At 55.8% G+C, this 115,343-nt stretch carries 74 protein-coding genes (2 of these 74 only partly in view); 36 read left to right on the top strand and 38 right to left on the bottom strand.

Annotation, left to right across the window (positions count from 1 at the left end; genetic code table 11):
* Together FYC48_RS17725 and FYC48_RS17720 are read right to left on the bottom strand one after the other, a co-directional pair.
* Positions 1-558 carry the 5' end (the start) of a secretin N-terminal domain-containing protein gene (locus tag FYC48_RS17725; protein WP_149498055.1) on the bottom strand. It extends 1,959 nt beyond the left edge of the window, so the window shows 558 of its 2,517 coding nt (coding positions 1-558); its start codon is at positions 556-558; the stop codon falls past the left edge of the window.
* Between the two features lie 403 nt (positions 559-961).
* Positions 962-1,798, bottom strand: a complete 837-nt coding sequence (locus tag FYC48_RS17720) for an SDR family NAD(P)-dependent oxidoreductase (RefSeq protein WP_160149597.1) — start codon at positions 1,796-1,798, stop codon at positions 962-964.
* A 633-nt stretch (positions 1,799-2,431) separates the two neighbouring features.
* Here FYC48_RS17720 and pyk point away from each other — a divergent pair.
* On the top strand, positions 2,432-3,862 hold the full coding sequence (gene pyk / locus FYC48_RS17715; RefSeq protein ID WP_235034308.1) for a pyruvate kinase: 1,431 nt from the start codon (positions 2,432-2,434) through the stop codon (positions 3,860-3,862).
* 125 nt (positions 3,863-3,987) lie between these two features.
* On the opposite strand, the gene FYC48_RS17710 is transcribed toward pyk, so the two are convergent.
* From FYC48_RS17710 to thpR, 8 genes are all read right to left on the bottom strand, one after another.
* Positions 3,988-4,821 (bottom strand): DUF1559 domain-containing protein, encoded by an 834-nt coding sequence (locus FYC48_RS17710; RefSeq protein ID WP_149498053.1) that lies wholly within the window; start codon positions 4,819-4,821, stop codon positions 3,988-3,990.
* Positions 4,811-5,242: a hypothetical protein gene (locus FYC48_RS17705; RefSeq protein ID WP_149498052.1), complete on the bottom strand. Its 432-nt coding sequence runs from the start codon at positions 5,240-5,242 to the stop codon at positions 4,811-4,813. The genes FYC48_RS17710 and FYC48_RS17705 overlap by 11 nt, the downstream gene beginning before the upstream one ends.
* Positions 5,239-5,898: a hypothetical protein gene (locus FYC48_RS17700; RefSeq protein ID WP_149498051.1), complete on the bottom strand. Its 660-nt coding sequence runs from the start codon at positions 5,896-5,898 to the stop codon at positions 5,239-5,241. The genes FYC48_RS17705 and FYC48_RS17700 overlap by 4 nt, the downstream gene beginning before the upstream one ends.
* Positions 5,895-6,425 carry a pilus assembly FimT family protein gene (locus FYC48_RS17695; protein ID WP_149498050.1) on the bottom strand — a complete coding sequence of 177 codons (531 nt, stop codon included), beginning with the start codon at positions 6,423-6,425 and terminating at the stop codon, positions 5,895-5,897. Before FYC48_RS17695 ends, FYC48_RS17700 begins: the two co-directional genes overlap by 4 nt.
* 1 nt (position 6,426) lies before the next feature.
* Complete coding sequence (locus FYC48_RS17690) at positions 6,427-7,488, bottom strand: type II secretion system F family protein (RefSeq protein ID WP_149498049.1); 1,062 nt, start codon at positions 7,486-7,488, stop codon at positions 6,427-6,429.
* Positions 7,485-8,540: a type II secretion system F family protein gene (locus FYC48_RS17685; RefSeq protein ID WP_149498048.1), complete on the bottom strand. Its 1,056-nt coding sequence runs from the start codon at positions 8,538-8,540 to the stop codon at positions 7,485-7,487. The genes FYC48_RS17690 and FYC48_RS17685 overlap by 4 nt, the downstream gene beginning before the upstream one ends.
* Positions 8,537-9,514, bottom strand: a complete 978-nt coding sequence (locus FYC48_RS17680; RefSeq protein WP_149498047.1) for a hypothetical protein — start codon at positions 9,512-9,514, stop codon at positions 8,537-8,539. The genes FYC48_RS17685 and FYC48_RS17680 overlap by 4 nt, the downstream gene beginning before the upstream one ends.
* 277 nt (positions 9,515-9,791) lie before the next feature.
* Complete coding sequence (gene thpR, locus FYC48_RS17675) at positions 9,792-10,379, bottom strand: RNA 2',3'-cyclic phosphodiesterase (protein WP_149498046.1); 588 nt, start codon at positions 10,377-10,379, stop codon at positions 9,792-9,794.
* A gap of 75 nt (positions 10,380-10,454) precedes the next feature.
* Here thpR and FYC48_RS17670 point away from each other — a divergent pair, with 75 nt between their 5' ends.
* The 4 genes from FYC48_RS17670 to FYC48_RS17655 all read left to right on the top strand — a co-directional run bounded on the left by FYC48_RS17670 (position 10,455) and on the right by FYC48_RS17655 (position 14,391).
* Positions 10,455-11,549: a YheT family hydrolase gene (locus FYC48_RS17670; RefSeq protein WP_149498045.1), complete on the top strand. Its 1,095-nt coding sequence runs from the start codon at positions 10,455-10,457 to the stop codon at positions 11,547-11,549.
* Positions 11,550-11,638: 89 nt separating this feature from the next.
* Positions 11,639-11,989 carry a hypothetical protein gene (locus FYC48_RS17665; protein WP_149498044.1) on the top strand — a complete coding sequence of 117 codons (351 nt, stop codon included), beginning with the start codon at positions 11,639-11,641 and terminating at the stop codon, positions 11,987-11,989.
* Between the two features lie 85 nt (positions 11,990-12,074).
* On the top strand, positions 12,075-13,250 hold the full coding sequence (locus FYC48_RS17660; RefSeq protein WP_149498043.1) for a hypothetical protein: 1,176 nt from the start codon (positions 12,075-12,077) through the stop codon (positions 13,248-13,250).
* A 46-nt stretch (positions 13,251-13,296) separates the two neighbouring features.
* Positions 13,297-14,391 (top strand): hypothetical protein, encoded by a 1,095-nt coding sequence (locus tag FYC48_RS17655; RefSeq protein WP_149498042.1) that lies wholly within the window; start codon positions 13,297-13,299, stop codon positions 14,389-14,391.
* Positions 14,392-15,161: 770 nt separating this feature from the next.
* Here FYC48_RS17655 and FYC48_RS17650 read toward each other — a convergent pair.
* Together FYC48_RS17650 and FYC48_RS17645 are read right to left on the bottom strand one after the other, a co-directional pair.
* A complete protein-coding gene (locus FYC48_RS17650) occupies positions 15,162-15,521 on the bottom strand; it encodes an oxidoreductase (RefSeq protein ID WP_149498041.1) in 360 nt (119 codons plus the stop codon).
* A gap of 278 nt (positions 15,522-15,799) precedes the next feature.
* Positions 15,800-16,822 (bottom strand): NHL repeat-containing protein, encoded by a 1,023-nt coding sequence (locus tag FYC48_RS17645; RefSeq protein ID WP_149498040.1) that lies wholly within the window; start codon positions 16,820-16,822, stop codon positions 15,800-15,802.
* Positions 16,823-17,647: 825 nt separating this feature from the next.
* Between FYC48_RS17645 and FYC48_RS17640 the strand changes: the two genes are divergently transcribed.
* Positions 17,648-18,664 (top strand): DUF1559 family PulG-like putative transporter, encoded by a 1,017-nt coding sequence (locus FYC48_RS17640; protein WP_149498039.1) that lies wholly within the window; start codon positions 17,648-17,650, stop codon positions 18,662-18,664.
* 231 nt (positions 18,665-18,895) lie between these two features.
* Here the strand turns inward: FYC48_RS17640 and FYC48_RS17635 are convergent, their stop codons facing one another.
* The 4 genes from FYC48_RS17635 to FYC48_RS17620 are packed head-to-tail and all read right to left on the bottom strand — an operon-like array spanning position 18,896 to position 25,036.
* A complete protein-coding gene (locus tag FYC48_RS17635) occupies positions 18,896-21,382 on the bottom strand; it encodes a suppressor of fused domain protein (RefSeq protein ID WP_160149596.1) in 2,487 nt (828 codons plus the stop codon).
* 39 nt (positions 21,383-21,421) lie between these two features.
* Positions 21,422-22,360, bottom strand: coding sequence for an ABC transporter ATP-binding protein (locus FYC48_RS17630; RefSeq protein WP_149498037.1), 939 nt, complete (start codon positions 22,358-22,360; stop codon positions 21,422-21,424).
* A 10-nt stretch (positions 22,361-22,370) separates the two neighbouring features.
* The gene (locus FYC48_RS17625) at positions 22,371-24,722 is read right to left on the bottom strand and encodes a hypothetical protein (RefSeq protein WP_149498036.1); all 2,352 of its coding nucleotides are present in this window, start codon (positions 24,720-24,722) and stop codon (positions 22,371-22,373) included.
* Positions 24,719-25,036, bottom strand: coding sequence for a MazG nucleotide pyrophosphohydrolase domain-containing protein (locus FYC48_RS17620; RefSeq protein ID WP_149498035.1), 318 nt, complete (start codon positions 25,034-25,036; stop codon positions 24,719-24,721). Before FYC48_RS17620 ends, FYC48_RS17625 begins: the two co-directional genes overlap by 4 nt.
* Before the next feature lie 380 nt (positions 25,037-25,416).
* Here FYC48_RS17620 and FYC48_RS17615 point away from each other — a divergent pair, with 380 nt between their 5' ends.
* Positions 25,417-26,634 (top strand): sulfotransferase family protein, encoded by a 1,218-nt coding sequence (locus FYC48_RS17615; RefSeq protein ID WP_235034307.1) that lies wholly within the window; start codon positions 25,417-25,419, stop codon positions 26,632-26,634.
* Between the two features lie 28 nt (positions 26,635-26,662).
* Here the strand turns inward: FYC48_RS17615 and FYC48_RS17610 are convergent, their stop codons facing one another.
* From FYC48_RS17610 to FYC48_RS17600, 3 genes are all read right to left on the bottom strand, one after another.
* Entirely contained in the window at positions 26,663-27,742 is a 1,080-nt protein-coding gene (locus tag FYC48_RS17610; RefSeq protein ID WP_149498033.1) for an Lcl C-terminal domain-containing protein, read from the bottom strand.
* 81 nt (positions 27,743-27,823) lie between these two features.
* Positions 27,824-28,156, bottom strand: a complete 333-nt coding sequence (locus FYC48_RS17605; RefSeq protein ID WP_149498032.1) for a four-helix bundle copper-binding protein — start codon at positions 28,154-28,156, stop codon at positions 27,824-27,826.
* Positions 28,157-28,323: 167 nt separating this feature from the next.
* Entirely contained in the window at positions 28,324-29,223 is a 900-nt protein-coding gene (locus FYC48_RS17600; protein ID WP_149498031.1) for a PP2C family protein-serine/threonine phosphatase, read from the bottom strand.
* Positions 29,224-29,632: 409 nt separating this feature from the next.
* Between FYC48_RS17600 and FYC48_RS17595 the strand changes: the two genes are divergently transcribed.
* Both FYC48_RS17595 and FYC48_RS17590 read left to right on the top strand, forming a co-directional pair.
* The gene (locus FYC48_RS17595) at positions 29,633-29,854 is read left to right on the top strand and encodes a hypervirulence associated TUDOR domain-containing protein (protein ID WP_149498030.1); all 222 of its coding nucleotides are present in this window, start codon (positions 29,633-29,635) and stop codon (positions 29,852-29,854) included.
* Positions 29,855-30,190: 336 nt separating this feature from the next.
* Positions 30,191-31,414 (top strand): 3-keto-disaccharide hydrolase, encoded by a 1,224-nt coding sequence (locus FYC48_RS17590; protein ID WP_160149595.1) that lies wholly within the window; start codon positions 30,191-30,193, stop codon positions 31,412-31,414.
* 172 nt (positions 31,415-31,586) lie between these two features.
* On the opposite strand, the gene ispH is transcribed toward FYC48_RS17590, so the two are convergent.
* Positions 31,587-32,540, bottom strand: coding sequence for a 4-hydroxy-3-methylbut-2-enyl diphosphate reductase (gene ispH, locus FYC48_RS17585; protein ID WP_149498028.1), 954 nt, complete (start codon positions 32,538-32,540; stop codon positions 31,587-31,589).
* 32 nt (positions 32,541-32,572) lie between these two features.
* On the opposite strand from ispH, the gene hpnC reads away from it, so the two are divergent.
* From hpnC to FYC48_RS17565, 4 genes are all read left to right on the top strand, one after another.
* Positions 32,573-33,622 carry a squalene synthase HpnC gene (gene hpnC, locus FYC48_RS17580; RefSeq protein ID WP_230627819.1) on the top strand — a complete coding sequence of 350 codons (1,050 nt, stop codon included), beginning with the start codon at positions 32,573-32,575 and terminating at the stop codon, positions 33,620-33,622.
* Positions 33,623-33,636: 14 nt separating this feature from the next.
* On the top strand, positions 33,637-34,617 hold the full coding sequence (locus tag FYC48_RS17575; RefSeq protein ID WP_149498027.1) for a phytoene/squalene synthase family protein: 981 nt from the start codon (positions 33,637-33,639) through the stop codon (positions 34,615-34,617).
* Positions 34,614-36,113: a hydroxysqualene dehydroxylase HpnE gene (hpnE, locus tag FYC48_RS17570; RefSeq protein ID WP_160149594.1), complete on the top strand. Its 1,500-nt coding sequence runs from the start codon at positions 34,614-34,616 to the stop codon at positions 36,111-36,113. The genes FYC48_RS17575 and hpnE overlap by 4 nt, the downstream gene beginning before the upstream one ends.
* Positions 36,114-36,301: 188 nt before the next feature.
* Positions 36,302-38,731, top strand: coding sequence for an FAD-dependent oxidoreductase (locus FYC48_RS17565; RefSeq protein ID WP_235034306.1), 2,430 nt, complete (start codon positions 36,302-36,304; stop codon positions 38,729-38,731).
* Positions 38,732-38,837: 106 nt separating this feature from the next.
* Here the strand turns inward: FYC48_RS17565 and FYC48_RS17560 are convergent, their stop codons facing one another.
* On the bottom strand, positions 38,838-39,398 hold the full coding sequence (locus FYC48_RS17560; RefSeq protein ID WP_149498025.1) for a peroxiredoxin: 561 nt from the start codon (positions 39,396-39,398) through the stop codon (positions 38,838-38,840).
* Between the two features lie 190 nt (positions 39,399-39,588).
* A complete protein-coding gene (locus FYC48_RS17555) occupies positions 39,589-40,605 on the bottom strand; it encodes a DUF3500 domain-containing protein (RefSeq protein ID WP_149498024.1) in 1,017 nt (338 codons plus the stop codon).
* Positions 40,606-40,694: 89 nt separating this feature from the next.
* Here FYC48_RS17555 and FYC48_RS17550 point away from each other — a divergent pair, with 89 nt between their 5' ends.
* The 18 genes from FYC48_RS17550 (at position 40,695) to FYC48_RS17465 (ending at position 64,996) form a co-directional block, all read left to right on the top strand.
* Entirely contained in the window at positions 40,695-42,251 is a 1,557-nt protein-coding gene (locus tag FYC48_RS17550) for a hypothetical protein (protein WP_235034305.1), read from the top strand.
* A 5-nt stretch (positions 42,252-42,256) separates the two neighbouring features.
* Entirely contained in the window at positions 42,257-45,307 is a 3,051-nt protein-coding gene (locus FYC48_RS17545; protein WP_235034304.1) for a PVC-type heme-binding CxxCH protein, read from the top strand.
* A gap of 222 nt (positions 45,308-45,529) precedes the next feature.
* Positions 45,530-46,504 carry a Gfo/Idh/MocA family protein gene (locus FYC48_RS17540; RefSeq protein WP_149498022.1) on the top strand — a complete coding sequence of 325 codons (975 nt, stop codon included), beginning with the start codon at positions 45,530-45,532 and terminating at the stop codon, positions 46,502-46,504.
* A gap of 400 nt (positions 46,505-46,904) precedes the next feature.
* Positions 46,905-48,041 (top strand): glycine cleavage system aminomethyltransferase GcvT, encoded by a 1,137-nt coding sequence (gene gcvT / locus FYC48_RS17535; protein ID WP_149498021.1) that lies wholly within the window; start codon positions 46,905-46,907, stop codon positions 48,039-48,041.
* 150 nt (positions 48,042-48,191) lie between these two features.
* The gene (gene gcvH / locus FYC48_RS17530) at positions 48,192-48,593 is read left to right on the top strand and encodes a glycine cleavage system protein GcvH (RefSeq protein ID WP_149498020.1); all 402 of its coding nucleotides are present in this window, start codon (positions 48,192-48,194) and stop codon (positions 48,591-48,593) included.
* 132 nt (positions 48,594-48,725) lie between these two features.
* Entirely contained in the window at positions 48,726-50,123 is a 1,398-nt protein-coding gene (gcvPA, locus tag FYC48_RS17525) for an aminomethyl-transferring glycine dehydrogenase subunit GcvPA (protein ID WP_149498019.1), read from the top strand.
* An 18-nt stretch (positions 50,124-50,141) separates the two neighbouring features.
* Positions 50,142-51,599: an aminomethyl-transferring glycine dehydrogenase subunit GcvPB gene (gene gcvPB, locus FYC48_RS17520; protein ID WP_149498018.1), complete on the top strand. Its 1,458-nt coding sequence runs from the start codon at positions 50,142-50,144 to the stop codon at positions 51,597-51,599.
* Positions 51,592-52,359, top strand: coding sequence for a lipoate--protein ligase family protein (locus FYC48_RS17515; RefSeq protein ID WP_149498017.1), 768 nt, complete (start codon positions 51,592-51,594; stop codon positions 52,357-52,359). Before gcvPB ends, FYC48_RS17515 begins: the two co-directional genes overlap by 8 nt.
* 355 nt (positions 52,360-52,714) lie before the next feature.
* Entirely contained in the window at positions 52,715-53,416 is a 702-nt protein-coding gene (locus tag FYC48_RS17510; protein ID WP_149498016.1) for an FHA domain-containing protein, read from the top strand.
* A 292-nt stretch (positions 53,417-53,708) separates the two neighbouring features.
* Positions 53,709-54,281, top strand: coding sequence for an RNA polymerase sigma factor (locus tag FYC48_RS17505; protein ID WP_149498015.1), 573 nt, complete (start codon positions 53,709-53,711; stop codon positions 54,279-54,281).
* A complete protein-coding gene (locus tag FYC48_RS17500) occupies positions 54,281-54,958 on the top strand; it encodes an anti-sigma factor family protein (protein WP_149498014.1) in 678 nt (225 codons plus the stop codon). The genes FYC48_RS17505 and FYC48_RS17500 overlap by 1 nt, the downstream gene beginning before the upstream one ends.
* Before the next feature lie 3 nt (positions 54,959-54,961).
* A complete protein-coding gene (locus tag FYC48_RS17495; RefSeq protein ID WP_235034303.1) occupies positions 54,962-57,355 on the top strand; it encodes an alpha/beta hydrolase in 2,394 nt (797 codons plus the stop codon).
* Positions 57,356-57,658: 303 nt separating this feature from the next.
* Entirely contained in the window at positions 57,659-58,480 is an 822-nt protein-coding gene (locus tag FYC48_RS17490; protein WP_149498013.1) for a hypothetical protein, read from the top strand.
* Positions 58,481-58,683: 203 nt separating this feature from the next.
* Positions 58,684-60,108 (top strand): magnesium chelatase, encoded by a 1,425-nt coding sequence (locus FYC48_RS17485; RefSeq protein WP_149498012.1) that lies wholly within the window; start codon positions 58,684-58,686, stop codon positions 60,106-60,108.
* 5 nt (positions 60,109-60,113) lie between these two features.
* Positions 60,114-61,814 (top strand): vWA domain-containing protein, encoded by a 1,701-nt coding sequence (locus FYC48_RS17480; RefSeq protein WP_149498011.1) that lies wholly within the window; start codon positions 60,114-60,116, stop codon positions 61,812-61,814.
* 275 nt (positions 61,815-62,089) lie between these two features.
* Positions 62,090-63,661 carry a hypothetical protein gene (locus FYC48_RS17475; RefSeq protein WP_149498010.1) on the top strand — a complete coding sequence of 524 codons (1,572 nt, stop codon included), beginning with the start codon at positions 62,090-62,092 and terminating at the stop codon, positions 63,659-63,661.
* Between the two features lie 322 nt (positions 63,662-63,983).
* On the top strand, positions 63,984-64,643 hold the full coding sequence (locus FYC48_RS17470) for an RNA polymerase sigma factor (RefSeq protein ID WP_149498009.1): 660 nt from the start codon (positions 63,984-63,986) through the stop codon (positions 64,641-64,643).
* Positions 64,643-64,996, top strand: coding sequence for a hypothetical protein (locus FYC48_RS17465; protein ID WP_149498008.1), 354 nt, complete (start codon positions 64,643-64,645; stop codon positions 64,994-64,996). The genes FYC48_RS17470 and FYC48_RS17465 overlap by 1 nt, the downstream gene beginning before the upstream one ends.
* Here FYC48_RS17465 and FYC48_RS17460 read toward each other — a convergent pair whose 3' ends face one another.
* The 5 genes from FYC48_RS17460 to FYC48_RS17435 all read right to left on the bottom strand — a co-directional run bounded on the left by FYC48_RS17460 (position 64,997) and on the right by FYC48_RS17435 (position 73,708).
* Positions 64,997-65,710 carry a hypothetical protein gene (locus tag FYC48_RS17460; RefSeq protein ID WP_149498007.1) on the bottom strand — a complete coding sequence of 238 codons (714 nt, stop codon included), beginning with the start codon at positions 65,708-65,710 and terminating at the stop codon, positions 64,997-64,999.
* Positions 65,711-65,796: 86 nt separating this feature from the next.
* Positions 65,797-68,892, bottom strand: coding sequence for a sulfatase-like hydrolase/transferase (locus FYC48_RS28170; protein ID WP_200836636.1), 3,096 nt, complete (start codon positions 68,890-68,892; stop codon positions 65,797-65,799).
* A gap of 108 nt (positions 68,893-69,000) precedes the next feature.
* Positions 69,001-71,016: a cytochrome c3 family protein gene (locus FYC48_RS17445; protein ID WP_160149593.1), complete on the bottom strand. Its 2,016-nt coding sequence runs from the start codon at positions 71,014-71,016 to the stop codon at positions 69,001-69,003.
* A 436-nt stretch (positions 71,017-71,452) separates the two neighbouring features.
* Positions 71,453-72,667: a division plane positioning ATPase MipZ gene (locus FYC48_RS17440; RefSeq protein WP_149498005.1), complete on the bottom strand. Its 1,215-nt coding sequence runs from the start codon at positions 72,665-72,667 to the stop codon at positions 71,453-71,455.
* 30 nt (positions 72,668-72,697) lie between these two features.
* Positions 72,698-73,708 carry a RodZ family helix-turn-helix domain-containing protein gene (locus tag FYC48_RS17435; protein WP_149498004.1) on the bottom strand — a complete coding sequence of 337 codons (1,011 nt, stop codon included), beginning with the start codon at positions 73,706-73,708 and terminating at the stop codon, positions 72,698-72,700.
* Positions 73,709-74,192: 484 nt separating this feature from the next.
* On the opposite strand from FYC48_RS17435, the gene metH reads away from it, so the two are divergent.
* Positions 74,193-77,900: a methionine synthase gene (gene metH / locus FYC48_RS17430; protein ID WP_149498003.1), complete on the top strand. Its 3,708-nt coding sequence runs from the start codon at positions 74,193-74,195 to the stop codon at positions 77,898-77,900.
* Between the two features lie 287 nt (positions 77,901-78,187).
* On the opposite strand, the gene FYC48_RS17425 is transcribed toward metH, so the two are convergent.
* The 7 genes from FYC48_RS17425 to FYC48_RS17395 all read right to left on the bottom strand — a co-directional run bounded on the left by FYC48_RS17425 (position 78,188) and on the right by FYC48_RS17395 (position 92,130).
* Positions 78,188-78,796 (bottom strand): PEP-CTERM sorting domain-containing protein, encoded by a 609-nt coding sequence (locus FYC48_RS17425; RefSeq protein WP_149498002.1) that lies wholly within the window; start codon positions 78,794-78,796, stop codon positions 78,188-78,190.
* A gap of 765 nt (positions 78,797-79,561) precedes the next feature.
* The gene (locus tag FYC48_RS17420; RefSeq protein ID WP_160149592.1) at positions 79,562-81,010 is read right to left on the bottom strand and encodes a UdgX family uracil-DNA binding protein; all 1,449 of its coding nucleotides are present in this window, start codon (positions 81,008-81,010) and stop codon (positions 79,562-79,564) included.
* Positions 81,011-81,020: 10 nt separating this feature from the next.
* Complete coding sequence (locus FYC48_RS17415; RefSeq protein ID WP_235034302.1) at positions 81,021-82,325, bottom strand: putative DNA modification/repair radical SAM protein; 1,305 nt, start codon at positions 82,323-82,325, stop codon at positions 81,021-81,023.
* A gap of 88 nt (positions 82,326-82,413) precedes the next feature.
* Positions 82,414-83,838, bottom strand: a complete 1,425-nt coding sequence (locus FYC48_RS17410) for a VWA domain-containing protein (RefSeq protein ID WP_160149591.1) — start codon at positions 83,836-83,838, stop codon at positions 82,414-82,416.
* 393 nt (positions 83,839-84,231) lie between these two features.
* Entirely contained in the window at positions 84,232-84,648 is a 417-nt protein-coding gene (locus FYC48_RS17405; protein ID WP_149497998.1) for a hypothetical protein, read from the bottom strand.
* 138 nt (positions 84,649-84,786) lie between these two features.
* Positions 84,787-89,097, bottom strand: coding sequence for a cadherin-like domain-containing protein (locus FYC48_RS17400; protein WP_149497997.1), 4,311 nt, complete (start codon positions 89,095-89,097; stop codon positions 84,787-84,789).
* Between the two features lie 720 nt (positions 89,098-89,817).
* On the bottom strand, positions 89,818-92,130 hold the full coding sequence (locus FYC48_RS17395; protein ID WP_160149590.1) for a dockerin type I domain-containing protein: 2,313 nt from the start codon (positions 92,128-92,130) through the stop codon (positions 89,818-89,820).
* Between the two features lie 74 nt (positions 92,131-92,204).
* Between FYC48_RS17395 and FYC48_RS27850 the strand changes: the two genes are divergently transcribed.
* Positions 92,205-92,498: a hypothetical protein gene (locus FYC48_RS27850; protein WP_160149589.1), complete on the top strand. Its 294-nt coding sequence runs from the start codon at positions 92,205-92,207 to the stop codon at positions 92,496-92,498.
* 94 nt (positions 92,499-92,592) lie between these two features.
* On the opposite strand, the gene FYC48_RS17390 is transcribed toward FYC48_RS27850, so the two are convergent.
* On the bottom strand, positions 92,593-108,354 hold the full coding sequence (locus tag FYC48_RS17390; protein WP_149497995.1) for a GEVED domain-containing protein: 15,762 nt from the start codon (positions 108,352-108,354) through the stop codon (positions 92,593-92,595).
* 470 nt (positions 108,355-108,824) lie between these two features.
* On the opposite strand from FYC48_RS17390, the gene FYC48_RS17385 reads away from it, so the two are divergent.
* Together FYC48_RS17385 and FYC48_RS17380 are read left to right on the top strand one after the other, a co-directional pair.
* Complete coding sequence (locus tag FYC48_RS17385) at positions 108,825-109,631, top strand: tetratricopeptide repeat protein (protein ID WP_200836635.1); 807 nt, start codon at positions 108,825-108,827, stop codon at positions 109,629-109,631.
* Positions 109,632-110,098: 467 nt separating this feature from the next.
* Positions 110,099-111,709, top strand: coding sequence for a glycine--tRNA ligase (locus FYC48_RS17380; protein WP_149497993.1), 1,611 nt, complete (start codon positions 110,099-110,101; stop codon positions 111,707-111,709).
* Between the two features lie 234 nt (positions 111,710-111,943).
* Here FYC48_RS17380 and FYC48_RS17375 read toward each other — a convergent pair whose 3' ends face one another.
* The 3 genes from FYC48_RS17375 to arsS all read right to left on the bottom strand — a co-directional run bounded on the left by FYC48_RS17375 (position 111,944) and on the right by arsS (position 114,732).
* The gene (locus tag FYC48_RS17375) at positions 111,944-112,312 is read right to left on the bottom strand and encodes a DUF2200 domain-containing protein (RefSeq protein ID WP_149497992.1); all 369 of its coding nucleotides are present in this window, start codon (positions 112,310-112,312) and stop codon (positions 111,944-111,946) included.
* Between the two features lie 157 nt (positions 112,313-112,469).
* The gene (locus FYC48_RS17370) at positions 112,470-113,639 is read right to left on the bottom strand and encodes a methyltransferase domain-containing protein (protein WP_149497991.1); all 1,170 of its coding nucleotides are present in this window, start codon (positions 113,637-113,639) and stop codon (positions 112,470-112,472) included.
* A 46-nt stretch (positions 113,640-113,685) separates the two neighbouring features.
* A complete protein-coding gene (gene arsS, locus FYC48_RS17365; RefSeq protein ID WP_149497990.1) occupies positions 113,686-114,732 on the bottom strand; it encodes an arsenosugar biosynthesis radical SAM (seleno)protein ArsS in 1,047 nt (348 codons plus the stop codon).
* 388 nt (positions 114,733-115,120) lie between these two features.
* Between arsS and FYC48_RS17360 the strand changes: the two genes are divergently transcribed.
* Positions 115,121-115,343: the 5' portion of a glycosyltransferase family 39 protein gene (locus tag FYC48_RS17360; protein ID WP_149497989.1), read on the top strand. It continues 1,256 nt past the right edge of the window; 223 of the gene's 1,479 nt are visible here — the first part of the coding sequence; its start codon is at positions 115,121-115,123; its stop codon lies off the right edge, out of view.

The raw sequence follows: 115,343 nt of genomic DNA, 5'->3' as shown, positions 1-115,343 counted from the left end.
TTGATTGGTCTTGCTGAACACAGAGGGCTGCATCATTAGCTTGATCGCCGATAATTCTTCGACGGCGTCTTCTGCGGCGAGTTCGCCGAGTGGAAACAAGCATTTGACGACGTCATGTTTGGGACGGGTCTTCAAATCATCGGGGCGTACCAATTCGGCGAGCGAGTCGAGTTGCTGAAGACTTCGCGGGTCGCTTAGGTTGATCACCGACAACAAATTCCCACTGCGGACGAGCGTATGGCCTTGGGGAAGCAAGAACAGGTTGATGCGGTCGATCGCATCTTGGTGACTAAACGGTTGTGGGTCAGTGTAGGTAAAGCTACCCGCGGGCACTGAATCGACGTGCAGCGCTAATCCCGCTTCTTCGGCAATCCACGTGATGACTTCACGCCATGCGACGCCGTTAAACGAGAAACGCACGATCGCTGGCCGGTCACCCGCCGGGACGGCGTCGGCGGCGGCACTTGTCTGGGCGCGGGCAGTTTGGATCGGCTGGACGCAGGCGGCGATCACTCCGATCACGACGACGAATGCGGTGTGGAGGCTGGTTCGTTGCATGGACTTGCGGAGGGAGTGGGAGCATCGATGACTCTGGCAAGTCACCAACTGAGGGCGAGGGATTGCCACCGGTTAACCGGCGGCGAGCAGTTTCGTTCACCCCGCTGCAACGAAGGTGTTATCGATCACGGATCGATCAAGCGAAACTGAACAATCGATTGGGGTAGGGTGGGGACGGCGACGACGGGCCGTAGGTGGGTACGCTGCAGTATAGTCGCTCAGCAAGAACGTGGCGAGCGAGATGCAAAGTTGAACCGCGATCCGTTTTCGACCGAGGCCAGATCACCGAATTCGATTGCTGGCATTGGAGCTATGGGCAAATGAGAATTGCGAAGGCACGCCAGAATTGCGCCCCGATGACGAAAAAATTCATCTGGGCGGGGCTGGATCTCAATAAAGCATTTCAGGACTTTTTTCCGCTTTTGGTGAACTTCAAAAGCAGCCAGTCGCCTAGGCGGGGGCTCGCGTTACCGACGGCAATCAAAATTCTCATGTACCTCGGCAGTACAAAATCGGGGACACGTTTGGTCGCGCAGCGAAATACGGCGTCGGCGACAAGCTGCGGATCGAGACCTTTGAAATTGGTGCCACCACCGGGAGCCGCAGCGGATTCCGGGAGTGCGCCGCCGGCGCGATCGGCGTAGCGGCTGCCCGCATCGTCTCTGCGAATCGGACCGGGACTGATCAAGCCAACATGGACGCCATGCTCGCGAAGTTCCAATCGCATTTGCTGGGTCAATCCGGTCAACGCATGCTTGGCGGCGTTGTAGCCACCGAGAAAACGGGCGCCGACTTTGCCAGCCAAAGATCCGATGTTAACCACACTGCCACCGGATTGGATCAGTAGTGGCATCATCGTTTGGGTACAGACCAGGGTGCCGATCACGTTGGTTTCCATCAGCTCACGGACTCGGTCAGGCTCCAGTTCCATTGTCAGCCCGCGGTCACTGGCACCGACGCAGTTGACCAGCACATCCAGCCGCCGCCAACGCTGTTCGATCTCGGTTCGCATGCGCGAACAGTCATCGCGGTCAGTGACATCGCCGACGCAGGGAAGCACTGAATCATCTGATGAAGCAATCGATTCACACGCCTGTTGAATCCGTTGAAGGTCGCGTCCGGCAATCGCAACATGAAAACCTCGCGCGGCAAAGGTCTGGGCAGTGACCAAGCCGAGTCCGGCCGACCCCCCGGTGATCAAGGCGACCGGTTTCGAAGAGGCGTCATGCGGTCGCGACATCAATGGTCCATTCCGGTGGAGGGCAGAGCAGGGCAGAGCAGAGCAGGGTAGAGCAGGGCAGGGGAGTTTACGTTGATCACGTCGCGTCAGACAGGTCGCATTAGGCAGACCGAAGACTGAGCAGAACAACGCTGGAACCGAATTTTGCGATCCGGGAAACGCGAAGCAGCAACTCGTGGAGATCATGCTGCAACAACGTCGACCACCATGACGGAAAGCGAGGATTGTAAAACGTTAACAAAGAAACTCAAAACGACCATACTGATTAAAACCTTGTTAAAACCGCTGAATGCCAACTGATGAGCCGAACGTCGGTCGCTTGGCTCGTCGTTCGGCTCGCTCGTCCTGTAATTAATCGGGAATGGGCCCGACGCGAGTACGTTCGGCTTGCGAAGGTCTGATTCGATGATAGAGGGTTCGCAATCATTGTTCTCGGGAAGTCTGTTCTCAGGAAGTCACTGTTCGTTCTCAGAAGGTTTGTTGGTGATAGGACATGAATTTGTGTGATCAAGTTCTCGTCGACGTCGATCTATCGCGATGAACGAGGCACCATCGGAAAGACGACGATTGCGAAAAGTCATTCTCGTTGTAAAACTTGCGGCGAAAACTTGTCTATTCGATCTGGAACTCTGAATGATGCCTCGGCCCGCAATCCACCAATCCTGTACGAAGATCGTCGCGACGGTCGGCCCCGCTTGCGACACGCCGGAGCAACTCGCAGAACTAATCAAGGCCGGCGTCGATGTCTTTCGGATCAACACGGCTCATGGAAAAATCGCCGATCATGAGAAAAAGCTCAAAGCGATTCGCGCTGCTTCGGAACAAGTCGGAAGTCCTGCCGGCGTGCTCTTGGACTTGGCCGGACCAAAGATTCGACTCGGAGAATTAAAGTCGGAACCCTTGCAGCTTGATATTGGTGCTGAGTTAACCTTTATCCGCGAAGGCGAACCGGCAAATGACTTTGAAGTCACGGCGACGTATCCCAAGTTGATCGACGAGTTGCAGCCGGGTAACACGGTAATGTTGGCCGATGGGATGGTCGCATTGGTGGTCGAGTCGGTCAGTACTGATCGGGCAACGTGCCGAGTGACGGCATCGGGGGAGGTCCGTAGTCGCCAGGGAATCAACTTGCCAGGTGTCAAGCTTTCGGTTTCATCGATGCAGCGGAATGACATCGCCAACGCGATGTGGGCTGCCGAAAACGGGATCGATTTCATCAGCTTGTCGTTCGTTCGAAGCGACGAAGATGTTTATTCGTTGAAGAATGTGTTGAAAGCTCATGATTGTGATGCGTTCGTGATCGCCAAAATCGAGAAACCTGAAGCACTCGAGCACTTGGAGGAAATCGTCGATGCGGCCGACGGAATCATGGTCGCTCGCGGTGACTTGGGGGTCGAAATCGATGTCGCAGAAACCCCGATGGCACAAAAGCGGATCATTCAAGTCTGCAAAGAAAAAGTTAAACCAGTCATCGTCGCGACGCAGATGCTTGAATCGATGCACCATAACTCAACGCCAACGCGGGCGGAGGCGAGCGACGTTGCCAATGCAATCTTAGATGGCGCCGACGCATGTATGCTCAGTGGTGAAACCGCCGTCGGTGATCACCCGATCAAGGCCGTCGAGGTGATGAGTCGCATTATGCGAGTTACCGAGCGAAATTTGGTTCATGAAATCAACCACTCCGTCAGTCACTGCGTTCACCCGATCACGACGGCGGTGACCAATGCGGCGATCAGTATCGCCGAAGCGATCGATGCGTCGATGATCATCATTGCGACGCGATCGGGTGGGACCGCATGGGTGAAAAGCAAATCGCGAAGCTCGATCCCAACGCTGGGGGTCAGTGACTGTCCGGCGACGCTACGACGCATCCAGTTGTTCTGGGGGATCCGCCCCGTTGGCATCGAAAAGATGGCCAGCCCCGCCGAAATCCGTGCCAAGATCAGTCAATGGGGTAAGGAAAACGGGCAGCTTAAAAAAGGTGACCGTATCGTCTTTGTGACCGGTAGCGGCGTCGTCGAAAAAGCTCACAACGCCGTTGTCGTCCACTCGGTTGAGTAATCACAACGGAGTCGATCGTTTCAACCGTGGCTAACGCCAATCGGCTTATCGTGAAACCACGACGAAACATCACGCCAACCGCGGTGTCATTCGTTTGCTGCGTTCGATCGTTTCACGCAGCAACATTACTCGTCCTCTTGCAACAACTCATGATCGGAACGGTGTCCCATCAGTTGGAAAATCTTTGGGTCAATGCGATTGGATAGAAAGACCACGGCCCCGTCGGCGAGTGCAAAATTGGCTCCGCCGGGATGATAGCTCTCGAATCCGCCGACTTCGTTGACCGATAGTTCTCGGTCAAGAAACGTTTGCATCCCAACGTCGGAAAATTGGTCGGTATTGCGTAATGTCGCTCGGGTGCCGCTGACCCATCCGAAGGCATCTTTGTCGCCAAGTGTTTCTCCGGCCATGATCGTACTGGTCGTTCCATCGGTGATCTCTGAAAACCGAGTCGAACTGTTCAAGTAAAACACGCCATGGTTGTCATCCGCGATCGGAGCCTCGATATCGTGATAGCATCCGGCGTACGTGCTCGTTGCGACTCGCGGCGAAAGATCTCTTCCGAAGACATGCGGATTGGAGGGACAGGTATAAGGTGGCACGTCATAGGATCGAACTTCGGCGTTGGCCGGGTCATAAACGCTTTTGTCAAAATCAAGCTTTTGGAAAGCAACCTGTTGCTCAATGTAAGGCAGGATGCGTGTCATCCAGCCGATGTGTTTGCCCCCGTTGATTTCGTTGCGGATCGGGCCATCATCGGTGACGCCATCAGGGAAATGGTCCATCGCAAATTCATAGTGATGAATCGACAAGGCGATTTGGGCGAGGTTGTTTGAGCAGGACATGCGTCGCGCCGCTTCACGTGCCGCTTGTACGGCGGGCAAGAGCAAGCCGATCAGGATACCGATGATCGCAATGACCACCAGCAACTCGACAAGAGTAAATGCTTTACGATTCATCTTCTAATCTCAGTTGAAATTGGTACGACTGTTGAGTTTGTTGAGGAAGACTTCCCAGGCGGGCTTGGACCGTGACCTCCAGTGATTCATCGACCTTGATCTCGGCGGTCGCGGCGATCGCTCGTCCCTGAAACATAAGTTCGGTTCGCCAGGTTTCCGTTTTGTATTGTTCATCCGCTCGGCGACGGGTGACCGCACGTAAGATGGCGGCGTCCAAGAATCGTTCGGTCTGTTCCATCTGGTGGCGAAGCTTGGTTTCTTGTCGAGATCGGTTTGCCGAATGCAACAGTGTCATGCAAAGCGAAACGACGATCGCCATGCAGGCCAACACACACAAAGTGATCGTTCCCGATCGACGTTTGTTGCGATGGGCTGCCGACCGTGGCGAATCTTGTCGCGCGTAATGGGGGCGGTGGATCATGATCCGATCTCCGCGCGTTGGTACCGAAGTCGCAGTCCGGTGATCGCTTGAATCGTTCGCCAGACCGGAGTTTCAATCCTAGTCGATGAATCCGTTCGGTCTTGTTGCCTGTCTGTACCATTTGTCGGGCTTGTCACACGCCCAGCAGTCGACGTTTGGACCGCGGCGACAGGGATCGACTCAGGGTGGGGCAGTCTTGTTTTTCGGTGCCCCAATGGCGTCGCGGTTGATAGCCGTAGGCGAAATTCACCGGTCGATTCGTCGTAAGTTAAATCGGGGTCACGCGGGACTCGCCATTCATAGTCGTTTCTTCTGGAGATCGTTCCGCTTTGCCATTGTTTCATCACGATGCGATTCGAATCGACGTCGTATGTGACTTTGTTGTCGTCGCCCAATTGCAACGTTACACGCGTTGACGAAGCATCGGTGTCAGGTACCAGTGTCACTTCACGTGCGAGATGGAGATGGCTTCGTAGTTCGGTCGAAAGCAAATAGCAGATCTGATCATCATGAGTCCGTTGCTGGCCGACTTTGGACCAGGAGAACGCCTGGCGAATCATCCCCGTCGAAAGCATCATCACGGTGCTGGATATTGAAAGCGAGAGTACGATTTCACGCAGGGTGAACCCAAGGCGATGAGGTCTTCTTGTGATCATGACGTAGCCTCCGATTCGGAGTTCAAATCGCCAGCAGGCGTGATTGCTTCGTTCGTTTCGTCCGTCGAAGTGTCTACCGCAGAGCGGTCGATCGCAGTCGCCTCGATCGCAGTCGCATTGATCCAGCCGATCAGTTGGATGGGGGGAGGATCGCCAGGGCGTTCCCAGTTGAACGCAAGTACCAAACGCTGTTCGCGGTTGCCTGAAACGAGGTCCGCCGAAAGCGTGCCGCCCGGGAACTGCGCTGCAATGGCATCATTGACGGCGAGTTGTTCGATGGCTTCGGATCGTTCGTCCGGAGGAAGGCTGATCAATCGGTCGAGTTGAATCGCAAGTTCGTCCGTTGCCAGTTGGTACCGCTGGGTGTCTTTCCATAATCGCATCGACCGCACGACCATTGGGGTGACAATGCCGATCATGACGACGGTCAAGCTGATCGAAACAACAACTTCCAACAAGGTAAAGCCGCGACGGTCTGAACCGCGGTGGCTTGATCGGTGTACTGGCAATCGGAGTGAAGTTCGCATCTTAGAGGCTGTGGATCAATTGGGTCAGCGTCTGGAAAATCGCAATCACGCACCACGCTATCGGAATCGCGACGATCAAAACCGGCAGGTACTGGGCGACACGGATCACGCGATCTCGTCGGAACCTTGTACGTGTTTCGAGTTGCGATGCGAGCTGAAGCAACGCCCATGATCGAATTTGATGGTCATCAATCCGAGCTAAGCTGAGGGCGTGGTCCGTTCCAATCATGCCGATGCCGGCGAGAGAATTGAAACACTCGGAATCGGAGTTTGAACGGCTACGAACCTCCAATAACTTTCGGCGAAGTGACCGATTGGGGTGGTGCAACGCCGCGGATGTGATCGTGTCGGCCAGCGGTAGGCCGTGCTCGGTGGGAAACGCAAAGAGTCGCAACAAACCGGCGCATTCTTGCTCACGCCGACCCGGCAACCATCGAAATGGGATTCGGTCCGCGAGATTGCGCCGAACGTCTTCGAACATTAGCGATAGCACCATCACCATGCTGATCGCGACAAAAACTGGCCATAGCCAACCAAGTTCTCGCGACGCTTGAACGAGCAGCAGCATCGCAGGTGGGAGTTCTAATGCAAACTCTTCAAAGATCTGAATGATGGTCGGCAGGATGAACAGGGTCAAAAAAGTGATCGTCAATAGCGAGATCAATAGCAACGCAATTGTGTAACCGATCGCCTGATTGATTCGCGACTGAGAACGGACCAGTCCGGAAGCATCGTCTTGTTCGAGAATAAATCGGACTACAGATTCATCGGAAGCGACTTCAGATCCGCAGCGAATCAAGAGCGAGTCGTTCTCACTCAAAACGCCTGGCGTATGGGTCAACGCCGCGCCGAGCGAGCTGTTCGCTTTTAACCAGACTGCCAAACGTTCCAATTTACGCCCATATCGATCGCGATATTCGGACGCTAAATTCAATGTCACCACCGAGGTCGGGATCGATCGACTCGACGCGACCAAGAGCAATCGCAGCAACGATCGACGCTTGCTCTCGGTCGGCGGCCCGATGATCCCGTCGGGAAGGAGTCGACGAATCGATCGCATCATGATGACAACACAGTGACGAGCGAGATCATTGGAAGGAACAACGCGAACACAACGAAGGCGACCATCATGGCGATGCCGATGAGTGTTAAAATACTGATCACGATCGATAGTAGGCTGGATTGGGAAACGGACAGTTCTTGATAGTTGTTGGACAAACTTCGTAAAAGCGTCGTGTCAGAAGTCGCAGTGTCGGTACCGGCTGCCATTCCGATCGCCAATTGAAAGTTGGCCGGTAAGCCACTCTTTGTTTGGTCTTGCCATCGATCTATGTTGCTTTCCATCGCATTGTTTCGAGATCGTTCGATGTGTTTGGCGGTATCGACCAATAAAGAAAACAAATGATGTTGTTGGGTGCATGCGCTAGCGATTCGCAGTGCCGTAGAAATTGGAATTCCTTCGTCGACTAGTTCGGCCAATTGGACCGCAAGTCGAGCGAGTTCACTACGGGCGAGTCCTTTGCCGCGATCGCCGAAACGGAACCAATTTCTGGCGAAGATGCCATGCGTGATCGCCATCGTGCTTAGCCAGCACAATGCGACGACAAGGACCACGAACAGCAGTGCGACGAGCGGGTGCGAGGTAACGATTGATGAAAATCCAAGCACGATTTTTGTGGGACTTGGAACTCGTAACTCGAATTCGCGAAACATCTCGTCGAACGGTGGCACGACGAAATAGCTGATCGCAATCGCGAGTAACATCGCCATCGTTGCCACCACGATCGGGTAGGCCAGCGTTTGCAGTCGCCGTCGATTCGCCGCCGACTGATAGGCCGATTGTTCTAAGATGATTGTCGTCGCGTCCGCCGATGCTCGATCGGATCGAAGCGTGAGTAGCCAAAACAAATCCGGAAACTGTGCGACCAATGTTTGTGGGCTAAAGTTTTCTTTGCCCATTCGGATCAATCGATTCAGGTGTCCGCGAACGGCTGGATCCGGGATTGCGTCGGCGACGGATTGCAGGTTTCGGTTCCAGTGTTGGTCGGATTGCCGGACGGTTTCGATCCGATCGTAGAGAACTTGCCGGTTGTCAGAATCCTTAATTGCACTCATCGCCCCGGCCTCCCTACTGAGACCCCGTTGCCGCCTGGCTGGAATGTCTCGATCGAGAATTCACTGACGGAATACAACGCATCAACCCACGGGAGAAACAACAGCAGCGAAAGCAAAACGACGATCGAACTCGCGATCATTAAACCGACCATCGCCGGAATACGCACCATGGTGAAATCACGTGTGTACTGGGCAAGGAATCCATACAGACGCGCGATCCGAATCAAACTGTCGCGTTTCGAAGTGATTGATTGTTCGTCATCGGCACGGATCACTTGCCGGATGATCGGATCGCAGTCTGACGGTGAGGTTAGTAGCTTCGTCGCCAAGTCTTCGGCGACACCCGAGTCAACGAGTGCGAGCACCCGCCGTGCGTTCGCTTGACGTTCCAGAAGGTGCCCATGCTGATGGGCACCGGGGATTCGCGTAGCGATCTTGGGTGCTAACTTGCGCCATCCTAGCCATGTGAGTAGTAAGGCGATCGGAAATGTGGTCACCCAGATCGGCATCGTTTGCGAAAGTACGATCAGAAGCGAAGTGACTGCCGACGGATCGGTTTGTTGTTGTAGATGCTGAGCGGCGATGGTCGGTGTGGTCACGACGCTGATGACGATCAGGGTGACAAAGGCCAAGACCAAGATGATCGCCGGTTCGACGGCGATCGTTCGCAGTGGCATCGTTGCCAACGCGGAAGACCGGGGGCGGATCGCCAGCGATTCTAGTACTGTGACCGGGCGTTCTGTCACGATCATTGCTTCGGCGACCGCTCGGAAATGGCTGGGAAGATCGAGTTGCTCAAGCAGAGACGCGGTCGTCATCTCGCGACCCGATAACCTCATTAGGCGATCGTTGATCGTTCGAAGTGACTCGATCGGATCGGCACCAAGCTGAAGATCAAGGTTGATACCCAACTTGAGCACCTCGATCGCATGGCGATTTAGCGCGATCAATCGGTCAGCCGGAAACTCGGGCATCGTCGTGGGAAGGGTGCTGGCGTGTGTGTGCTTCGGTACAGAAAAACGGAGTGATCAAGCAACCGATCGGCGTCCGCCCCGGTTATCAAAGCGAAAAGGTGGCTAACGCCATACGGCCAATTCTTGGACCGATCCGTGGAAAACACTCTCCGACAAAATCGCGCTCGTCGTCGTGGAGGTACAGCAGGTAGATGCGCTAAAGCTAGAGTTTTATTTACCGACCTTGAATTTTTCTCGGACACATTGACGCCACTGATCAGCATCTACGACGCCGTGCCTACGACTCGGCGTCTTCATTTAACTCGATCGTGTCCATGACTTGATAGGTCGGGCCTTGCTTGTCCAGAAAGCTGGCCATCAGGTTCAGTTCGTCGACCACCATATCGCCCAAGTGGGTGTCGCGAAATGATTCTGCCGCCTCGGTCAATTCGGCGCTGACGCGTCCGCCTTTGCTGCGAGCTCGGCCAAGTGTCAGGTGGGGGCGGTAGTCCCTCGGTTCAGGTTTGAAGCCCAGGTCCGCGAGTTCAAGTTCCATGTCGGCGACCATTTGGACCAAACGTCCACTGGGATCTTCGATACCGGCATAAAGAACGCGTGGTTTTTCCAGGTTGGGGAATCCGCCGGTGCCATGAAAATGCAATTCGAAAGGGGCGATTTGTTGCGTGACCCGCCGGATCGCGTTACAGACGTCGGGGATTTCTACGTTGTCGACTTCGCCAAGAAACTTCAGCGTTAAATGCAGATTGTCGATCGGGACCCACTTGATGCCACTATCGACGGGTTTCAAAGCTCGGATAATCTTTGACGCGGCAGACGTGATGCCGGGGGTGATGGGGATCGAAATGAAGCTTCGAATCGTTTGCATAATGAATCTTTTTGTTTTAGTAGACCGCTGTTTCAATCTCGCGGTGGTCAGTCTTCCAAGGGCGAAACGTATCCGATGATCTCTTTCACGCCGCCGCCGTTCCATCCGAGTCGTCTTTATCGAGGCGGAACGCTGCAAACGATCGCCTCGCTGCGGCGACCATCTGTTCAAGCACCTCAATCGATCAAGCACACCGTTGAGCTTCCCGATGGAGACTGCATTGTGTTGCATCAGTCGGGGCGTGACGATGGGAGGGCGCTACTGATCTTTCATGGATTAAGTGGTTGTCATCAGTCGCCCTACATGATCCGTCTGACGCGGCGGTTTCATCAAGCGGGCTGGACGGTGTATCGAGTTGACGGTCGTGGATGTGGCGCCGCTCGCGATTTGGCCCACGGAATCAGCCACGCAGGTCGTAGCGAAGATGTTCGTGCCGCCTTCGATTTTGTCGCCAGTCGCCAAAGTATCGCCGGGCGAAGTCTGACAGGTCAGGCGATGACGAATCAGAGTGCGTCGTGCCAGACGGTTGATCCTGCCGCACCGCAAATGGACGCCATCGCAGTTTCCTTGGGCGGAAACCAGATGCTGCGGATGCTCGGCCGAATCGGCAAAGGCCTCGACCCGACGCCGAATTGGATTGACCGCATCGGCCGGGTCGCGGCGGTTTGTCCGCCGATCGATTTGGCGCGTTGTTGTCAAAATATGCAGCGACGGTCGCGGCGTTTTTACAATCGCTACTTCATTCGGACGCTGCTAAAACGGTTGCCCGAGCGGGTTCGCAGTCGTAGCGAGTTTCAGCAAGCGATTCGAGTACGAATGCCCCGGACGCTCTACGAATTGGACGATCGATTGACCGCCCCGCTCAGCGGATTTGCCGGTGCGGACGACTATTACCGGCAGTGTGGCGCGGTCGGTGTGCTCGACGGTATTCGCTGGCCGACGTTGGTGCTGGCGGCGGCGGACGATCCGATTGTGCCGCACGAATGCTTCATCGCCGATCGCTTCTTCGGCTCGACGTGGCCAGAATCGGCTCGCCTGATCGTCACACCCACGGGGGGGCATGCGGGGTTCATCGATCGATCCGGCCGGTGTTGGATGGACGAATGCCTGTTCGACTGGATCGCCTCGCCGCAAGCGAGCAATTGTGAAATTGACTCACCGACTTTATGAATTCACTTTGAATCTTGAAGACGGATTGGTGTAAGCTGTTACTTGTACAGTGCTGGGGGCCGCGACTGAAATGATTTGAGGGCGGTGTGATGAGCGGTGAATATCATGGCTGGGATCAAGAAGACGATCACTGGCGTTTCGCGGATGTCATCGGTCGTCCGAAAAACGAGTTTGTGTTTGTGATCGAGGACTTTGGGGCCCAAACGACCGCCCGTCAGGCACTTTCGGCGATCATGTCGGCGATGGCACAGTTCCAAGAACGGGTGCAAGTCATCCAGACGGATTGTAATACTCGTTTAATCATGAAATTGCGCGAAGCATCATTGTTGCGAGTTGCCGAAATTACCGATGGCGAGACGAAGCAATGGGGGATCTTGGGGGCAACCGCCAAACCTCCGCCACCGAAGAAACGCTTCAAATGGAAATTTTGGGCGTCGTAGCTGACGACGGTGCAATCGGATGATCGTTGCTTCGCAGCGCACGTGACTGTTCCGTCGAAACCTTTGCGACCTCCGAGGCCAAACGGTGGCTGCCATTTCCAAACGATCCACTTGGCTGCTGCCGCTTTTCGGTGCGAGCGTGATCGCCGCACTCACGTTTGCGGCGACGGCTTGGGACGCCGCCCGCAATCGCGAACGAACCGATCAGGCAATCGGCCAGATCACAAAAGGCCAGATCACCCGCGAAGACCAAGCTCGCATCGACGAGTCGGCGCGTCGCTTGGCGCGGGCAAAGTTTTACGAGCAACAAGTCGAACCGCTGCTCGGAAACATCGGTCAGCAAAACCAAGCCGCCGCCCAGCGATGCCTCGATCGCATCAAGTCCGCCCTCGATGATTACCACCAAGGCGTCGACGGTTTTGTCAACGACATGACCAGCATCCGCACCCGGTTGGGCATCATCAAACGCATGCCCGCCGGCTGGTGGAAGAACGATGATCGTGTTCAAGCCTATGTGCAGGAGAAATTCCAGGAGCATTTGTTTTCTGCCGATCAGTTGATCGACGATGTCACGGATCCGTTGCTGCAGTTCCGCGCCGACATCGTCGCAAACCAGAATCAACTGCTGACCCAGGTCCAAGCTTCGCTCAGTACCGCCGACGTCCCCGAAACCCAATTCGAAATCGGTGACCAATTCTTCGATGACCTCTCCGGGCCGCTCAGTCAGTACGCTTCCAGCCAAGGCACGACCAGCGTCGAACTGATGATCGGGGCCTTTGTCGTCGGCGAAGTCGGCGCGTTCGCCGCCCAATCGGTGATGGCCGGGTTGTTGGCTCGCTTCGCACCTTCGATCGCGATCGGGTCGGCCGCCGGTGCCAGTGCAACCGTCGGGGCGACTGCGACCGGTGCCGGCGGCGGTTCGTTGGGCGGGCCGGTGGGAACGGCGGTCGGTTTCGGTGTCGGCTTGGCTGTCGGGTTGATCATCGATTGGTGGATGACCGATCAGTTTGAAGCCAAACTATCGAAGCAGATGCATGCTTACCTGAACGAACTAGAACACACGCTGATGATCGGAAACGTCTCGCCGGAGCTGCCGTCCATTCCCGGTGAAGCGACTCCTTCGGTTCGTATTGAAACGCAAGCGGACGGCCGACAAGGCTTGGTCAGCGTCTTGCCAAAAATCTGCGATCAATTGAACCTCGCGTATCGTGATCGATTCTTTGAAGCCATCGTTTTGACCAACCCAATCACAGAAGACTGATTCCATGTCGGATTCGCATTTCTTCAAGTTGTCATCATGCCGTTGCATGTCGCGCATCGCCGCGATCGCGCTTGCCTTCAGCACCCTGTCTATCAGTGGTATGTCCGCCGGCGTTACGTCCGTCGCACACGCGGCCACACTGCCGGCGATGCGGTTGCCCGTCTTGGTCACTGTTCCGGCAGCCGAAAGCATCGGGCTGCTCAGTGGCGCGGCGATCGCGAAAGCAGTCATTCGGTACTTCGGCAAAGAGGGGACGGAGGAAGCAACCGAGTTTTTGGCACGTAGCGGAGGTCGTGAGCTGGCCGAACGCGTCACGGCGACCGCCCTTCGCGAAGGCGGCGAGGAAACGACCGAGCAAGTCGCGCGGTTGGTTGCCAAGCATGGGCCTGATGCCTTGAAGGCACTCGACAACGCACCGCAGATTGGGCCGCTGATCTCGGCGCTCGATGAACTCCCCGAAGCCCAGGTCAAGGCCGCGTTGGCACGTTTGTCCGCCGGGGCGACCGGTCGAGAGTTGGCCGAGACGGTGATCAAGAGTGGCCCGCGAGCGCTGCGTAGCGAACTAAGGCACCCCGGTGTCGGTGGTCAGTTGACGCGATCACTCGGAGAAGACGGGACAAAGCTGGCCAGTAACTTGACGACCGATCAAGCGATCGCGGTGGCCCGGCATGCCGATGATTTGGCCGCCTTGCCCGCCGCCCAACGCCAAGGCGTGATGCGATTGCTGCACAACGACGCCGAGCGGATGGTTGCCTTCCTGGGGCGCTTCGCAGCGGCAAATCCCGGCAAGACACTGTTTACGGCCGCAACGACAACGATCGTGCTGGCCGAATCCGATCGCATTCTCGGCGGCGATGAAATCGTCTTTGATGCCGATGGGAATCCTGTCTTGATCAGCAAGAGTGGTTTGTTGGGACGGACGATGGAATCCGGTGGCAAGGCCTTGGGGCACGTCTCGGCGAACTTCATTCAGCCATTGTTTTATGCCGCGATCGCTTTCATCTTTTCCTTTGCCGCGCTCTTTCTATTCATCAAGTTGTACCACACGCATCAGCGTGAAAAACTGCTCACCTCGGGGGCATCGTTGTCTTCGTCAAGCGACGTCATCGAGGGAAAGAAAGCCGAACGGCAAGACAAGTGATGGTTCGGTCAGCTCGTTGTATGTGAGCACGTGGTGTGTTTGCTCGATATTAATTCGTGAGCCGACGGAGCTAGCGGCGGGCCTGTTCTCGTCTTGCGTTGCTTTAGGGTCAACCCATCAGCCGACGGGCGTTAGCCCCGGTTATTGCACCTTAAGGGTCAACCTATCAGCCGACGGGCGTTAGCCCCGGTTATTGCGCCTTAAGGGTCAACCTATCAGCCGACGGGCGTTAGCCCCGGTTATTGCACCGAAACCGTGGCTAACGCCATTCGGCTAATCTTTATTTCAAAGGTTGGCGAAGCACTGGTGGAGTCTTCTCGGCAGTGCCATTAGTAGTGGGCGAAGTTTCGTGGCGATCAAAGCAGAAGATCTTGCTCCACGTTTGATCATGGAACAATCGCCACCATATTAAAAAGCAGGTTTGCCGCAGAGAACGCAGAGATGGGGCCAAGGCAATCGCACGTTTAGATCTGATACCGCCTGTTCAAACGAAGCGACCTCGACCGTTATGAAGAAGACAGCCAAGCCAAAACGTAAGCCGTCTAGCAAATGTCGCTCGGCTCTCCGAGCCGACAGCGCATTCATCTAACGTTTACGGCTCGGAGATCCGAACGACATTAAAGCTCCAGCACGTCCTGCGAAATGCTCAGAAGCCCCACTCCGAATGGTGCCACACACGAATGGCACGGGATTAAGCGACAGGCACAGCACGTAGTGGGCTTAAGATTTTGATAGCGCAACCTGTGGTGAAAGCAAATGGATATGATTTCTTAAAACCCCCTTCCCCTTTCTGACTTGATGTGCCAAAGCTGTAAAAAGATCTTCCCGCCGTGTTTGTGAACGGTGTCGACGACCATCTTCCAACCTGCCTGCATCTCATCGGTATAGATACCGGGCGTTTCCGGCCACCCGATGCCCTGTTCAGAGATCGTCGTCGCTTCACTAATGATTAGCCCCGCAGACGAACGCTGCACGTAATACTCCGCCATCAGTTCGTTGGGAACGCGACTTACACCCGCCCGCGCCCGTGTGAGCGGTGCCATCGCGACACGGTTTTTCAACTCGAGCGACCCAATTTGCGTTGGGGAGAGCAGGTGTCGATCCGATGGTGTTTCGTGAATGGGGCTCATGAGGGTCTCGCTGGATTGATGTGGAGCCAAACGGCCGAGGGTGTTTGTGGACCGAGTGCCTACGAAGCGTAGAATGCCGTCTAGCGTCTGCGTCCATTGACGGCCCAACCTGTCGGCAGATAGATACCACGCCAAACGTCTGGGCTTACAGGCGGCTCAAAAAGTAGCCGTCCGGTGATAACCGCAGGCCGAATAGAAAGCTCACTTCGAATGACAAGTGAGCGAAGCCCAAGCGTGTTTGCCGGATTCTGTCGGCAATTGAAGTTGGCTTTAGGGCACTACCGACGCCGACGAAGCAAGACCGCCATCGACAGCCCCGCGCACAGCAACCCTGAACTGGGTTCCGGGATCGCCGTCACACCCACCCAGCTCACGAACAGGTTCCTGCTTCCGGCATTGCTGTCGGTGACCCGAAAGGACGTAAAAGAACCGAGCTGCTGATCGGTTAAAAAGACGCTGTCTTTGAGCTGACCGAAGGTAGCAGCGATTTCTCCCGTTTGATCGTTGATGTCGATGTCTCCGACATATCCACTGGTTTGCAACTGGATCGAATCGAGCATGGTTGATCCGTCACTTGAAAACCGAACCAACTCTCCCGAAGTGTTGCCGACAAAAATCGACCCGTCTGACGCAACATCGATCGAACGCCATTGATCAAATGAAATCGTGATCGAACGTAGGTAGTCACCACTTTCAGAATCGTAAACGTCGATCTGGTCCGAAACACGATTGTTGATCGTGTAGAGGTTCCCATGAACGTCCAAGTTAAGATCGTACGGGTTGTCAGTCGTTGGCGTTGCCGAATTCAGACGTTGAGCCGATCCGTTAAGCAAATTGAAACGAACAATGCCGCCTCCATTGGAGGCAGGCTGAGAATCGGTTGCGAACAGATAATTGTTGAACGCTTCCAGCCCACCGGTTGAAATAAATCCGTCAGTATCCCAGCCAGCAAATTCGATGGTTTCTTCCCAGCTGGCCGTTGGCGTCGCGGGGCTGATTCGCAGCAACTCCGATGGAGAATTATTGGAATTGTGAACGTAGACGGCTCCGTTCAAATACACCAAATCGCGTGCATGATCGGTGGAGCTTCCGGAAGCCGGGTCGGGCACCTCCTGAAACGTCTGAACGCGAGTTCCCGCGGTGGTGTACTCGGCGACATACGAGGGCGCCGTGTTTAGTCCGGTGAATTCGTTGATCGAAACGATCAGATTGCCGGTCGTCAGTTCGCCAGAAACGTCGTTGCTGATGCAAGAAAAGAGTAGGAAAAGTCCAACCAGCTTGGCCAATCCGCGTCGATGCATTCGTCCACCTCCATACAAAATCGGAACAGCCCGAATTGTAGTCACCGATCCCCTCAGTGTGAACAGAAACACCTTCACAACCACAGAATCTCTACCGAACCGCATCCAACTCCTGCATTGTCGACAAAGCGACAGTTGGACAACGATTGCGCCCAATCGCTAATGCCCTATTGCAGTACTCAGTTCAGCAAACAACTGCTCAGCTGAATGAGCTTTATCAACTGCAATATCGAAGCTATAGCCTTAGTCGATGATGCGCAAAGCAACGTGAAGCTCTTGCTTGAGGCGTCAGTTGTTTGAGCCATTGTGTTGCAGCACAAAGGGGTTCGGCACGAAATTTGTGATTCGCGATTGATCGGCCCGAGCTGCTCTGGTTGCTTAGCATTTCGAACGCTCTGTTTTCAATTGTTCGCCGTGACCATGGCCATTAGCGCCGCGTGAATACCGAAGCCACTTGAGCTTCGCTCGGCATGTTGTTCCCGGGAAAATGCCCGTTCCAACTTTCTAACATGGACCCAAAAGAGGCCTGACCCATTTTCTTCTTCGGAGGGTTTTTACGAGCCTTCCTCGTCTCGCGTTCTTGTGTTCTGGTTAATGTCTCTTTTTATCGTCGGCTTGGTCGTCGCATGCCTCTGGTTTGTCGGGTCTCGTCGCGGAAAACGATGGCGTGCTGCTCCACATTTGGTTGGAGTTACTTTGGCATTGTTCAGCTGCTCTGTTTCCACGCCCCGAGTATTCTCAGGCGAAGCAGCTATGAAAAGGCTTGTCGTCGTTAAATCTTGTGGCACCAGTCGGACCGTGGAGAGATTTTGGTGAGGGTGATTTATGCGTACTAAGCTCTCGAAAAGCCGGCAAGCAGCGGCTTTTACGGCAATCGAACTGATCGTTGCGCTTGCGATTCTAGCCATCGTTGTCTCTATTTCCCTGGTCGCAATCCAGTCGTCACGGGCGGCGAGCCGCGATGTGTCATGCAAGAATAATCTGCGGCAATTAGCTCTAGCTGTTCACCAATACGAGGAACAGTTCGGCAGTTTGCCCGCTTCTTACGGAGGCGTCGCCTCCACCTCGCCACGCTATAGCGGTAGAAGTGACGGGCCAATCCACGCATCGGGGATGTGGCGTATCCTTCCCTATCTCGGCTACGAACAACTCTCGCAATTGGTAAGATCGCTGAATGCACCGACCGGCTTTGTGTTGCAGGAAGGAGGGGCCAGGCGGCCCGATTCCACGGTCCTGCCTGTTTTGCACTGTAGCTCTGATTACGAGGAGGGGTTCGAAGGAACCAGCTATCGATTTTGCGCCGGTTCGACGCCATTCTCACAGGATCTTCCATCGCTCGGCCGTGACCTACAACCGAACGGTGCCTTTGGTTTCTTTGAGAGGTCGTTGTCCGCTGTCGAGGACGGGTTGTCCTACTCTGCGATGTTCTCCGAACGTCGGCTGGGGCATCAAGGAGCGTTTTTCGATGGTAAAGCCGATATCATTGGGCTGCCGCTCCACCCCACCCTTCCGTTGCAAGAACTGACTCACGAGATGTTTGGCGAACTGGCGGATCGCTTTGGAGAAACGGCCCCAGCGGAGTACTTTCCTATCAGCGGTTTGCGATGGCACTTCCCGGGAAAGTACTTTGTCTTATATGACCATGTCTTCGCGCCCGCGGAATCGGTCAGCGGAATGGTCAGCGGTTATAACACTCGATCCAGTGATGGAGCGATCGGAGCAGTTGGGGCGAGTTCTTATCACCGGGGGCATGCGAATTCCGCACGTTTGGACGGGTCGGTTGGGTCAACATCAAACGAGGTCGACATTCTCGTCTGGCGGGATTTTGGGAGCATTTACTAAACCAGATCGTCGTCTGCTTGGGGCGAGTTTGCGAACACTCGAAGATGGGATTAGCCGAATGCCGTTAGCCACGGTTCCTGTGCAATAACCTGGGCTAATGCCCGTCGGCTGATATCCGAAAATATTTAGTAATGCGACAGGCCGACTGCAGAGGTGCCGCCGGAAAGGTCTTTCTTGAATGCCGTGGATCTTGTAGCGAGCTGGCACCTCGACTTTGATTCGTTACGTAGCTTAACGGCGGAACCAGGCTTTGCGTTTGACGTAGCAGTCGCGCATGAGGTCGAAGTAGACCGTGTGATTGTTCTTCTCGAGTAACGACAAGAACTTGTGAATGCCGTTGGTCTCAATCAATTTTCGCTCTTGGTCGGTGATGGTCAGCAGCCAGAAAAGCTGAATCGAATTTCCGACATAGTCTTTTGCCGGGATGGGTTTGGAATCCGATTCGACCGTCGGTAACAAGTAAACCGCGTCCTGTTGTGGACTGCCCGACATCTCATCTTTGAGTTGGTTCAGGGTCGCCGTCGTGCCGATCGAGAGGCCTTGTTGACGCTGGTAGGGAGCTTTGGCAGCGGTTCGTAGGATCTTGAGGGCGGATTCATCGACGTGGGTCACGTAGAGCAACAGTTCGGCGCACACCGCACGCTGCCCGTTGGGCATCGCGATCGGATAGTCGCTCATGCCACTGGTGACCAGTGTTGTGTAGTCGCGCGAATCGTGGGGCCCGTGAATGGAGATATCAATCCGCATTGCCGCATCGCGATCTTCGTCGTAACGCAAGCACGGCCCAAATTTTGACTCATAGATCTGCTTGCGAAACTCAACCACCGATTCGTGCGAGTGTGTTTGCGCCGGACTCTTCGAATCTGGCGATTCGAAATCATCGGAATTGGAATCGGAGGATTCTTGCGGGGTTCCCGAGGTTGTGGAGCCTTCGCGAAAAATGTCCTCCCAGCTTTCCGCATGCAGCGTGCCCGTGGAAACTTCGTCTGAGTCCGGTTCGTGCTCGGTTTCCTGCGACGTCTCACGCCCGGACTGCATCGACTGAAGCGCTTCGGCGAGGGCCCGTCCGTCGTCCTGGCGACTGGAAGACGATGACGGAGGACTCGGTTCAAATTCCAAACGTTCTCGATCGAGATGCTCTGCCTCTGGGGGCAATGCCTCCTGATTACCTGCCTCTTGATTATCTGTGCTGAGGTGCCATGACGATGTCGCCGGCTTGGACGGAACAAACGGTTTCGCCGCAGTCGCGGTCCGCGGGGCGTTTCCGGAAGGCGAGGCGTTGCGGCTGGAGTGCTCCCGTTCAGCCTCGTCCGGTGCGGGTAGAACGGTCGGGGATGCCGGTTCTGGTGTCGCGGGGGCTTCGGGTGAAGCAGGCGTCTTTGCTTCCGCGGTGACCATTGCGTCTGTCGATGGCCGTGGCTGAACCGCGGAGGCGAGTGACGAACGATTGCCAGAAAGGTCACTACCGGGAACCTGTTCGGCGATCACGAGTTCGCGTTGCAGAAGTTCGTCTTCACGGCGAATCAATTCTGCTTCGCGTCGAGAAAGCGATTCCTGACGCGCGGCAAACTCGCCGAGAAGCTTCTTCTTTTCGGCCAGTAATTCATCGACAGAAATCGCGGCGGGGGCCGATTCGGGAGGCACCGTATCGGCTTCGTTGACCTTGTCTGCCTCGGCGGCGCTTGCAAAGGCTTCGGCTTGCTCTGCGAGTTCGTTTTTAAGCCGCTGCAATTCTTGCTTGGCCGATTCGAGCGTCGACGTTAACTCGGTGACTTGCTGGCGCGTCGCTTGTAGTTCGGTCTCGGTCGCTTGCGTTGCCTGTTGGGCCGACGCGATGTTTGCCGATTGTTCTTCGGCTTCGTCCTTGGCGGACTCCAGCGCCGTCGCCAGTTCAGCGAGTTGCTGCCGTAGCGATTGAATTTCCGATTCCAATTCGCTTTTTGTTTCGGAGGCTGACGCGGCGCTGGCGACTTGTTCGTCTAGCTCCTGTGCTTTGGCAGAGAGTTGACGTTGGAGTTCGCTCACCCGTTCGCCCAAGTCCCGTTTTTCGCTCTCGAGTTCGGTTTCAAGTTGCGAGAGTTGCGACTGAACTTCGCCGAGTTGTGACTGTTGTTCGGCGAGCTGGGCTTGTTGTTCGGCGAGTTGGGATTCCGCCTGTTCGGCACGCTCGATCGCCGCTTGTTCTTTTCCGGCAAGCTCGGATTGTTGAGATTCGAACTCCGCCCGCTCGATATCGAGTTTCTGTTCCCGTTCGGTCAGGTGTTTGGAGACCTGGTCGAGTTGTTCCTCACGCGATTCGATGACTTGCAGTCGATCGTCGAGTAACTTTTGCTGTTCTTGGATTTGGCGTTCGCGGGCGTCGAGCTCTGCTTGCCGTTTTTCGGCTTCAGGATTCGGCGCGTCTTGGCCGGACGACTCGGCAGAAGGCGTGGACGATTCCGTCGTCTCTGGATCGATGCCAGATTGGGGGCCCGATTTGGCAGCGCCGTCCTGGGCGGCATTGACTTTGGCGGCCAGATTGCTGGCCCGAATTTGTTGAACCGCTTCGTCGGGGAATTTCAGGCCCGGGATGGAGATGGCGGTGACCCATTCATGTTCGCCGTCGCCGATCCCGGCGTTCGGGCGAATCGCACCGGCGTCAACGTAGCGTTGTAGCTGTTCGATCGTGTATGGCCCGCGTTTTCCGCTTTTTGTTTTGATGAACCATTTTTCTGACATCATCCATCCGGCTTGATTGTGATTTCGTTCGCCGCATCCCTACATCCGGGTGCTGGTCCCTTTGGTGAGGGCCATGAAGGCGGATTCAAGGTCGAGTTCCTCTTCGGTGAAACCACGCAACGCAATCCCGTTTTCGATCAGCAGTTGGGGGAGGTCGCTGTAGTCATCGACGTCAGGCTTCAGGACAACGCGGACGCTTGCATCGCCAGGTTCGCAGTCCTGGACTTTGTGGTGCCCGATCAACTGATCAATGATACGTTGCATTTCGTCGGGGCGATTCGGTGTGACGACCAAAACCGTGTGTTCGCGAACCATACGGATCACTTCGGTGACTTCGGCGTTCTGTTTCAATTCGCCACGATCGATAATACCGACTTTGTTACAAACGTCCGCCAGTTCGGGGAGGATGTGACTACTGACAATGATCGTTTTTCCCATCTCGCCGAGTTTACGAAGCAGGTTGCGCATTTCGATCCGGGCCCGTGGATCGAGACCACTGAGCGGTTCATCAAGCAACAGGACTTGCGGATCATGAAGCAACGTGCGGGCGAGTCCCAAGCGTTGGGTTTGCCCTCGGGACAGCGTGTTGGCGAAGGCATCTCGTTTGAAATCCAAGTCAACGATTTCCAGCATCTCGTCGACGCGATTCTTGCGATCTTGGCCGTTGATCCGATACGCGGCGGCAAAGAATTCCAGGTATTCGACGACGGTCATGTCGTCATAGACGCCAAAAAAGTCGGGCATGTATCCGACCAAACGGCGGATTTCCTTGGGAGCGGTGTGGACCGAATGGTCGCACACGTAAGCCTCGCCATGGGTCGGTTCTAGTAGCGTTGCGATAATTCGCATCGTGGTCGTCTTCCCAGCACCGTTGGGGCCGATGAAGCCAAACAGGTCACCCGGTTGCAGATCCAAGTCGATGCTTTTGATGGCGAACGCATCGCCATATTTCTTTGTTAGGTCGACGGTCTTGATCACGATTTCAAACTCACGGGGTCAGCAATGTCGAGCGAACGGGCAATACGACACGTACCATGGATAACACTTTCTCGGTCTCGACCGATGCGATCGGGCGTGGTTCCTCTGTCGATCGGTCAACAAGGTTCATTTGGACAAGTGGCTGTTCGGTCTTGGCAACTAGAATGCAGCGGTTGTCCAGCAGCGTTTCGGAGAGATCTAAATCACCCAAAATGTCATGCCGCAAGCCGGTGTAAAGTTTTCCGCCGGCGGCTTGGTGAAACAGCAGCATATCGGCGACCCGCTCGATGTCACCAAAATCCGCGGGAGACCACGGTGTTGATTCGGTCGCGCTGTCTTCCAGCGAAACTTTGCGTGTCAGTCGCCAGCGAAAGTTCCGTTGACGAACATTTTCGATTGATTTGACGGGTTTGCCGGCGGGCACACGTGTCGGCAACAAATAGACGGTGTTGCGATAGATCAAGACGGCGTCGATCAAGTCCACCGTCAGCGGGTTAACGAAATCGCCACGCAGTAGATCGCTTCCTGGACGTCGAATGACCGGGGTCGCACCGGAGGTGTCCGCAGCAAAGTACTGCTTCGACGCGATCGACTTGCTACTTCGTGGCGCGATCGTCACCTGTTCGATCAGCGACTCGGCGCCATTGGTGTTGTTGTTTGCATCGTTCGGTTGACCGCCATTTGCCGGGATCACTTCGTAAGGCAGCAGGCTACCGTTTTCGCCGACCAATTGAATTCCGCCGAAAACCTTTCCGGGGTATCCAAACGGATAACTGATCGATTGAGTTCGATGATCCGAATCGGTCTGGATCATCTTCGTCAATTCGTCTGATGGTCGGATCGCCACATCGGCTTTGATCGGATGATGGGTGTAGATCGATGACCACAGAAACGATCGTCCCGCGCCGTCGACGAAATCCAGGTCGGTGATTTGGAACTGATTGGCCCGAACCAGCGAAGACGTTGGTGATTGGGGATCGTTCACATCGGCACGCGGGCTCGACTGCAGGATCAAGAAAACGCTTAGAGCAATCGCAAACACGGGAAACGTGACCCAACCCAACAGCGGTTTGCCGAGTACGCGATTGATCAAAAGATAATCGAGCGGCCCGATGGCGGCGATCAAGATCAGAACGATCAACGAGACGACTGAAAAATCGAATTGCCGTTTGACATCGAATTGGTCCAGCACGCCACGCATTTGGCCGGCTAAGTCATTAAAAGTCGTCGAATTATCGGCGGACGAATTGCGGTCGTTTTGTTCGGTGAATAAGTCGCCGATCGCTTGTGTGACCAAACTCATCCGTTCGGGCCATTCGGCAAACAGCGGCGATTCCAAGTCTGCGGTGATCGCGGTGATCTTGCCCAGCCCGATCGCGTATTCGGCGATCAAGACGGCCGACACCCGGCGGGTGGTTCGGCCGAGCAACAGCGGCTTTCCGTCGCGCCGTGGGAGTTTGATGCCGCGAAACACATCCAGGGGGGTTTGGCTGCTGGTGTAGGTTTCAAATGCCGCAGGATCGTAGCGATTCAATTCGACTTCATCGATCGGAAGCAAGCTTATTAACCAGGGGGCGGCGTCGAGCAACGCCTGACTTTGTTCGCCGAGCGACACGAAGCATCGTCCACCGCTGCGGATCCATCCGACAAACGCGTCGGACTGGCGATCGTTCATCTTGCCGACCACGTCGAGTCCTGCGGCGTTGATGATGACTAAGTCAACGCCGTCGTAGCCGAGTTGCTGATGGGGGAGGCTACCGGCGGAATCGATTGTCGTGACTGCGATTCGAGCCAGTTTGTCCGTCAAGACGTTAGACGTACCGAGCGTTTCAATGCCCAATGCGTCTCCGATCGATACGACCCAGGGCATCGACGGTGGGATCACCGAGGGGCCGCGAGCTGGGTTACCGGATTCGGGTAAACGAGCTTGCGCGACTGTGGTGAATTGACCATCGTCGAGCCGTCGTACAGCGACGGGTGCTGCTTCCGAACCAGCGTTGATCAGGCCCAACTCCTGCTTTCCATCGGCGATCGGGAGGACATCATCGTTATGGTACCGCACCCGAACGCCATCGCCGTCGAGAGTTTCGAGGACGATCGGTCCATCGATGGTATTCCGCGGACCGGCAAGCCGGACGGTTGTCATGTGTCCGAGCCGGTAATGTCCGTTGATGCCGAACGACAGGACGGGCTTGGATTCTGCGGGCGTTGACCCCGGATCGGCCACCGATGCTGTCTCGGACTTGGCGGCTGAAGACGAGGCTGAGGAGTCTGGATCCGACTGTCCGAAAGCGGCTGAGACGGAAGCGAATAGCAACACGAGGGTGAGGGCGGCCGCGCGGCCCAGCGAGTGATACGTCATGGTTTCTCCGAATCGGGGCACTCGCAAACCAGCTTGGAACAACCGGGGCACCCGCTGCCGTATTTCGCCGTTAACGCGGCGTTCAAATCGATGTCGGCGACGTTGGCGATGGTGGCCAGCCAAGCAATTACATCGGCGAATTCCTCGGCCAGATTCTCGCGGTCGTTTCCCCTCAAGGCGGACGACAATTCTCCGACTTCTTCCATCAGCCACATGAAGGTGCCTTCCACCCCACGCGCGACGTCTTTGTCGTAGTACATTTGGCGGATGTGACGCTGGAGGTCTGCGATCGAAAGCTCGTTTGGTTGATTCATGGTGACTTCGCAGGCGATTCGGTCCACGCGTTCGATCGCCGGAGTGTTCGGCAGAAACTCTTGGCAATCCTCTCGACAGAAAAGCTCGCCAGAAAGCTCGACAAGGGGTGGATGTTTGATTTCGGCCCGATTGTAGGGGGCAAACGAGGAATTCGCGATGGGCGACCACGGGGCATCTGCACGGGAATCGGCGGGAAACGCTTTCGCAAACCGCATCCCGCCTGTTAGATTGATCGTGCTCAGAATCGGTCAGGAAATTCGATTTAGGCATTCGTACAGCGCGCGGGGGCATTTAGTTCCCCGATCGACGTCGATTTGTTCAAGAAACCGAATTTTGGCCAGCGACTTTCTTCTTCTTTGTACCTATCTCACGTCAATCGTTGACAACCACAGAGCCCCCGCCCCAGTCGTCCCGCGACGCGTCCCGTCCCGCCGAATTTCATCGGTATCCGTTCTATGCGCCTCGGTTTTGGCATGGGATGCGACCGTTGACATGGTTGCGTTTGCTTCGCGAAGGCAGCTTCCAGGTTCATCCGAGTCGCTGGAGCCACCTGCTTGGCGTTTCGCTTGCCGTTCCCGCGAATACCGTTTTGTCTGGTATCCAAAAGCTGGTGTTTGGCCGCAGGCTCGCCGCCGCTGAACTTCACGGGCCGCCGGTCTTCATTATCGGCCATTGGCGCAGTGGCACGACGCTGCTGCACGAATTGATGGTGCTCGATGAACGCTATAGCAGCCCCTCGACGTTCCAATGTTTTGCGCCGCACCACTTCCTCGTAACCGAGTGGATCTTTCAAAAATTCTTCCGCTGGTTGTTACCGGGAAAGCGGCCGATGGACAACATGGCCACCGGTTGGGACCGCCCTCAGGAAGATGAGTTCGCACTCATGAATCTAGGGTTGCCGTCGCCCTATCGACATATCGCGTTTCCCAACCAGCCGCCGCGCTATTTGGAGTACCTCGATTTTGATGGCGTGCCTCGATCGGAACTAAATGTTTGGCTTGCCGGACTGAAGCGATTCTTGCTGGCTGTCAGCACGGTGACCGGGCGACCGCTGGTGATCAAGAGTCCGACGCATACAGGCAGGATTGCGGAACTCGCAAACGCATTTCCCGATGCCCGGTTCATTCACGTCACTCGCGATCCACGTTCGTTGTTTCCCTCGACATGCCGCCTCTGGCACAGTCTGGCCGACGTTCAAGGGTTGCAGGTGCCTCGGCCTTATCGAGCGATTGAGGAAAACGCACTCAAGGATGGAACCGACAATAAAACCGATCCACTAGCGCCGGAGAAGCAATACGTCGTCGACTGCTTCAAACGGATGTACGGCGCTTACCTTCGCGACCGAGACAAAATCGATCCCGGTCGCATTGTCGAGTTGCGGTATGAGGACCTAATCGCCGATCCGGTCGAATCATTGGGATCGATCTACCAGCGTTTGCGATTGAGCGAATTCGATTCGGTTCGGCCCACCATTGAAGCTTGGGCTAGCCGCGAGCACCGGTCCTACAAGGTTAATCGCCATCAGCTAAGCGAAGCAGACGAACGGCTGATCCGCGAACAGTGGGCTGATTACTTTGAAGCGTACGGCTACCAATAAGCACATCGTTGATCGCCGAGGCAACGATTCATTCGGCCGGTCTCAGCGGGTCATGAACACAGCGAATGAAAGCTCGGTTTCGATCGGCGAAACAATTGTTGATGCCTCCGTCATTTTGCCAGTCGCAGATTCCGGCATAGTTCTCGCCGTACAGATGCGATGACCAGTAACTTTGTCTTGTGACCCCATCTTCCGAATATCGTGAATTACGAAACGGAAGTTTGTCGGCGGGGAAGATAGTTCCTAGTTCATGGCCGGTTGGCAACCGCCAATCTGTAAGTCGTCCGGTCGTGAAGTTTTTTGCATAGTCCTGGCCCTCGTAATAGTTCAGCAAGCCTGATTGCGTGCCGTCGGCTTGCCAGAACAGACCCGTCTCGCGATCCTCGATCGAGCCGCCGCGATCGACGAATCGGACTCTCGCGATCAATCCAGCTTGTTGTTTCAGCTTAAAAGCAAGGACGGTCGCCCGGAACTGAATGGTGGGCTGTGAACTGGTCTTGCCTAACCGCAGAATTGCATCGATTGATTGTTCGTCCTGCGGTGCGATTTTGCCGAGCCAAACGATCAAACTGTATTGCTGATTCTCGGGGGCATGTTCAAGATCGGTCAGGTATTGCGGAAGTACTTCACGATCCTTCGGGGTGAGTTGCTCCTTTTCGGCAAACTCTCGAATTGCCAATAGATGTGAGGGCGTGTACGGCGAAGGCGGTCGATGAATGGGCATCGCCCGTGATGGGGAAGCTTCGACGGTCACCGCTCCGTTTGCTTTGTTGAAATCGTTTCGGATCTCAGGCGGAAGGTGCACAACCAACTTTGGTAGCACGCGCCGAAATTCGGGGTGATGCCGCCGACGAAGAAGCGTAGCAGCGTACCGCACGGCTTGTTGTGGGGATTCGACGAGCGAGTTTAGCCCCTCGCGTATATCGGCGATCTTTCGACTTTCAAGTTGTTCTCTTACGTCATTAGGTTCGTCCGATTGAGCTGACGCGATTGAGGTGATCGAACTGAGAAGGCAGCAACAAACGAGGGGAATTTGCTGCAGACGTAGCAGCCTACCGCTCAATTGCATGCGGAATGTGAACAATGAGGATGAATTCGATTCATTCATGATTGCAAAAAGAAAAAGGCTTGTGACCAGGGATCAGCCACAAGCCTCATTCGTGCACGAACAGCCGTGTCGGGCTGCAGATTAGCTTGCCATCGCCGAACAGGTCTCTTGGCATTGACGACAGCATTCTACACACTTTTCCATGCCGTCGATTTTTTCGCAATTGTCCGCGCAGGCCTTGCAGATTTCGGCACAGGCCCCGCAATAATGCGAATGGAATTCGCTATTGCGGCTCATGAATCCGATGCAGGCTTCACAGGCGGCGATACAGTCAAGCATCAGTTTGACGTGTTCCTGCTCAACGTGGTCACCGCCCTTGGAAAGGCACGTCGAGGTCAACATGTCGCTGACCGTTGTTACACAGGTTTGGCAATTTTCAATACAGTCTGACTTAAGATCGGTGGATGTTGCCATTGCTTGATCCTCTTTGGTACGTGTTAGTTGGTCGTGTCAACATAGCCACCACTCGTGCAGAGACTGTGCCAAAGCGAAGGAACATCAACTTGAATCGCGAGCAATGAAAAGCTGCGGTTGGTCCCGAATCGGGGGCTAACCAGTTCGCGAGGCAGGGATTGCGGACGTCAGCCTTGGATTGCTTTCGAACAGAGGCGAGCGGCGACGACGGTGATGTTGTCGGGACCACCTTTTTTGTTTGCCAGTTGTGTCAGTCGGTCAGCGGCGGCTTGGCAGTTTTTTGCGTCAGTCACCGTTTTCAGGATCGTTGGTTCTTCAACCACACCTGACAGCCCGTCACTACACAACACGATTTGATCGCCATGTTGCAAGTCCACACGAATCGCTTCCGGGCGAACTACTTTGTCACCCGCGCCGACACAATTCCAAAGGACATGACGCCACTGTTGCAGTGAAGGATCGTCTTGGTCGAACCCGCCGTCTTGAACCAGTTGTTGAGCGACGGTGTGATCCGTCGTCAACTGTTTGACCTCACCGTCGCGGATCAGGTAACAACGGCTGTCACCGGCGTGCACGACATACATCTTTGGCGGGATCACGTAGGCCATCGTTACGGTCGTGCCCATCGTTCGGCCCCCGTCACGGGGCTGTGACCATAGCTTCTGCTGGATAGAAACTAAACACTGTGACAGTTCATCAACAAAGTCGTCTTCGGCGGTCGAAGTCAACTTGAGGAACCATTGCATCATGTCGAGCACATACCGGGCGGACGACTCAATCGCGATCCGGCTCGCCGCTTCACCATTGGAATGACCACCCATGCCATCGGCAACGACAAGCAAATGTCCTTCTTGGCAACCGAAGAGCTCATTTCCACAGCCGTCGTGCGCCACGTTTGTGTCGCGGATCTTTAATTGTCGCCGCAGATCGGCGATCAAGAAATGATCTTGGTTTTCGGCACGTTTTTGTCCCACATCCGACCGCCCCGCAACTTCAAGTGTTTGATGAAGGGGAACTTCCAAGTCGAGCGTCGTATCAGCTTTTGGATCGGTATGGTGCTTGGTCATCGGTCAGGACTCCCACCGCCAATGGATTCCGAGACGGCGGTGATTACTTTTCTTTGCCTATTTGAAGCAAGCAGATCATCCTTCCGAAGCATGTTCGCAGGATTATCGGCCGCTGAAACGCCAACCGACCCTGCGATTCAACTCCTGTGCCAAAGCTCGCTTTCTTGGCGCGTTATCGGGATCGGCCCACCGTTTGCACGTTTCGATGCCTCAGTTGCGGGTCGGGGGAGTCAAGTCGGCGTCAGTCGGCGAAGAACGACGCCCTGGGAAGCATCCGCCGAATTCAGGTTTGGCTTCTCTTCGCCCCGAAGGCATTGAGCCAGTGCGTGATGACTCGTCGGATCGCCTCGGCGCAGCAAACGGGCACTCTTATGTCAAAACAATCAACTCGATAGATAGGAAGAACTTGATGGGTCAGAAATTTCAGGTCAAGCAACATGTTCAGTGGAAGCACGGCGCTAACGTCGCTGAAGGACAGATCACAGAGGCGTTTAAAGAAAAAGTGACTCGGACCATCAAGGGGAACGAGGTCACGCGAAACGCAACGGAAGACAATCCGGCCTATTTGATCGAGCAGGAAGACGGCGATCGAGTGCTGAAAAGCGAGTCAGAATTATCAAAGGCAAATTGATGATTCGCTGGCAGGTTGGATGATCTCCGCCCACATTGGAGCGTGGGCTTGCGGGGTGCCCCTGGCGCCGATGGCTCGATTAATGCCAACTTGCATTCCGATTTTCGAACTCGACCTGTCGGTCATGCGATCAATCACAGAGCCGGTGATTAATCCGGTAAAGTTCTACGCTACAATGCGCGATCTATTGTCATCCGCGAAAAGCGGCTGCCCGTCACCTCGATCGTCGCTCCGGCCAATATGTTTGTAGATCATCGACTCTGCTGTCTTGGATTGTTTGCCTTTGTGTCCATTTTTCCGGGGTGCGGACCCCGGAAAGCTGACGACGCGTCTGAAGTGACGAGTACGCAGGAGAACGAGGCTGTCGTCGAACCCGAAGCAGACGCTAGCAGCGACACTTCGAAGTCTGTTTCATCGCCCTCGCAACAATCTTATGAAGTGACCGAGGCGGAATTGCTCGACGCGCGGCTTCCGCGCGAAGAGGTTGCCGAAGGCTGGGTCAGGCTTTTCGACGGCCACACGTTCTTCGGTTGGCAGATCAGTGGCGAGGCAAATTTTCGGGTGCAAGATAACGCTGTCGTTGTCGATGATGGCGAGAAAGGACTGATCTGTACCTCGACGACTTGGGGTGATTTTGAATTGGTTCTTCAGTTCAATGCCGACGCCGACACGAACAGCGGTGTGTTCGTGCGTACTCCGCTAAGTCCGGAAAACCCGGCCGAGGACTGCTACGAGATCAATATCGCGCCCGACGATAACCCTTTCCCAACCGGCAGTATCGTTCAGCGTCAAAAGGTGGACGCCGAAGCGGCCGGGGAACAAAAGCCGGAACAGTGGCGTGAGATGAAAATCATTGCCGAAGGTCAGACGGTTACGGTCGAGCTTGATGGGAAGCTCGTTTGCCAATACGAAGATCCCGCCAAACTTCAAGCTCATCGCATCGGTCTGCAACACAACTCGGGCCGCGTTGCGTTCCGCGATATCAAGATTCGGCCGTTGGGTTTCAAGCCAATGATCGATGCGGAACTGACGCAGTGGAAACGCTATCCAGAAATGGAGGGAGAGTTCACGGTCAACGACGACGGCCAGCTTCATGTCGACGGAGGCAAAACACAATTGGAAACGCTGGAAACCTACGGCGATTTCTTCCTGCGAAGCGACTATAGGATTGATCAGCCCGACATGAACTCGGGGATCTTTTTTCGTTGTATTCCCGGCGATGAAATGATGGGTTACGAATGCCAGATTAACAACGACTTTAAAGATCAATCGCGGTTGTCACCGGTCGACTGTGGAACCGGGGGGATATTTCGCCGACAGGATGCCAGGGTGGTCGCCGGGGAAAACGGGACCTGGGCAACGGTTGTGTTGCAGGCTTATCAGAATCATATCGCCGCTTGGGTCAATGGTGTACAGGTCAGCGATTGGGAAGACACCCGCCCGCCAGACGAGAATCCACGTCGCGGTCGACGCGATCAGGCCGGCACAATCATCATTCAAGGTCATGACCCGACGACCGATGTGCTCTACCGAGACATGCAGATCTCGACAGTGAAATGATTCGCCTTTTCAAATGGGATTCAAGGATTAGCCGCATGGCGTTAGCGACGGTTTCGTTGCAGTAACCGGAGCTAAGGCCCGTCGGCTGATGAGCCGAACCCGTATTGTCAGATGGAACGAAGCGCTCGCTTCGGAGACAATCCGGACCGATGCATTGAACCCGATCAGATCGTCACTCGGCGACCTTCGCGGCTTCTTTGGCGATCGCGCGGAGCGGTTTGGGAAGTGGAAAATGCACCGACTCCTCGCGGACAGTGGCGAGTTCGACTGAGGCATCGAATTGAGCTTTTAGCCATTCAATTGTCTCTTGTACCACCGACTCGGGGGCGCTTGCTCCGGCAGTAATCAGTACGACGTCATTTGCCGAAAAATCGTCGATGCTTAAGTCTTGGGGCCCATCGATCAGGAAGGCGCGGCGTCCGCGTTCCTCGGCGAGTTCCTTTAGCCGCGCGCTGTTGCTGCTGTTTTGACTGCCCAGCACGACTACCACATCGGCATCATCGGAAAGGGTTTTGACGGCGTCCTGTCGGTTTTGCGTGGCGTAACAAATGTCGCCTTTCGGTGGGCTTTCGATACTCGGGAATCGGGCACGCAATTTCGTAATGATGCGGTTGGCATCGTCCACACTTAGCGTCGTTTGGGTCAGCAGCGCGAGTTTCGATTCATCGGTGACCGTCAGTTTGTCCACGTCGTCTTCGTCTTCGACCAGAATGATTGCGTCGGGGGCCTCGCCAAGCGTTCCGATCACTTCGTCATGGCCTTCGTGTCCGATCAGAAAGATGGTGTAGCCGCCTTTGGCGTATCTGATCGCTTCCAAGTGAACTTTGGTGACCAACGGACAGGTCGCATCGAGGGCGGTCAGATTTCTAGCTTTGGCTGCGCTGCGGATTTCCGGTGAGACGCCGTGAGCAGAAAACATGACGACGCTATCCCGAGGGACCTCGTCGATTGAATCGACAAAGACGGCGCCTTTAGACTTGAACATTTCGACGACATACTGGTTGTGAACGATCTCGTGGTACACGTAGACCGGTGCGCCAAAATGTTTCAAAGTCAATTCGAGCGAATCGACCGCCATGTTGACTCCGGCACAAAATCCACGTGGGGCCGCCAGTACGATTTTCATTGGTTCAAACCTGTTTCTCAAATCTTGTCCGAATGCACGCCGATCGCAAACTCGAATCCAAACAACCCGGACGGCAAGTCCAGGGGCTCGCGTTTTCTCCTCCCACGGTCGGCACCACGCCAATGAGTGAGCCAGTTGCGGGATCTGCGGGCGACACCGAAGGCGGGTGTCACACCAAAAACAGCAGTCACGGTACGGTTGATTCGGAGGTTTTGGTCGGGAGTTCTAGACTTATTCTGCGTCATAGCGAGCGGTACTGTCGACGTCTGGCACGAAGCCACTACGAAAACTTTCTCGTCGCATCAATTCTACTTCCTCGTCGCTTGCGCCAACCGTTCTACAATATTTATACGTTTTGCCGCACTGCCGATGACATCGCTGACGAATCGGGCGACCGCCGGTTGGCACGTGAAGGATTGGATCGAATTGCCGCGGATTTGGAAGACGTGTTCGCCGGGAAACCACGCACCGAGGGTATGTTTCCCGCACTGCACCATACCATCGCAACGTTCGCGATGGACCGAAAGCCGTTTTTTGACCTGCTTTCCGCGTTTCGGCAAGATCAGGAGGTGCTGGAGTACGAAACTCTCGACCAATTGCTCGATTATTGCTCCCGCTCGGCAAACCCGGTTGGCAGGCTTGTGTTAAAGTTGGCCGGCGTCACCGACGCCGAGCAGATTCGTTTGTCCGATCAGATTTGCACCGGATTGCAGCTCGCGAATTTTTGGCAGGATGTCGGTCGAGATTATGCGATCGGCCGGGTGTATCTACCCGACCAATGGCGGCAGCGATACGGAGTGACCCGCGACATGCTATCGGCCGGTGCGACTTCGGAGCCCGTTCGCCGCCTGCTTGCCGACCTCTGTAAGATGACCGATGGATATTTCCAACGCGGCATTGTGCTTGCCGAGAAAGTTCCCGATTGGTTGTCCGCCGACATCAAGCTGTTTGCACACGGCGGAATGGAAACGTTAGCCGCGATCCGCCGAGTCGATTTTGATGTGCTTCGGAAGCGTCCAAAAGTCAGCAAATTGACTCAGGGGAAATTGATTTTGGCGGCGTTGTTAGGAAGGCTTTCGTAAGTTTAATTGCACCGATGCAATCCACGCGACAGATCAATCGCAGCTATCAAGATGTTCGCCGCATCGCACGGCAGAGCGGGAGCAGTTTCTACCGCTCGTTTTGGTTGTTGCCCCGCAGGAAACGCAATGCGATGTGCGCGCTCTACGCGTTTGCCCGCGTGACCGATGACATCGGGGATTGCAACGAACCGGCGGCGCTTCGCACCCGATGGCTTGATTGGTGGCGACGGACGACGGCGCTTAATCTGATCACCGACCAGGCGAAAAAAGGCGTCTTGCTGGCCTCTGGTTTGCCGACCGACACGTCGGATTGGCCGATCGATCTGGTCACCAAAGCACAGCAAATTTTCCCGGCACTGCACGACACCGTCCATCAGTTTAAGATCCCTTCACGTTACTTGTTGGAGATCATCGACGGTGTACTCGCCGATCAGCAAAAGACACGTTTCGATACCTACGAGCAACTCGAGCACTACTGCTATTTAGTCGCGTCGGCAGTCGGGTTGGCTTGTTTACACATTTGGGAATTTGAGGAACCGCTACCATCACAAGCAGCGATCGATTGCGGCTTGGCATTCCAGCTCACCAACATCTTGCGCGATATCTCTGAGGACGCGAGACGCGGTCGTATTTATCTGCCGCGTCAGCACTTCGCCCAGCATGGACTCGGCGAAGATGACTTGCTGCACCCGCGTGCCGATGATCGTCTCGCCTGTCTGGTCGAAGACGAAATCCGACGAGCAAAGGTGCTCTATGCCAGTGGGTGGGGCGTCTGGGATTCTCTTGGCCCCGACGGGCGGCCGATGTTTTCGATGATGTGGCGGACTTACAGACGCTTGCTTGACCGAATCGCTCAAGATCCCCGCGCGGTCGTGACACGCCGGGTGCGATTGTCGACGAGAGAACGATGGGGGCTCGTCTCGCAGCATTTTATCCCGCCATTGTTTCGTCGATTGCCCTTGCCACCGCACGAAGTCGAAGAGGTTCGTTCGTGAGCGCCGACCCGATCGCGATCGTCGGAGGCGGTTTGGCGGGCATGGCTGCGGCGGAATGGATCACACGTCATTCGCCCGGAACTCCCGTGGTGATCTTCGAATCGAAACGCCGGCTCGGCGGACGGGCAGGCTCCTTTCGTGATGCGACAGGCGAGGTGGATTATTGTCAACACGTTGCGATGGGATGTTGCAGCAACTTTGTCGATTTGATGCGGCAGTGTTCGTTGCTATCGCATTTTCGTCGTCTGCAAGAGTTGACGTTTCTGCATCCCGATCATCCGCCCAGTCGGTTTGCCGCGAATCGGTGGTTGCCCGCACCGCTGCATTTGCTCTCGACCATCGACGGCTTGCGTTTTCTTTCTTCGTCGCAGCGATCGGAGGTCAAGCGTGGGCTGTTGGTTTTAATGAGGACACCGAGCGAGTCGTTGCAAAACACGGTCGCCGATCAATGGTTGCGGCAAATCGGACAATCAGATCGAACGATCGCTGAGTTTTGGGATGTGATCCTGGTAAGTGCCTTGGGCGAGCTTTCCAGTCGCGTTTCGATGGTGGCGGCGCGGAAGGTCCTGATCGATGGCTTTGCCGCGACACGTGGGGCGAGCGATGTATTGGTGCCAACGTTGCCGCTCGCTGATCTATTCGGGCGACGTTTGGCTGATCAGTTGCGGCGACGTGGAGTAACGATTCGGCAGGGTTGCAGGGTCCGTCATATCAATCCCGATCGATCGCTTTTGGTTCAAAGTAACGAGGATGATGAGCAACGGATTGAGCCATCAGCCGTCATCTGCGCTGTGCCTTGGTTTGGCCTGCGGCGATTGTTTCAGCACTGGGACGCGGCGGATCGAACACCTCTCCCTCATCTGGAGAGGATTGATTCGTTTCCAAGTTCACCGATCACGGGCGTGCATCTTTGGTTCGATCGCCCGATCACGACGATGGATCAAGCGGTGCTAGTGGGAACGGTTTCTCAGTGGATCTTTCGGAATCCCATTTCGATCGGCGAGGCAGCGGTAATCGGTGAAGCCGAGGGGGGCGGTCCATCGAGCGGGGGTGATCAAGTCGGGGACGGGCACGGGGCAGCGATTGAATCGGATTGCCAGCATTACTACCAAGTCATCGTGAGTGCTTCGGCGGGGGCATTGGTCGAGGGAAAGCAGTCGTTTTTACACACGGTGCTCGACGAACTGAAGCAGTTTTTTCCGGCAGCAGAGTCGGCACGACTGGTTCGCTCTCGGTTGGTGACCGATCCTGAGAGTGTCTTTTCGATTCAACCGGAAGTGGAGTCGGAGCGGCCTGGGGCGATGACGGGGTTGAATTGGCTGTACCTGGCCGGCGATTGGGTGCAAACCGGTTGGCCGTCGACCATGGAAGGGGCTGTTATCAGCGGACGTCAGGCGGCCAGCGCGTGTATGAGACACACTGGGCTTGAGCATCTTGAGCCGATCCCACTGCGCCCGCCTCCCGGCCTCTTGGCACGGTGCCTGATTCGACGATGATCAGTGTTTTCTGTTTGCGCCATGTTCTTTGTTGGCACCATTTCGCGGTGAGCCTTTCGTGCTCGAATCACCCAAATGGTGGTGGATTGTCAGGTAGCTACGATCCTTCACGTGGCTGTTTTACGCGGATCGAGTGACCGAGTGTGGATATTTCTCTTCCCGATAATCTACGACAACGAATTCGATGGGTGCAGACACCAGAGGAAGCTGCCGGCGGTCCCGGCCAGTTTGTTTTGTACTGGATGCACAATGCGCTACGTGCGCATGAGAATCCGGCTTTGGACGCAGCGATTTGTTTTGCGCGTCAAAACGGTTTGCCACTGTTGGTCTACCATGGCTTGAGCGAACAGTATCCGTATGCTTCGGATCGTCATCACGCGTTCATGTTACAGGGGCATCGTGATGTTCAGCGTGAACTAGAAGATCGCGGGATCGTGGCCGCGTTCCACTTGCAGCGTTGCGGCCAGCGCGGTCCATATCTGCGAAATCTTGCGCGAAGTGCGGCGGTATTAGTGACCGAGGAGATGCCGGTCCAGCCCATCGTCGGTTGGATGGAACGACTCGTCGCAACTTGTCAGACGCCGGTCGCGACGGTGGATTGTGCGTGTTTGGCTCCCGTGACCGCCGTCGGGCGACCATTCACCCGTGCGTTTCAGTTCCGTGAGGCGGTCCAAGACATCCATGACCATGCCTTGCAGACGTCTTACGTGGAACAGCCGATTGATGTCGCGATGTGTGACCTGGATGACTTAAAGCGTCGCTTCGACTTGCATCCGCTGTCACTGCAGGATGCCGATCTGGCGTCCTTGATCGGTTGTTGTCGAGTCGATCATTCCGTCGCCCCGGTCGCGGAAACGCCTGGCGGTTCGAAGGCAGGATACGCACGGTGGGAAGCGTTTAAAAAGAATGGCTTAGCAGATTACGAAGCGACGCGGAATGATCCGTTAGCGGCTAGTGGCGCAAGTCGGATGAGTGCGTACCTACACTACGGTATGGTCAGTCCATTTCGGATCGCGCGTGAAGCGGATGCTTTAAACGCAACGAAGTATCTTGATGAGCTGCTGACATGGCGTGAACTGGCGTTCCATTTCTGTTTTCATCATCCCGACGACATCGATTCGCTTGATGCCGTCCCCACGTGGGCCAAAGAGTGCTTGCGTGATCACCGCGATGATCCACGTGAAAAAGATTGTAGTTGGGAGTCGCTCGCCCGCGGTCGGTCGGGGCATCCGCTTTGGGACTCTGCTCAACGTAGTCTGCTCAAGCACGGCGAACTTCACAACAACGTGAGAATGACTTGGGGAAAGGCGTTCTTAAACTGGACGCTTTGCCCCGAGCGGGCGTTGCAGCTGGCGTTGGATTTAAACCATCGCTACGCACTCGATGGTCGAAACCCGTCGTCTTACGGTGGAGTATTGTGGTGCTTCGGTCAATTCGATCGGCCATTTTCCCCCGAGCAACCGATTTTTGGAAAGGTCCGTACGCGTGAATTAAAAACACACGCCAAGCGGCTTAACTTGGATCGCTATCGAATGAAAGTCGATCGCCCAATCGCGGCACGATTGCCGAACGTGGCGATCATTGGTGCCGGCATCGGCGGATTGATCGCGGCGAGAGTGTTGAGTGATCACGGCATCAACGTTTCGGTCTTTGAGCGTCGTGAGCAAGTCGGGGGACGCACCGCAGCCTTGCACATGCCGTCCGGTCAAGGCGATCGCGACGTAACGTTTGATCTGGGGGCACAGTACTTTACGGCTAGGCATTCGACGTTTTGTCGCTACGTCAACGGATGGGTCCAAGACGGCATCGTTCAATCGTGGCTAGGGAAGATCGTTTCCATCGATGGGAACGGCAGGCTTTTGGACGAGTCACACGACCGGCCACGCTACGTCGGTGTTCCGTCGATGAACGCGATGGCGATTCATTTGGCCAAAGACCTGCCGGTCACGTTCGCCAAGCAAGTCATCGCCGTCGAAGCGGAAGGTGAACGATGGCGTTTACGGTTTGCTGACGGCGAACAAAACGGGCCGTTCGATCTTGTGCTGAGTAATTGCCCGGCACCGGAAACATTTGATTTAATCGGCGGTTTGACATCACTGGGGCGGAAGATTCGTCGCGTGAAGATGCGTCCTTGTTGGGCCGCGATGTTGACGAACGATCGCTTGGTCGATCTTTCTTTTGACGCGGCGTTTGTGCGTTCGGGGCCGCTGTCATGGATTGCGTCGAGCGATGGAAAACCAGGGCGGAAAAGCGGCGGGCATTGGGTGGCCCATGCGTCGGCGGATTGGTCGCTCGAGCATGCCAAGGATTCGCCTGAACGGGTTGCCGATCATCTTGGGAAGGCATTTGCGGAAGCGATCGGCAGGTCGTATGAAACGTCTTGGCGCGTGTCGACGCACTTTTGGGAGAACAGCGAAACCACCGAGCCCTTGGACGTCGATTGTTTGTTTGACTTTACGACAGGCCTGGGGGCATGCGGTGATTGGTGTCGCGGACGCAGGCTAGAGTCGGCGTTTATCAGCGGGATCGCCTTAGCCGGCGCGGTCCTCCGTCGCTACACTATCGATCGACCGCCAGCACCGCGGGGGCAGGCAAGCCAACCGCGGTTGTTCGTCTAGCTCGGCGACCGTGTCGCTTGATTCTCCGAATTGTGTGTGTCCATTCGCTGAACAAATCCTATGGACAAATCGACTTCGGTCCCGATCGTGCCTGCGTCGACCGTCTCTATTTTAGCTTCGCGATGACGGCGGCGATCTTTTCGGGATCCTGAGCCGCTTTGACTTGCGAGTCCTTGTAAGCGATGTTGCCTTCCAGATCGATGACGAAGGTCCATCGTTTGGCTGTCGCTTTCCGGACCAGCTCTTTCTCGATGTTGTTGATCAGTTTGGTGACGGCTTTATCGCCAAGGCTGACCGGGACGCCGAACGCTTTGGCGACACTGCCATCGGTGTCGGCCAACAAAGTGAAATTTAAATCATGAACGTCTTTGAAAATTTTGTGGTTTTCGACCGTGTCACCACTCACCCCGATCACCTCGACACCGGCGTCGGAAAAGTCCTTCATCTTGTCACGGTAGCCGCAAGCTTGCTTGGTGCAGCCGCCGGTCATGTCGGCAGGATAGAAGTAGACCACCAGGATTTTCTTGCCGACATGTTCGGACGATTTCCAAAGTTCTCCGGAGTCATCTTTCGCTTTAAACGACGGGGCTTTATCGCCGACCTCAACGGCAGAGGCGTTGAGGCAAAGGGCGAGTGTCAAGGCCAACGAGGTGAGGATTGATTTCATGGCAGCGTGGAGTGAAGTTGTGTAGGGTGAGGTTATGAAGAAAGGAGACGATCATCGACAGACCGGCGAGTGCACCGTCTAGATCCAATGTTTGGGTTCGGCTCATCAGCCGGCGGGCGCTAGCTCCGGTGATTGCGAAACCGTGGCTAACGCCAGTCGGCTAATCCTGATTTCAGATGTTGACGATGCACTAGGCGTTTAGTTTGACACTGGCATCGTCGGCGACGTTGACCCAGACGTGAACGTGAGGTTTGCCCCGGTAGTGCCAGACAAATGAGGGGCCTTCCAGTCGCCAATTGTCCCAAACTCCGTCGTTGCCGATGTCGGAATCTTGGTAGAAGGCTAGCGAGCAGGCATCCAGTCCGCCTTGAGTTTTCAAACAATTGAGGGCTTCTTGCTGATCACTTTCGCGGTACATCTCGACAAGCAGGCCAAGTGTTTTTTGCAGGTGTTCCTTTTGGTCCGATGACATCTCCGTGACCGGAAGTCCTGGGATCGTTTGTTTGCCGCGAAACGCGACTGATTGCTCACGCGGCGTACGCCGGAGTAACGCTTCCTGCTGCTGTTTTCCGTCGAGCATCTTGTAAAGATCGTTGGCGGCAACGGCTTGGCTCCAGAACACGTTATCGGTGTGTTTAGGGTCTTCGCTGTCAACGGGGGCATGGCCATAGAAGATTGGTCCACCGAAGGCGACGTGGTCGGCCGAGTTGCCATCGCAACGCAGGGTCATGTGACGACCAGTCAGGACTAACTCGAACTTGCCTTCGTTGGGTTTTCCGAAAATCGCGATCGATTGTTCGACGCCGAAACCGCCCGCGTCGTCTTCGAGTTGTCGGTAGTACCGTTCATGCCAGTTCGGATGAACGATCGATTCGAAAATCTGGGTGATCAACTCGCGCTGTTCGTCACTGTAAAAGTCATCGACGATTTCGTGACGCGTCACATTCCAGTTGTTCGCCACGAAGGTTCGCAACAAACCACGTTTGGGGTCTTGGTGGTTCCAATCAAAGCAGACATCGTTGCGCTGTTGCTGGGACAAGGTCGAATACAGTCGACCGACAAGTGACTCGGCTGAGGTCGTCGCACTTTCCGCGGCGGAAAGTGATTCCGATAGAGGGCTGATCATCGGGGCCGCGGTGGTTGCGGCGGCGACGGCAGATGCACCTTGCAAAAAGGTCCGGCGATCCAAGCGTGGGTTCGGTTTCATCACATTGCCTTGGGGGTGGGAGCGATCGGGTGGGAGCATTCACGCTATGATAAGGTCGATTCTAACTGATTACGGCGGGAAAGATGGAAATGGTCAAACAACTTTATTGCAGAACAACACTCCAGATTTCAAGAGTTTGCGAGCGAAGGAACCATTGGCGGGGATGGGGACGGATTGTCCTGGCCTTGATCGCGATCGCACCGACGCTTTTGCTCGGATCGGCGGAGGTCGCCGCACAAACGGCAGATGAACAGGCGTCGGCAAGTTCCGACGCGCCGGTGGCTTTGAAACTGTCGATGTTCGATCTTGATGTCACGCCACCGATCGGGTCGATGATGGCCTATGATCCGGTCAAGAAGCATGACGAATTGGGGCTGCGTTGTCGCGGCATCGTGTTGACTGGGACGGACAAAACGATCGTGCTGTGCGCCGTCGACTGGATCGGAATCGCTAACGCCGCCCACGATGAGTTTCGCCGGCGGTTGGCCGAAGCTGCCGGGACGGATGTCTCGCACGTCAGTGTTCACACGCTTCACCAGCACGACGCGCCACGTTGTGATTTTACCGCCGAGCAGTTGCTACATCATGCGGGGGCGACCGAACTGGGTTCATTTCAAAGTGCCCATCAACGCGAGGTGCTCGACCGCCTTTCCGAAAGCGTTCGACAATCATTGCAGGTTTCACATCCGGTGACCCACGTGGGTTTCGGGGCTTCTGAAGTGAAAAAGGTCGCGAGCAACCGTCGATTGCTTGGTCCCGATGGCAACGTTTACGCGACTCGTTACACAGCGTGCCGTGATCCCGAAATGCGGGCGGAACCGGAAGGCACGATTGATCCGGAATTGAGCTGTGTTGTGTTTTATCACGAGAAGGATCCGCTCGTTTCGCTGACGTACTACGCTTGCCACCCGCAAAGTTATTACCGAACCGGAATTCCCAGCCCTGATTTTCCCGGGATCGCACGGATCTTGCGGGCACAGGATTCTCCCGAAGTGATGCATGTGCACTTCAACGGCGCCGGCGGTAATATCGGTGCCGGCAAGTACAACGACGGTTCCAGCTCGAATCGATTGGTCTTGGCTGGGCGAGTTGCCGACGCGATGCGGCAGGCGTATGAATCGGTCGAACGTTTCCCGGTTGAAGCGGACGATGTGCGTTGGTCGGTCGTCTCTTTGGCTTTGCCTGCCGCTCCGCACCTGGATGAACAGAAACTGCGCGACGCATTGCAACAGCCCGCACCTTCGGTGATCGAGACCGTTCCGGCCGACTTGGCTTGGTTGCTACGTTGTCAATCGGGGCATCAAATCGATATCGGATGTTTGGCCGTCGGAGATGTTCGCGTCTTGCACCTTCCCGGCGAGTTGTTTGTCGAGTATCAGCTTGCCGCCAAGGCGATGCGGGAAGACTTGCATGTGGCGATGGCGGCCTACGGGGATTACGGCCCCGGGTATATCGGCACGGAAATCGCATACGGACAAGGCGGGTATGAAACCAGTCAGCGTGCGTCGCGTGTCGCATCCAGTGTCGAGCCTTTGCTGATCGATGCGATCGGCGAATTGCTGGAAGTCGGATCGGCCGGCGCGGAGGCTACCCAAACGACGAGTGCCGAGACTGCAAGTGCCGAGACTGCGGGAGACCAGCGATGAGGAGCGTGCACAATCAACTTGCGATCGTGAAGGCGAACGCGGGGACGAGGAGGTTTCTTTCGTGCGATTTCGGTGGATTTCCCATTGCCTTGCTTTCTGGCATTTCATCAACGCTGCTTTGGACGATCGTGGTCGAACTGACGTTGGTCGGGGCGGTGCCGAGCGTGCCCGCAAGTGCCGAAGACTATTCGGGGAGTTTGCCGCGAATCGAAGCGACGTCTCCGGTAGGGAGTCTTGAGAAGCTTGCCGTAGTCGACGGATACCGCGTCGAATTGATTGCCAGCGAACCGCTGGTCAACAGTCCGGTCGCGGCGGAGTGGTCCGCGACGGGCGAGCTGTTCGTTTGCGAGATGCGAGGCTACAGTGAAGACCGTGATGATGGCCTATCGCGAATTTCTCGTTTGATCGATGAAGACGACGACGGTGTCTACGATCACAGCACGGTGTATGCCGATGGGTTGCTTTGGCCGACCGCGATTCTGCCGTATCGTGGCGGCCTGTTTGTCGGCGACGCACCGAATTTGTGGTACATGAAAGACACCGACGGCGACGGCGTCGCCGATCAGAAAGCGGTGGTACTGACAGGATTTTCGGTCAGCAACGTGCAAGGACTGATGAACTCATTTCGCTGGGGGTTGGACAATCGAATCCACGTCGCGGTAGGAACTTCTGGGGGCAAGGTGCGTCGCCCTGATCAGGCCGAATCTGAAGCGGTTTCCGTTCGCGGTTTTGACCTCGCGTTCGATCCCGAAACGTTTCAGTTTTCGCGCACCAGCGGTGGTGCCCAGCACGGCATGTGTTTTGACGACTGGGGACGCAAGTTTGTTTGCTCCAACAGCGACCATCTACAGCAGGTGATGTACGAAGATCGCTACTTGGGATCAGGGGCATCATTCGTGGCACCGGCAGCACGGCTATCGATCGCCGCAGATGGACCACAAGCAGAGGTTTTTCGCCGCAGTCCCGTCGAGCCATGGCGAATCCTGCGCACCAAGCTGAGGGTCGCCGGTGTTGTCGGCGGGCCGGTCGAAGGCGGTGGGCGGGCGGCAGGGTATTTCACCGGGGCGACGGGCGCGACGATCTATCGCGGTGATGCTTGGCCAGAATCGGAATCCGCCACCGCGGTGATCGGCGACGTGGGCAGCAATCTGATTCACCGCAAACGCTTGGTCGGAAACGGTGTGCCATTTCAAGGGCAGCGGATCGACCAAGGCAAGGAGTTTGTCGCATCGACTGACAATTGGTTCCGGCCCGCGCAGTTCGCTTGCGGTCCCGACGGGGCGTTGACCGTGATCGATGTTTATCGTGAAGTCATCGAGCATCCGAAGAGTCTACCGCCCGACATCAAGCGTCACCTCGATTTGACCGCCGGTCGGGACCGTGGGCGATTGTATCGAATCGTTCCCGTTGATTACCGCCACCGTAAAACCGGCGATCTATCGAAAGCCGGCGGTGCCGAACTGGTCGCTCTTCTCAATCATCCGAATGCGTGGCATCGTGAAACGGCGTCACGATTGATCTTTGAGAGACAAGACCGATCGGTCGTACCCTCGCTCCGGCAATTGCTTCGCGACGGCACACCACTTGGCCGGATGCACGCGATGTACGCACTCGATGGCCTTGGCGAATTAAAAGCCGGGGATGTCGTCAGCCGTTTGGCCGACCAGCATCCGCAAGTGACCCGGCATGCGGTTCGACTGGCCGAAGGGTTCTCTGTCAGCGATCAGGATGTTGTTTCGGCGCTCGAGTCGTTGGTGAACCATCCTTCGCTGGAGGTCCGTTATCAGCTCGCGTTTTCGCTTTCCAAATTTCCGGGGCCAAAACAGATGATGTTGCTCGCATCGATTTTGGTCCGCGATATCGAAAACCGTTGGGTTCAAACGGCGGTGATGTCATCGGCCGGACGCGAGCCCGATCGATTGATGCAGCATTTGATTGGTCGGATCGGTGTAGGCGATGGCTTCCTTGTTCGAAACCAAGCTATCTTTGTCGCCCTCGCGAAGGACATCCGAAAGACCAACGCGAGGCGGGCCATCGAGTCGGTGGTTCAACGTCTCAATTCAATCGGCGGGCAACCGGCGTTGTTACCCGTCATCGAGCAGTTTCGCACCGGTGATTGGAGAACACTGGTTCGGGAAGCTACGGCCGAACAATTCGACCGACTGCGGGAACGCTCGATTCAAATTGCAATCGATCAATATGCCAGTGACAAGTTAAGCGACGCCGATCGAATCGCGGCGCTTCGAAATCTGGGGGGCATTGTGGATGATCGCTTGACGCTCGCCACCATGGAGGTCTTGCAAGGCGATGAGTCTTTGACGCTGACAGCGGCGACATTGCGATCAATCGACCGGCAGGCGTCGATTCCAATGCTGGAAACGATCTTGAGCCGGTTAAGGCAATGGAGTCCGCGATTGCGAAATGCGGCCTGTGAGGTTTTATTTTCGAATCCGACGCACGTCAGCGTTGTCTTTGAAGCGATCGATGAAGGCATCTGTGATAGTGAGGATTTCCCGATCACCCAGTGGCAGCGTTTGGCAGAAAGCAAGGACGATAGGACCAGAGAGCGTGCCGAGAAAGTAATCGGCCAGTTTCGCTCAACTTCACGTGATTCGGTGATCGAGCAATACCGTTCGGTGCTCGCGAAAACGGGAAGCGTCAAACGAGGTGAAGTGGTCTTTCGCGATCAATGTGCCGGGTGCCACCAGGTTGGGGCGATGGGACACGTGGTCGGGCCAAGCTTGATGGCCGCGGCGACACGCGGCGCAGAATCGATATTGACCAATGTGTTGGACCCAAATCGCGAGGTGAATCCGCAGTATCGAAACTATGTGGTGCTGACGGTAGACGGTCGAACCTTTAGCGGGATGATCGTTGCTGAAAACTCCAGTAGTGTGACCTTGCGGGCTGCCGAGTCCGTTGAAAGCACAGTGCCGCGGAGTGAGATCGAGTGGATTCGCGACAGCGGAGTTTCGATCATGCCGGAAGGCCTGGAAAAGGTCATTACGCCCGACAAGATGGCCGATCTGATCGCTTATTTGCTTAAGGATCGGTAACGTCGTGATCGTGCCGTAGGTAAGACCGCTCTCGTGTTTTATCTGAAAATGTGTCGATGCGAATGTCTGACCCAATGATCGCAAGGAAGTGGATCGCGCATCAATTGGCAACCGACGTGTTCAGATGAGGTCGATGGCGCATAATGTCGACTGATTTATTTTGTGATCCTTCGCCGCGCATTTATGCCGGTGGTACGCTGACTATTTTGAGCAAGGCAGACCATGGTGATTCGTTGGGGCTTGATCGGCTGCGGTGACATCGCAGAAAAACGTGTGGCCGACGCGATCATACGGGATTCGAATTCGCAGTTGCTTGTCGCCTGTCGACGTGACGAGGAAAAGCTGGTTCGGTTTGCCGAACGTTACGGGGTCGAGCACTGGACCACCAGTGCGGAAGAGTTGATTGCTCGAGAGGACGTTGATGCGGTGTACATCGCGACGCCGGTAGAAATGCATGCGCCGCAGACCGCCAGCGCCGCCGCCGCCGGCAAGCACGTCCTCGTCGAAAAGCCGATGGCGATGGACTCGACCCAGTGTCAATTGATGGTCGATTTGTGTCAGCAGGCGGGCGTGCAGTTGGGCGTCGCTTACTATCGGCGGTTCTATCCGGTGGTTGCTCGGGTCAAAGAGTTGATTCGGTCGGGCGTCTTAGGGCGTCCACTCTCGATTTTGGCAACGACCGGGAATCCGAATCGATTTCCCAAAGACGACTGGCGGGTGGTGCGCTCGCAAGGTGGTGGTGGGCCGTTGATGGACATCGGCAGTCACCGATTGGATTTGTTCCTCGACTTGTTTGGTGAGGTCGTTGACGTAAAAGCAATGTGTGCACGTTCGCCGGACTACGAAGCCGAAGATATGGCGACGCTATTGGTGGAGTTCAAGGCGGGGCAGCATGGCGTTCTGCAGTGCTACTTCGGGACCGTCGATACGCCGGATCGTTTGGAGGTTATCGGTACCGATGGACGAGTGACGATCGAAGACTTGAATGAAGGGTCGCTGCTGGCGGTGACATCGGAGGGGGAAACGAGGGAATGCCATCCGCCGCATGAAAATTTTCATGCTCCCTTGATCGCCGACTTTACTGCCGCGGTGCTGCGGCAGACCGAACCGGCCGTACCGGGGCACGTCGGTTTAGCGACCAATGACATCATCGAGGCCGCCTACGCAAGTTTTCCGGTCGCGTCGCCGGACGCCTGATCGGCAGTGCCGTTTGGGCTCAATGCGTCCGACGGTCGGTACAGAAGAAGTTTGCCGTTCGTCAGAAGTTTGCCGTTTGGCGGGGCAATCCGAACGCTTGGGTGATCCGAGGGGAGATTCCTTCCCTTTGCCGTCGATGACACTGGAACCGAGTTTGATATCCGGTACACTCTGAGGCAACACATTGGGCAACGCCTGTTTGCCCAAGCACCGATCGTTGACATGTTGGCCCGCGTAGAACGCAATTTCTCAACTGGGTGAGTCGTTTTAAGACGACCGCCGAGGTCGGGTAAGGTGTGCGGTGTGGGTGCGATAAGCGGATCGGTGAAAGGCTGCCGGTCCGAAGTGGCGCCGGCTCGTCGAAACCGAATCACACCCCGATAGGTCCGCGAGAGACTGGATGAGTCAAGCCGAAGCTTCATCGTTGGCGCACACCCCCTTGGATCGATGGCACCGGGACGCCGGCGCAAAAATGGTGCCGTTTGCGGGCTACGAGATGCCCATTGAGTACGGTTCGATCGTAGACGAACATCAGGCCTGCCGTACCAAGGCGGCGCTTTTCGATGTCTCTCACATGGGTCGACTGCGTTTTGACGGAGACGGGGCGGCGGAACTGCTCGATCGTTTGCTTACTCGTCGAGTGATTGATTTACCCGTCGGCGGTGTTCGTTACGCAATGGTCTGCAATCAAGACGGCGGGATTCTGGACGACGTCCTCGTATCGCATCTTAAAACGCCGAGCGATCAGTACTACTACTTGCTTGTCGTCAACGCTTCCAATCGGCAGAAGATCGTGGAGTGGATCAAGCAGCAGCTTGACGATTTTCCCACCGTGACCTTCACCGATCGCACCGAGTTGACGGCGATGATCGCCGTTCAGGGGCCGCTCGCGATGGAGACCTGCCGCAAGCTGTTTTCCTTCGACCCGGCGCGACTGAAGTACTATCAGGCGACGATCACCGATCAATTTTCGAAACCAGCGATTGTCAGTCGAACCGGATACACCGGCGAGGACGGCTTTGAGTTGGTCGTTCGGGCCGAAGAGGCAAATAGGATCTGGGAAAACATCATGTTGGCCGGTCGTGACGCCGGGTTCGCACCCGCCGGTCTAGGGGCTCGTGACACGCTGCGGATGGAGGCGGCGATGCCGCTGTACGGTCACGAGCTTAATGAATCGACCGATCCCATCAGTGCCGGTTTGTCGTTCGCGTGCAATTTAAACGACCGCGACTTTCTGGGACGAGACGCGATCGCCAAGATCAAAACCGCAGGGCCGAAACGCCGACGCGTCGGGTTGTTGCCCGAAGGCCGCCGCCCGGCCCGCGAAGGTTGTGACGTGATCGGAGCTGACGGTAAGGTTGTCGGTACGATCACCAGCGGTGGCCCGTCTCCGACTCTTGGCAAGCCGATCGCGATGGCGATGGTTGATGTTGAGGTTGCCGATCAAACCGAATTCGAAATTGACATCCGCGGAAAGCGATCTGCCGCGGTGGCGACCAAGTTGCCGTTCTACCGACGTGCGAAGACCGATTCTTAGGCGATCGCCGATCCGACGTTTTGAGTCATTGCCTGGTTTGAAGTCATCGCTCTGTTTTGAATCACTGTCTTAAATCGTTGTCTTGTTGACTCTCGAATTACTTACCCGTTTCTTTCCACTTGAACGCTTGCCGAAAAGGAACCCTGATCCGTGTCACGCGATAAGAGCAAACTGCTGTACGCCGAAACTCATGAATGGGTTGATGTGTCCGATGAAGGCGGACAAAAAATTGCGACGATCGGGATTTCCGATTTCGCGATCGAACAACTCAACGACCTCGTTTACATGGATTTGCCCGAAGTCGGAAAAACGTTCGACAGTGGCGAAGAGTTTGGTGAAGTCGAATCGGTCAAAGCGGTTAGCCCGCTGTATTGCCCGGTGGCCGGCGAAATTGTCGAAGTCCACGCGGACTTGCCCGACAACCTGGATGGTCTGAATGACGATCCCTACGACTTCGGTTGGGTGATCAAGATCAAAGTCAGCGACGATTCCGGTTTGGCATCGCTGATGGATTACCCGACTTATCAAAAGCAGTGTGCCGAATCGGCCTAACGCTTTTACCGAATCGATTGCAGGGAAGGCAACATGACAAGGATCCGGCTGATCCGTTGAAGTTCCCGCGCGCAGAATTCGCGGCGTGAACGATCTTCACTTTCTCGTTTGACGACCACGGAATTCTGATTGATGAAAGGGTACTTGTTTCACACCGATGATGATCGCCGGGAAATGTTGCGATCGATCGGCGCGGAATCGATCGACGAAATCATTGACGGCCAAGTTCCCCAGGCGTTGCAAATGCAGCGACCGTTGGACTTGCCGCCGGCCGCCGATGAGATGTCACTGGAAGCGGAGTTGCGTTCGCTGGCCGCGAAGAATTGCTCGGTCGCCAGCCACATTTGCTTTATGGGCGCCGGTGCCTACGACCACTTCATCCCCGCAGTCGTCGACGAGATGGCATCGCGAGGCGAATACTACACCTCTTACACGCCCTATCAGGCCGAAGTCAGCCAGGGCAATTTGCAGGTGATGTTTGAATACGAAACGATGGTCAGTCAGATCAGCGGTTTGGATGTCAGCAACGCCAGCTTGTACGACGGTGGGTCGGCCGCAACCGAAGCGGTCTTGATGGCGCTCGCTTCGGTCAAGAAACGTCACAAGGTGGTCACCTCCGACGCGGTGCACCCGCAGTACCTCGAGATCCTGCGGTCTTATCTGGTGGGTATCGAGGCAGAGTTGGTGGTCGTCGAATCGGACGAGTCGGGCTGCAGTGATCCGTTGATCGACGCGATCGATGACGAAACCGCGTGTGTGTTGATTCAGCACCCAAACTTCTTCGGTCGCCTGGAACAGGTTCAAAAGATTGCCGATACCGCCCACGAAAAAGGTGCGTTGGTGATCCAGTCGTTTGACCCGATCAGCGTCGGCTTGCTCAAGCGACCCGGTGATCTTGGCGTCGATATCGCCGTCGCCGAAGGTCAATCACTCGGTAATCCCTTGGCATACGGTGGGCCCTACTTGGGAATCATCGCCTGTCGTAAAGAGTTGATGCGGAGGATGCCGGGACGTATCGCCGGGCAAACGATCGATCGTCGTGGGAATCGTTGCTGGGTGCTGACGCTGCAAACAAGAGAGCAGCACATTCGCCGTGAGAAGGCGACCAGTAATATCTGTAGCAACCAGACGCTGCTCGCGCTTCGGGCGACCGTTTACTTGAGTTTGCTTGGTCCGCAGGGACTAAAGGAAACGGCCGAGCATTGCGTCGTTAAAGCCAACCTGGCTCGCGATCGATTTGCCGCCAGCGAACGCTTCGAATTGGTGCATTCCGGGCCGGTGTTCAAAGAGTTCTTGGTCCGTGATCGCGAAGCCGACGTGACCGGTTTGATGAGGCGGGCGGCCGCCGAAGGCGTGTTGGCTGGGGTGCCGGTCAGCGACGTCGCCGAAGGAGCCTGTGGCGGGCGGTACGACGACTGTTTCTTGGTTGCGGTGACCGAGAAGCGAACCGAAACCGAGCTGGATCGGTTGATGGCGGTTCTCGACGCGGCGCAGGTCGCCGACTCGGTTCACTTGGCGGAAACGGTTTAGAAGGGGGGAAGCAAACCAATGCGAAATCAACAAGCAACCAAACTGATTTTTGAAATGAGCCGACCGGGGCGTCGCGCTCATCATTTACCGTCGCTGCCGGAATCGGCTGAAGCGATCAGCGAACTGTTGCCCGCCGATGTGCTGGCCGACGAGCCACCACCGTTACCGGAAGTTGCCGAAGGCGACGTCGTGCGGCACTTCGTGAACTTGTCGACTTTGAACATGAGCGTCGACACGCATTTTTATCCGCTGGGTTCCTGTACGATGAAGTACAACCCCAAACGCAACGAGCGGATGGCATCGTTGGCGGGTATCGGAGACGTCCATCCGTTGCAGCGTGACGGCACCGTCGGTGGTGTGCTGCAGATGATGTACGAACTGCAAGACATGTTGGGCGAGATCTCTGGTTTGCCAGGCGTTTCGCTGCAGCCCGCCGCGGGGGCTCACGGCGAACTGACGGCGCTGTTAGTCGCGGCCGCCTACTTTAATGAACGTGGTGAAAGCCAACGGACGGTGGTGCTCACGGCAGACTCCGCACACGGGACCAATCCGGCAAGTGCCCAAATGGCTGGTTTTTCAACCAAAGCCGTCAAAAGCAACGCCGATGGCTTGGTCGATCTGGAAGACCTCAAGAGCAAGCTTAACGACGAGACGGCCGTCTTCATGTTGACCAACCCGAACACGTTAGGGTTGTTCGATTCACAGGTAGGCGAAATCGCCGACTTGGTTCACGAAGCCGGCGGATTGATTTACCTTGACGGCGCGAACATGAACGCGATCTTGGGAATCGCGCGGCCGGGCGACTTCGGTGCTGACCTGATGCACTTCAATCCGCACAAGACGTTCTCCGGGCCCCACGGTGGTGGTGGTCCCGGTGCCGGACCGATTTGTGTTCGTGACTTCCTTGCCGACTACTTGCCCGGACCGGTCGTCGTTCGTGATGGCGACGGGTATCGTTGTCAGGCTCCGTCGAAATCGATCGGTCGGGTGCGCAGTTTCTTTGGCAACGTCGGTGTCCTGGTTCGTGCCTACATCTACATTCGTACGTACGGAAAAGAAGGCCTACGCAAGGTCAGTGAAGATGCCGTGTTGGGAGCGAATTACTTGCTCAGTAAAGTGCGGCATATCCTTGACGTTCCGCACGGCGATCGCTGCATGCATGAATTCGTTGCGTCGGCAAAGCGTTTAAAGAAAGACAAGCATCTGACGGCGATGGACATCGCCAAGCGTTTGTTGGATTACGGCTTCCATGCTCCTACGGTTTACTTCCCGTTGGTGGTCGAAGAAGCAGTGATGGTCGAGCCGACCGAGACCGAAAGCAAAGAAACGTTGGACGCGTTCGCACAGGCGTTGTTCCGGATTACCGAAGAAAGCGGTGACTTGATCGACGAAGCACCGCACTCGACCAAGATCAGCCGTCCCGATGATGTCGCAGCGGCTCGCAAGCCAATTCTGAAATGGAGTGAAGGTGAGTGAGCCGCAACTGATCGGCCGAGCCCTGACGCACTGGTCCGGCGAAGGGGCTTGGAACATGTCCGTTGACGAGGCGATTTTGCAATCCGTCTCGGCGCGAGCCGAACGCGGTGAGTCATGTCAGGCGGTGCTGCGGTTTTACAGTTGGAATGTACCGACGCTATCGCTGGGGTACTTTCAAACGTACCAGGCGGCGATACCTCGGTTTGCCGACGCGGCTGTCGTTCGGCGTAGTACCGGAGGTGGTGCGATCGTGCATGATCGAGAATTGACCTATAGCTTGACGGTGGCGACACCTGTCGGTCAGCGGGGGGCTCGTCACGATTTATACCAAGGTGTCCATGCGGTGATCGTCGACGTTTTGAAACAGTTCGGTGTCATCGCGCGGCCCTATCGGCTGGATCGCCAGCGAACATTTGCAGAAGACGCGTTCCTCTGTTTTCAGCGGAGGACGGCAGAGGATTTGATTGTCAGTGGCTACAAAGTGGTGGGGAGTGCACAGCGGCGGGCAAAGCGTGCGGTGCTGCAACACGGGAGCGTGCTTTTGCGTGCCAGTGGCGTTGCGCCGGAATTACCTGGCGTGACAGATCTCACGTCAAAGCCGATCGATCGGAGCGAGTTTGCCGACATGATGAAGCTGCGGATTGGACAATTGCTAGGAGTCGAATATGCGGGATCGGAATTGAACGAGGCGGAACTTGCGGTCACAAGGCGGGTTCAACGAGATAAGTACGGTTCCGTCGATTGGCTTCAGCGGCGTTAAACTTGTTCGCAGGACGATGGGCATTGGTCAGGCGGTCAGATTGGATCAAAACCCTCGAATCAATCAAAAGAGTCAAGGCGTCAAGGATCGAAGTGGGATAACCTACAGGTAGGAACGGGGCGCAAGCGTCCCATCAGGCGGCACCTCGTCGTTGAGGTAGCTGGTTCGGGGGGTGTCTTTCACTCAAATCCTGCAATTGCGGCATTTTCCCAGCCAGTGGAACTGTTTACAATATTTATGAGTACGGCAGCCCGTGACGATGCTAATCGGTGCTCTTCGAGCACATCTGGCGCTGTCGGCCCGCGGAAATCAATGGCCAAGATTGGCCGATTCAGTCAGAGGATAGAGGTGCCGTATGCAAGTGAAGCTCAAGGTCATGACGGGAAGTCACGAAGGAGTTGAGATCCCGGTCAACGGCGAGAAATTCCTGATTGGACGGAGCGAATCGTGTCAGCTGCGGCCGAAAAGTGATTCGATCAGCCGTAAGCACTGCATCATCGTGATCCGCGACGGGCGGGTGTTGATCCAAGACTTGAAAAGTCGCAACGGGACCTACGTCAACGAAAAACGGCTTCCCAGTGACCGGGCGAAGATCCTTTCCGCCGGCGATCACATCAAACTCGGCAAACTGGAATTCGAGATCGTCGTCGAACACGGCTTGAAAGGTGCGAAGAAACCCGAAGTCACCGACGTGGGTGATGCCGCCGCACGAATGGTCCAAGAATCCGATAGCCGATTCGAAGAGGTCGACGTCAACGGCTGGTTGGACGAAGCCGATCAGATCGACCGCGTGCGAAAACTTTCCGATCCAGATACGCGGCAATTCCGCCTCGACGACCTGAAGAAAGCCGAGGAGGCAGAGTCATCCGCATCGGTCGAGCAAGAGTCCAGCGACAGCACGGATCTTTCCGTCAACGACAGTTCCTTGGTTGAACGTCTGCGACAGCAGAAGAAGCAGAAGAAAGGCAAGCTACCCGAAGGTCTGAAAAAGGCGATGACGGAAAGCTCTAAGGCCGCCGCCGATGACGCACTCAAACGCTTCTTCAGCGGACGTTAAACGGTCTCGTCATTACCTGGTCGGAACGTCTTCGTATTCGTTTTCGTTCTGTCGTTATAGGGTCCGCGGCGCTCGCCTCGGGGATTGTGGGCTTTGGCGACGAAGGCTCGATACCGGTACGTTCGGCTCACGGTTCGATGGACAGGTGCGAAGCGGACTTGCTCTCCGGCGAACGTCGCGTGTTTGGGGATGAGATGCCAAGATTCCTGTTTCGTTTGCGAATCGATGCGCGTATCCTGGATTGCCTGGCATTGTCGTTTGCTTGGCTTAGTTCTATTGCGAGGCGCCTTTCGTGGACGATCCATCCAATCTCTCGACCGCAACATTGGCGGAACAGGTCATCAACGATGATGCTACCGCGTTCGCCGTGCTGATGAAGCGATACCATACATTCGTGTACGGAATATGCTTCGCCATTTTGAAGCATCGCCAGGATGCCGAGGATGCGACCCAAGAAACGTTCAGCCGCGTGCTTCGTTACCTCCATCGCTGGGATCCGCGCCGACCTTTTGAACCTTGGTTAGCCACGGTGGCTGGCAACCGCTCCCGCACCCATCTGGCTCGGCGACGGTCGCATTCTCCGCTCAGTGATTCGATCGAACCTCAATCGACGGCAATGACAGAGGCTTTAGCAGCTTCCGCGATCGCCGAAGAGATTCGCTTGGCGTTGAGGGCTCTGCCAACCCGCCAACGGACCGCGTTTGAGTTGTTTCACGATTGTGAATTGTCTTACGACGAAATCGCTCGTCAAATGGACTGTCCGGTTGGGACGGCAAAGACCTTGGTCCATCGAGCCCGCAAACAGATGGTCAGTGCACTGCGTGACCGAGATGTGCTGCAATCCAGTCAGCGGAGGGCTTCGTAATGAACTGTGACCAGTTTGAAGAACGACTCAATCAACTGTTGGATCAGCGATCCGATGTGACCGCCGACGTGCCGCTGCAGGAGCATGCCGGACGCTGTGATCATTGCCAAGCCTCCTATCGGCTTTGGAGCACGTTTGCCGAAACGTCTTGCAAAAATACGGACCACGAATTGGAACTTGCTGCGTCGGTATCGCAACAATCCACACCCCGCTCCCGTCTGGCAACCTATGGTTTGGCGGCCGCGGTGTTGATTGCGGCCGGGTTGCAGTTTGCGACGCTGTTGACCGGCAACGGTCAACCGGTTGCCTCGGTCGCGCCCGTGGACGGAACGAAAGTGCGGCTGACAGATCCGGGATCTGAAATTACGCCCGGCGGGGCGGACGCGAGTATCGATCCGGAGATGGTCGAGCAGGTCACCCTTTCGCCGGTTTGGGTAGGAGGCGAATCGTGGTGGACTTTTGTCGAAGACGGCGTGTTTGTTGAGAGCACGAAGCCGGCGTTTGAGTCCGTCCGAGTCGGTGTCGAGCCACTCAGTCGATCGATGAAACGCGCCTTCGCGATTCTGATGTTCCCTTCGTCGGGCGCGGTGGATTCGGCAACCCAGGAACAGACTCCGGTGACATTCCGTGAGCAAACTTCGATGGAGTTTTCTACGACGCTTGACCAAATGGTTTAACTGATGCGAACGCAGACGTTTTCTGCAAAAGCCCGGATCGCAATCGGTGCGATTCTTTGTGCCGCGATGGTCGGTGCCGTTCGCGTTCGCGCCGATCAGCGTGTGATTCTTAAGAGCGGTCTTGCACTTGAGGGGTTCTTAGTTGATGTCGCGTCGCTGAATGAAAGTGGATTTAGCGCCGGCGGGGCACAAAGTCAGTCGCGGCCGATCCTGTTAGTTGATGACGGACTGCGTCGTGTTTATGTCCATCGCCGTGGTATGGTCGCAGGAGAGCCGCAAGACGTTCGCGGGGTCGAACGGACGATTGAATTCAAACAGCTTTCGCCGGTCAGTGGCGATCCGATACAAGCGATCGGCGATATCCTTTCGGTTTCTGAATTCAATGAATACGCCCGGCGACGGATCGCAATCCGTAGCCACGATGGGCCGGTCGAGATCGTTCAAGGGATCACCGAGTTGAATGCTCGGTACGCGAAAATTGAAGCTCTTAAAAGCAAACCTGCTTACGATTGGGACATGCGAGTTTCGACTCGATCGATCCGGCCCGAGACATTTCAAAAAATCTTTCGCCAGCGTATCGATCAAAACGACCTCGACGCACGCCTGATGGTGGTGCGTTTCTTTATGGAATCGGAACGTTACCGCGCTGCCGAGGAAGAATTGACCCGTGCGATTCGAGACTTCCCCGAACTCGAAGACATGAAGTCGCAATTGAGCGCACTGTTGGTCTTTCAAGGCGAACGATTGTTGGACGAAGCCGAACGGCGAGCCGATGCCGGTCAGCCTCAATTCGCACGTCAGATCTTTTCCGGGTTTCCCATGGAATCCGTCGGAAGGACGATGCGTGAACGAGTCAAGATCGCGATCGAGGAAATCGATGCGACCGACCAGCAAGCCAGTGATCTTATTCAATCGTTGCGCTATGACATCGAACAACTCGGAGAGCCTGATCCGGCGATCGAGCGAATTTACAAAGAAATCGAGCAAGGACTCTCCGGGGCGACGTTAGCGCGATTAAGCGATTACGTCCGACTGAAGGATTCAAAAACAACGCCGACAGAAAACCGTGTCGCGCTCGCGATCGCCGGGTGGATGATGGGCCCCGGTTCCGGCGAAACAAACTTGGTCGTGGTCAGTTCGCTAGTGACGGTTCGAGATCTAGTCGCCGAATATCTTCGGTCGGCAAATCTGGTCCGTCGCCAAGAAATTTTGGAGCAACTCAAGGGAATCGAAGGGGCGCAAATCGAATACGTTGCGAAGTTGATTGAATACTTGGGCCCGGTGAAACCATGGCCAGAAGGGGCGGCCGATGAAACCATTGATGGTATGTATCGCCTCGGATCGCTCGCCGGTGAAACAGAAACGCGGACGATTGAAGAGCATCCCGATTACATCATTCAATTGCCGCCCGAATATGACCCGCTTCGAGAGTACCCTTGCTTGCTGGTGTTGCCGCCGCCAAATGCGCATCCGGAACTCGAATTGACTTGGTGGGCTGGCGACTTCAACCAGGCGATGGGAAGTCGCACGGGACACGCAATGCGGAACGGTTACATTGTGGTGTCGCCTCGCTGGGGACGTCCGACACAGCGGCTCTACGAATACACCCCGCGTGAACACGACAACGTTCTGTCGTCGCTTCGGCACGCGATGCGACGCGCCTCGATCGATGCCGACCGTGTTTTCATTACCGGGCATGGCGAAGGCGCGACAGCGGCTTGGGACATCGCATTGTCACATCCTGACTTGTGGGCAGGCCTGGTTTGCGTGAATGCCGAGCCGTCAAAAACGATCGGTCACTACCACGACAACGCACGCCATGTTCCCATGTATTTGGTGATGGGAAACGCGTCCGGCCCCGGCGCACCGCTGGTTCGCTTGGGAGCGATCCTTGATCGTCATATGCACGTCCGCAACGATGTCACGGTGGTGATGTATCGAGGGCGCGGGCGAGAGGATTTTTACGAAGAGACGCCGGAGTTGTTTAAATGGCTGAACGTTCCGACGCACGTGCGCAAGCCCATCCCGCGTGATTTTGAGGCGGTGACGATGCGACAGGGAGACCAGTTCTTTTGGTGGTTGGAATTGGGCCCGCTAAAGCCGTTGGTCGACACAAACCCGATCCTCTGGGATCAGGAAGAGCGGATCCGGGCAGGCGAAATCAGTGGTCGAATCGGTGGCAATAATTCGGTGTCGTTCAACGGACCGAGCGACACTTATGAATTGTGGTTGAGACCGGATATCGGCTTAGATCTAAGTAAGCCTGTCGTGATTCGTGCTCGCAGCACTCCGCAGTACTTCGAATTTGATGGGGAATTGGAAACAATTCTGGAAGACGTCCGCCGCCGAGCGGATCGGAAACGCCCCTTCTGGGCGAGTGTCCGAGTGCCATCTTAAAACGACGGCCGAACTTCGAGCATCGCTAATGCGTATCTAATGCCGTCGAAATTACCCTCCGAATGAGTCACGGTGCCTCACGGGCGCCGTTTCTCGCAATGTGAAGGTTTAGTGGCGTTTTGGTGAAGATGAAGGTTCGGAGGAATTCGATTTCGTGCAGCCAAGATCGCTGCTTTGAACCATAATACTCGTTCGAAAATGTTTCTCGGCGATTGGGAAGTTCAATCCTGGGCCTGAACCGTTTTCAAGTTGGCAGTCTCTTTCATTGAAAGTCCATCTCTGGAAGAACCAGCGAGGACGCCGATGCCAACTTATGTATGGAAGAGAGTGATCTGCATGGAGACCGAACGCCAGAAACCGAAAATCGGGCGAGGTCGTCGCGGAACAAAACAGGAAGATTGCAGCGAAGTGACCGTCGTTTCTGAACACCCACCGAGATTGAATGCAAAGGCGCCCGAAGAAGGTCCGTCTGGTCTATGCGACATGGAGTTTCCTGTCACGTTGGGGCCAGATGATTTTCTTCGTTTGGGGGTGCGCAAAACAGAGACCCGTTTGGCAGTCATTCGGAATGCGGCGTTGAAAGCGGCCCGTGCACTCGCCGTGAAGCAGTTGGCCGATCCGAACGAATCAACCCAGAAGCAATTGTCGCAGGTCGCGGTGTCGGCTTATCGCTTGCTCGATCCACGGCAGAGGGACGACCGATATTCGCGAGTCCACATCGGACGGATCCGTCCCGGTGCGCTGCACCAGGCGGGGCATGCGGAGTTTGCCGATCACCGCTTGGTGCTGAAGCAGCGGAGGCAGGTGCTGCCGGACTTCGAGTTTGCCGACCGCGACTGGAAAGTCGACCCGCCACCAGAAGAATCGATGGAATCTGGTCTCGAGTCTGTGGATGCTCAGTGTGGCAGGACGGAGCAGCAGATTCATCTTTCGGATGCAAGCATCGTTGCTCAGGAATTTGCGGCGATCACACAGCAGCGACGACGTCGTTTGCGGCATCCGGCCGTCTTGGCGACGATGATTTTATTGTTGCTCACTGCGGCAGGAAGCTTGCTAATGTGGGGGCAGCTTAAGCAGGCAGCTCGGATGCGATTGGAGTCTCCGGGGTACGCCGCGGAAAAATAGTTTCGCCCCTCATTCCTCGCGACTCTCTCGATCGCGGGTCGATTTCCTGGGTCAGTCACGGCATCGAATCCGTCACGATCGCAAAAACTCTGCGCCCCTGGTTTGCCGATGCATACAATTGTTGCACGGCCTCGGGCGTCGGTGTGGTTCGATTCCGACCGCTCCGACGATCAATGACAGATGACCTTTGTAGAGACTTTTGCATGAATACGGCGACGATTGAGACCCGTCCGACAACACTCCGTAAGTTGATTGACAGCGGATGGGAGTCCAAATCCGTCAAACACGAGATGCGTGACAATTTCATGCGGACTCTGGCGTTCGGAGAGGAACTGTTTCCGGGAATCGTCGGATACGATGACACAGTGATTCCGGAAATCAATCTGGCGATCCTGGCCTGTCATGACATGTTATTTCTCGGCGAAAAGGGTCAAGCAAAAAGTCGCATCATGCGATTGTTGACTCGGTTTTTGGACGAGTGGGTTCCGTACATCGATCATCCGGATTTGACGGTGCATGAAGATCCCCTCGCGCCGGTGACTTCACTGGGGCGCCGGTTGGTCGCCGAGCATGAACCGGAAGATCTTAAGATTGCGTGGTGGCATCGTGACGAACGGTATGCCGAGCGACTTTCACCGGGAACGAAATTCGCAGACATCATCGGTGAAATCGATCCGGCGAAATTGACCGGTGGAGTGAGCATGAGCGCCGAGGAGGCGCTTTCGTTTGGCCTGATCCCGCGGATGCATCGCGGCATCTTTGCGATGAACGAGCTGCCCGAATTGGACGACCTCGTTCAGGTCGGGTTGTTTAACATCCTTGAAGAACGCGACGTTCAGATCCGTGGCTATCCGATCCGGTTTGATTTAGACATCGTCATTCTGTTTTCGGCTAACCCGTCGACGTACAACCGCAGTGGAAAAGTCATCCCGCAGTTGAAAGATCGAATCGGTACGATCATTCAAACGCACTATCCGAGCGAACGAGACCAAGGAATCGAAATCCTGCGTCAAGAAGTCGGAGATGACCTGGGCGGTGGTTATCCGGTCGAAGTGCCGTACTTTATGTATCAACTGATCGAAGAGATCACCAATCAGGCTCGGCGAAGTAAGTTTATCGATCAGGCATCCGGGGTTTCCGCTCGGTTCTCACTCGCAAACTTTCGCACGATGGTGGCCTCGGCTCGTCAACGAGCGATCTTGCATGGTGAAAAGCCTGCCGTCCCACGGGTCAGTGACCTCGGACACTTGTACGCAAGTTCGCTCGGCAAACTCGAATTGGATTTGATGGGCACGCATCAAATGAGCGAACGCCAAGTGCTCGATGCCGTCGTCGCAAAAGCGATTGAGGTTGTCTTCGACGAATACGTTCAAGAACACGGGTTGGCCGAAATCGCCGAAATCTTTCGAAGCGGGGTGCGCGTCGAAGTCGGTGACTTATTGCCCAGCCGTGAATATGCCGAACGGTTGAAAAGTGTTCCGCCGGCTTGGAAGTTAGCGTTTCAAGTCAACGCGGCTGAAAGCGACGCGGTGCGAGCGAGCTGTGTCGAATTTGTCCTTGCCGGTCTGTATAGCGCCGATCGCATCAGTCGAGCCCAACGGCATGGAAAGATCGAATACGAGATTTAATCACAATGAAACGTCACCCCGTCGGCGGAGTCATCCATGCCTATCAAAAATATGACCCGGCAAGCTTTCCGCCCCCGACTCAAGAAGCACCCGATTTAATCACGCCAGCTTTTGAGCAGGCGATGATGTATGGCGAGTTCCGTGAACTGAGCGAAGAAGAACTCGCGCGCGCCGTCGAGTTGGACCCCAGCCAGATCAAGGGATTGGGGCCGAGCATCGATTTCCTCAAGCAAATGTTGCTCGAGCGAAAACGCAAAATTCTAGAAACCTACGAAGCGCAAAGCGTTCAGAAAAAGGCTCGGAAAGCGTTCCATTCGGCGGCCAAGCAAGTCCGCCCACCCGAGGATCTGGTCAAGACGTTTCGAGAAGCGATCAATCGAGAGCAGCCGTATCTGTTGGAAGCGCTGTGGTATCGCGGTGAAGATCGCGGCGGAACGTTTTCGACTGATTTGCTGAAAGTCGCATCGCGGATGGCGGACAAACATCAACTTGAGGAGTTGGCTGGCAAGTACGACTTTACCGGCAGTGAGTCGATGTCGATTCCAAAGGCACTCGAGATCAAAGAAGAACTTGAGCAGATCGACGAACTGCTCAAGCAACTCGACGAAGCGGCGAAGACTGCAAAGATCGGTCTGATCGATATGGAGAAGCTGAATCAATTCGTCCCGACCGAGGACATGCAGCAACTCGAAGAGATGCGCCGGCAGGTTGAAAATATCATCCGCGAGCAGGCCGAGCGACAAGGATTGGAGCGAGGGGCGAACGGTCAATTTAGATTAACGCCACAAGCGTATAAGGTTTTCCAAGGACGATTGCTTGAACGCATTTTTAGTGAATTGGCCCCGTCACGCTCGGGACGTCATCAAGGCGACGTGGTCGGCGAAGGTGCCGTCGAATTGCAGCAAACCAAGCCGTATGAGTTTGGCGATTCGATCGCTAACATGGATATCCCGCAGACAGTCATCAATACCTTGTTGCGACAAGGTGACCAGCGACCGCTGCGTCTGCATGGCGATGACATCGAAATTCATAAAACACGCAATCACCCCAAGTGTGCCACGTGTGTCGTGATGGACATGAGTGGTTCGATGCGCTACGACGGTCAGTACATGAACGTCAAGCGAATGGCGCTTGCTCTGCAGGGACTGATCCAGACAGAGTATCCCGGTGACTTTTTGCGTTTCATCGAGATGTACACGTTCGCCAAAATGCGTGCCCCCGGCGAAGTGATCAACTTGATGCCCAAGCCCGTGACGATCCATGACCCATGGGTTCGGCTGAAGGTCGACATGAGCGATGAACACATCAGTGAAACGCAAATCCATCAACACTTCACGAATATCCAGCGGTCACTGCAACTCGCTCGGCAGAATTTGGCAGCTACCGATACGCCGAATCGTCAAATCGTGCTGATCACCGATGGCTTACCGACGGCTCATAACGAAGGCGAGTGGCTGTACATGCTTTATCCGCCTGATCCGCAAACGGAGCAAGCGACGATGCGCGAAGCGATGTTGTGCAGCCAAGAAGGGATCACAATCAATATCTTTTTGGTTCCCAGTTGGTCGCAAAGTGAAGAAGACATTCGCTTCGCTAGCCGGTTGGCTAAGACGACGAAGGGACGTGTCTTTTTTACCAGCGGTAATAACTTGGATCGATTTGTCCTTTGGGACTACGTCCAGAACCGTCGCGAAATCATCTCGTAGGACGATTCCAGACCGGTGAGCGGTTCCAGACCGGTGAGCATTGAGTAGGCAAGCTTTGTTGTGTATGCGATGGAGGATGGTTGGGTTCGGCTTAGCAGTCGACAGCACGGTACTTTCGACGTCCCGATAGGAGGCAATGGGAATGCTCGATTGCTAGCAAGGGAATCAATGCAGTGAGATCGGCTCTCGGGGCAACTGCGCTTGCTGCGGCCGGGGCATTGCTGTATCAGAATGATTCGAACTTTAGCTCCATTTAAAAAAATAACGAGGCAAGGATGCGCTCGTCACAGACCTGCAGCCAACGATCCATTTTCGCTTCTTCGCATCTGACCGGCCTGTTGGCGGTATTGGTGTTCGGAGTGCCGGGATGTCGATCGACGCGTCCATCGGGATCGATGGTTCAAGTGACCGAAGACCATTCCTCGCCGGTGGTGCAAGTCGATGCACCGCAGCAGCGATTGGCAACGACGAAGGTTGTACCCTCGCAGTCAAACGGTGATCGCGCGTCGCAGTCGACGACGAAACTATCCAGCGGCAAAGTCGCGACACAATCCGGGCCGAAGAACAGTTCTGTTCGTCCTGTTTCGGCGACCGATGATGATATTCAGGTCAGCGTTGGTGGACTGGTTTCGGCTTCGCTAAGCGACCTGAGCGTCGCCGATACATCTGCAAAGGCACCGGTCGAAGCGGCGGAACCTCCGGTTGTCAAATCAAAACCGAAAAACCCGTCACCGCAAGATCAGAGTCATCGGCAAGTCAATGAGAACAGCGGCGATCACGACGAACTGCAGACCGAAGTTGTTCGAAAAACTTTGAACCCAGCCCCCAAGGTACGTCGACGACCGGTCAATCAGACCGATCAACCGATGGGTTTAGCCGCGGCGATCGAGAAGTCGCTGAACTCGCTGCCGGATTTGCCCGAAGCCAATGATGATTATCAAGGCCCGGGGCCAAAACGAATCGGCGTTGGCAAACCATCGGTGACTGAAACTGCAGGTGGGAATACGACGGCGGCGTATGCTTATGTGACCGACGACGATTCCGATCAACCGTCGGCACAGGTTCAAACGGTATCACATGCTTCCGGAGACGCCGGCTCGGCAAGCTTGATGGCATCTGCCGGCGGAAAGATGGTTGCCGAACAACAGATCACCGAAGATGACTTGTATTCTCAGTTGCTCGAACGGATCGTCGCACCAAAGTCTGGCGAAACCTCCAACGACTTGGCCCGGCGACAAATCATCGCGCGTTATTTAATGGTCTTGGCGGGTGATCCCGAAACCGCGACCGAATCGATGGATGGTTTTTCGGAAAGCGAGCGTGAGTTCTTGCGAAACCAGTTGATGGGATTGTGGACGATGATCGATCCGGACGGTCATCCTTCGGCGGGACGCCGAGTGACCGAAGCGCTGCCGCAATTCCGTGCTGCAACGTCCTACCTTGCCGCGGCCTCTGATTCACTGGATCTTCGCCATCTCGAATTTTGTACCGAGATCGAATCCTACGGGCAGATCAAACCATTCGACGGGAATCGATTTGCCGCCGGACAGCAGGTCATTTTGTATTGTGAAGTCGAAAATTTTGCTGCGTCCGAACAAAGCGGATTGTTCCAGACTCGTTTAGAAGGCAGTTACGACATCTACGACGCATCGGGATCGAAGGTGGTCAGTCAGCTATTGCCGGCCGATCAGCAGCGGTCACGCAACCGATTGCGTGATTACTTTGTGGCCTACCAAATGAACTTGCCAGAATCACTTCGCAAAGGCACCTACCGATTGCAACTCACGCTCGAAGACGCGGTCGGTAAAAAATATGGGCAGGCGAACATCCCATTCGAGATTCGTTAAGGATTTTTCAAGGGACCGCACACCAGACTTACTTGGGTTGGTCCTACGTCCCGTCGCCCTGCAAAGGTGACCCCACAGGCAACGCTTTGCGTCTGGTGTTTTGTGCCGGTTCAGTCTTAGGATTAGCCGAAAGGCGTTTGCCACGGTTCCGGTGCAATGACCGGATCGAACGTACGTTGGCAGATGAATTGAACCCAACGTTTAATTGAGACGGAGCACTCGTCTCGAAAAATCGGCAGTTTTCGGGGAAGTTCGACTCTTTTTCGGGGGCGACGAAAAAAAGTTAGACAAATGAGCTGACAACGCGCATCATGGACGCGTTATGGCTCACACTAATCTATTCAATTGCCAGATTCACCAGGCGGCCCGCGAGGTTGCTCAAGCGACGGTGGCGTCCACTCGGACGTTTGCGCTGGCCAGTCTTTACGACTTGACGGCGGACCGATTGGTTCGCTTTTCCGTGACGGTGACTCGTCGCCAGCACGATGCCGAAGACGCGGTCGCGACCGTGATGCTGAAAGTCGCGTCACGTCCAGAAATCCTTTTGCGTGCCGAGCGTCCGTGGCACTACTTGCTACGAATGGTCCGCAACGAATCGTTGGTGATCGTGCGTTCGCGTTCCAGGTTAGCGTCGATCGGTTCGATGGCGGAACGCTTGATGGGGCGTTCAATCGATGTGGTCGAACGAGACGATGAACGCCGAGTGATCTGGCAAGCACTCGAAACGCTGCCGTTCGACCAGCGTGAAGTGATCGTATTGAAAATTTGGGAGCAGTTGACGTTCGCCGAGATCGCCGAGATCCTCGAATTATCGCCTTCCACCGCGGCCAGTCGGTATCGGTACGGTCTTGAAAAACTGTCGGCCAAACTGGTGCGATTACTTGGCGACGAACACGGCGGCGACGAATCTAGTGATCGCAAGCACGGTGTGACTGAATCCGATCGTTTTGCACCAAGTCGTCGCCTTCGCGAGGTGATCTGATGGGGATTTCGGATCAACAGAGGCGACACATCGAATCACAACTGGCTTCACTGGGACGTTCGATCAATGTGTCCGAGTCGCATCGAGACCGGGTGCTCGAACAAGCCTCACAACATCTTGTCCGCGCCAACAGTCACAAGCGTGGAATGCAAGTCGCTCTGGCCGTCGCGATTGTTCTGCTCTTGGTGTCGCCTTTGATCAGTCAACTGACGCGGGGAATGAAGGCGCGACCGGCGGCGACCGCATCGCAGGTACAAGCCGAAGCGATGAAGATGTCTGATGCCGAGCAAATGTCATTCGATTGGGCGCTGGTGCACCTTTTCGATCAGTTTCGTGGACGCTTGCGAAAGTGATTATTTGAAGAACGGGTTGAGCGTGCTCCCGTCGTTCGCCCGCTTTGGCTTGTACGGTGTTCGTGGTTGGGGCACCGGTGGCGTGACGACAGGTCGTTGTGAGTCGTTGTTCGAAGACTTTGGCAAGTCATCTGGCTCAGGGGCGAAGAACGGATCGAATTGCTGAGGGACGTCGTCACCAGCTTCAAAAACGACGGGCGTCGCATCTTGGATGGGGTATTCAAACTCGCCTTCGAATGTCGCATCGGATGAACCTGCGGTTTGATTCATGCCGTCCATCTGGGCACGCAGCCCTTCTTCGGAAAAGCCACCAATGACGGCGAGCGGAACGCACGCGCAAAGCACCACGAGACCGACCCCAATTGTCGAAACAAAACCGTTGGCGATCCAGATACCGAATCCACGGAGGATGCTACATTCGCCGGCGACGGAGAGCATGTACGCCGTCGCAAACCATGTAATTGGAACCGCGATAAGATATCCAAGTGGCCCAAGTGAGGTCCCTCCGACCGACGCGATGGTCATGTTGATGACCCCAATGGCAATGGTCCATCCGACACAACCTAAGTAGGTCGGGGTTCGATTCCCAATCATCGAACAGCAAAGTTTCAGCGAGCCAGCCAGCACAAGTAAGATGACTAGAAGCATGCCGATCGCGATGGTGATACCGACCGCACCGATCGCGAGAAATTGTTCGTTCGAAAATTGGTCCATGGTCGTCGAGTGGCCTACGGGTCGGGAAGTCATTCTTGGACATACCGCAGCAAGCCTAGCTCGAAACTAACCATGCGTTCAAATTGTCACTTGCCCGCCGAGGACTTTTTCGAAGCGGTCGACAATTCCTGAATCAGCTTTGTTTCTTCGACGCGATAGGGCGTTCCGTCAGTGTCGAAGATGTCGTGGAACCACGGATCGGGTTGTTCGGTGTAAGCCTTTTTCCAAGAATCCCAGGGATAGATCGTTTGGGAACGACCGTTGACGAATCCCCAGTTGTAGGCGGCGACATCATGCATTTGCAAAAGCGGCAAGATGTCTTCGAAGGTCGATTGATTCCCGCGGGCCATGTACTCGGTACATAGCATTGGGCGGCCGAATTGTGCCAGGCCTTCGATTAGCTGCCGTGTCTTGGTTTCCGGTTCGTAGCTGTGAAATGAAATCACGTCGGAGTTTTCTAGACACGCACGCTGATATTCGGTTGGGTGTGTGAGGTAATCGCCTCGCCAAACGCCGACGGTCAACGGCTGCGATGGATCGACTTCGCGAGCCCATGCGAATGATTTTTCGACTAGTCGCAACGCGAACTTAGTCTTTTCTGGTTGGTCTAATTCGATCTTCGCTCCGCCGCCGCCGTAGGCATTGAAATTAGGGTTGTCCGGTTCGTTAAACAAATCCCAGACCAGCACTCGGTGGTCGTTTTTGTAACGAGTCAACACAGATTGCACGTACGGTTTGAGTGCATCTTGTTTGCTCGGATCCTGTAAGATGTCGCGTCCGGGTGATTGCACCCAGCCGGAATTGTGAACACCGGGAGTTGGTTCCGGTTGTGGGCCGGCCTTGGGATAGGGGTGCCACACGCCATCGAAGAACACAAACATGGTGCGAATCCCATGCTTGTCCGCGATTTCAAGGTATCGATCGACACGATTGAAGAATTCTTGCGAATCGGTTTTCCAGGGAATATCGTGCAGGAATACACGCATGGTGTTCATCCCGATGTCGGCGGCCCAGCCAAGTTCACGATCGATTGTTTCGGGATCAAACGTATCCGCTTGCCACATTTCCAATTGGTTGATCGCCGATGAGGGAACATAATTCGCGCCGATAGGCCATTCGATTTGATCGTACCAGCGGTTTGCTCGTTTGGCGGTCCAGCGACCCGGTCGGCTAGAGAAGCTTGCGATTTCGGTCGGTACCGGTTCTCCAACTGACACGCGTTGTTTGACAATCGTTCCGTTAAATTCATTCGGCGCGGTATAGTCACCGGCGGCGGAGCGATCATCGAATCCTACCGATAGCCCATCGATCGGCTGCGATGGCAGCAAACCCGGGGAGGCTATCTCGATTGGCGTTCCGCCACGAATTGCCAAGGTCATCTTCTGTTCGTCCAGGCTGGCCTGCAAGCGGGTGCGTCCACTGACCCGGATCGTCGATCGCAGCCGAGTGACTTTTCCGTCGATCCGAACGTCAAAGACCGGGTGCCCATCGATTAAATGAAGCGCGTAGCCGAGTTGGTTACCGCCCTGGGCCAGGACGACTCCGGATGGGTTGGCCCCTTTAACGGTCACGTCGATATCGATGGATCGGTTTGCAATCGGTGGCGTCTTAGCGGACTTGTTGGATTGCTTCGGATTCCGCGAAACCGCCTCGGGGTACTTTGCCAAGATCGCTTTCAGACGCGACATCACTGCGGGACGTGAGCCGGCCAGGTTTTGAGTTTCAACGGGATCGGTTTGATAATCGTACAACTCGTATTCCGCCGAGGCTTCGTCAGCCTGCGGAGATTTCCATTGGACCAAGCGATAACGATCGGTGCGAATGGCACGGCCGAGCGTTCGCTTTGGATAGGCATGGAACGCGTGGTCGCGAACGCGAGCTTCTGGATTTTCCAGAACTGGGACTAGCGACACACCATCGATCGACTGCGGTCCGGTCGGTCGTGGAAGACCTGCGAGTTCCGCAAGCGTTGGATAGATGTCGACGCTTTCGGCTAACTGTTTAGTCGAAGATTTAGGTGGCGTTACGCCCGGTGCGACGATGACGATCGGAATTCGAGTCGCTTGTTCGTAATTGGTGTGTTTGGTCCAAATCCCAAGATCACCTAGGTGAAAGCCGTGATCACCCCAGAGGACGATGATGGTATTGTCGGCCAATCCGGTTTCGTCCAAGCCGCGAAGCACTTTGCCGATCTGGGCATCGACGTAGGCGGTGCTAGCGTAATAGCCATGGATGAGATTTCGTTTCAGTTCTTCACTGAACGGTGCGTTGGCATCTTCGGGGACGGGTTTGTAGTTGGTGATTTCCCCGCCACGCTTTCCGGCGACGCCTGGCGCATCGTTTGGCAGCGATTCATGCTGTGGAAGCGGCAATTCGTTCGCATCGAACAGATCCCAATATTTTTTGGGAGCACTAAAAGGAAGGTGCGGTCTTGCGAAGCCAGCCGCGATGAAAAACGGTGTTCCATCTCTCTCAAGACGCTGCTTGGCTGACTTCAAACGCCGGATTGTCTCGTCGGCGACGCGTCCATCGGCATAGGCATCGTCTCGGACGTCTGGGCTTTCATAAGCAGCACCGCGTGGCAGGCTGCGGATACGATCGAGTTGTTGATTGGTAAAGAACGCTTCTTCACGAGTGAGTTTGCCACCATCGGTACTTTCCGGTTCGTTGTACTCGATGACCTTTTCTTTGAAGTGGGGGACCGAGAAGGAAGCGGGATCACCGTGGTTGCCATGGCCGATATGGAAAATCTTGCCAAGAGATTCGGTGTGGTACCCGTGCTTGGCAAAGTGTTGTGGGAGCGTGACCGCATCGGGAATGATTTGCCGCAATTGGCTTCCCAAGCCGTAAAGACCTGTCGAAGTCGAATGTGAGCCAAGCATCAACGTGAAACGCGAAGGCGCACAAACCGCCTGGTTGCAGTAAGCCGCATCAAACCGCATGCCTCGTGACGTTAAGGCATCAAGATGAGGCGTCTTGGCGAATCGGTCTCCATAGCACCCCATCGCCGGCTTTAGGTCATCGACCAAGATCATGAGGACGTTAGGTCGATCCGCCGCGGCAGATCGTTCGATACCAATCAGCAATAGTACCAACGCAAGGAAGGTGATGATGCAACGAGTTGCGACGCGTTTCGTGAACCGACAACTTAAGGAGAAACCATCGAATGGCGGTCTGACCATGGCAGGGAAGACTGGAGTTTGGGGGGGAGACAGGGAGGGGCTTCCAATTACATTCCATCGAACGGCGACGTGCCATGCGATCACGCGTCACGTGCCTTCAATTTTTTCTCACGGCTTCCGATCGAGTAATCGAAATAGTGCATCGTATTGCTGGGCCATAGAGACATCGAGATGCATGTAAATTTTGGCGAGTGACCCATAGGGTTTCGCGTAAGCCGGGTCCATCCGAATCGCACGTTGCAACGCAGCCTCGGCGTCGGCGATTCGTTTTTGCTGGGCGTAGCAAAGTGCGAGGTTGAACCAGTCGCGTGGATCGCGGCGAATGCGAACCAGTTCTTCGTACAACGCGACCGCTTCACCGAAGGCTTCGTCGGTCATTCGTTTGTCGGCCAGTAGTTCCAACAGTTCCTGGCGTTGCAAGGTTGGCGATTGGATTTCCCGGAGGGCTTTGACGGCGAAGTGGTGGGCTCGATTGAACTCGCGTTTGATTTCGTCGGGCGAAGCGTCTTCGCTTCGTTGTAATGCCTGGCCTCGACGGAAGGCGGCTTTGGCGATGATGGCATGATGGGGCGGCAAGTCGGACAGCGATTCGGTTAACTGGTGGGTGTCAATCGAAAGGATGGGCTGGTCGTTGCCCTCGAACACTTTGAGGATCGCTAGTTTTGCTTTCGCGAGTTGGTCGCGTCGCCGCTGTTCGTCATCGCCTAGGTCATTGGCGGCATCGACACGTCGAAGTACCCGAATGTTGGTTTCCGAGTCGGCAGTCAAGCCGGTGGAAGTATCAGACGAATCGTCGTCGTGATAAACCGCGATCCGGTGATTCGTCGTCGAAGTGTGTGGGACATCGCTTGGTCGATGTGGCATGTGGCAGTCGGCGCAATCGTTCGCGTTACGTTCGACTCGGCGATCATGTGGAACCTCGCAGTCGATGTCTCCGTGACAATCTAAACAGAGCTTGCGGAAGTGCGATACTTTGTCTTCGGGAATGGCGCCGCCGTGAGGGTCGTGGCAGGTGATGCAGGTTAGCGTGGTCGATTGAATGTAGCAGTCACTTTTCCACATTTGATCGAAATGGTTGGAGAACGTTTTGTCGTTCGCCAAGTCACCAACGCCTTTGTAGTCCGTACGCAATCGACCGAGGTCGTCACCGGGACGGAAGTCCCAGTGACCGATATGGTAGGACTGCACATCCTTGTCGCCGGGGTTCGAACCATCGGCGACGCTGGTGGCGAAGACGGTGACATCGCCATCAAGATGGCATTGAGCACAAACCGCTTCGGAGAGTACTCGGTCGCTATCACGTGGATTGAATATGGCGGACTGAGACGTCTCGATCGGTGTCGCCGTTTGGCTCACCGATTGGTAGAGGTTTGCATGTTGTTGCCCGGCTCCATGGCAACGCTCACAGCCGATCGCATGTTCATGGACGGCGAAGCGATTGGGATTCTCGTTTTCGGTTGACACAATTCCCGCATGGCAGAACATGCAGCCTTCGGTCACAACACGACGAAAACCGACTTGATTGGGAGAGTCGTATCCGGGCGCGATTTCAAATTCTTTGGCACCGGCGTACCAGGTGATAGGACTTTGCAGCAAGTAGTCGCCGTCACGCACTAGGTAGGCTTTGGCGAACGCGCCGCTGCCCATTACAAATTCGACCGGATAGTGTCCGGTCACAATTCGGTCATTCGTCAGAGGTGAGGCACCAAAATAACGCTCTTCATGGTGAAACGTTTGCTCACCGTTCTTAACAATCCGATAGCTGCGTTGGCTTTTCGGGTGGTCGAATGCTTTCCCGGAAACGCTGTCATCTGCTGAAGCCGGACGAAGTGATCGACTGTGGTGAGTTTTGAGATAGCTCTCGTATTGTGGTTGGTGGCAGCGGGCGCAGGTCGCGGTTCCAACGAAACCTTCGGGAAATCCTTTCAAGGAAGACGCCGTCGGATCAGTACTCCGATGGACGCTGCTCGGATCGACTTGGTCCGGTTCGAAGTCGCTCGGTTCGGCAGCGGGGCCATCGTGACCGATCGTCGGTGAAGACTCGGACTCTTTCGCAACCGATTGAGCGTTTTCCTGCGGAGATTGCGAACGGCAACCAATGGACGCCAAGGTAGATACGGCCAACAGACTTGTGACGAAGGCGAATGCCGCCCGGGGCAACTTGATCCTAGAAGACTGTCGCGGCACGATGCCAACCGAAGATTAGATTGTGACTGAGTTTTAGTGCCGATCTAACCGGCAAAGGATGCAACCAGTCTACGCCAGCGACCGAAAAAATGCGCGGCCGCGGCGTCTATTCTTCTGGAGTTAGGGCAAAGCGAATTGGTGTGGCTGGGGGAGCCAATCGACGATGGATTCGAGTGTGCTCCATTAGCCGGCATGCATTCACCCAAGAGATCTCGGGACAAACGTGACCGTAGCCTTTCGGCTGGTGCGCAGCCGAAAATCAACGGAACACTCGCGTTTATGATAGATCAGACGCGACGATGGCGCCGTCCCTTCTTGGGTTTCCAATCATCATTGGCCAGTCAAACGCCGGTTGACCGGGCAAAGCGTCGCCTTAGGCGAAATTATCGACCACACCGATTCCCTGTACGCCCTGGCGACGAAGGGTGGCCGCGGCAAGGGCGACATTCGATTTCCCTGTCAGACGGGCATCACGCACAATGAGACAGGAATCCACGGACGACGCCAGTCGAGCTGTTGCCCAGGAATTGACCGCCGGACCATCGAATAGGATTAGGTCGAAGCAACCATGGAGGTGATCGATCAGACGATCGAGGTCCATGGACGTTGCCGGTACAGAGCTTTCGTCGGAATACAGCAACGGTAGCAACGTCACGCCATCTTCCAAGGATGCGATCGCAATTGATTCGAGAGGTTGGCCCTGACGAATCGCGGTGACCCAGTCGGAATCGATGTCCAAACGCAACTGTTCGGCTTGGCCGGGTGCGTCGAAATCAACATCGATAATCGCAACGGATAGTCCGGTCGCGGCTGCCGCGATCGCGGTCCCCAGGGTGGTGGTCGAGCGCCCTTCGCCATCGCACAAACTGGTGACCAAAATGCTGCGTAGTCCGGAGCGAACCGATTGGCCGAGATGATCGGCGATCGAACGAAAGAATTTCTCTTCGAAGAACGTATCCGCGACATGCCGAGGGATCGAGAACGCGTCGACTTCCCAGGCCGCACCACTCCATCGCAGCGCAGGTGATTCAGGCTCCGTGACCGCAGACGCCGTGTGGTCGATTGTTTCGGCGACCGGCTGTTCTTCGGCGACCCAATCTTCGTCAGCAGCTACGACCGTTTCATCGTTTGATGAAGCGGGCGATGATTGGCGCGTGTGATGACGAGTGTCCGTTTGAGGCGCTTCATCATCCGGCGGTTGCGACTCGGTAAAACCTTGCTCGAATACAGCGTTCTGGAAGCTCGGGTCAAGCAGGGGGGCCGTGATCACATGTGATTCGGTCGCCAGCCACTGTTCCGCGATCGACTGGTTCGCCCACGATTCTGTTTCGTGTTCCGATGGGACGGCCGACGGTTCCGCTGCGACCGGTCCTTCGTCCGATGTCGCAGGTTGATCGATGCGCAAGACCTTGTCGTCTTTGCCTTCGATCCATGTTTGCGTTTCTAGGTTCGATGCGTCATCGTCACCGACCAGCGGCTCCGACGACTGCGGTTGACGTTGGACCGGCGCTGGGGTGTTGTGCGGATCGGGACGTCGGCCGGCTCGTTGGCGCGCATAGGCGCCGATAAATGATTGTTTGATACTCATACTGATTCAAAAGACTCCGTCGTCGCAGAACTAGCGCAATTCAGACGCTTCCCAGGCCTTCAAGATTTCAAGAAAGTTACCGATCGGATAAGGCGTGTCGGTATAACGCAGGCCATCTTCTAGCTTTAAGCGATCCGCCATCCCTTGCGGAAGATCGTGTTCGTCATGCTCTGCGGCGCTTTCGTCGCGTTGCGTGTTTTCGCGGTAAGAGACTACGGAATCGATCGAACGGTCGAGTCCAAATTGAGGCTCGGTGATGGATTCAGGATTCAGTGACTCCATCGCCGAAGTCTGATCGTCGGTCAGAGGCGAAGACAAAGGAGCGGTGATTGGAGCCGACAAGGAATCGCGTGATGGCTGCGTGATCGGGAGAGGGGGGGCACCCACGATTTCATTCGATGCATTCGTTGGCGGGGGGACCGACTGCGCCGCGTCTGCGATCCGAGCCAACAGATCGTCGGTGGACTGCGATGACAGGGGATCGACATCGGAGGGTTGGATTGTTGGGTCGGTCGGCGAAACGCCCGCCGTGGCGATTTGGGATGATTCAGCATCCGAGACGTCGGCGGCCACTTGTTCCACTGCGTCCGGGGTCTCGAGGATTTCGTCGGCGATCATGACAACAGAATCGTCCTCGCTGATCGTCAATTCAGCGATCGTCGCGTCGTTGTCGTTTTGGGGCGTGTGCGATCGTTTTCCGAACATGTACGAAAGGGTTAGTAAGGCAAACATCAACACGCCTATGCCGGCGCGGGTGTGCCATGCCGATCGTCCCGAGTCGGCCCACTTGGGTGGATCATCGGGGTGATAAGCGGCGATTCGTTCTGGGGGCTGATCTGGTGATTCGAATGTATCGCTGCGAGCTACGTGATCCGCGTTTTCCCCGTTCGCTAAACTCGGGTCGATGATATCCAGCGAGGGAGTTGTCCCCTCTGGGGTATGTGGCGTCGGCGAGGAAAGCTTGCTGAAATTGCCCGACGGCGGGTCGAGGTGGCTTGCCGGTGGCCCGGAATGGGGGCGATGGAGGTCATAGAGGTGCATTTGCGCCTCTTGTCGTCGATGGATTCCTTCCGAAGTGCAGTCAGGAAGCTCGAAAAGGGTGGGGATTTCCCCGCTGGGTTGCTCTGGTGCGGGGGAAGGCTCGATTGGAGGCGCCGGCACGCTGTCTGAGCTAGGATTCGAGGTCGGTTTGCCGCGACGCCAGTTTCGGCGTGCGCTCTTCCCGTTCTCAGTTGTGTCTCGTTCGTAATCCATCCGTGAATTTCCGCAGCGAGTGGCCCGCTTTTGTCCGTCAATGATTTCAATTTGATCCCAGAAAGACCCTGTCGATCTTTAGGCTATTGCGGAATAGCGAAACTGGCCCGACGAAAGCAAGGCTGATGTTCCGACACAAAAATTCTCTTTCGCGATCGCGGTTCACGGCGGTGCCGGAACTCGGCGATCCTTTTACGGTTCGACTTGTGAATTTGCCTTAACCACAAGACAATGCCGGTTACTGAATACCCCATGTTCGTGCAGATTAACGATGCTTCAACCTGATTCGACCAGCCATCTTCTTCAGCAACTTGTCCGCGAGCGAATTCTATTGCTCGACGGTGCGATGGGCACCATGATCCAACGCTTGAAACTGGATGAAGCGGGCGTGCGTGGTGACCGATTTGCGGACCACGATGCTAGCATCGACTTGAAGAATTTCAGCGATGTGCTCTGTCTGACGCACCCTGAAAAGATCACCGATATTCACCGAGCCTATTTCGAAGCCGGTTCGGATATCGTCGAGACGAATTCTTTTGGCGCGTCTCCGGTCGGCGCGATCGAATTCAATATGTCCGACGAGTTGATTGCGGAAATCAACCATGCGGCGGTTCGATGCGCAAAGAAAGCTGCCGAGGAGTTCACCGAGAAAACGCCGGACAAGCCTCGTTTTGTTGCCGGTTCGATCGGTCCAACGGCGATGCAATTGGCGATCAGCACCGACGTCGACGATGCGGCCCATCGGAAAACGACGTTCGAAAAGATGCGCGACAGTTATCGATTTCAAGTCAAGGCATTGGTTGATGCCGGTGTCGACATGTTGTTGCCAGAGACGGCGATCGACACCCTGAACTTGAAAGCGTGTTTGTTCGCGATTCAAGATTTTTTCAATGCCGGCGGACGACGTGTCCCGGTGATGGTCAGTGGCACGTTCGACAAAGGCGGTCGGACGTTTGTCAGCGGCCAGTCCGTCGAGGCATTTTTCACGGCACTGGAACACTTTCCGATGCTTTCGATCGGAATGAATTGCGCGCTCGGGCCTGACGTGATGCGTCCGCACCTGGAAGAACTATCCAACGTCGCGGATATCCCGGTCAGTTGTCACCCGAACGCGGGCTTGCCAAACGACATGGGCCAGTTCGACCTGGGCCCCAAGGCGATGGCCGACATCGTTGGCGAATATGCCGATAACGGCTGGGTCAATATCCTGGGCGGTTGCTGTGGGACGACCCCGGATCACATTCGAGCGATGGCGGAACGGGTCAATGGATTGAAACCCAAGCAGGAAAGCTCCGGACCGGTTTACACGAGGCTATCCGGTCAGCTCCCGATGGTGATGCGTCCGGAAGTTCCCTTCACAATGGTCGGCGAACGGACCAACGTAACGGGAAGTCGAAAGTTTGCCCGTTTGATTCGCGATGAAGATTATGACACCGCCGTCGAAGTCGCTCGCGAACAGGTCGAAAATGGTGCGACGATTATCGACATCAACTTCGACGATGCGTTGCTAGACGGAATCGATGCGATGACGCGTTTTTTGCGTTTGATCGCTGGCGATTCGGTTGCCGCATCGGTCCCGGTGATGATCGACAGCAGTAAATGGGAAGTCATCGAAGCGGGATTGCAAAACGTTCAGGGGAAAGCGATCGTTAACTCAATCTCACTGAAAGATGGCGAAGAGAAATTTCTAGAACGCGCCCGCCTAGTTCGTCAGTACGGTGCCGCCGCGGTGGTGATGGCGTTCGACGAACACGGGCAAGCGGCGACCGAAGACGACAAGGTTCGAATTTGCAAGCGTGCTTATGAACTACTCGTCAACGAAGCCGGATTCCCTCCGGAAGACATTATCTTTGATCCGAATATCTTGACGGTGGCGACCGGGATCGACGAGCACAACAACTATGCCGTCGACTTTATCAACGCCATCCGCCGTATCAAGAAAGAATGCCCCGGCGTTAAGACCAGCGGTGGCGTCAGCAATATCAGCTTTTCGTTCCGCGGCAACGATCGTGTGCGTGAAGCGATGCACAGCGCGTTTCTGTACCATGCGATCGACGCCGGTTTGGACATGGGCATCGTCAATGCGGGCCAATTGGATGTTTACGAAGAGATACCCAAGGACTTGCTGGAGCATGTCGAAGATGTCTTGTTGAACCGCCGTGATGACGCAACCGACCGCATGTTAGAGTTCGCCGAAACGGTCAAAGGCAGTGGAAAGAAGCGGTCTGGGGAAGATCTATCGTGGCGAGAAGCTACGGTCGCCGAGCGGATGAAGCATGCTTTGATCAAGGGGATCGATCGCTTTATCGAAGAAGACGCCGAAGAAGCACGGCAAAGCTTCGATCGCTGTTTGCAAGTCATCGAAGGACCATTGATGTCCGGCATGCAAGTCGTCGGAGATCTATTCGGCGAAGGGAAGATGTTTTTGCCCCAAGTCGTCAAGTCGGCACGGGTGATGAAGAAGGCGGTCGCTTATCTCGAACCGTTCATGGAAGAAGAAAAACTACAAGCCGGACTCGATCAAGCGTCCTCTCGAGGAAAGTTTTTAATCGCCACCGTCAAAGGTGATGTTCACGACATCGGAAAAAATATCGTTGGGGTTGTGTTGCAGTGCAATAACTTTGAAGTCATCGATCTGGGCGTCATGGTGAGCTTCGAAACAATCCTTGACGAAGCGATCAAACACGACGTTGATATGATCGGTTTGTCAGGGTTGATCACACCAAGTCTGGACGAAATGGTCACGGTCGCACGCGAGATGAAGCGGCGTGAAATGCGAATGCCTTTGCTCATCGGTGGTGCGACCACTAGCGCAAAGCATACCGCGGTGAAAATCGCACCTGCCTATCAAGGCCCCGTCATTCACGTCGCCGACGCAAGTCGCAGTGTCGGAGTTGTGGAAAGCCTGTTGAGTGATGATCTTAGAAACGACTTCATCACGAACAACACTAATATCCAGTCCGAGCTAGTCGCCAGTTTCCGTGAGCGTAACCAAAAACTTGTCCCCTATCAGGAAGCGCTCGAAAAACGATTCCAAACGGATTGGGACACGGTGCGGATTGATCAACCATCATTCACCGGCGTTCGTGTGCTCGAGAACTATTCGCTCGCCGAGATCCGTGAATACATCGACTGGTCACCGTTCTTCATGACTTGGGAACTGAAAGGCAAGTATCCGAAGATCTTCGACGATCCCCGTGTCGGTGAGGAAGCCAGAAAGGTATTCGACGATGCTCAGCGATTGCTTGACCAAATCATCGCCGATGAATCGTTGCAGGCTCGTGCGGCGTACGGTTTCTGGCCAGCCGCCAGCGATGGAGATGACGTCATCCTTTACACCGACGAGACGCGATCGACGGAACTAAAGCGATTGCATTTTCTGCGGCAACAATGGGAACGCCGTGGTCAAAAAGACTTCCGTTCCCTTGCCGATTACATCGCCCCGCTCGACAGTGGTCGGCAGGACCATATCGGCGGCTTTGTCGTGACCGCAGGGATTGGCGCCGAGACACTCGCACTGAAGTACAAACAAGCCGGCGATGATTACAACGCCATCATGGTCCAAGCGATCGCGGACCGATTGGCCGAAGCATTTGCCGAGTTGCTACACCGAAAAGCTCGCCAAGATTGGGCGTACGGGAACGAGGAGACGCTCACTAACGACGAATTGATCAGTGAGAAGTATCGCGGTATTCGACCTGCCGCGGGCTATCCTGCCTGCCCAGATCACACCGAAAAGCGGACGCTGTTTGATTTGCTCGATGCCGAGAAAAATACCACGGTTGAACTGACTAGTTCATTTGCGATGACGCCGGGCGCGTCGGTCAGCGGATTGTACTTTGCCCACCCCGAAGCACGATATTTCACCGTCGACCGAATGACGAAGGAACAAATCGAGGACTATGCGAAGCGAAAAGGCCAGCCGTTGATCGAGGTCGAACGCTGGCTGTCGCCCAACTTGGGCTATGACCCAGAATAACGGCCGCACCGTTGATTCGCGGCCACCAAGTAGGTCGCCGCGTTATCTCGGTCGCACCGCTCGTAAGAAAGTAGATCCCTGTTGATGACAGGATATCCCCTATGCGTCATTGCAGTGAATCGCAAAGATTCGACCCACTGTGATTTGACGCACAGTGATTTGACGCACAGAAACTTGTGCCCATCCGATTGAACAGTGGACGTTCGCGTCGATTGATCAAACGGAATCGTGGCTGTCGAAGTCGCGTCCCAATCTCCCGCTCATCGGCACAGCGACCGCCGAAGCGTTTAGCCTCGTCGGCGCCTTCTTAGGACAGTCAGTCCCGCAAGGCTGCCAATGATTGCAAGCGAAGAAGGTTCGGGGGTTTGAGCGGCCGACGGGGGCGCCGAGGACGGAGCTTGTACGTCAAGTGTCAATTCCGCCGATAGCGGCACGAACGAGATTCCACCGAATCCCGGTCCGACACCGATCGCTAGGCCCTGGGCGACAAAAACACTTTGCCCAACGCTAGTCGCAGTCGTCGAAAATGAAAATGTTGATGAGTTGTTTGACGGCACCGACACCATCAAAGTCGAAAAGTCTTCGGGACCAAAATTCCCGAGCGGGTTGATGCCCGACAACTGAGCAAGGGGCCGTCCCATAGGAGGAGTGAAGTCGAAATCAGTTGCGGCCGAAAAATTCTCTGGCAGATCCATTCCCACTCCCCAGACAACCCGCCAGCCTGGATCAATATCGTTCAATGTCACATTGATCGTGATCGATTCTCCAACTTCGACTTGGTTGCTTGGGTTTCCCTCTGCAGAGAGGCTGAGATACATCAGGCCTGCATGAGACGTCGTCGATCCGACGAAAAGAAACGCAATTGCGAAAACGGATGCGAAGAAAGGAAGTCTCATATAGTTACGAACGGATTGTGGATTGGGTTGGGGGGATTGATTCGGTCAGAAGCAAAACGCGTGCCGCCAGTAAACGAACCGCACAATAATTCGAATTCACGACTTTACTTTCACTAAGTCAAATTGACCTTCGATTTTATGAGAGTGATGCAGTCGTTGTGATGATTATGCGGCCTTGGATATCACAGGGATCAACACTTGGGCTGGGAACAGCACTAACCGTTTGAAGGTCCTGACTACGCAGCAGGGTGGTGGGCTACCTTCTAGTAGGCGCAGTCTTTTCGTGACACCACACTTGGCCCACTGATGGGGGCACCTCGGTCTCTACGGCATCGGTCGCAACCCTTTATCGATCTTTCAAGCGACATGCTGCTATAAGGTTCGTTTGGTCTTATCCGTTACCGGTCTCGGAAACAAACGCAGCAGCAGAGTAGAGGCTCTAATCGGGTTAGACTCATCGCGATTGGAAAGATTCCATCAGAAGATGACACAGACGATCTTTATTCCGCGAACTTAAACGAATTGGTGTCATCAATTTGGTGGTGTCGTCAAATGGCGACACTCTTAACCGTTCACACCAAAGACCGTGGAGCGTAAGCGTTTCGTCAACATCTGGATCTGGGACCAACCGAATCGAGTTGCCACGTTTTTTGTGCAATGTACGCAGCCAAAACCGCCGACTGATAAGTGGTCTACGTAACATCAGCCGTTCATAGGAAACGTTGAACCGCAAGGAACACGGAGGGTACGAAAGGCAACAATTAATTATGCAGGCGGTGCCTTGATATGGGATGCAAATGCTTTGAGGTCACGATGAAAAAGGTCTCGAATCTGAGACGCCGTCTCGTTTTGAGCCGATGTTTGCTCCGCTCTCAAAATCGCTGATGGATGGTAGGTCGCGAATGTTTGATCGGCAAACCGAGTCGAGATGAATGCGCCTCGCTGTTGTGTAAGTCGGAAGTTGGGGCCGTGAATCGCACTTGCCGCGGTCGCACCGAGGCAAAGGATCTGCGCCGGCTTGATGCGTTTCAACTCTGCCTCCAACCATGGTCGGCATGCAGCGACTTCCCTTGCGGAGGGTTTTTTGTGGAGTCGTCGTTTCGATGAACGCGTAAATTTGAAGTGCTTCACCGCGTTGGTCATGTAAACGCTTTCCGGGTCAATTCCTACGCTCATCAATTCCTCACGCAGTAGCTGTCCGGCGGGGCCGACAAACGGCTTCCCTGTGACGTCTTCTTGATCACCTGGCTGTTCTCCGATCACGACAACGGATGCCGTCGCCGGGCCATGTCCGAAAACCGTTTGTGTCGCCGATTGGCAGAGCGAGCAACCTTGACATTTGCTTGCGGCCAGACGGAGGCCTTCGATCGATGCATGCTCTGGAACAAACGATTGCGCACTCGAGATTGTGTTCGTGGTTTGGATCATTTGATCCACCCTGCGGGGTGCTTCACGAAGCATTGAGCCGATCATTTCTGTTTCTGGAAGCGTCGGCCAGTGCTTCTTAGGCATTTCGGCACGCATCGCATCGAGTTTGATTCGCGCTGGGTTAAAGATATTGGCGTAGTAGGTTTTCCAGAGTGGTTCAAGTTCATCCTCGTTCGGCGCTTCGCTGCGAGGCATTCCTGCGCCGAAGATCAGTTTGTCACCATCGAAATGACAGGATTCATCAGGTGTCATGATCGTCCATCGCATCACGTCAAATCGACGGCGAAAGAACGGCGCCGTGTGACGTAAGATGAAGTGATCGGGGCGGTGCCATGCGATGTAGTGTTCGCCTAAATCGTCAACGGAGCGTCGAAAGCGAACGAACGCCTTCATCTTATGACTATCGCGGCGGATGGCTTTTTCAAACCGGGTCAAGCGAACCACATCTGGATCGCTAGCGATCATCAAGAGGTGTTTTTCGCTATGGGTCAGACGCCAAAGCAATCGATAGAGCAAACTCCAGCATTCGGCGGATCGATGACATGCGACCGTGGGCGCGATTTCAAGAAACGACGAGGGTACATTGATCGTATCGAGAGGCGGCGTCTGCGGAGGAAAATCAGGTTCGCCCGAAGCAAATAGGTCTTGTTGGCTTTGGTTTGCGCCCGAGCGTCGATCGACCCAGCGAATGTTTTCGGGCGCGACACCGGCCTGTAAATACCTTCGTGCCGCGTCTCGCCAGGATCGAAACGAATGGACCGGTGCGTGGTAGTTCGAAGTGCTCATCGCGATGCAATCAGACTTGGCCGTTCGAAGCCGAATCGGCGGCATCGAAAAGCATCAACTGACGTTGCTTTGGGCGTGTTTTTTCGATCAGATCTGCACGATCGATCATCAGCGGACCGGGGTGTCGATCGGCGGTGATAATAAACGGACGAGCGCGTCGGTAAACAATGCCCAGTCGCGAGAGGTCCTCGTCACGGATGGCATGATGTTTTCGGGTCCGCAAGATTCGTTTCACTCCGCGTTCGCCGATTCCGGGGACACGAAGTAGCATCTCTCGCGCGGCGAGGTTGATATCGATCGGGAACTGCTCGCGGTGTGCCAAGGCCCAAGCATGCTTTGGGTCAAGTTCCAGCGACAAGTTTGCTTGTTCGTCTGAAGTCAATTCACCGGCGTCAAAACCGTAGAATCGGATTAGCCAATCTGCTTGGTAGAGACGATGTTCGCGGACCAACGGTGGGGCCTGCCCCGGTAGTCGTGAATCGGCATGCGGGATCGGGCTGAACGCGCTGTAATACACTCGCCGTAAACGATGAGTTTGATATAGCGTGCTACTGGTCGCGAGGATGTCACGATCGGTTGTCGGCGTCGCACCGACGATCATCTGTGTACTTTGTCCTGCGGGGGCAAAGCGGGGCGGCCGGAGTCCGTTCTTTTTGTCGGCGTCGACTTCGTCGCGACGTACTTTGATTTGCCCCATCGTGTCTTCAATTTCATCACGTTTCTTTTCGGGTGCGAGTTGCTGTAGATCACCAAGTGTCGGCAACTCGATATTGACGCTCAAACGGTCGGCGTACAGTCCGGCTTCCTCGATCAGTTCTTCATCGGCACCTGGGATTGTTTTCAGATGGATGTATCCACGAAAGTTTTCTCGATCGCGGAGTGTCTTCGCGACCTGAACAAGTTGGTCCATCGTGTAGTTGGAAGAGCGAATGATCCCGCTACTGAGAAACAGCCCTTCGATGTAGTTGCGGCGATAGAAATCCATTGTCAGTCGCACCACTTCCTCGACCGACATCCGTGCCCGCGGCGTGTCGCTACTGACACGGTTGACGCAGTATTGGCAGTCGTAGATGCAAACGTTCGTTAGCAATACTTTCAACAATGACACGCAGCGACCATCGGGCGTGTAGCTGTGGCAGATTCCCATGCCTTCGGTGCTACCAAGTCCGCCTCGGCTTTCACGTTTTGATCCGCTGCTTGCGCACGACGCATCGTACTTTGCGGCGTCGGCTAGGATGGCAAGTTTGGATTCGAGGTCAGTCGCTGGCAAGAAATTTCCCGAGCTAACGGTTGTGGCAATGGAGACACGGCGCATTTCGTCTCGCGTTAATGGCTAGTAAAAACCGGTAGCGAAGCGCGACGGTAACACTCGTTTGGCTCGATTTCTAGAAAAGTACGTCGCTTTAGTCGACGACTCGGCATTCGCCTTGACTGGGCTCGGTTAGGCGGCGAAGGAATGTTTCCATTACCGGTTCGACAGCGATTGCGACGGTGTTGATGGTGATGTTGTGAACTTGGTTGCGCCTTAACACATCCAGCAAGATTGCAGATGGATTCACCAATTGCCCTGTCGTAGGCTGGCCATCGGTCAGCAAGAATACTGCCTCGACTTGAGGATTAAATTCCAAAGATTGTCGAAGGGCAGCGTAAGTGTTGGTTCGGTTTCCACACGCCAGATTTGAAACGTACTGAATGGCCTCGCGTTTTGTTTGTTCTTCGGCCTTGACGAGATCGTTTCGCCAAGCACGAACAGAGCTATCGAACACGATGATGCCAAATTCGCATTCGGGGTCCAAGCCTTGGATTGCCGCAATAAGTTCCCGTTTGGCTCGCTGCATTCGACTTTGTCCATAGATCATCGTGTCCATGCTGCCACTGCGATCGAGAACGAATAGCAATCGTTTTGCATAGATTTCGATGCCGTAGTAATGTGACGGATGAAGTCGCTTTTCACGCAAGTATGACACGGCAGACTGCCCCGACGAAAGGCTCATCTTTTCCGGTAACGGGAGATCGCCTGCCATTTCTGGCGTTGACGTAGGGCCCGATTCCTTAGCCGGTTTTCCGCTGAGAATCCGCGCAGCTTCGGCTAAGGCATTTCCGCCGGAGGGGGCTAGCGAGGAAGCGTCTTTGGAATTGAAACCCAAAGAATCCCGCCAGGCTTGAAAGCGTTTTTGCTCCCCAAGAAATGCGTCTACCGAGACCTCCTGGAATTCTTGTTCGAGCAAATAGGCGAGTTGACCGTCGACGTGAAGGGCAATGTTCGCGAGCGATTCCCAGGCATCGGGATGATTCATTTCTGTCAATGCGCGAGCGACGGTGAAACGAAAACCATAGTTCTCGTCAAAAAAATCCGAATCGACGAGCGAGTTGATCGAATCGATGGCCGAGTGATGCCGGTTGTGCCCAAGTGTTTGTGCGCTTGCGAGCACCCAGGTGATCCGTTGCATCGACAGCAGATCGCAAAGTGTGTCGGTCGATTCCGGACGGTCGAGGCCGCCGGCGAACTGAATCATTTGCAAGATTCCGTCAGGAAGTTCCGGAACCCCGGGTTTAGGCGGCCGAGTGAATCGGGCATCGTCTTTTAATTGTTCCAGTCCTTTGAGAACCGTCGGAAGTGCCTCGATTCGGCTTTGGTAGTCTGTTCCGATCGACATCATCGCCGCAAGCCGCGCGCGATCGTGCCGCCCCAACAGGCGCTGCAGTAAACGTTGATTGATCGGTTGGTCATCGGCACCGATGCGATTTGCCGGGAAGATGAATGTCCAACACAAGACGGGCAGGAACACCAGACAGGAGAAACGCCGTCTCTGATCCGGTCGCTTCAAGATCCATCGTCGTCGACTCGACCGTCGATCATCGTTCAGCGGGACTCTGTTGCACCGGCAAATGCCGTGTGCCCGACCGAGCTGGATCGCTGAGTCATCTAAAGATCGATCATGTTCCCCCATGTTGTCCACCCGTTCGTTGCGATTTAACGCCGATCCGGCGATTAATGCAAACTTGTTTGTGAGCCGACTCTGCTTTTCACAGGACCGATGCAATCGCGTTCGGATCGCAGTGTTCGATGAGACGCAGGCTAGGAATAGCACAGACTCCGGAATGGCATTCTCCAGAACTGCTTTACGTAGCCTCTGTCCTACAACCGATAGGATTTTTCGTTGACAAGTTATCGTAGCGGTTTTGAACGTGAGGGGCAAAGGAAACCGCCGTTCGACGTTTTATCGTTCTTCGATCAGCAAGGTGACTTCGCCGTCGATGGTCAGGTTTTGGGGCCGGCCTGATTTATCTGGACTACGGTTCAATTCGACTTCGAGCCGATTGGCGGTACGGAGATACGTCTGAATTTCGACTTCGATCGGGGCGGACACCTGGTGAGTTCCCGAATCGGATTCCCAAATCATTGACTCATTCAATCGAATGACAGCGTGATCGGCCTGAAGCGAAGTGATTTGCAATCTGACCGACGCCTGATCGGTCAATCCGGTCGGGCAATTGAAGTTTCGGTTGTAGCGGACTTGCGTCGGCGGCGAATCGTAGTCCGTTGCCGGATCAGGAACATCGACTCGTTCAGCCGTCGAACCCGGGACGCTTACACGTAGCCAGGGGCGTCGCAAGCGAATGCGGTGGGCGGACATCGGCGGGAAGGGAACGGATGGTAGGTCGTGAATAAATACGCCAGTCAAAAAGAAAACCGCCGATGAAATTCATCGGCGGTTTGTGAAGGATTTTGTTGGATCGTTGATCGGACGGCAAGGGGCCCGATCCCAATCGGCTTACAGGTCCGAAAGGATTTGGTCGATCGCGTTACGATAGTCTTCGAATTCTTCTCGGAGAAGGTCGTCGCTCGATTGGACGAAGTTGAAATCTTGCATCGTTCCGAAGAAGCGAACGCCGTGTCCATCGCCTGTGACAACGAATTGATCCATGTCTAAGCGTGCCGATTTCACTTCGCCGGCACTGTCGATGATCGTCAACAAGGCTGCGTCGCGGGCCTCATTGAGAACGACTTCGGCATACTGGGCATCGAACTCACCGCTGGCGATGAACATCTGCTGGGTGCCGTCGGCGTTCAGGTGAACCGAGCCACCCGAAGTACCGGTGCTGTCGCTACCGGTGTCAAGGATATCGGCATCCAAGTACGTTTTGGCTAGCAGGTCGATGCGTTGTTGGACGCCGACGATGCCGACCGCATTCAGGCTTGGTCCGGATTCGGATTCACCGCCAGCCTCGTCGATGACGATCACACCCCGTTTGCTTCCGGTGTAAATCACCGACGAAGGCAGGTTGTAATCGACAATGTAGGTGCCAGGATCCAGGTCGGTGAAGGAGTACTCGCCTTCGTTATTGGTCAACACCGAGGCGACTTCGGCTTCACCGTTGCCGGTGACTTGCAGCAATCGAACCAGCACGCCACCGAGTGTTCGCTCGTCGTCATCGTGGACACCGTTTCGAATCGGGGTCGCACCATTATTGGCGACGTCCTCTTGGTTTTCGACGTGGTCGATATAGAGCTGTCCGGAGATCGTCGACGGTTGGATCAGCGGCTCGTCTTCACCGATGATCGTGATCGTCGCGGTCTGAGCGACGCTATTGCCGTTTCCGTCGCTGATGTCGTAGCTGACAACGATGACTTCCGTTTCGCCGGTGTTCAAATCGTTGTAAGCCGAGGGATTGATCAACAACTGTGCGTTGGCCGCGTCGATCGTCACTCCGCTCGCGTCACCACTGGTGACGACGGCATTGATGACCGTAAGCGGGTCCTGGTCAGGATCGGATGCACCGGCCAGCATATCGACCGTGCCGTTGTTGTCGTCTTCATCAAACGAGATCGTGATCGGGCCGGAGACAACGGGGATGCCTTCGTCGCGGCCTTCGATCGTGACGGTTGCTGTTTGATTGACGCTCGCCGTGCCATCGGTGACTTGATAGGTAAACGTGATCACGGCAGATTCGCCTTCGTTCAAGGCACCGTAAGCACTGGTGTCAATCGATAGGTTCGCACCGTTGCGGGTGACACCGCTATCATCACCGGTGACCGATACACCGGTGACCGAAAGGGTGTCGCTTGCGTCTGGGTCAGAAGCACCGTCAAGCAGCGAAGCGGTCTGAGTGCCTTGGTCCTCGTTGAATGTGAATGCCAAGGCGTTGCCAACGGTCGGGGCATCGTTAACGCCGGTGATGGTGATCGTTGCCGTCTGAGCCGCCGAACCGCCGTTTCCGTCGACCACGTCGTAATTCACGACGACGATTTCTGATTCACCTGCAGCCAAGCTGTTATAGGCCGAGGGGGCGAACGAAATCGAATTGTCGTTGACGATGGTGAAGGGACTCGAATCGCCCGAAACCGTGCTGAAGTTTGCGATGGTGAGTACATCGCTGGTGTCTGCGTCCGCCGCCCCGGCGAGCAGGTCGACCGATGCCGAGGCGTCATCTTCGGTGAACGTTTGGCTGATCGGTGCTCCGACGGTCGGGGCGTCGTTGACGCCGGTGATCGTGATCGTCGCCGATTGAGCCGTCGTTCCACCATTTCCATCGATGACGTTGTAGGTGTAAACGATGACTTCGGATTCACCGGCTGCCAATGCGTTGTAAGCCGATGGGTCGATCGCCAGTGAGCTTCCGGAAATGTTGATTCCGGCGTCATCACCAGAGGCCAGTGTCAGGCCGTCGACAGAAACGCTGTCGCCTGTGTCCGGATCCGCAGCACCATCAAGCAGATTCAAACTGGTGCTGTTGTCATCTTCGGTCGCCGTCAGCGTCAGCGGGCCGTTGACGGTCGGTGCATCGTTGGCACCGTTGATCGTTACGGTCGCGGTTTGTGCGACGGTGCCGCCTTCGCCGTCCGTGATGTTATAGCTGTAGACGATGGTCTCGCTGGAGCCTTCGGGCAGCGAGTTGTAGGTCGACGGGCTGACCGAAAGCGTGTTGCCGCCGACGGTAATGCCACTGGCATCGCCACTGACCAAGGTCAAGTCCGCGACGTTGAGTACGTCACCGGTGTCCGGGTCTGAGGCTCCGTCGAGCAAATCGACAGTCGCGTTGGCATCGTTCTCACTAAACGTTTCGATGACCGGACCGCTGACGACCGGATTTTGGTTCGGCGTATCGCCGTTAATCGTGATCGCGACGGTGGTGTTGACCGTTCCGCCGTTGCCGTCGGTGACCTGATAGTCGTACGTCACCGTCACGCTTTCGCCATCATTGAGCGCGGCGTAAGCGGAAGGATCAACGGTGATCTGATTGTTCGTATCGTCGACCGTGATTCCCGATGCATCGTCGGAGCCGTTCTGGACGATGTTGATCGCGTCCAGGGTGTCACTGGTATCGACATCGGATGCGTTTTGCAGCAAGTCGATAATGAATGAAGGGGCGTTTTCGCTGCGTGATTCAGTGATCGGGCCGCTAACCACCGGAGCGTCATTAACACCGGTGACGGTCAACGAAAGTGTTTGGCCGACCGATCCACCATTGCCGTCGATGATGTCGTAGGTCGCGGTAATCACCACGCTTTCGCCTACGGCGAGTGAGTTATAGATCGACGGGGTGACGTCGATCGAGGTGCCATTGAGAGAGACACCGCTGGTGTCGCCGCCGGTGAAGCTAAAGTTCGAAACTGAAAGCGTGTCTCCATCGGCATCGCTGGCTCCGGTCAACAAATCGACACTGTCGGTGTTGTCGTCTTCGGTGAATGTCGCTTCCAGCGGGACCGGTGAAACGGTCGGAGGTGTGTTGATCACCGCGCCGGTGCTGAATGTGACCCGGGCGTCTTCGTCGATGATCACCAAATCATCTGGGACGTTCTCTTCGGTATCCCCATAAAGTGTGAGGGGGTCAACGCCGGCTCCAGGATTAACGTCAACGACCAAAGGATTCGAGCTAGATACCGGCTGGCTCAAAAAGACTTCAAAGCGAAATGCGTCGAAAGGCTCAATCAACATTCCATTGTCGTCGGCGCCTCGAACACCATTGAGCTGAATCTCGCCAACACCACCGATGCTGGTGAAGCCTGTCTCGCTATCGAATGATCCGTCATTCAAAAATTCATAGAATTTGTCGTTGTCATTAAGCGTCCGGCTACGGATGTCCAAGTTAAATTCGAAAGCCGCGTCGTTCGGGGTGACTCCATCGGCTTCAAACGGTGCGAACTCGGTGAAGGTGACATCGACTTGGTTGTCGAAGTTCGCCGTGAGAATCAAGTCAGGTAGGTCGACATTGCCAAAGGATTCATCGGTGTACACGATTTGAAATCCAAGGTCCCGGCCGCTGTCTCCACGGAGGAACAGGGGCTCGGTGATCTCGAAATCATCGGCGTCGTATCCGAAGTCGTTGACGAGTGCATTGCGTAGCGGTGTCGCGAATCCACTTTGGATGTCAGAGAGAGGAACATCAACGGTCGTCGACGATCCCTCGATTCCAATCGTTAAAGAGCCGGAACTGCTGTCGCGAATCGCTTCATCGAATACCACTCGCTGAGCTTCACGCAAGACTGGCATGAGGACGCCGCCCATGCTGACGCCAACATCAGGGTACAGCGAGAAAATACCGAGGTCGTCCCCGAAGCCGCGAAGGTCCGAATAAGCAACTTCGAGGAAGAACGAATTCTCAATGCCGGTGCCGACCGTAATGACACCATTGCCATCTTCGGGCAGTAAATTGTCGTCACGGTCGCGAGCGGAAAGGAATAACTCGACGAGCGCGTCCATTTGCTCACCGCGAGCAACGGCGTTGATCACCGAAAGCGCGTCGCTGGGCGTCACGTTTCCATCGTTGTTTGTATCGACTTTTCGCTGATCGAATGGGTCCAAATCAGAGTCGACTTGCTCTCCTTGTGCGGCACCAGCGTTGGCCGCGATATAGTTGATCACCGCGAGCGCATCGCTCGGTGACACAATCCCGTCTTGATTGACGTCGGTCGCGTGCCAGTAGTTGTGGGCATCATTGAAGTCCGCTGCCAGCAGTTGACGCTGCTCCAGCATCTGAGAATTCAACCGTCGCGTAATGCCATTGCGGGCGGCGCGGGTTTTGTGAGATCGTTCCGCACTCTGGGCTTTCTGACGGCGGAGCAACTGACGCAGGCTTTTCATCTGGAAATCCGGAGAGATGAAGTAGAACGTGTTAGCCGGGGACTCGGGACTCGGTCGCGTGGCAGGTCGAGGAGGTCGTATTCGACTGACGGGGACCCCGCATTCCTTGGAAACCGGGGCCGCAAAAATTAGCCAGCCTGAATATTGGCCCTATATTATCTCCCTCGCCCGCTTTATCAACGTTCTGGTTGCGTGGGAAATTGGACCGTTCCGTTCGGGTTAGATGTCGCTCAACCCTCAGAGTTCCAGATATTCCGATTAAATCAGTTCGCAAAGCGACCGCAACGAGGCAGAGTTTGTGGGGGACTGCTGCATAATCCTGCCGAAAACACCGTAAAACGCCGTTAGAAACGCTCGCCGGTGATCTTTGAGGCATCTGCTCGAAAGAAGCTATCGGATGAGGGGTAGCCCTCACTTGCGTCCGATGTCGGTTTGCCCGCAGAGTTCCACATTTCGCTCAATGATGAGCTACGGAGTAGGCGTTTCTCGCCCGAAGCAGACAAGCGGTCCCGAGAAATCGAGTGTGAGATCAGCCGCGAGCCTGACGGAGCGGGACATCGCGGAACTCGCTAAACGTTTGGGCCCGACCGAAAAAAGAGTGCTTCGATTCGACTAAATTCTCCGGTGGGAACGATCAGACGACGGAGAAAACCACGGTTAATGGACCGACTCCGTGGCTAAATCCACTGGCGATCCATGAAATCACACCGAAGTACTCGATTAGAAAAGTTTTGACGAGTCGAGCGTCTCGTCCGGCCAATCAACGCTACAGACGGCCAGTGGATTGGATGAAGCGGAGGTCGTATGCAAGCTTGCCGATGAAGCAAAGTAATCGTCCACTGCCTGACTGCTCATCGTGGAATCGGCCGACGAAACGGATTCGCCCTCGGCGATTTCACCTTCCGTCCTGGCAATTGACAACAGATTGATGACACGCAGCGCGTCGATCGGGGACACGACACCGTCGTTGTTGACGTCGACGTCGAATCCAGAAAGTTCGTCAGGACCAAGAGTTCGATTACCAAGTCGGGCAATGTCGTTGATGACCACCAGCGCATCGCGGACCGAAACCATCCCATCACCGTTGGTATCCCCAGGGAGCGTTTGATTGAAACGCGGGCTATCCACTTGGATGACGGGTAGAGCAACCGAATTCATCGATTCATTAAGCTCGAGAGGGATGGTCGTCGAACTGAATTGATAGATCAGATTGTCGGCGGTTGTTTCCAATTGGTACTGCCCTACCGCCAGCCCATCGATTGCCAGCAGCCCATCACCTTCAGTTTCGGCAATCGATTCGGTGCCGAACTGGATGGACTCGACAAGAATTTCTGTTTCGGCATGTCCAAAGATGAGAACTTTGGCGATTTGTCCGGTGGAATGGTGCAGGCTGACTCGTCCCGTTTCACCGGCCATGATTAACGGACTGGTAACGCGTTCGATTAGATTGCCCGCACTGTCATAGGCTTCGACGCGGGCGTAGCTTCCACTTTCGTAGCCATAGCCGCCGGTGTCGGTTGCCCGAAAGTCAACGACGACTGCACCAACCGTTTGGTCACCGGACACTTGCAGTTGTTGATCGGCACCGAAGGCGTCTTTCCAGACGCCGCGGTCGGTGTCAAAGAACTGAAAAACAGAAACGCCCGACAAATCGGTTGTCGACGTTCGGACCGCGATCTGACCATCGGTGTCGTCACCGACTGCCGAGAGCGTCACGCCACCTTGGCTCGCGACGTTGCCCGCAGGTAGTGTCGCCGCGTCGAATGCTTGGTAGCTAAGCGAACTGCCGTCGGAGCGTTTGAGATTGAGTGTTCCGTTTGTGAATAGGCTTTCGCCTTCGTCGCGTCGTCCGTTCTCGTTGGTATCAAGAAAGGCATAGACGCCGCCCAGTCCGGAAAACGCGGGAATCAGGGTGCTAGCACTTAGGATTTCGCTCGTGATTCCCGTCGATGTGTCGATCGCACGAAAATCGAGCGTGCTTGCCCCTGCGGCGTCGATGTCCAAGTCGAACGTGATCTCGGTATCATCGGCGATTAGCGCCGTCTGCCAGGCACCACCATCAAGGCGGTACTCCAATTCACGGATTCGGGCGAGCGTGATATCGCTTTGCATTCCCGCGCTGTTCCGATTGGCTAGGGTGTCGACCGCTGCCGAACCGGTAACGTCAAATGTCTGATTTTCGGCGTCAAATGCGGCAATCGCATCGATCGTCAGCGGAACATCGGCGACGTCAAAGATGCCATCGCCGTCGCTGTCCTGCCATCCAACCATCGCGAGCGCAGACGGTTCGGTCACCAGTTGGTTGAATGCATTGACCGAGGCTGAGCCCCCGCGCATGATGCTATCTTGTTGGACGAATCCAGGAGTCGGATTATCAGCGGCGTTATAGTTTTGTGCGTTGTAGTATCCTCGCTGATCGGTCCAGCTTCCCGCACCGGGGTATTGGTCACGGGCCCAGAAGATGTGTCCCATTTCATGGCTGTAGGTCGATGTGGGACGCTCACTGGGGATCACCATGAACAGTCCGCCCGGGTAGGCGAAAGCGCCCAGGAACCCGCCATCGGCGAAGAACCCATCGGCATCGTTGGAAGAGTCCACGACGAAAACCGTGAATGCCCAATCGGTCTGATAGGATTGACGCTGGGAGTCGTTGAATAGGTGGACGGCTCGTTCAATCGACGGTGCGTCGCCATAGCCCAGTCCGGTCAGCCAGCTACCCACGTATCGCTGAAACGTATCGCTGGTCCGTGTGATCGGTTCATACCCCGTCTGCACCGGGTTCCTTGCGTAGGTTTCGTCGACGACGAAGTCCAAGGTGTGAACCGAAGTTTTCGTCGCTAGCAGATCGGCCCACCATTGAACACTGTCTTCGATTTTTGCCAGCGTGGCGTCGATTTCTTGAGCGGTCCAGTCCTCGGTGTTTGAATCGATCGATCCATCACTTTCGAAGAAAACGGGTGTGACTGTGATGGTCCCCAGTAAAAATTCGCCGGTATCGACCGGTGTCGCACCGAAAGGGACGTCTGCGGCCATCAATTGACGCGACTCAAACCGCTCGAGAGAGAGTCGCCGCGACCGGCGTTGCTGCCGGGAAGCCGATCGAGTCGATGTCCCCGATATCCGTCTCGGGTATGGGGCGTTTGGCGGCTCAGAATGCGGGGCGATTCGTTCAGTCACGTTTCGATTGGGCAAACGGTGTGTCATCGCGAGTGGTGTGGGCGGGCGTCGACCGCCGCAGTCGGCTGTGTAATGCCGATCGCATGGCTGCATTGCCTGCTGGAATTCAAACGCCGCTAGGGCGTTCACCTTGGATGCTAGTCAGTCCTTCGCGAATCTTGCAAAGACGTCTACTCAATCATACGTTCTTTAACCGATCTGTCCGCATCGGTTTCTACTTGTAACGGCTTTCCTAGTGCTTCGTATGAATCTGATTTGGGGTAGCGGAACAACGCCGCGAGATATGCTCGCGGCTGTTGTTGACGTCAAATCATCGCCTTACAGGGAAGCAAAGAAATCGTCGAGTCCGCTCTCGAGTGACTTCGATCCTTCCGCGTCGGCTTTGTCCTTGGCCAAGTCGTCGACAATCGAATCGAGTTCGATGACTTCGGGCAGGTCGAACACGCTGGAGTTGTCGTTCGAGTCGGATGCCATCAGACTCGGACCGACCAGGAGTTCGTCACCGTTGGTTTCGTCATCGTCGGTGTCGGACGGCAACGTCGCGGACTGTTGGATCAACACGTCACCGGCGGCGGTCGATGCACTGGCGAACACCCCAGGAGCGGCCGAAACAAACGATCCCGACAAACCTTCGCCCTCACCACTGGCGGTCGCATTCATGCGTGCCAGTTCATTAATCACGGCCAACGCATCGGTCGCAGACATGATGCCGTCGCCGTTGACGTCTGGGTAGATCGGCGTTGCCACGGGCGTCGTCTGCAGGTTCACCGAGACGGTGCCGCCAGCGTTACGAGCGATCGAGTTGATGATTTGCAACGCATCGATCGGTGTCACGTTGCCACTGTCGTTGGCGTCGTAGCGGTTGCTCGCGTTGGTATATGGATTAGTGCCAACGAAGATTTCGTAGTCTTCCACTTCACCGCTGGTCGCATCGCCGTTGGGGCCTAGCGTCGACTGTTCGCTCAATCGGAACCGAGCATAGGTCGAACCAGACAGGGCCGAAGCTGGGACGTCGATCAAGACCGACGTCGTGGTGTTGTTGAACAGTTCCGGTGTTAGGCCGGTGCCTGCGGTTCCGAACCGGTAGCGTTCGTTGACTTCGAATTGGCCGTTCTGGTTCCAATCGAACCAAGCGTCGACGTAAACCGGTAGGTCGCCCGTTGAACCGGCATCGTCGTTACGAACGAAGATTCCGACGGGGAACGAGAACCCTGCTTGGAACGATGCCGGGAGCGTAATCCCGTCGTCGCTCGAATCTGCGTTGGGAAGTTCCGCGTCGGCTTCGGCAGTCACCGTCGCTCCCAAGCCCAATGCCGGGTCGACGGCGTGTCGTGGACCGCCGTCATCCATCGAGCTGGTGTAAGGTGCCGGGGCATCACCGTAGTCGTAACCGGTGCCGATAAAGATCGTCAGCTCGGTTCGGCCGTCTGCTTGGTTCGGTTGCAGTTGGTTGCCGACCTGGTCTTGCACGACTACTCGGTCCACCGCACCGAATCCACTGACTCCGCCGGTGCCTTCTAGGAAGACACGGACATCGACGACTGAGGTGCTAACACCGGTCAGGTTTTGCGCGTCGATGGTCTGCTTGATCAGCTCCGCAATCTCTTCGTCGCTGAGGTCGATCGGAATGTTGATCGGGACTGTCGGGCCTTGACCTGGCAGGGCGATTTGTGTCGCAGTCGAGTTGGACACGTCGACCGAGTAAGTCGTGTCGCCGCCCAGGAAGACTCGCCCAAATCCAGCGTTCTCGGGAGCCAAGCCAAGCGTCGTGCCTCCGATCGCTCGCACCAACGCGTTGGCTACCTCGTCGAGGGTATCGTTGAGGTCGATCGAAACCGGGACCGCGTCTTGGTTGACCAACAAGCCGTCGACGTCGAATTCAAAGTCGATCACGTTGACCGAGCCAAGGCTGATCTGAATCGATTGCCCGTCGGCAACGTCGGCGATCGAGCTACCGGGGATCGCCGGAATTTGGAATCCGAATCCGGTTTCCGTTCCGATGCTGCCACTGACTTGCAGTGCGCCGCTTGTGCTAGTGACCGTCGACAAGGGAGTGCCGCCGACCAGTTGCAATGTTTCACCCGACGCCCGAGCCGTAAAGGACAGTACCGTATCTGCGTTGATCGCGTCGGCCATCAAGGCGACAAAGTCGGCGGTCGTTCCGGCGGCCGGAATGGTGACCGGGAAAGCTCCGCCGGTAACCGAATTGTTGGAATCGAATTGGTAAGACCGTGTTCGAGCCCCGTCAAACAATTCCAACGTCACGCCGTCGGCGGTCGTCGCATTCAACCCGGCCAAGAAGTCGACGATCAAGCCGGTTTCGTACTCAAAGACGGTCGGTTGATTCAAGCTATCGACGACCGTCAGCTTGGCTCCGTCTGGGTAGACTACACCATCGCCCGCTTGGACGATCGCGTCGCTGGCGTCGATCATACGGATCAGGTAGGTCGAGTTGTCTTCCCAAGATCCAGCGATCGGCGTCAAACGAATAACATTCGTCGAAGGGTTGTATGCAAATCGATAGTGTGTGCCTTCGACCAACGGTTCGCCGTCTTTGAACAAGATCAAAGAACTGGTCGAGACGCTGCCGTCATCGATACCGGTTCCGGGAACGTTGTCTGAAGGAGCCAGCCCATCGATCAGTTGGATTTCAAACGCATCGGGACGCGTACCGGCGACGGTGGCACGTCCGGCGTCAAGTCCGATGCCGGGGGCGTAGGGTTGCAACAGCGTGACCCGAGGCCCTTCCATGTCGCCACGATCAAATCCGCCGCGATCTTTGAAGACCCGGTCACCAAGACCGCTCGGAGGTTCGACACTCGGGTCGTCGACACGGACTTGGCCGTTGACGTCCAAGACTGGGGCAAGCACCGGTGACGGTGCGATGCCGACCGAATTGCGAACCGTCGTCAAGCTCGGACGATCGGGCAGCGAATCGATTGAGCTGTCGATGATCCGCGAGCCGGACGCGGGAGCGAAGACGAAGTTAGCGGGGTCGACGAAGACGGCTTCCGAATCGGTCAACACTTGGGCGAGTTGTCCGAGGTCGACACCCGCATCCGCGTTGTTCGTGTTCTTGTAGAACGAGTTTCCGCCGGAAATGAATCCGCCGTTGTCACCACTCAGCGTGATCCCGGTTTCGGTGTTTGCGATCACATTGTTCAGCAGCGTCGGCGACGAACCACCGTTGATGCTGATGCCGACTCCGCCGGCAGTGTATTGATCGACGGGGGCACTGCTGATCGCACCGATCGCATCGATGTCCGCACCCAGGGCACTGCCCTCTTCATCGCCCTGACGAAGGTCGGTTAGGCGAACAAAGGCGAAGCGATCATTTGGTCCGAAGCCAAACTGGTCGATGTCGATTTGGTTGGACAAGCCGCCGATGATTCCCACGTCGGTAAAGCTCAATCCGTCACGGCTGATTTCAACGAGTACCGATTCGATCGCCCCGGTTTCGAAGACGACCAAGTCGCCCGCCGCGGTCCCATCACCGGTCAAGTAGTTATCGGTGAATTGCACGGTCAGTGATCCGCCCAAGCCGAGCGAGACTGCCGTTTGGCCATCGACAGGTTCGTTGCCGCGTCCGTTTCCGTCTGGCGCCCCGAGTGCCGAATCTGGCGTCTGGTGCGTGAGGGTCGGAGGTGTTCCGCCGGCATCGGGTGAGTAATCGACGACGGCGTCTGCGAACGAGATCAAACCTTGATCGAACAACAGTCCGGCGAAGGTGTCCGAGGGAGCACTGGTTCCCGCGGTGATCGAACCGCCGATGATCGTGTTATTAACGATACGGTCGATATTCACCGGGTCAGAGTTGGTTTCGTTGAGCGTGATGTCCAATCCATCGATTTGGATTCCACCGGTGCCGTTGAAGGCCACGATGTTGCTTTGGACGACCACACCGGGAACGTAGTTTTCCGAGTTTAGTTCGACGAGGTTACGTGGGTACCGCACGATCGAGTCGGTCTCGTTACCCGCGACCACTGCCGTCGCGTCATGTTGCAGCGAGATTCCGTATTCGGAGTTGAACAGGAAGCGGCTGTTTTCAACCATGATCACGCCTTGTGCGTCGCGATCTCGGTTGCTGTCACCACGCAGTCGAGACTGATCGACGGCGGCCAAAGCTTGGTCTTCATTGGACACCAGCACGTTACCCACCAAGTTGATGCGCGAATCGATTCGAACGGTCGCGTCGATTCCAGTCGGTGGGACGACTTCGGTATTGAAGCCGGTACTCGGTGTGGCTTGAACGTCCAAGACGCTTCGGACATCGCTGCGGTTGATCGCGTCGATGATGCTGCTGGCCACTTGTGTTGCCGTTTGCGGACGGGGCAACCCGGTGTCTTCGTCGACGACGCTCAGCGATACCGGGACGCGGACACGACCTGGGGTCACCGATCCGTCAAAGTCAAATTCGAATTCGACTGTCGCACGTCCGTCGGTGATTGAGAACATTTGGCCGTCGACGATTTGATCCGCCGAACGTGCTTCCAAAGTGATCCCGTCGCTTAAGCGTTCGTTGCTGTTGAACTCACGGAACTGCAATCCGTTGACACTGGTGATGTACTCACTCGAGTCGCGGATCTCGACTTGGTAGGAACCGGTGACCAGATCGCTCAGTGGGTCGTTGGGTTCGGGGAACGTAAATCGAGTGTCGGTGACAAACGAAGTGTCAATGCCCGATCCCGCGGGACGATCGTCGACGACTTGTTCGCCGCGTTCGGCCAAGCCGATGATAAAGTCGTCCAGGTAAACGCCGTTAAACTCGTTGTTGCGAGATCCGGCGACCGGGGTCGCGCCATATTGGTCGACGTAACGCTGTGACGCGTTCACGAACGGTCCCGAGTCTGACAGGTTGAATCCCGGTAGCGACACCATCGCCCCGTCGACGGGAATGTAGTTCGGCGTCCCGGTGCTGATGGCAGCCGGGATGAATCGCGTCAGCAATGCCGTGCGGATCGCCTGAGCCACTTCATCGGCTGACATCGCCGCACGAACATTGATCGCGTTCGCCGTCGTCGACGAAACGTTGCGAACGTCCAACAAAGTCGACGAGACCGATGACAGCTCGTCGGCGTTTCCAAACTCGATCGAGTTTCCATTGGCGACGAAGTTGTACGTCATCGTCACTGCCGGTGGCATCGCCGACACGGCATCCCGAATCAAGTTCGCGACGTCCGCCGATGACAACTGGCTGATCGTTCCGGCCGCACCCAAGTCGATCGCAATTTCGTTCGGTGGCGAGAGCGGATCCATCGGGTCAGAGGGGCTGCCATCGATCGTTCGAGTTCCGTCATCGAGCACGTACGTTTGTCCGTCGAGGACAAACTCGGCACGTGCCGAGGCGTCGGCAGCGTAGGCCGCGGCAATTTCTGCCCCGGCGGGGGCGACCAAGGTCGGCGGGAAGTTCACTTCGAAGGTTTCGCCGCTGACACGAATGCTTTGACCTTCGACCAGATCAGAACCGGCGACGGCTTGGATCGAAGTCGAACCGGTGTCGATCCGACCGGCGGTCGAGAACTCGATCAACAGACGCAGACCTTCGAGGCCCGCGAACTCGGACAACGGCACACGGGCCTGACGCCAAGTGTCGGTGTTGTCGAACAGTTGTTGCTTGTCGACGTCGATGGTGTCGTTGTACGGTGCGTTCAATGGTGGGTCATCGAACTCATCATCTGGACCACCGATCGAGGCGGGGTCGTTCGAGCCCGGACGTGTCACGGTCGTATTGAGCGCGACGGCATGTTGGGTTCCGTCAGGCTCGACGACAAAGACACGTAACGCATCGGTCGATCCACCACCGTCAGCTTCGATCAGGTAGGTGAAGTACAGCGTCGGCAAATCGTTGGACGAATAATTCGCCAGCGAGAATTCCTTACTAAGGACTTCGCCTTTTGCCCCACCGGGGAAGTTGTACGTCTGGTTGACAGCTTGTCCGTCGCGACGGGCCGTCGCGGTGGGGTATTCAACGGGGTCGGAGTAATTGTTCTGGAACAGCCCCTCGTAGTTGAATGCCAGTGATGTCGTGCCACCGTTGTTATTGTGACCGGCATCGCCGCTGCGGGAATTCGTAAAGTGCCAGAGGTTGTAGTCCAGCGTGCTGAAATCGAGACCTTGGGCATCTTCGATACCGGTCGAAATCATCGAACGGCCACCGGCAAAGTAAGGAACCAATTCCCCTTGCAGGTTGAAGGCGTAGATGTTCCCGCTTTGTGTGATCCCGAACAAGACATTTGAGTAGATACCGCCATCGACATCGTTCGGGCCGGCTCGTAGGCCGGTGAATCGTTCGCCGATGCGTTGCAGGTCAGTTGCCGTGCTGACCAAACTGCCGATCTGGCGATTGCCACTGATGATCTGGGTTCCGGCGATCAACTCGTTCCCGGTAACACGGTACAGGCTGCCGGCATCGCTGATTGCGTAAATGTCATTGCCGACGATTTCGACACCGGTAATCAGGCCGCCTTGGGGCAAGCCACCGGCAACCAGATTGCCGGTCGCCACCGAGATGTTGCCGCCGCTGATTTGAACGCTGTGGTTCATTTCCGACGCGGTGAAGGTAGCCCCGAGTGAGTTGATCACGTCGGTGACTTTCTGGGCGACATCGGAAGCGGTGTCGTCGAGTTCGATTTGAATGACTTCGGCACCTGGCGTCACACCGATCGTTCCGCCGCCGACCAAGCCGGAAGAGTTAACGATGACGGTTGACGCACCGGGGACGGTGAAGGTCAAACCATTGACATCGGCGGTGATCGCATTATTGGCGAACGCGTCGAGAATCGAATCGAGCACGTCAGAGGAATCGAACGACTCGTCAACCAAGACGGGAATATTGCCAAAGGCCACGCCATCAGAGCCGATGCTTGTCAGTCCGACACCGATCGGGGTGAAGAACGCGTCGGGGCCGAAGGCGACTTCGTTACCCAGCAGGGTCACGTCCGCATCGGGTTGATACTGCGTGATGGCAGCGGCCAAGTCGTTCGCGACGGCGTTGACCGGGCGACCCACCCCGTCGGCACCGCGAACGATGATCGGAATGTAGGTTGAGATCGTCGGCTGGGTGCCTTGGGCGATGAACTCATACGTCCGCGTGCCGCTCGGCGTATTGACGATGACTCGTTGTCCGACGTCCAAGCCGCCGTTGGCGAATACGTTGGACAGACGTAGGCGGCGACCGGTGTCGAATTCGAACGTCGTTCCGCCGACGGTCAGCGTGTCACCGTCAAGTACCGGAGCACCGGTGACTTGGACCGCCGCACCGACCAAATCAAATTCGAATGCGGTGGTGTCCATTCCACTGGTGATCGAGAACCCATCTCCGTCGAACAACTGCTGAATGAAGTTCCCCGCGGCATTGATGCTGACCACATCGGTCACGCCGAGCTGTGTCGCCGCACCGCCGGGAATCCTGCTGGTGTTGATCTGGCCAACTTCACGTCGGTCGGTACCCGCACCCGCGTCGGCGACGAACCGATCGACGAAGGGATCGCCGTTGGCGATGCCGGTCGACGGATCAAATTCCCAAAGAATGTTTGAGCGATAGTCGATGCCGTTATTGCCGGCGACCGCACGGTTACCGACGAAGAAACCACGTTCGGCATCAAGGTACTCGCGGATCGTCAAGGCTTCGATCGTGACGCCTTCATCCGAATCGGCTTCCAAGATTTCTGGGTTAGGAGCTTCGGAAACGTTCGACTCCAACGTCGTCAAAATCGGCGCGGTGTTGACCGTCGTCGGCGTTCCCGTTCCGGTATCCAGTTGGACATAGAAGTACGCGTCATCGGCCCGTGGACGGCCTGAGAACTGCGTGTATGCGTACAGTTCGCCGTTGGCGCGGAAGGCCGCGTCACGGATGACTTCGCCACCAAAGTTTCCGACTTCGCCATAGTCGACACCGGTGAACGGATTCACGATGTGCAATCCGTTGGTCGTATTGACGTACAAGTAAACGTCATCCAGCGAGTACGGCACGATCGACGAGTTGTCGAACAGGATACCGTTCTGCATGTTGTCGTCGGCGACTCGATCGATCGCTGCGATCGGTTCGACACGCACAAGCGGGTTCGAGCTGGCTGGATTGAAAAATTGATCCATCGCCAGCGGGACTTGCGTCTGGTTGCTAACGGCGACGTAGTAGGTGCCTTCGGGCAATTCGACCGAGCCGATGAAGGGGTCTTCATTACCGGCACCACCGCGGCTCAGGTCATCGGTGCTGTTGTCGGTTGGCGACGCGGGAAGATCCTCCGCGACGTTGCTGTCCGTTCCGGTGTAGATCAAGTTGCCGGCCGAATCGAACACGTACAAAGCCATGTCGCTACGGGCAAAGTTCGACGCGTAATCCAAGTCGATGACGGTCGACAAGAACATCGGCGAGCTGTCGCGGGTTAAGTCATCGTAGCGGACTTGGAACGAGTACCAGTCGACGTCGGTCGCCGAGTCAATCGTGCCAGAGATGGACTTGGCCAACCGGTCACTTTGCAGTGGGCCGGCGATCGCGTTGGTGTCGTCACCAACGCTAAAGTAACCAAGCGGCTGGGCGTCAGACGCTTGATCGTTCGGCGAGGTCGTTTCGGCTTCTTCACCGGTCAGTTGTGAGTGCAACGGCTGGCCGATAATTTGCAAACCATTGGTGGCGTAGCGAATGTCGGTCAGGCGAACCTGCGTGCCGGCACTCTCGTCGGCTTCACGCAAACGAATCTGCATCGAGTACCGACCGCGGGTCAAACCTTCGTCGACACGTGCCGGATCGATCAACGTGGCAAAATCGGTGGGGTCTTGCGTGTTACTACTGCGGACACGGACATGGTACTGATTGAGCGTTCCCGTTTCGCCGGGCAAACGGATTCGCATGCCGGCGTCTTTGTAGTTATACGAATAGGTGTCCTGAAGAACCGAATCGGCATTCTGGACAACCGGAGCTGGCGACGCTGGGATCGACGGGAAAACGCCTGCGGTTGACAACCGGAATCCGGGGACATCGATCGCGGTGAAGAAATCTGGATCAAAGTGGACTTCGACGGCATAGTCGCCCGTCGAAGAACGGGACAGCGTTTGGGCAGTAACGAAGCCGATTTCGTTGGAAAACGTGCTGTTGAGAGCGTTCGCAATCGCGGCCGCCGGGTTCGCCAAGAAATTGCTGACGCTGACGTTGACCGTCTGTGTGCTGACACTGGTGTCCAGTCCTAGCGTGAACGAACCGCTGGAGGCGTTTGCGATCGCCGCGTCGAAGGTGAACTGGGCGACCGGAACGCGTTGTTCGTTGACCGTCAACGCTTGTGCCGAGTCGCTGTCGAGCAGCGGTGATACGTACAAGCCGAGTGACGGATCTTGTTCGGCCAGCAACGAATCATTCGAGGCCGCCAACACGTTTCCGTTGATGTCGACCAACTCGATCACCGTGTCCAAGCTATTGCTGGTTCGGTCGATGTCCAGCCAGACTTCGGTGCCGCTTTCGGCGACAAACGAATAAACGTCGATGTCGTCGCGGGTGGTGATCGCACCGTCGACGATGAATCCCAGGCGACGATTTTCATCACCGGACTGTTCGTTCGGTGCCAATTGACCAAGGTATTGAGCTTGGCCGGGGATGGCGTTGTTTTCGAACACCGTCATGCGAACCGGTTCTTGTTCGGCAAACGCAGCCACGTTGCGATCGTCCGCACCTTCGCGGATCGTCACGCCGTCCCACTGGCCGGTCGAAAGCGATGCCGATGGCGGCTGGACGACCGTTGGGTCGGCGGCCAGCAATTCGAGGAAGCTGGTCACTCGCGATGAAAACGCGTTGCTGTTGACGACCCAGGACAACGCGGTCGTGACGTCACCGGCGCCAAAAACCGAACCGAACGTTGGGTCGACCATCGCCGGCAGATCGGTCAGGTCGATCACACCGGGAACCGAGTAGGCCTGAGTACCGGCTTGGATCTGCGTTTCCAGATCGTTGTACTCGTCTGCGGCCCAGCCTTCGTAAGTCGCGTTGACTTGGTTAGTGCCATCGTTGGTGTAGAAACCACCGTGCGAGAATCCAACACGGGTCGGGCCATCGACGGTGTAAACACGGAAGTCGGATTGTCCGGGCGTGCCGACGGTGTAGAGCAAGTCGTCTGTGTTGCCCTGAACGTCTTCGTCTAGGTAGCTGATCACACGGATATCACCCAACGACGTGGAGCTGTTCAGATCCAAGGTCGAGAACATCGTGGCGAGGCCGTCAATGAAGTACGTCGTCGCGACCCAGTTGACGGTACCGTTGGGGCCGGCATACGTTCCGCGGCTTTCGACGGTGTCTTCGGCAACCAGCGTTGCCGCCTGCGTGATCGTCGTTTGATTGAGCGCCGTCGTGGCTCCGCCGCTGGTCAGGTAGGTCGATGCCAAGAAGATATAGTCTTGCGAAACGAGTTGCTGACCGTTTTGCAAATTCTCAACCGTGACCGCACTGACTTGGACTTGGTTGGCATCTTCGATCGTCGCCGAGAAAGATCCGGTGATCGTCGGCGCGACGTCATTATCGATCGTTGTCCCTAGGTCGACTTCGGGGCCGGTCGGCAAGGTGCCAACGAATTGTTGATTTCCGTTACCGTCGTCGTCATCGCCACCGGTGATGACGCCACTGATGACACCATCGTTATCGGTATCGACCTGAGCGAATCCGTCGATCGTAAAGCCGGCTCCGACGAAATCATCCGAGATCGCCGTCATCACGACGGGGAAGTCAGGGTGGCCGATCAATTGCAACGCACCGCCGATCCGGTCGGCGATGTCTTTGAATTCGTCTTCGGCGGTAAGCAACGAACCGCCGACGACAATCCCCGCTGGGTTGGTGTTTTCCTGCCCTTCTTGTGTCTCGAACTTGACCACCAACGAACCGCGTGCGTCACTGATCAGACGCAGTCCGCCGTAGATGTGTTGGTTGGGGATCTCGATCGTTTCGTCAACGACGTGAACGATGTCGATGTCGTCCCAGACGCCTTCGGTGACCAATTCGCCACCACGGACCAACATCCCGTTGATGCCGTTACGAGTCAGGGTGTTGTCTTCGACCAGTGGTCCAAGATTGCCGACCACGTCAAAGCCTTCCAGCATGCCGGTCGATCGGCCGTGGTCGGAAACTTCGTTGCCGTTTAGCGAGTTGAGATCGATCGTGATCGCGGCGGCATCGTTGTCGATGAAATCGTTGTTAACGATGATCGGCGTTGATGCCCGGACAAAGACCGTGCCTGTTGCGTTGTCGCCACGACCGACACGGTCGCCATTGGTCGATGCACGACCGTCGGCGTTGTGTTCGATGCGGCTGTTCGTCAAACGCAGCGTCCCCTGATGGACTTCGATCGGATTGAAGGACGCAAAGCCACCTTCGATCCGGGTCGAGCCACCGGCGCCTGCGATCACTGCGTTGTCAAAGCTGGCGACCGAACCGTGTCCGATATAGACGCCGCCCCAGTCTCCCGGAGTCAGTTCGCCACTGTTGCCGCGGTCGTTGGTGTCGAACGTGCCGCCGCTACCGTAACGCTGATCTTCCAAACTGGTGATCACGACGGGATTCGCCGACGTACCTTCGGCGATCAAGTTGGCACCGAAACGAGCTTCGATGCGTGCGCCGTCGACCTTGATCACCGTTGCCGGGTCGATGACAAGGCTGGCGTCAAGTCGGCTACGGAGAGGGCTGGAGATCGCAGGAAGTTCCGCACCACCGGTTTCGACGCGGTCGGTGTAGGTGGTGTTACTGGCGTTCAGGTTCGCCACTAACTGGAACGTCCCGGCGGTTCCGGTGATCGGATCAACGGTCGCTCGGTACAGTCGACGCGACACAACGCTGCTGTCGTTCGCGGTCGGTAGCTGAACCAAACGGATGCCGCTGTTGTCGTTATTGACGACGACGGAAACGGTCGCGTCGCTGGCCGCCGATTCGAGCCCCTCTTCGGACACGTTCGTCAAGCGGTAAACGTATTCGCCCGCATCGATTCCGCCACCACCGACGACCTCGCTAAGACGAACCAAGAACGACGAGGGTGCACCCGACTGGACGATCGCGCCACCGGGCGTACCGGCGATCACCAAGTTTTCGGTCAGCACGTGAGTGATGTCGGTGTCATCGAAACGTGTCGCGCGGGTAATCGATTCCAGCTCTTCTCCGCTGCGTTGTCGCAAGCGAATGAACAAGCCGTTAATCGAGTTGTCGATGATCGTGTTGCCGTGAATCTCTGGTCCGACTCGGGTGTAGTCCGATGTGAACCGACCGCTGTCCTGATACTTCGGATCGGTGAAGCGGTCTTCGCGGAACGTGTCAGGCGTCGCCGACATCGCCGCGTCGGAGCTATCAGTGATCGTAGAATTGATCACCGTCGCTCGCGTCATCGACATGTTGATTGGCGATACAACCGCGCTGTCGCCGCCGACGGGAACCAAGCCGCCGCCGTAACGAATGTTGGCGAATTGGATGTGATTGGCAAAGATTCCTGCGTCTTCGGGGTTATTGCGGAGCTCGTCCGCCAGATCCAAATCGCCACGGAAATCGATTCCGCCCCAGTCACCGGGGACCGGATCGGGGAGCAATCCGATTTGGTTGCCCGTTCCGATCGAATCATCGTTGACGCTGGTAAAGTACACGTCACCCGGAATGATCGCACCGCCGGCATCACGAGCCGGTAAGCCATTCTCGGTGATGATACTGGGCGTACCGAGTACTTGGAGGTTCGAACCGCTCAGGTCGATCGTCGGTGCAAAACTTCCTACGCTTAAACGCGAGTTGCCAAACTTGACGATCGCACCGGAATCAAAGAACAGCTGGACATCAGCGGGAAGATCCAACGAAGTGCCGTCGGCGAGTGCCGTTCCGTTGTTGTTGTAGCCGATGTTGAAGGCGAAGTTGTCTTCGGGGGTTTGCAGAAGACCGTCTCGACCGCCGTTGCCCACCACACGAATCGTCAAATCCAAATCACGTAGGTAACGCACGATCGATGCGTCATTCATCAAGCTTTGGTCCAGCGTTCCGTTGAGGAACTGCTGTCGCAGCTTTGACATGCGGCTGGCATCGGCGACCGCCTCGTCAATTTCGCTGTACGCGTTCGCCAAGTTGAACGTCGTGCGGTTACGGAATTGATCGATGAACTGGCGGTCGGACAACGAACTTGGCAATCGCGAGACACCGTTTCGCTGAACCGTGTTGCCTTTGTCGACATAAATTGTTTCAGAAGGATCGGCCGGGACGAACCAGTAATCGAAGTTGCCGCCAGGGGTTCCATCGGCATCGCCGTCAAGGGCGACACCGGAAATGTCGGTTAGGCTGGCGTTGGTCGTCGGGGTAAAGTCAACACGCAGCTCGTACGAACCTTGCGTCAAACCACCGTAACCGGTTCCCGAAATCGCCGGATCGTAAGTGTCGTTGCCCTTGGCCGAGACGCCAATCATGTAGCGACCGGCGGCAAGCGAATCGATGCGGATCAGCGAATCGTTGCTGAAGTAGTCATCGTTCTGAGCGACCAGTTCATATTCGCCAGGGGAAACCTCGCGATAGAGTCGTAGTTGCGTGTCCAACAAACTCGGAACGGTCAGACGCTCGGCAAGTGTTTCGATTGCGATCGAGCCGGCTTGGTCGACGACGAACTCGTACATGTCGATGTCCGTGCTATCGGGACGGTACAAGTACTGTCCGTGCAGGATATCGGCGTAGGCCGGGAACGCGGGTTCGTTGTCGGTGCCCGGCGAAAAGATGAAGCTCGTGCTTTGCGTGACGGGTTGCGGCAGATCGTCGGCGTAGCCGTAACCGAGCAATTGCCCGACGCCGAACATCGCCCCGCGGAAGAATTCACCACCGAATTGATCGTCGGTTGATTCATCGAAATCTTGGAAGTCCATGACGACCAAGTCTTCGACACCGTTGCCGTCGCGGTCACGCGTGACAACCGCCAGGCCACCTTCCGAACTCGCACCCCGTTCGTCGCCACCGTACAGATCACCGACGGCGATCGAGAAGCCGGCGATATCTGCCGGGTCACGATCAGAAACTTCGACGAAAGTGACACCCAGATACTCGCTGTAAAGCGTCATCACTTCACGAACTCGCTGCTTTTGCTGCTCGCTGATGATGTTGACGTATCGGTAATCCTCGGCGATCCCCGGTTCGTTCGGATTGTCACCCAACCAGCTTGCGACAAAGTCGTATTCGATGACCGAGATTCCGTCGACGCTGTCGGCACCTTGCTGAACGTAGTCCAATGGCACGACGCGGTTCAAACGCGAGGGGTCTTCCGGACGAATCTGACGGGTCCCGGCGACGTCCGGGCCAGGGAGCTCCAATCCAAATCGTTGTTCGTTCAGAATTTCTGAAGTCAGGTAAGCCGAACTGGTGCCGTTGCCGGAGATCGACCAGCCGCTGTTTAAATCGAATGCCGTTTCGAAACTGTCGCCGGCACCATCGGGACTGGCGGCCGTCGCCGACGGTAGCGTCAATTCTTGCGGAACCATCGGCAACGCGGCCGACTGACCAACACGAAGTCGGACTGCACCGCTGAGCAATTCACCGGGGTTGGCCGGATCGGAGATCCGGGCCAGAGAACGCTTGTAGTTCAGACGCGCGATGTTGGTCACGCTGTTGTATTGGACACCATCGGCATCCAAAGCAATGGTGACGTCGTCGGTGTTATTGGCGGTCTCGCGGGTGAAGATCAGTTGATAGAAACTGGGGTCTTCTGCCAACGCCGGATCCAAATCATCGTCATTGAAGTGAACTTCGATGATGCCGGTTTCCACACCGATCGAACCGTCTTGCAGCCGTCGCACCGGTTCGGGAACAACCGCCACAACTTGAGGGCCAAGGTTGATGTTGAAGCGACGCGAAAAATTCGTACCGTCTTCGAATGCTTCGCCATCGACGCCACGTAGGGCCAATGTGCCAGCGCCCAGAATGTCGATCTGATACGTGTCGTCGGGCAACGGATCGGAGAATCGGAACACGACTTCGCGCGATGAGTCGCCTAACCCGACATAACCTGGTTCGACGGCGACGTCGCTAACACCGCTCAATTGAATCGGCGAGTAGTTGACCGGTTGGCTGCCAATCCGAGTCAGCGGGTTGCCTTCCTGGATCGAAGCCCGAACCAATGCCGACGCTTGAGGATTGTTGTTGATCTGGTTTACAAAGTCCGCCGCGGTCGACGAAAGGTCTTGGCCACCGGCGGAGTAGCTATTGAGTTGGACACGAATCGTTTGGTCGCTGACAACAACGACCGGCATCGTCGGACCGCCGAAGTTCCGTTGCTCGACGATGACGTTGACTTCACGTCCTTCTTCGCCGGGGATCTGCGAGATCAGACGAACACGAACGTCGCCACCGGTACCAAAGTCGGTGACCGCTTGTGCCGCGTTGGCCCCGTCGAGGGTCAGGGTTTCTTCGTTCAGCGAGCGTGACGTCGCCAAAGCCTGGCTACTCGCACCGCTGACCTGAATCGCTTCGATCAGATCACCCGCTTGCATCGGATCGTCCGCATCGGTTCGGCGAGCGTTATTGATCGCCGATTCCAAACTGCCCGCTCGTGTCGGACGGCTGGGATGTGTGCTGAGGGTGATCGTCACCGTTCGCGCTTCGGCGTCGGTCGACAGAACTGGAGACGAACTGGTGGCGTTCGGATTCGAATTGAGGATGACCTGAATCCCGTTGCCGAGGCTGCCGGTTTCGCGCGCACGGAATTCAAACAGAGCCGATCCACCGGTTCCCAGGTCACTGATGACCGAGGCGGCTTCGAATACGTTGTCCTCGCCAGCCCGTGTGATTCGGATCGAATCGAGCGTCGACGGATCAATTTGCGAATTGTCGTCGAATCGGAACGTCAATTCGTTTGGCGAGAAATTCAGCGTGTCATTGTCACGAAGAAGATCACCCTCGTTGGGCTGAATCCCAATCAATTCAGGCCCGGCGAGCAGTTGCCGGTTTTCCAAATTCTCCAGCAACGATTTTCGCTTCTCGTCGCGACGACGTGACTTTCCACGCGAGCTGATCGCGCGACGCCCGGCCGTCGACTCGCTTGATTGCGATGAAGAAACGCGGCTCAATTGCGAGCGAAGGGAGTGAGATCGTTTACGAAAGGTCATCCAGAGGCCTCGTCATTTTGCCCACACTGGGCATTCGTTCTGTTGGGGCAGCACTTTGTTGGGTGACTCCGTCGCCAGGGGAATGGCAGACGGGTTTGACCCAAGTCAGGTCGAAAGTTGCAAAGGTGATAAGCTAGGGGGACTGCGCTAGATAGCGGCGGAGCCTGGCTCGAAGTGTAGTTAGAGCGACTCGAACCGCAACGAAAAAGGCACTGAGTGCCGTCTCAGTCTCTAAGTCAGCCCTCCTAATCGACCCGAGGGTCCAATTCCGCCGCGCATCGGCACGCCGGAGCGACACATTCGACGTTCTATCGCTCACGAAAGTTCCTCTCTTGCGTGGTTTCGCGTCCGGTTGATACCGTCCTGTGAGCAAGATGCTGATTTTGCAGCCCAAATTCTGCCCCTCCCGGACGGTTCGTTCGTGTCATGATGAGTGGGTTGAGTTGACAAATTGTCAGGATGGCAGACCGATGAAACTTGAAATGAACCCACCTAACCCTCAATTGAATGGCCAATTAGAGGGGTTTCCGACTGGTCCTGAGGGACTGTTTCAGAAGGGCGTCATCGCCGGGGTGACGGTTTTCCTTCTTCTTCTTACATCGGCTGGATGTCGCTTTAGCGCTAGTGGAAAAAATGCCTTGGGGGCGCAGTTGCACCAACAAGGTCAGTACACGGCCGCTTTGCAACAGTTCCAACAGGTGGTTGCGGACGATCCGACCAATCCTGACGGTTATTACAATCTTGCCGCCACCACGCACCGGCTGGCCAAACAGCGATCAGATGAGGCGTTGTTCAATAATGCCGAGGCGCTTTACAACCAATGTCTCGACCACGATGCCAATCACGTCGAATGTCATCGAGGCCTAGCCGTCCTGCTGATGGACACGGGCCGCCCCGATCGGGCCTTCGCCCTGGTGAAGAATTGGGCGAGCAGCAATCCGACTGCCGCCGAACCGCGGATCGAGTTGGCTCGTCTGTACGAAGAGGTCGGCCAACCGGAGACAGCCCTGAAGTATCTTGAAGACGCAGTCCAGCAGGACGCAAACAATTCACGGGCTTGGCTCGCATTGGCTCGTTTGCGTGAGTCCAGCGGCGATTTGCCGCAGGCCCTGCAGAACTACCAGCGTGCCCTTGCGCTCAACAACACTCAGCCCATGATCGCAGAACGGGTCGCGGCGCTCAGTCGCGAGATCAATTCGAATCTGGACGCCGCTCGATCGGGGGCCCAGACCCAAATTGCGCGACCGCTGCCCTATCCCTCGACCAATCGCTACTAGTAGTCCGTCTCGAATTACTGCTTGAGTTCACTTCATCAGCCGGCGGGCTTTCGCCCGGTCATTGCACCGAAACCGCGGCTAACGCCATTCGGCTAATTCTGATTTCAAATGTTGACGAAATAGTAGTGTGCTTTTCCGGTGTTTTCAGGATGAGCGGCTTGCAGCGCAGTGAGCACCACCGACTGCCAGCACGCAGCGGCGTCAACGTTGCTCTGTGTCCAACGTTGACGCCGACCATCAATCGATGCGGAGTCCGAGCGGAAACCGGCTTGGAAAAAGCAGTTTGAAGTCGCGCAGTCTCGCTTGCGGACGGGCCGGACACCCCAGCGACCGGGAGCGGTGATTTGCCTCAATCACCATCTGCGGTGACTCAGGTGCCCTCCCGCAATCAGGACCTAATCCGTACATTTTCGGGTTGCTTTCAGTTTCCCCATTCCCAAAAACCTTAGTTTCGACCCATGAAATCGATGGACAAAATCGTTTCGCTGTGCAAACGGCGAGGTTTCCTGTTTCAATCCAGTGAAATCTACGGCGGTGTTCAAGGCTTCTGGGACTACGGCCCACTGGGCGTCGAACTGAAACGGAATTTGAAAGACGCTTGGTGGCAGGACATGATCAGTTCACACAATGAACTGTTGGTGCCGGCCAACGCACCGACCGAATTTGAAATGGTCGGGTTGGATTGCACGATCATCATGCATCCCCAGGTTTGGAAGTGCAGCGGGCACTACGACCTGTTTCACGATCACATGGTCGACTGCAAGGAATCGAAGAAACGCTACCGATTTGACCAAATCCGTGGTCGCTGGTGTTCGCGTGGCGAGCAACGGATCTTTGTGACCACGATGGCTGAGGCGGAACAAGAGGAAGATGAAGTTCGTCGCCGTGGGATGAAATACTTCAAGCTCCGCGCGAAAAACGCAGACGAACTGACGATCGAGAAAGAATCGCTTACCTTCGATCAAATACAGGAGCGCGAGTTGGTTCTCGCCCCGGATGCGAAGTCGCTCGACACGCTAACCGAGCCGCGCGAATTTAACCTGATGTTCAAAACCACCCTCGGTGCGCTAGGCGGGGAAGCGGACGTAACATTTCTCCGTCCCGAGACGGCGCAAGGGATCTTTGTCAACTTTAAGAACGTCGTCGACACGTCGCGCGTGAAAATTCCTTTTGGTATCGGCCAGGTCGGCAAAAGCTTCCGTAATGAAATCACACCGCGAAACTTCACCTTCCGCTCGCGGGAATTCGAACAGATGGAAATCGAATTCTTCTGCCATCCTGATCAGTCGAAGCAGTGGTACCAATACTGGCGCGATCGCCGTTTAAAGTGGTACACCGAACTGGGATTGTCCGACGAAGCATTGATTATGCGTGAGCACCACGTCGAGGAACTCGCCCACTACAGCGTCGGAACGGCAGACATCGAATACGCGTTTCCGTTCTTGCCCGAAGGCGAATATGGTGAACTGGAAGGGATCGCTCACCGTGGCGACTTTGACCTTCGTAGTCACATGGAAGGAAAGCTGGATCCGAACTCGCCCGAAGGCGAACCCATGCAAGTCGAACTGAATGAGCATGGCAAGCCGAAATACAAAGGTAGCGGCAAGGACCTGTCGTATCGTGATCCGATCACCAACGAGCGGTTTATTCCACACGTCATCGAGCCTTCTGCGGGGGCCGATCGAGCGGCGTTGGCGTTCTTGTGCGAAGCGTACACCGAAGACAAAGTTCCCGACGACAAGGGAGAGCTTCAGGAGCGAACGGTGATGAAATTGCATCCCCGATTAGCGCCGGTCAAAGCCGCGATCTTCCCGCTGGTGAAAAAGGACGGCATGCCGGAGATTGCCAAGGACATTTATTCGGAACTGAAGAAACACATGAACGTGTTCTACGATGACAAAGGTGCCGTCGGAAAACGTTATCGGCGACAAGACGAAGCGGGGACGCCGTACTGCATTACGGTCGACACAGACACGCTGAATGACAAAACGGTGACGATCCGTGATCGGGATTCGTTGGAACAAGTTCGGATCAAGATCGACGACTTGGTCAGCGAACTCGGTGATCGCCTGAGCTAGTGCTCCGTCGAGATTGGATGATCGGTTTAGATTCTTCAATCGACGGGGATAACGCTCTATCACGCAGAAACCGTGGCTAACGCCCACCGGCTAGTCACAGGTTTAGAACCGTGGCTGACGCCAACCGGCTAATTCTAGTTTTAGATGCCGACGGATGAATCGATACGTTTTGCTCGTCGAGGGCGAACGAGGTCAACTTGCGAACACGATCGCAACGTCACCGGATTCGGTGACTCACTCGCTTCGCAGGATCTTTTCCATCTTTTTGCCTTTGGCCAGTTCATCGACGAGCTTGTCGAGGTAACGTACTTTTTGAATTAGCGGGTCTTCGAGTTCTTCGACCCGGTAACCACAAATCACCCCGGTGATCAGGTGCGCGTTGGGATGAAGCGTCGCCTTTTGAAAGAACGCATCAAAGGTTATTTCATCCTTGATCAATGACTTCAGTGCTTTCTCGTCGTAGCCGGTGAGCCAGCCGATGACTTCGTGCAGTTCTTTCTTTGTTCTGCCTTTTTTTTCAACTTTGGTAACGTAGTGAGGATAGACCGACGCGAAGGTCATTTTTGCGATCCGTTCGGCGGTTCCGGGAGGCGGCGTTTTCATGGCGGCGTGGTGAAGATGGATGGTTGACGGCGTGAGTTGATTTAGGGTAGCGGAACTCGCCGAGAGTTTCGGTGTTCTGGGCTACCCCGAAATCCGCACGCGGCTTCCGCGACGAACGGGCAACGACTACCGGACTCGGTCGTCCGCCGGAGAGTGATCAGCAGCAGCCGCCCTCTCCACAGCAATTGTCCCCTGAGGCAGACGCATTCGTTTCATTCGTGACGCGGCCCGCCTTGGTGATTTTCGGCGAACGGACTTCTTGACCATTGGTGCAGTCGAACGGTGCCGCGTTTTCGGGATCGATGGGGATGGCCGGTTCGATTGCGATGAAGTCGTTGCCATAGGGCTCCGACCGCATCTTCAAAAAGGTCTTTCGGCACACCGCCGTTCGCACACCTCTGGTGAAGCGGTGCCCATCGTCGTCATGAACGCTGGCGTAGGGGCCTTGGTAGACAACCGCTTCGTGATGTTCGAAACATTCGGTTTGTGGAAATTTATAGGCGATCACGGTTGCCGAACGGAACTCAATGCCTTCAACAGTTTGCCAGGGTTCGGGTTGAAACGCGGCCAATTGGGGCCCTTGGAAACCGGCTTCGGTAAACGCATCAATGAAGGCTTTCTCTTGCAACGCGCCGCTAATGCAACCGCTCCAGAGTGTCGCGTCTTGTTGCATCGATTTCGGCACGGGTTCATCGCTGACGATATCGCTGATCACCGCTCGTCCGCCGGGTTTAAGCACACGAAAGAGCTCTCGGAAAAGCGATTGTTTTTCGCTGCCATCGACAAGATTGAGCACGCAATTGCTGACGATGACGTCGATCGAATCTGCGGGGATCAGTGGGGCGTTCAGACGCATGTCCTGTAGGAATGCTTCGAACCGTTGGAGATCGCTTTCGTTGTTAATCGGCGTCTGCCGAAGATAGCGGTCGACGGCGTCACGGTCGATCGTCATGTCTTGGATCTTCCCTTTGCGAAAGCTCAGGTTGTCGTAGCCCATTTTTTCGGCGACAAGCGGTTGGCTGCGTCGCGCCAAATCCAGCATGTCGTCGTTCATGTCGACGCCGATGATCGAGCCGGTAGGGCCGACTTTTTGGGCCGCGATGAAGCAGATTTTACCGCCGCCGCTGCCCAGATCGAGCACCGTTTCTCCTTCGCGTACGTACTTTGACGGGTCACCACAGCCGTAGTCGCGATCGATGACTTCTTGAGGGATGATTTCCAAGTATCTTCGATCGTAATCGATCGGGCAGCAGAGCTCCGGTTCCCGCTCGGCGGCGGCACCAGAGTATCGGTCTCGGACGGCGGCTTCGGTGTTCAATGAAGTCATGGCGATTACACGAAACTCAAATGGATGTGAAAAGATCGGCGTAGCGTTATGTCAATGCACCCCCGCAACCGCTGCCCGCACCCGCAGTACAGCCATAGCAGTGGTCGGCGGTATTAATCCGCTGGGCGGTCAGATCTTCGAACGCATCAATTGTCCAGACCGTTGGAGCAGAGGAAGAATCGCGGCCGGTCGAATGCGGATCAGAAGGCGGGGCGACTTGGGCGGGGAGGTCGATCATTTGATTGAAGTCGCAATCGTAAACCTTGCCGTCCCAGGAAACCGAAAGTAACGACCGACACATCACCGAATCGGCGGCAGCAGGATTGAACTTTGCTTCCAGTGTTTGCAGGTAGTCTTCGAGCTTATTCTTTTTGGCCAGGAACATCGCAAAGCGTTTGATCGGGATGTTGGTGATCGTTAGCAGTTCGTTGAAGACAATTGAGTAGCGTGCGGCCAGTTCACGTTTGTAGTCACGCTGAAGTTGTGATTGGTCTGGTGGGAGTCCTGTGCCGGTCGGGTTGTAGACAAGGTCCAGCTTTAAATTTGGATCGCTTCCGTAACCGAGTTCATTCAGCTGACGCAACGCGTCGATACTCGCCGAAAAAACACCGCTGCCGCGTTGTGCATTGACGTTGTCTTCGAGATAACAAGGTAGCGATGCCACCACGCTGACTTGATGCTCGACTAGGAACGCGGGAATCCACTCATAGCCCGGCTGAGACAGAATGGTCAAATTACAGCGGTCGATGACACGGATCCCTCGCGACCGAAACTCTTGGACCAGCCGTTTGAAATGTGGATTCATTTCGGGAGCACCACCGGTGATGTCGACCAACTCAAGCGACGTGCTTCGGCGGCTCAATTCGATGATCCGCTCGACGGTCTCGGCATCCATGTTCTCACGCTTTTTGGTCGGTCCCGCCTCGACGTGACAGTGCACGCAAGTTTGATTACAGAGTTTTCCGACATTGATTTGCAACTGCCGCAGGGTTTCGCGGACGAGTGGCTTGCCCGATTTTTGAACACGTTGAGAAAAAGGGCGAACCAAACCGGTCGGCCGGCCAGCATCGATCACTGGCAAGAGAGACTTCATCAAACCGTCATTCCGTTGTTGATCATGGGATGGGGGTGTCGGCACGGCGCCCAATCGCGATTCCCAGATTGCATCAGCGCCAACCGCTACACTGTATCGCAACGGCGAGCAATCGGGCTAAACATGAGTGGATTAATCTTGGTCGGACAACTGACCGCAATCGGATAGGGAAACCGTTCGGCGGGTAGCCATGCGTGAGTTTCGAAAGGGCAATTTGACCGAACTGATTTCTCGTGAACCATTTCCCAGTTCTGGCGTAGCACAGCGATTGGGGCGGAAAACTTTGGTCATTGACGTGGCGGCGTGATTGTCATTCGGATCTTGCGAACACGCGAACGCTGGATTCTTGCCGTTTTGATAGTACCGCGCGCACTCACGTTCGACCCGGATGAGTGGCGAACACAAATATGTTTTGATGGGCTGGCGTTTGAAACCGAAACTTGCGTTAGCGATTCTCTTCATTCTGCTGCTGACCAAGGTAGTCGCATTCGTTTTGCGTGGACCGAGCCCGCTGATCTGGGATGCAAATTACTATTGGATTCTTGGCGGATCGGTCGCTCAGGGCGATTGGTTATTAACCGGTCATGAAGTCGCATTCCGCACGCCCGGGT

Source organism: Roseiconus lacunae (assembly GCF_008312935.1).
Taxonomy (GTDB): domain Bacteria; phylum Planctomycetota; class Planctomycetia; order Pirellulales; family Pirellulaceae; genus Stieleria; species Stieleria lacunae.
The sequence above is the reverse complement of the archived record's forward strand: the minus strand, read 5'-3'. Positions and strand labels throughout refer to the sequence as shown.

Excerpts from the sequence above, each read along its gene's own strand:
- FYC48_RS17720 (WP_160149597.1), bottom strand. The coding sequence starts at position 1,798 with ATGTCGCGACCGCATGACGCCTCTTCGAAACCGGTCGCCTTGATCACC.
- pyk (WP_235034308.1), top strand. The coding sequence starts at position 2,432 with ATGATGCCTCGGCCCGCAATCCACCAATCCTGTACGAAGATCGTCGCG.
- FYC48_RS17710 (WP_149498053.1), bottom strand. The coding sequence starts at position 4,821 with ATGAATCGTAAAGCATTTACTCTTGTCGAGTTGCTGGTGGTCATTGCG.
- FYC48_RS17705 (WP_149498052.1), bottom strand. The coding sequence starts at position 5,242 with ATGATCCACCGCCCCCATTACGCGCGACAAGATTCGCCACGGTCGGCA.
- FYC48_RS17700 (WP_149498051.1), bottom strand. The coding sequence starts at position 5,898 with ATGATCACAAGAAGACCTCATCGCCTTGGGTTCACCCTGCGTGAAATC.
- FYC48_RS17695 (WP_149498050.1), bottom strand. The coding sequence starts at position 6,425 with ATGCGAACTTCACTCCGATTGCCAGTACACCGATCAAGCCACCGCGGT.
- FYC48_RS17690 (WP_149498049.1), bottom strand. The coding sequence starts at position 7,488 with ATGATGCGATCGATTCGTCGACTCCTTCCCGACGGGATCATCGGGCCG.
- FYC48_RS17685 (WP_149498048.1), bottom strand. The coding sequence starts at position 8,540 with ATGAGTGCAATTAAGGATTCTGACAACCGGCAAGTTCTCTACGATCGG.
- FYC48_RS17680 (WP_149498047.1), bottom strand. The coding sequence starts at position 9,514 with ATGCCCGAGTTTCCGGCTGACCGATTGATCGCGCTAAATCGCCATGCG.
- thpR (WP_149498046.1), bottom strand. The coding sequence starts at position 10,379 with ATGCAAACGATTCGAAGCTTCATTTCGATCCCCATCACCCCCGGCATC.
- FYC48_RS17670 (WP_149498045.1), top strand. The coding sequence starts at position 10,455 with ATGATCTCTTTCACGCCGCCGCCGTTCCATCCGAGTCGTCTTTATCGA.
- FYC48_RS17665 (WP_149498044.1), top strand. The coding sequence starts at position 11,639 with ATGAGCGGTGAATATCATGGCTGGGATCAAGAAGACGATCACTGGCGT.
- FYC48_RS17655 (WP_149498042.1), top strand. The coding sequence starts at position 13,297 with ATGTCGCGCATCGCCGCGATCGCGCTTGCCTTCAGCACCCTGTCTATC.
- FYC48_RS17650 (WP_149498041.1), bottom strand. The coding sequence starts at position 15,521 with ATGAGCCCCATTCACGAAACACCATCGGATCGACACCTGCTCTCCCCA.
- FYC48_RS17645 (WP_149498040.1), bottom strand. The coding sequence starts at position 16,822 with ATGCATCGACGCGGATTGGCCAAGCTGGTTGGACTTTTCCTACTCTTT.
- FYC48_RS17640 (WP_149498039.1), top strand. The coding sequence starts at position 17,648 with ATGCGTACTAAGCTCTCGAAAAGCCGGCAAGCAGCGGCTTTTACGGCA.
- FYC48_RS17635 (WP_160149596.1), bottom strand. The coding sequence starts at position 21,382 with ATGTCAGAAAAATGGTTCATCAAAACAAAAAGCGGAAAACGCGGGCCA.
- FYC48_RS17625 (WP_149498036.1), bottom strand. The coding sequence starts at position 24,722 with ATGACGTATCACTCGCTGGGCCGCGCGGCCGCCCTCACCCTCGTGTTG.
- FYC48_RS17620 (WP_149498035.1), bottom strand. The coding sequence starts at position 25,036 with ATGAATCAACCAAACGAGCTTTCGATCGCAGACCTCCAGCGTCACATC.
- FYC48_RS17610 (WP_149498033.1), bottom strand. The coding sequence starts at position 27,742 with ATGAATGAATCGAATTCATCCTCATTGTTCACATTCCGCATGCAATTG.
- FYC48_RS17605 (WP_149498032.1), bottom strand. The coding sequence starts at position 28,156 with ATGGCAACATCCACCGATCTTAAGTCAGACTGTATTGAAAATTGCCAA.
- FYC48_RS17600 (WP_149498031.1), bottom strand. The coding sequence starts at position 29,223 with ATGACCAAGCACCATACCGATCCAAAAGCTGATACGACGCTCGACTTG.
- FYC48_RS17595 (WP_149498030.1), top strand. The coding sequence starts at position 29,633 with ATGGGTCAGAAATTTCAGGTCAAGCAACATGTTCAGTGGAAGCACGGC.
- ispH (WP_149498028.1), bottom strand. The coding sequence starts at position 32,540 with ATGAAAATCGTACTGGCGGCCCCACGTGGATTTTGTGCCGGAGTCAAC.
- hpnC (WP_230627819.1), top strand. The coding sequence starts at position 32,573 with ATGCACGCCGATCGCAAACTCGAATCCAAACAACCCGGACGGCAAGTC.
- FYC48_RS17575 (WP_149498027.1), top strand. The coding sequence starts at position 33,637 with ATGCAATCCACGCGACAGATCAATCGCAGCTATCAAGATGTTCGCCGC.
- FYC48_RS17560 (WP_149498025.1), bottom strand. The coding sequence starts at position 39,398 with ATGAAATCAATCCTCACCTCGTTGGCCTTGACACTCGCCCTTTGCCTC.
- FYC48_RS17555 (WP_149498024.1), bottom strand. The coding sequence starts at position 40,605 with ATGAAACCGAACCCACGCTTGGATCGCCGGACCTTTTTGCAAGGTGCA.
- FYC48_RS17550 (WP_235034305.1), top strand. The coding sequence starts at position 40,695 with ATGGTCAAACAACTTTATTGCAGAACAACACTCCAGATTTCAAGAGTT.
- FYC48_RS17540 (WP_149498022.1), top strand. The coding sequence starts at position 45,530 with ATGGTGATTCGTTGGGGCTTGATCGGCTGCGGTGACATCGCAGAAAAA.
- gcvT (WP_149498021.1), top strand. The coding sequence starts at position 46,905 with ATGAGTCAAGCCGAAGCTTCATCGTTGGCGCACACCCCCTTGGATCGA.
- gcvPA (WP_149498019.1), top strand. The coding sequence starts at position 48,726 with ATGAAAGGGTACTTGTTTCACACCGATGATGATCGCCGGGAAATGTTG.
- gcvPB (WP_149498018.1), top strand. The coding sequence starts at position 50,142 with ATGCGAAATCAACAAGCAACCAAACTGATTTTTGAAATGAGCCGACCG.
- FYC48_RS17510 (WP_149498016.1), top strand. The coding sequence starts at position 52,715 with ATGCAAGTGAAGCTCAAGGTCATGACGGGAAGTCACGAAGGAGTTGAG.
- FYC48_RS17500 (WP_149498014.1), top strand. The coding sequence starts at position 54,281 with ATGAACTGTGACCAGTTTGAAGAACGACTCAATCAACTGTTGGATCAG.
- FYC48_RS17495 (WP_235034303.1), top strand. The coding sequence starts at position 54,962 with ATGCGAACGCAGACGTTTTCTGCAAAAGCCCGGATCGCAATCGGTGCG.
- FYC48_RS17490 (WP_149498013.1), top strand. The coding sequence starts at position 57,659 with ATGCCAACTTATGTATGGAAGAGAGTGATCTGCATGGAGACCGAACGC.
- FYC48_RS17485 (WP_149498012.1), top strand. The coding sequence starts at position 58,684 with ATGAATACGGCGACGATTGAGACCCGTCCGACAACACTCCGTAAGTTG.
- FYC48_RS17480 (WP_149498011.1), top strand. The coding sequence starts at position 60,114 with ATGAAACGTCACCCCGTCGGCGGAGTCATCCATGCCTATCAAAAATAT.
- FYC48_RS17475 (WP_149498010.1), top strand. The coding sequence starts at position 62,090 with ATGCGCTCGTCACAGACCTGCAGCCAACGATCCATTTTCGCTTCTTCG.
- FYC48_RS17470 (WP_149498009.1), top strand. The coding sequence starts at position 63,984 with ATGGCTCACACTAATCTATTCAATTGCCAGATTCACCAGGCGGCCCGC.
- FYC48_RS17465 (WP_149498008.1), top strand. The coding sequence starts at position 64,643 with ATGGGGATTTCGGATCAACAGAGGCGACACATCGAATCACAACTGGCT.
- FYC48_RS17460 (WP_149498007.1), bottom strand. The coding sequence starts at position 65,710 with ATGGACCAATTTTCGAACGAACAATTTCTCGCGATCGGTGCGGTCGGT.
- FYC48_RS28170 (WP_200836636.1), bottom strand. The coding sequence starts at position 68,892 with ATGGTCAGACCGCCATTCGATGGTTTCTCCTTAAGTTGTCGGTTCACG.
- FYC48_RS17440 (WP_149498005.1), bottom strand. The coding sequence starts at position 72,667 with ATGAGTATCAAACAATCATTTATCGGCGCCTATGCGCGCCAACGAGCC.
- FYC48_RS17435 (WP_149498004.1), bottom strand. The coding sequence starts at position 73,708 with ATGCACCTCTATGACCTCCATCGCCCCCATTCCGGGCCACCGGCAAGC.
- metH (WP_149498003.1), top strand. The coding sequence starts at position 74,193 with ATGCTTCAACCTGATTCGACCAGCCATCTTCTTCAGCAACTTGTCCGC.
- FYC48_RS17425 (WP_149498002.1), bottom strand. The coding sequence starts at position 78,796 with ATGAGACTTCCTTTCTTCGCATCCGTTTTCGCAATTGCGTTTCTTTTC.
- FYC48_RS17420 (WP_160149592.1), bottom strand. The coding sequence starts at position 81,010 with ATGAGCACTTCGAACTACCACGCACCGGTCCATTCGTTTCGATCCTGG.
- FYC48_RS17415 (WP_235034302.1), bottom strand. The coding sequence starts at position 82,325 with ATGCGCCGTGTCTCCATTGCCACAACCGTTAGCTCGGGAAATTTCTTG.
- FYC48_RS17405 (WP_149497998.1), bottom strand. The coding sequence starts at position 84,648 with ATGTCCGCCCACCGCATTCGCTTGCGACGCCCCTGGCTACGTGTAAGC.
- FYC48_RS17400 (WP_149497997.1), bottom strand. The coding sequence starts at position 89,097 with ATGAAAAGCCTGCGTCAGTTGCTCCGCCGTCAGAAAGCCCAGAGTGCG.
- FYC48_RS17395 (WP_160149590.1), bottom strand. The coding sequence starts at position 92,130 with ATGGCCGCAGACGTCCCTTTCGGTGCGACACCGGTCGATACCGGCGAA.
- FYC48_RS27850 (WP_160149589.1), top strand. The coding sequence starts at position 92,205 with ATGTCCCCGATATCCGTCTCGGGTATGGGGCGTTTGGCGGCTCAGAAT.
- FYC48_RS17390 (WP_149497995.1), bottom strand. The coding sequence starts at position 108,354 with ATGACCTTTCGTAAACGATCTCACTCCCTTCGCTCGCAATTGAGCCGC.
- FYC48_RS17385 (WP_200836635.1), top strand. The coding sequence starts at position 108,825 with ATGAAACTTGAAATGAACCCACCTAACCCTCAATTGAATGGCCAATTA.
- FYC48_RS17380 (WP_149497993.1), top strand. The coding sequence starts at position 110,099 with ATGGACAAAATCGTTTCGCTGTGCAAACGGCGAGGTTTCCTGTTTCAA.
- FYC48_RS17375 (WP_149497992.1), bottom strand. The coding sequence starts at position 112,312 with ATGAAAACGCCGCCTCCCGGAACCGCCGAACGGATCGCAAAAATGACC.
- FYC48_RS17370 (WP_149497991.1), bottom strand. The coding sequence starts at position 113,639 with ATGACTTCATTGAACACCGAAGCCGCCGTCCGAGACCGATACTCTGGT.
- arsS (WP_149497990.1), bottom strand. The coding sequence starts at position 114,732 with ATGAAGTCTCTCTTGCCAGTGATCGATGCTGGCCGGCCGACCGGTTTG.